General features: G+C 54.6%; 83 protein-coding genes, 4 tRNA genes and 3 rRNA genes (2 of these 90 only partly in view). 65 read left to right on the forward strand and 25 right to left on the reverse strand.

Annotation, left to right across the window (positions count from 1 at the left end):
• The 3 genes from dksA to thpR form a co-directional block, all read right to left on the reverse strand.
• A protein-coding gene (gene dksA / locus C1N69_RS03785) for an RNA polymerase-binding protein DksA (RefSeq protein ID WP_001155232.1) crosses the window boundary here: on the reverse strand, window positions 1–155 show its 5' portion. 301 nt of this gene lie to the left of the window's left edge; the window shows 155 of its 456 coding nt (coding positions 1–155); its start codon is at window positions 153–155; the stop codon falls past the left edge of the window.
• 176 nt (window positions 156–331) lie between these two features.
• Window positions 332–1,036, reverse strand: a complete 705-nt coding sequence (sfsA, locus tag C1N69_RS03790; protein ID WP_025756800.1) for a DNA/RNA nuclease SfsA — start codon at window positions 1,034–1,036, stop codon at window positions 332–334.
• On the reverse strand, window positions 1,026–1,580 hold the full coding sequence (gene thpR / locus C1N69_RS03795) for an RNA 2',3'-cyclic phosphodiesterase (RefSeq protein WP_104556636.1): 555 nt from the start codon (window positions 1,578–1,580) through the stop codon (window positions 1,026–1,028). The genes sfsA and thpR overlap by 11 nt, the downstream gene beginning before the upstream one ends.
• Window positions 1,581–1,653: 73 nt before the next feature.
• Between thpR and hrpB the strand changes: the two genes are divergently transcribed.
• The 6 genes from hrpB (at window position 1,654) to fhuB (ending at window position 12,987) form a co-directional block, all read left to right on the forward strand.
• Window positions 1,654–4,083, forward strand: coding sequence for an ATP-dependent helicase HrpB (hrpB, locus tag C1N69_RS03800; protein ID WP_155030706.1), 2,430 nt, complete (start codon window positions 1,654–1,656; stop codon window positions 4,081–4,083).
• A 180-nt stretch (window positions 4,084–4,263) separates the two neighbouring features.
• Window positions 4,264–6,789, forward strand: a complete 2,526-nt coding sequence (mrcB, locus tag C1N69_RS03805) for a bifunctional glycosyl transferase/transpeptidase (protein ID WP_025756802.1) — start codon at window positions 4,264–4,266, stop codon at window positions 6,787–6,789.
• A gap of 231 nt (window positions 6,790–7,020) precedes the next feature.
• Complete coding sequence (gene fhuA, locus C1N69_RS03810; protein ID WP_155030707.1) at window positions 7,021–9,270, forward strand: ferrichrome porin FhuA; 2,250 nt, start codon at window positions 7,021–7,023, stop codon at window positions 9,268–9,270.
• Between the two features lie 50 nt (window positions 9,271–9,320).
• The gene (fhuC, locus tag C1N69_RS03815; protein ID WP_155030708.1) at window positions 9,321–10,118 is read left to right on the forward strand and encodes a Fe3+-hydroxamate ABC transporter ATP-binding protein FhuC; all 798 of its coding nucleotides are present in this window, start codon (window positions 9,321–9,323) and stop codon (window positions 10,116–10,118) included.
• Window positions 10,118–11,008: a Fe(3+)-hydroxamate ABC transporter substrate-binding protein FhuD gene (gene fhuD / locus C1N69_RS03820; protein WP_095451921.1), complete on the forward strand. Its 891-nt coding sequence runs from the start codon at window positions 10,118–10,120 to the stop codon at window positions 11,006–11,008. The genes fhuC and fhuD overlap by 1 nt, the downstream gene beginning before the upstream one ends.
• A complete protein-coding gene (gene fhuB, locus C1N69_RS03825) occupies window positions 11,005–12,987 on the forward strand; it encodes a Fe(3+)-hydroxamate ABC transporter permease FhuB (RefSeq protein WP_155030709.1) in 1,983 nt (660 codons plus the stop codon). Before fhuD ends, fhuB begins: the two co-directional genes overlap by 4 nt.
• A gap of 93 nt (window positions 12,988–13,080) precedes the next feature.
• Here the strand turns inward: fhuB and hemL are convergent, their stop codons facing one another.
• Window positions 13,081–14,361 carry a glutamate-1-semialdehyde 2,1-aminomutase gene (gene hemL / locus C1N69_RS03830; protein ID WP_047957779.1) on the reverse strand — a complete coding sequence of 427 codons (1,281 nt, stop codon included), beginning with the start codon at window positions 14,359–14,361 and terminating at the stop codon, window positions 13,081–13,083.
• A gap of 177 nt (window positions 14,362–14,538) precedes the next feature.
• On the opposite strand from hemL, the gene clcA reads away from it, so the two are divergent.
• Both clcA and erpA read left to right on the forward strand, forming a co-directional pair.
• On the forward strand, window positions 14,539–15,939 hold the full coding sequence (gene clcA / locus C1N69_RS03835; protein ID WP_155030710.1) for a H(+)/Cl(-) exchange transporter ClcA: 1,401 nt from the start codon (window positions 14,539–14,541) through the stop codon (window positions 15,937–15,939).
• An 85-nt stretch (window positions 15,940–16,024) separates the two neighbouring features.
• Window positions 16,025–16,369: an iron-sulfur cluster insertion protein ErpA gene (erpA, locus tag C1N69_RS03840; protein WP_008501923.1), complete on the forward strand. Its 345-nt coding sequence runs from the start codon at window positions 16,025–16,027 to the stop codon at window positions 16,367–16,369.
• Window positions 16,370–16,462: 93 nt separating this feature from the next.
• On the opposite strand, the gene C1N69_RS03845 is transcribed toward erpA, so the two are convergent.
• The 4 genes from C1N69_RS03845 to mtnN form a co-directional block, all read right to left on the reverse strand.
• Window positions 16,463–17,605, reverse strand: a complete 1,143-nt coding sequence (locus tag C1N69_RS03845) for an IS481 family transposase (protein WP_047958346.1) — start codon at window positions 17,603–17,605, stop codon at window positions 16,463–16,465.
• A gap of 147 nt (window positions 17,606–17,752) precedes the next feature.
• Window positions 17,753–18,370, reverse strand: coding sequence for a TRIC cation channel family protein (locus tag C1N69_RS03850; RefSeq protein ID WP_025756809.1), 618 nt, complete (start codon window positions 18,368–18,370; stop codon window positions 17,753–17,755).
• A 21-nt stretch (window positions 18,371–18,391) separates the two neighbouring features.
• A complete protein-coding gene (btuF, locus tag C1N69_RS03855; RefSeq protein WP_047957781.1) occupies window positions 18,392–19,192 on the reverse strand; it encodes a vitamin B12 ABC transporter substrate-binding protein BtuF in 801 nt (266 codons plus the stop codon).
• Window positions 19,185–19,883 (reverse strand): 5'-methylthioadenosine/S-adenosylhomocysteine nucleosidase, encoded by a 699-nt coding sequence (gene mtnN / locus C1N69_RS03860; RefSeq protein ID WP_025756811.1) that lies wholly within the window; start codon window positions 19,881–19,883, stop codon window positions 19,185–19,187. Before mtnN ends, btuF begins: the two co-directional genes overlap by 8 nt.
• A gap of 82 nt (window positions 19,884–19,965) precedes the next feature.
• On the opposite strand from mtnN, the gene dgt reads away from it, so the two are divergent.
• From dgt to cdaR, 3 genes are all read left to right on the forward strand, one after another.
• Window positions 19,966–21,480 carry a dGTPase gene (dgt, locus tag C1N69_RS03865; RefSeq protein ID WP_155030711.1) on the forward strand — a complete coding sequence of 505 codons (1,515 nt, stop codon included), beginning with the start codon at window positions 19,966–19,968 and terminating at the stop codon, window positions 21,478–21,480.
• A gap of 131 nt (window positions 21,481–21,611) precedes the next feature.
• Window positions 21,612–23,048 carry a serine endoprotease DegP gene (degP, locus tag C1N69_RS03870; protein ID WP_025756813.1) on the forward strand — a complete coding sequence of 479 codons (1,437 nt, stop codon included), beginning with the start codon at window positions 21,612–21,614 and terminating at the stop codon, window positions 23,046–23,048.
• Between the two features lie 146 nt (window positions 23,049–23,194).
• On the forward strand, window positions 23,195–24,352 hold the full coding sequence (cdaR, locus tag C1N69_RS03875; RefSeq protein WP_025756814.1) for a DNA-binding transcriptional regulator CdaR: 1,158 nt from the start codon (window positions 23,195–23,197) through the stop codon (window positions 24,350–24,352).
• 104 nt (window positions 24,353–24,456) lie between these two features.
• Here the strand turns inward: cdaR and C1N69_RS03880 are convergent, their stop codons facing one another.
• The 4 genes from C1N69_RS03880 to map all read right to left on the reverse strand — a co-directional run bounded on the left by C1N69_RS03880 (window position 24,457) and on the right by map (window position 29,348).
• Window positions 24,457–24,846 carry a DUF3461 family protein gene (locus C1N69_RS03880; RefSeq protein ID WP_008501916.1) on the reverse strand — a complete coding sequence of 130 codons (390 nt, stop codon included), beginning with the start codon at window positions 24,844–24,846 and terminating at the stop codon, window positions 24,457–24,459.
• 111 nt (window positions 24,847–24,957) lie between these two features.
• Entirely contained in the window at window positions 24,958–25,782 is an 825-nt protein-coding gene (dapD, locus tag C1N69_RS03885; RefSeq protein WP_008501915.1) for a 2,3,4,5-tetrahydropyridine-2,6-dicarboxylate N-succinyltransferase, read from the reverse strand.
• A 32-nt stretch (window positions 25,783–25,814) separates the two neighbouring features.
• Window positions 25,815–28,490 carry a bifunctional uridylyltransferase/uridylyl-removing protein GlnD gene (gene glnD / locus C1N69_RS03890; protein WP_025756815.1) on the reverse strand — a complete coding sequence of 892 codons (2,676 nt, stop codon included), beginning with the start codon at window positions 28,488–28,490 and terminating at the stop codon, window positions 25,815–25,817.
• A gap of 63 nt (window positions 28,491–28,553) precedes the next feature.
• Complete coding sequence (gene map / locus C1N69_RS03895; RefSeq protein WP_013095652.1) at window positions 28,554–29,348, reverse strand: type I methionyl aminopeptidase; 795 nt, start codon at window positions 29,346–29,348, stop codon at window positions 28,554–28,556.
• 321 nt (window positions 29,349–29,669) lie between these two features.
• Between map and rpsB the strand changes: the two genes are divergently transcribed.
• From rpsB to tilS, 20 genes are all read left to right on the forward strand, one after another.
• Window positions 29,670–30,395, forward strand: a complete 726-nt coding sequence (rpsB, locus tag C1N69_RS03900) for a 30S ribosomal protein S2 (RefSeq protein WP_013095653.1) — start codon at window positions 29,670–29,672, stop codon at window positions 30,393–30,395.
• A 117-nt stretch (window positions 30,396–30,512) separates the two neighbouring features.
• Entirely contained in the window at window positions 30,513–31,364 is an 852-nt protein-coding gene (tsf, locus tag C1N69_RS03905; RefSeq protein WP_008501911.1) for a translation elongation factor Ts, read from the forward strand.
• Window positions 31,365–31,515: 151 nt separating this feature from the next.
• Window positions 31,516–32,241 carry a UMP kinase gene (gene pyrH / locus C1N69_RS03910; RefSeq protein ID WP_003856194.1) on the forward strand — a complete coding sequence of 242 codons (726 nt, stop codon included), beginning with the start codon at window positions 31,516–31,518 and terminating at the stop codon, window positions 32,239–32,241.
• A 167-nt stretch (window positions 32,242–32,408) separates the two neighbouring features.
• Complete coding sequence (frr, locus tag C1N69_RS03915; RefSeq protein WP_008501909.1) at window positions 32,409–32,966, forward strand: ribosome recycling factor; 558 nt, start codon at window positions 32,409–32,411, stop codon at window positions 32,964–32,966.
• Window positions 32,967–33,061: 95 nt separating this feature from the next.
• Complete coding sequence (gene ispC, locus C1N69_RS03920) at window positions 33,062–34,261, forward strand: 1-deoxy-D-xylulose-5-phosphate reductoisomerase (RefSeq protein WP_025756816.1); 1,200 nt, start codon at window positions 33,062–33,064, stop codon at window positions 34,259–34,261.
• Between the two features lie 186 nt (window positions 34,262–34,447).
• Entirely contained in the window at window positions 34,448–35,206 is a 759-nt protein-coding gene (gene ispU / locus C1N69_RS03925) for a (2E,6E)-farnesyl-diphosphate-specific ditrans,polycis-undecaprenyl-diphosphate synthase (protein WP_025756817.1), read from the forward strand.
• A gap of 12 nt (window positions 35,207–35,218) precedes the next feature.
• The gene (gene cdsA, locus C1N69_RS03930) at window positions 35,219–36,076 is read left to right on the forward strand and encodes a phosphatidate cytidylyltransferase (protein ID WP_025756818.1); all 858 of its coding nucleotides are present in this window, start codon (window positions 35,219–35,221) and stop codon (window positions 36,074–36,076) included.
• Between the two features lie 11 nt (window positions 36,077–36,087).
• Window positions 36,088–37,440 (forward strand): sigma E protease regulator RseP, encoded by a 1,353-nt coding sequence (gene rseP / locus C1N69_RS03935; protein ID WP_025756819.1) that lies wholly within the window; start codon window positions 36,088–36,090, stop codon window positions 37,438–37,440.
• Between the two features lie 31 nt (window positions 37,441–37,471).
• Complete coding sequence (bamA, locus tag C1N69_RS03940) at window positions 37,472–39,889, forward strand: outer membrane protein assembly factor BamA (RefSeq protein WP_045285877.1); 2,418 nt, start codon at window positions 37,472–37,474, stop codon at window positions 39,887–39,889.
• 121 nt (window positions 39,890–40,010) lie between these two features.
• A complete protein-coding gene (skp, locus tag C1N69_RS03945) occupies window positions 40,011–40,505 on the forward strand; it encodes a molecular chaperone Skp (RefSeq protein WP_023334576.1) in 495 nt (164 codons plus the stop codon).
• 3 nt (window positions 40,506–40,508) lie between these two features.
• Window positions 40,509–41,534: a UDP-3-O-(3-hydroxymyristoyl)glucosamine N-acyltransferase gene (gene lpxD, locus C1N69_RS03950; protein WP_047957784.1), complete on the forward strand. Its 1,026-nt coding sequence runs from the start codon at window positions 40,509–40,511 to the stop codon at window positions 41,532–41,534.
• A 102-nt stretch (window positions 41,535–41,636) separates the two neighbouring features.
• Complete coding sequence (fabZ, locus tag C1N69_RS03955; protein ID WP_010426706.1) at window positions 41,637–42,092, forward strand: 3-hydroxyacyl-ACP dehydratase FabZ; 456 nt, start codon at window positions 41,637–41,639, stop codon at window positions 42,090–42,092.
• Window positions 42,093–42,095: 3 nt separating this feature from the next.
• Window positions 42,096–42,884, forward strand: a complete 789-nt coding sequence (gene lpxA, locus C1N69_RS03960) for an acyl-ACP--UDP-N-acetylglucosamine O-acyltransferase (protein ID WP_025756822.1) — start codon at window positions 42,096–42,098, stop codon at window positions 42,882–42,884.
• Window positions 42,884–44,032, forward strand: a complete 1,149-nt coding sequence (lpxB, locus tag C1N69_RS03965; RefSeq protein WP_045285879.1) for a lipid-A-disaccharide synthase — start codon at window positions 42,884–42,886, stop codon at window positions 44,030–44,032. Before lpxA ends, lpxB begins: the two co-directional genes overlap by 1 nt.
• Window positions 44,029–44,625, forward strand: coding sequence for a ribonuclease HII (rnhB, locus tag C1N69_RS03970; RefSeq protein WP_025756824.1), 597 nt, complete (start codon window positions 44,029–44,031; stop codon window positions 44,623–44,625). The genes lpxB and rnhB overlap by 4 nt, the downstream gene beginning before the upstream one ends.
• A gap of 38 nt (window positions 44,626–44,663) precedes the next feature.
• Entirely contained in the window at window positions 44,664–48,146 is a 3,483-nt protein-coding gene (gene dnaE / locus C1N69_RS03975) for a DNA polymerase III subunit alpha (RefSeq protein WP_155030712.1), read from the forward strand.
• Window positions 48,147–48,158: 12 nt separating this feature from the next.
• Window positions 48,159–49,118, forward strand: coding sequence for an acetyl-CoA carboxylase carboxyl transferase subunit alpha (gene accA / locus C1N69_RS03980; protein ID WP_025756826.1), 960 nt, complete (start codon window positions 48,159–48,161; stop codon window positions 49,116–49,118).
• Window positions 49,119–49,218: 100 nt separating this feature from the next.
• Window positions 49,219–51,351: a lysine decarboxylase LdcC gene (locus C1N69_RS03985; protein WP_095449666.1), complete on the forward strand. Its 2,133-nt coding sequence runs from the start codon at window positions 49,219–49,221 to the stop codon at window positions 51,349–51,351.
• A gap of 65 nt (window positions 51,352–51,416) precedes the next feature.
• Entirely contained in the window at window positions 51,417–51,806 is a 390-nt protein-coding gene (locus C1N69_RS03990; RefSeq protein ID WP_025756828.1) for a VOC family protein, read from the forward strand.
• 58 nt (window positions 51,807–51,864) lie between these two features.
• Entirely contained in the window at window positions 51,865–53,154 is a 1,290-nt protein-coding gene (gene tilS / locus C1N69_RS03995) for a tRNA lysidine(34) synthetase TilS (RefSeq protein ID WP_155030713.1), read from the forward strand.
• A 28-nt stretch (window positions 53,155–53,182) separates the two neighbouring features.
• On the opposite strand, the gene rof is transcribed toward tilS, so the two are convergent.
• Both rof and C1N69_RS04005 read right to left on the reverse strand, forming a co-directional pair.
• The gene (rof, locus tag C1N69_RS04000) at window positions 53,183–53,443 is read right to left on the reverse strand and encodes a Rho-binding antiterminator (RefSeq protein ID WP_025756830.1); all 261 of its coding nucleotides are present in this window, start codon (window positions 53,441–53,443) and stop codon (window positions 53,183–53,185) included.
• Window positions 53,430–53,630: a YaeP family protein gene (locus C1N69_RS04005; protein ID WP_008501889.1), complete on the reverse strand. Its 201-nt coding sequence runs from the start codon at window positions 53,628–53,630 to the stop codon at window positions 53,430–53,432. The genes rof and C1N69_RS04005 overlap by 14 nt, the downstream gene beginning before the upstream one ends.
• A gap of 196 nt (window positions 53,631–53,826) precedes the next feature.
• On the opposite strand from C1N69_RS04005, the gene C1N69_RS04010 reads away from it, so the two are divergent.
• From C1N69_RS04010 to nlpE, 3 genes are read left to right on the forward strand one after another with little or no spacing between them, the layout of a single operon-like run.
• Window positions 53,827–54,372 (forward strand): YaeQ family protein, encoded by a 546-nt coding sequence (locus C1N69_RS04010; protein ID WP_025756831.1) that lies wholly within the window; start codon window positions 53,827–53,829, stop codon window positions 54,370–54,372.
• Window positions 54,369–54,791 carry an alternative ribosome rescue aminoacyl-tRNA hydrolase ArfB gene (gene arfB / locus C1N69_RS04015; RefSeq protein WP_023334585.1) on the forward strand — a complete coding sequence of 141 codons (423 nt, stop codon included), beginning with the start codon at window positions 54,369–54,371 and terminating at the stop codon, window positions 54,789–54,791. Before C1N69_RS04010 ends, arfB begins: the two co-directional genes overlap by 4 nt.
• Window positions 54,792–54,825: 34 nt before the next feature.
• The gene (gene nlpE / locus C1N69_RS04020) at window positions 54,826–55,524 is read left to right on the forward strand and encodes an envelope stress response activation lipoprotein NlpE (RefSeq protein ID WP_025756832.1); all 699 of its coding nucleotides are present in this window, start codon (window positions 54,826–54,828) and stop codon (window positions 55,522–55,524) included.
• Between the two features lie 47 nt (window positions 55,525–55,571).
• Here nlpE and proS read toward each other — a convergent pair whose 3' ends face one another.
• The 6 genes from proS to metN form a co-directional block, all read right to left on the reverse strand.
• Complete coding sequence (proS, locus tag C1N69_RS04025) at window positions 55,572–57,290, reverse strand: proline--tRNA ligase (RefSeq protein ID WP_045285883.1); 1,719 nt, start codon at window positions 57,288–57,290, stop codon at window positions 55,572–55,574.
• 112 nt (window positions 57,291–57,402) lie between these two features.
• A complete protein-coding gene (gene tsaA, locus C1N69_RS04030) occupies window positions 57,403–58,110 on the reverse strand; it encodes a tRNA (N6-threonylcarbamoyladenosine(37)-N6)-methyltransferase TrmO (RefSeq protein WP_155030714.1) in 708 nt (235 codons plus the stop codon).
• On the reverse strand, window positions 58,107–58,511 hold the full coding sequence (rcsF, locus tag C1N69_RS04035; protein WP_025756835.1) for an Rcs stress response system protein RcsF: 405 nt from the start codon (window positions 58,509–58,511) through the stop codon (window positions 58,107–58,109). Before rcsF ends, tsaA begins: the two co-directional genes overlap by 4 nt.
• 106 nt (window positions 58,512–58,617) lie before the next feature.
• Window positions 58,618–59,433, reverse strand: a complete 816-nt coding sequence (gene metQ / locus C1N69_RS04040; protein ID WP_025756836.1) for a methionine ABC transporter substrate-binding lipoprotein MetQ — start codon at window positions 59,431–59,433, stop codon at window positions 58,618–58,620.
• A 40-nt stretch (window positions 59,434–59,473) separates the two neighbouring features.
• On the reverse strand, window positions 59,474–60,127 hold the full coding sequence (locus tag C1N69_RS04045; RefSeq protein ID WP_003856130.1) for a methionine ABC transporter permease MetI: 654 nt from the start codon (window positions 60,125–60,127) through the stop codon (window positions 59,474–59,476).
• Window positions 60,120–61,151, reverse strand: a complete 1,032-nt coding sequence (metN, locus tag C1N69_RS04050) for a methionine ABC transporter ATP-binding protein MetN (protein ID WP_045285887.1) — start codon at window positions 61,149–61,151, stop codon at window positions 60,120–60,122. Before metN ends, C1N69_RS04045 begins: the two co-directional genes overlap by 8 nt.
• 188 nt (window positions 61,152–61,339) lie before the next feature.
• Here metN and gmhB point away from each other — a divergent pair, with 188 nt between their 5' ends.
• The 8 genes from gmhB to dkgB all read left to right on the forward strand — a co-directional run bounded on the left by gmhB (window position 61,340) and on the right by dkgB (window position 68,427).
• Entirely contained in the window at window positions 61,340–61,906 is a 567-nt protein-coding gene (gene gmhB, locus C1N69_RS04055) for a D-glycero-beta-D-manno-heptose 1,7-bisphosphate 7-phosphatase (RefSeq protein WP_155030715.1), read from the forward strand.
• Window positions 61,907–62,275: 369 nt separating this feature from the next.
• Window positions 62,276–63,814: ribosomal RNA gene (locus tag C1N69_RS04060) — 16S ribosomal RNA — on the forward strand.
• A gap of 70 nt (window positions 63,815–63,884) precedes the next feature.
• A tRNA-Ile gene (locus C1N69_RS04065) sits at window positions 63,885–63,961 on the forward strand.
• A 36-nt stretch (window positions 63,962–63,997) separates the two neighbouring features.
• Window positions 63,998–64,073 (forward strand) — tRNA-Ala (locus tag C1N69_RS04070).
• Window positions 64,074–64,243: 170 nt separating this feature from the next.
• Window positions 64,244–67,143, forward strand: a 23S ribosomal RNA gene (locus C1N69_RS04075).
• 69 nt (window positions 67,144–67,212) lie between these two features.
• Window positions 67,213–67,328, forward strand: a 5S ribosomal RNA gene (gene rrf, locus C1N69_RS04080).
• The 16S, 23S and 5S rRNA genes sit together here with 3 tRNA genes alongside, the layout of an rRNA operon.
• Before the next feature lie 56 nt (window positions 67,329–67,384).
• Window positions 67,385–67,461, forward strand: a tRNA-Asp gene (locus tag C1N69_RS04085).
• 162 nt (window positions 67,462–67,623) lie between these two features.
• Window positions 67,624–68,427, forward strand: a complete 804-nt coding sequence (dkgB, locus tag C1N69_RS04090; protein WP_155030716.1) for a 2,5-didehydrogluconate reductase DkgB — start codon at window positions 67,624–67,626, stop codon at window positions 68,425–68,427.
• Between the two features lie 29 nt (window positions 68,428–68,456).
• Here dkgB and yafC read toward each other — a convergent pair whose 3' ends face one another.
• Window positions 68,457–69,362 carry a DNA-binding transcriptional regulator YafC gene (yafC, locus tag C1N69_RS04095; RefSeq protein ID WP_025757612.1) on the reverse strand — a complete coding sequence of 302 codons (906 nt, stop codon included), beginning with the start codon at window positions 69,360–69,362 and terminating at the stop codon, window positions 68,457–68,459.
• Window positions 69,363–69,466: 104 nt separating this feature from the next.
• On the opposite strand from yafC, the gene C1N69_RS04100 reads away from it, so the two are divergent.
• From C1N69_RS04100 to C1N69_RS04110, 3 genes are all read left to right on the forward strand, one after another.
• The gene (locus C1N69_RS04100) at window positions 69,467–70,642 is read left to right on the forward strand and encodes an MFS transporter (protein WP_104558047.1); all 1,176 of its coding nucleotides are present in this window, start codon (window positions 69,467–69,469) and stop codon (window positions 70,640–70,642) included.
• 136 nt (window positions 70,643–70,778) lie between these two features.
• Window positions 70,779–71,579 carry an endonuclease/exonuclease/phosphatase family protein gene (locus tag C1N69_RS04105; protein WP_024909448.1) on the forward strand — a complete coding sequence of 267 codons (801 nt, stop codon included), beginning with the start codon at window positions 70,779–70,781 and terminating at the stop codon, window positions 71,577–71,579.
• Between the two features lie 75 nt (window positions 71,580–71,654).
• Complete coding sequence (locus tag C1N69_RS04110) at window positions 71,655–72,428, forward strand: class I SAM-dependent methyltransferase (protein ID WP_161599382.1); 774 nt, start codon at window positions 71,655–71,657, stop codon at window positions 72,426–72,428.
• Window positions 72,429–72,480: 52 nt separating this feature from the next.
• Here C1N69_RS04110 and mltD read toward each other — a convergent pair whose 3' ends face one another.
• Together mltD and gloB are read right to left on the reverse strand one after the other, a co-directional pair.
• The gene (gene mltD / locus C1N69_RS04115; protein WP_095452566.1) at window positions 72,481–73,845 is read right to left on the reverse strand and encodes a murein transglycosylase D; all 1,365 of its coding nucleotides are present in this window, start codon (window positions 73,843–73,845) and stop codon (window positions 72,481–72,483) included.
• 68 nt (window positions 73,846–73,913) lie between these two features.
• Window positions 73,914–74,672 (reverse strand): hydroxyacylglutathione hydrolase, encoded by a 759-nt coding sequence (gene gloB, locus C1N69_RS04120; protein WP_155030718.1) that lies wholly within the window; start codon window positions 74,670–74,672, stop codon window positions 73,914–73,916.
• Between the two features lie 32 nt (window positions 74,673–74,704).
• On the opposite strand from gloB, the gene C1N69_RS04125 reads away from it, so the two are divergent.
• Complete coding sequence (locus C1N69_RS04125) at window positions 74,705–75,436, forward strand: class I SAM-dependent methyltransferase (RefSeq protein WP_155030719.1); 732 nt, start codon at window positions 74,705–74,707, stop codon at window positions 75,434–75,436.
• Here the strand turns inward: C1N69_RS04125 and rnhA are convergent.
• Complete coding sequence (gene rnhA, locus C1N69_RS04130) at window positions 75,421–75,888, reverse strand: ribonuclease HI (protein ID WP_025757603.1); 468 nt, start codon at window positions 75,886–75,888, stop codon at window positions 75,421–75,423. The two genes, C1N69_RS04125 and rnhA, sit on opposite strands and share 16 nt — an antisense overlap.
• Window positions 75,889–75,952: 64 nt before the next feature.
• On the opposite strand from rnhA, the gene dnaQ reads away from it, so the two are divergent.
• From dnaQ to C1N69_RS04155, 5 genes are all read left to right on the forward strand, one after another.
• Window positions 75,953–76,684, forward strand: coding sequence for a DNA polymerase III subunit epsilon (gene dnaQ / locus C1N69_RS04135; protein ID WP_045285097.1), 732 nt, complete (start codon window positions 75,953–75,955; stop codon window positions 76,682–76,684).
• A gap of 132 nt (window positions 76,685–76,816) precedes the next feature.
• Window positions 76,817–76,893 (forward strand) — tRNA-Asp (locus tag C1N69_RS04140).
• A 478-nt stretch (window positions 76,894–77,371) separates the two neighbouring features.
• On the forward strand, window positions 77,372–85,483 hold the full coding sequence (locus C1N69_RS04145; RefSeq protein WP_155030720.1) for an Ig-like domain-containing protein: 8,112 nt from the start codon (window positions 77,372–77,374) through the stop codon (window positions 85,481–85,483).
• Window positions 85,480–95,145, forward strand: coding sequence for an Ig-like domain-containing protein (locus tag C1N69_RS04150; protein ID WP_155030721.1), 9,666 nt, complete (start codon window positions 85,480–85,482; stop codon window positions 95,143–95,145). Before C1N69_RS04145 ends, C1N69_RS04150 begins: the two co-directional genes overlap by 4 nt.
• A gap of 333 nt (window positions 95,146–95,478) precedes the next feature.
• Window positions 95,479–96,186, forward strand: coding sequence for an OmpA family protein (locus C1N69_RS04155; protein ID WP_275544884.1), 708 nt, complete (start codon window positions 95,479–95,481; stop codon window positions 96,184–96,186).
• A 110-nt stretch (window positions 96,187–96,296) separates the two neighbouring features.
• Here C1N69_RS04155 and C1N69_RS04160 read toward each other — a convergent pair whose 3' ends face one another.
• Window positions 96,297–96,992 carry a helix-turn-helix transcriptional regulator gene (locus C1N69_RS04160; protein WP_032672589.1) on the reverse strand — a complete coding sequence of 232 codons (696 nt, stop codon included), beginning with the start codon at window positions 96,990–96,992 and terminating at the stop codon, window positions 96,297–96,299.
• A 363-nt stretch (window positions 96,993–97,355) separates the two neighbouring features.
• Here C1N69_RS04160 and C1N69_RS04165 point away from each other — a divergent pair, with 363 nt between their 5' ends.
• The 14 genes from C1N69_RS04165 to C1N69_RS04230 all read left to right on the forward strand — a co-directional run.
• Complete coding sequence (locus C1N69_RS04165) at window positions 97,356–98,495, forward strand: polysaccharide export protein (protein WP_155030722.1); 1,140 nt, start codon at window positions 97,356–97,358, stop codon at window positions 98,493–98,495.
• Window position 98,496: 1 nt separating this feature from the next.
• Window positions 98,497–98,946 carry an arsenate reductase/protein-tyrosine-phosphatase family protein gene (locus tag C1N69_RS04170; protein WP_155030723.1) on the forward strand — a complete coding sequence of 150 codons (450 nt, stop codon included), beginning with the start codon at window positions 98,497–98,499 and terminating at the stop codon, window positions 98,944–98,946.
• Window positions 98,947–99,074: 128 nt separating this feature from the next.
• Complete coding sequence (locus C1N69_RS04175) at window positions 99,075–101,111, forward strand: polysaccharide biosynthesis tyrosine autokinase (protein WP_244956315.1); 2,037 nt, start codon at window positions 99,075–99,077, stop codon at window positions 101,109–101,111.
• A 294-nt stretch (window positions 101,112–101,405) separates the two neighbouring features.
• A complete protein-coding gene (locus tag C1N69_RS04180) occupies window positions 101,406–105,278 on the forward strand; it encodes a beta strand repeat-containing protein (RefSeq protein WP_155030725.1) in 3,873 nt (1,290 codons plus the stop codon).
• Between the two features lie 88 nt (window positions 105,279–105,366).
• Window positions 105,367–106,986, forward strand: a complete 1,620-nt coding sequence (locus C1N69_RS04185; protein WP_155030726.1) for a ShlB/FhaC/HecB family hemolysin secretion/activation protein — start codon at window positions 105,367–105,369, stop codon at window positions 106,984–106,986.
• Between the two features lie 17 nt (window positions 106,987–107,003).
• The gene (acpS, locus tag C1N69_RS04190; protein ID WP_095441201.1) at window positions 107,004–107,372 is read left to right on the forward strand and encodes a holo-ACP synthase; all 369 of its coding nucleotides are present in this window, start codon (window positions 107,004–107,006) and stop codon (window positions 107,370–107,372) included.
• Window positions 107,373–107,392: 20 nt separating this feature from the next.
• A complete protein-coding gene (locus C1N69_RS04195; protein ID WP_059385942.1) occupies window positions 107,393–108,148 on the forward strand; it encodes an SDR family oxidoreductase in 756 nt (251 codons plus the stop codon).
• A gap of 3 nt (window positions 108,149–108,151) precedes the next feature.
• Window positions 108,152–108,700 carry a hotdog family protein gene (locus C1N69_RS04200; RefSeq protein ID WP_025759038.1) on the forward strand — a complete coding sequence of 183 codons (549 nt, stop codon included), beginning with the start codon at window positions 108,152–108,154 and terminating at the stop codon, window positions 108,698–108,700.
• Between the two features lie 21 nt (window positions 108,701–108,721).
• Window positions 108,722–109,003: an acyl carrier protein gene (locus tag C1N69_RS04205; protein ID WP_013095701.1), complete on the forward strand. Its 282-nt coding sequence runs from the start codon at window positions 108,722–108,724 to the stop codon at window positions 109,001–109,003.
• 29 nt (window positions 109,004–109,032) lie between these two features.
• Complete coding sequence (locus C1N69_RS04210) at window positions 109,033–110,193, forward strand: aminomethyl transferase family protein (RefSeq protein ID WP_059385940.1); 1,161 nt, start codon at window positions 109,033–109,035, stop codon at window positions 110,191–110,193.
• 96 nt (window positions 110,194–110,289) lie between these two features.
• On the forward strand, window positions 110,290–112,848 hold the full coding sequence (locus C1N69_RS04215) for a beta-ketoacyl-[acyl-carrier-protein] synthase family protein (RefSeq protein ID WP_104556790.1): 2,559 nt from the start codon (window positions 110,290–110,292) through the stop codon (window positions 112,846–112,848).
• A gap of 4 nt (window positions 112,849–112,852) precedes the next feature.
• Window positions 112,853–114,070: a beta-ketoacyl synthase gene (locus C1N69_RS04220; RefSeq protein ID WP_155030727.1), complete on the forward strand. Its 1,218-nt coding sequence runs from the start codon at window positions 112,853–112,855 to the stop codon at window positions 114,068–114,070.
• An 18-nt stretch (window positions 114,071–114,088) separates the two neighbouring features.
• Window positions 114,089–115,039 carry an ATP-binding protein gene (locus C1N69_RS04225; protein ID WP_155030728.1) on the forward strand — a complete coding sequence of 317 codons (951 nt, stop codon included), beginning with the start codon at window positions 114,089–114,091 and terminating at the stop codon, window positions 115,037–115,039.
• A gap of 9 nt (window positions 115,040–115,048) precedes the next feature.
• Window positions 115,049–115,343: the beginning of an ABC transporter ATP-binding protein gene (locus C1N69_RS04230; RefSeq protein ID WP_155030729.1), read on the forward strand. The gene runs 413 nt beyond the window's last position; the window shows 295 of its 708 coding nt (coding positions 1–295); it begins with the start codon at window positions 115,049–115,051; its stop codon lies beyond the right edge, outside the window.

A 115,343-nucleotide genomic window follows, 5' to 3' on the forward strand; every position in this document is an offset into this window, starting at 1 on the left:
CTGAGTTGATTACGCCATGCTTCAAGAATACGCTTGAAGTGCGACAGCTGGGCTTCGTTCATATACTCTTCGCCCGGCTTCTCTTGATACGGCTCCACCCCAGCGATGGCGAGAATACTCAGGGACGATGTTTTACGGTTTTGCCCTTCTTGCATGTTGCTTCTCCTTAACACGCACTATCGATCCCCGTGTTGGGGGAAAAATCAGGTCGCTATAAATAGCAGATGCTTTTCCGTATGGCAATTATCTAAACGTAACACTTGACAAGCCTGTGAGGAAAAGCGTATTTGCGCACGCGGCCAGAACACTTAATCATCAATCGCCTAATCCCTTATAAGACAATGGGAAGAGAGGATCTCAGAGTCATATTATCGGCAGAAAGTTCCGCTTTATAAGCTAAAACCTCTACCCCCTGCTTTTGTGCCTCATTCAACAATTGCGCGTATTTAGGATCAATATGGCGGGCAGGGGAGAACCGTTCAATGGCTGAATGCAATACCGCAAACAGCAACACGGCGCGTTTGCCCGCCGCCGCAACACTCATTAGCTCTCGCAGATGCTTCTGGCCACGTAGCGTTACCGCATCCGGGAAGTAGCCATTTTCCTGTTCCGCTAACGTCACTGATTTTACTTCAATATAGCACTCAGGCCTGTCTTCCGCCTGTAACATGAAGTCAATTCTGCTGCTTTCATCGCCATACTTCACTTCGCTTTTATGCGTGCCATAACCCACCAGTTCGGGAAGGGTTCCCAGAGTCAGCGCTTCCTTTACCAGCTGATTGGCGCGCAGGGTATTCACACAAATAAATGCCCCATTTTGCGTTTCAGTCATTTCCCAGGTATGGGCATATTTGCGTTTCGTATTTTCTGACGTGGAATACCAGACCGTGTCACCCGGCGTCGCGCACCCCGTCATGGCACCCGTATTGGGGCAATGCAGGGTGAGCGCTACGCCTTCTGGCGTAATCACGTCGGCAAGGAAGCGTTTGTAGCGCTGGACAAGCGTGGCATGCTGCAGGGGAGGACTAAACTTCATCAGAATTCCTTTCGGTGTTGCCCAGCGTCCAGCGCTGGAGCGGCGTATAGCGGGTGCGTCCCTGTGCAAAGACGGATTCGTAAAGCACGAATTCATTGACCGGAAAAGCCCAGTGAAAACCCGGCGGCGGGATGGCAACGGCCTGGCCGGCATCGCGCAGCAAGGTGATATGCGGATGAAACGGCTGCGGACTCTGATAACAGCCGCTGCGCGCCGCCTGTGCGCGCAGCATATTCGCCAGTTGCAATAACCCGCGCGGCGGCTGGCGCGTCCCCAGCCAGAGCACGCGCGAACGCAGCCACTGACCCGCGTCGTCGAGGTGCAGCGTAAATGCCGGCTGGGTAATACGCCCGGCCATGGCGGCTAATGCCCGCTGTTTTTCGGCGCTGACGTCCCCCAGATAGGCCAGCGTCAGGTGCAGGTTAGCCGCTGCGACAGGGCGGCCAGCTTCCGGCGGAAAGTGTTCAGCGCGCCAGCGTACAATTTGACGCTGAAGGGGGGCGGGCAATTCAATGGCAAAAAACAGCCGTTTCGACTCAGGCATAAGGGGGACTCGGTAATGATATGCGCCGATGCTACAATGTACGCCGACTAATGTTAACCCTCTGGAGCTGTTCGTGTCCTCATTGCCGGTCGCCGTCGTCCTTCCTGAGCTTCTCGCTGCCTTACACCATGCCCCTCAGGTTTTGCTTAACGCGCCTACGGGTGCCGGTAAGTCGACCTGGCTGCCGCTACAGATCCTGAGAGAGGGCAGTATCAGCGGGAAAATTATCCTGCTGGAGCCGCGCAGGCTGGCCGCACGCAACGTGGCGCAGCGCCTGGCGGAACTGCTGGACGAAAAACCGGGGGAGACGGTGGGGTACCGCATGCGCGCCGAAACCTGCGTGGGGCCGTCCACGCGGCTTGAGGTGGTGACCGAAGGGATCCTCACCCGCATGCTGCAAAACGATCCGGAGCTGACCGGCGTCGGGCTGGTGATCCTGGATGAATTCCACGAGCGCAGCCTGCAGGCGGATCTGGCCCTGGCGCTCTTGCTGGACGTGCAGCAGGGGCTGCGCGACGATCTTCGATTGCTCATCATGTCGGCGACGCTGGACAACGAACGTCTGCAGCAGGCGTTGCCGCACGCGCCGGTCATTAGCTCGGAGGGACGCGCATTCCCGGTCGAGCGGCGCTACCAGCCGCTGCCCGCGCATCAGCGTTTTGATGAGGCCGTGGCCATCGCAACCGCAGAACTGCTGCGTCAGGAACCCGGCTCGCTGCTGTTGTTCTTACCCGGCGTGGGAGAGATCCAGCGCGTGCAGGAACAGCTGACCTCCCGCGTAAGCAGCGATGTCCTGCTGTGCCCGCTCTACGGTGCGCTGTCGCTGGCCGAACAGCGTAAAGCGATCCTGCCCGCGCCTGCAGGTCAGCGTAAGGTGGTGCTGGCGACCAATATCGCTGAAACCAGTTTGACCATTGAAGGGATTCGCCTGGTGGTGGACAGCGCCCAGGAGAGAGTGGCCAGTTTTGACCCGCGTACCGGGCTGACTAAGCTTCTGACGCAGCGTATTAGCCAGGCGTCGATGGTGCAGCGCGCGGGCCGTGCGGGACGTCTTGAGCCGGGTATCTGCCTGCATTTGACCAGCGCGGAGCAGGCTGAACGCGCGGCACAACAAAGTACGCCGGAAATTTTACAAAGCGATCTGTCCGGACTGGTGATGGAACTGCTGCAATGGGGCTGCCCTGACCCCGCCCAGCTGACCTGGCTTAATCCTCTGCCAGCCGTCAACCTTGCCGCTGCGCGGGCTTTACTGACTCAGCTTGGCGCTCTGGACGGTGAGCGGTTGTCCTCCCGCGGGCAAAAAATGGCCGCGCTGGGGAACGAGCCCCGGCTGGCCGCCATGCTGGTGGCGGCAAAGGGGGATGATGAAATCGCTACGGCTGCGAAACTGTCCGCTATCCTTGAGGAGCCGCCACGCGGAGGCAGCAGCGATCTGGCCCAGGCCTTTTCGCGCAATCAGGGAAACTGGCAGCAGCGGGCGCAGCAGCTGTGTAAGCGGCTTAACAGCCGCGGCGGCGTGCCAGACAGTGAGAGTATCCCACGGCTTCTGGCGCAGGCGTTTCCGGACCGGATTGCCCGTCGGCGCGGGCTGGATGGTCGCTACCAGCTGGCAAACGGTATGGGCGCGATGCTGGACAGCGATGACGCCCTGACGCGCCATGAGTGGCTGATCGCACCGCTGTTGCTGCAGGGAAGCCACTCCCCGGATGCGCGGATTTTGCAGGCCATTGCCGTGGATATCGACATCCTGACCCGCGCGTGCCCGCAGCTGCTCCAGCAGTTCGACATCGTCGAGTGGGATGATGCGCAGGGTACGCTGAAGGCATTTCGTCGCAGCCAGATAGGTAAACTGACCCTCGGGACGAAGCCGCTGGCGAAGCCGTCGGAAGAGGAACTGCATCTGGCGATGCTGAACGGCATTCGGGAAAAAGGATTAGGTGTTCTGAACTGGACACCGGAGGCCGAACAGTACCGTATTCGTCTGCACTGCGCCGCGCGCTGGCTGCCAGAATATGCCTGGCCGGCGGTGGATGATGACACGTTACTTGCGTCGCTGGAAACCTGGCTACTGCCGCAAATGAGCGGTGTACACTCGCTTCGGGCGCTGAAAGCGCTTGATGTTAAGGTCGCGTTACAGAATTTACTCGACTGGTCGTTACGTCAACGTCTGGATAGTGAACTGCCAGGGCATTACACTGTGCCGACCGGCAGCCGGATTGCCATTCGTTATCACGAGGATAATCCGCCGGCGCTGGCGGTACGGATGCAGGAGATGTTTGGGGAGGCGACCACGCCGTCCATCGCCGAAGGGCGTGTTCCGGTGGTGCTTGAGCTGTTGTCGCCCGCGCATCGTCCGCTGCAGATCACCCGCGACCTGGGGGCGTTCTGGGCGGGGAGCTACCGTGAAGTGCAAAAAGAGATGAAGGGGCGCTACCCTAAACACGTCTGGCCTGACGATCCAGCGAATACGGCGCCGACGCGGCGGACGAAGAAGTATTCGTGATGCAGGGGAGTGCGGCCTGATGCCCTCACCCCGGCCCTCTCCCACAGGGAGAGGGAGCAAACACTAAAGACTTTCTTGATAAGAAAGTCTTGCTGTTTATTTTGAGAGATTTCTTCTTTCACAGACCGGTGGAAGAAAAGAGAATCGGGCCTTTGCGCCTGAAAGTTGCGGAGAAAAAGCATGGCGGGGAATGACCGCGAGCCAATAGGACGTAAGGGAAGACCAACGCGTCCGGCGAAAGAAAAGGTAAGCCGTCGTCGCCTCAGAGATGAGGACTATGACGATGACTATGAAGACGATTATGAGGATGAAGAACCGATGCCGCGCAAAGGAAAAGGCAAAGGGCGTAAGCCTCGGGGCAAACGCGGCTGGTTCTGGCTGCTGCTGAAGCTGTTTATTGTTTTTGTTGTGCTGATGGCGATCTACGGCGTGTATCTGGATCAGAAGATCCGCAGCCGTATCGACGGTAAAGTCTGGCAGTTACCTGCGGCGGTGTATGGCCGTATGGTGAACCTTGAGCCGGATATGTCCATCAGTAAGAACGAGATGGTAAAACTGCTGGAAGCCACGCAGTATCGCCAGGTATCGAAAATGACGCGGCCTGGCGAATTTACCGTGCAGGCAAACAGCATTGAGATGATCCGCCGTCCGTTTGACTTCCCGGACAGCAAAGAGGGGCAGGTGCGCGCGCGTCTGACCTTTGACGGCGATCGTCTGGATACCATTGAGAACATGGATAACAACCGTCAGTTCGGTTTCTTCCGTCTCGATCCCCGTCTGATCACCATGCTCTCATCAGCAAACGGCGAACAGCGTCTGTTTGTGGCGCGTAACGGCTTCCCGGATCTGCTGGTGGACACCCTGCTGGCAACCGAAGACCGTCACTTCTACGAGCACGATGGCATCAGCCTCTACTCGATTGGCCGTGCGGTTCTGGCTAACCTCACTGCGGGGCGTACCGTGCAGGGGGCAAGTACGCTTACTCAGCAGCTGGTCAAGAACTTGTTCCTCTCCAGCGAACGCTCTTACTGGCGTAAAGCTAACGAAGCGTACATGGCCGTGCTGATGGATGCGCGCTACAGCAAGGATCGTATCCTTGAGCTGTACATGAACGAGGTGTACCTCGGTCAGAGCGGCGATAACGAAATCCGCGGCTTCCCGCTGGCGAGTCTGTATTACTTTGGTCGTCCGGTCGAAGAGCTAAGTCTGGACCAGCAGGCGCTGCTGGTGGGCATGGTGAAAGGGGCGTCCATCTACAACCCATGGCGTAACCCAAAACTGGCGCTGGAACGTCGTAACCTGGTACTGCGTCTGCTGCAACAACAGCAGGTGATTGACCAGGAGCTGTACGACATGCTGAGCGCGCGTCCGCTGGGCGTTCAGCCGCGCGGTGGGGTGATCTCGCCTCAGCCGGCGTTTATGCAGCTGGTGCGTCAGGAGCTGCAGAGCAAGCTGGGTGATAAAGTGAAAGATCTTTCCGGCGTGAAGATCTTCACCACCTTCGACTCCGTGGCGCAGGATGCGGCAGAAAAAGCGGCGGTGGAAGGCATTCCGGCACTGAAGAAACAGCGTAAGCTCTCCGATCTTGAAACCGCGATGGTGGTGGTTGACCGTAACAGCGGTGAAGTTCGCGCGATGGTGGGCGGGGCTGAGCCGCAGTTTGCGGGTTACAACCGTGCCATGCAGGCGCGTCGTTCGATCGGTTCTCTGGCAAAACCGGCGACCTATCTCACTGCCCTGAGTCAGCCAAATCAGTATCGCCTGAATACCTGGATTGCGGATGCGCCGATCTCCCTGCGTCAGCCTAACGGCCAGGTCTGGTCACCGCAGAACGATGATAAACAGTTCAGCGGCCAGGTGATGCTGGTGGATGCGTTAACGCGCTCCATGAACGTGCCAACGGTCAATCTGGGGATGTCGCTGGGCCTGCCGGCCATTGTCGACACCTGGCAGAAACTCGGCGTGTCGAAAGATCAGCTGCACCCGGTGCCTGCGATGATCCTCGGTGCGCTTAACCTGACGCCGATCGAAGTGGCGCAGGCGTTCCAGACCATTGCCAGCGGCGGTAACCGTGCACCGCTGTCAGCGCTGCGTTCGGTGATTGCCGAGGATGGCTCCGTACTGTATCAGAGCTTCCCGCAGGCGGAGCGTGCCGTTCCTGCTCAGGCTGCCTATATGACGCTGTGGACGATGCAGCAGGTTGTGCAGCGTGGCACCGGGCGTCAGCTGGGGGCGAAGTATCCGGGTCTGCATCTGGCGGGTAAAACCGGGACTACCAACAACAACGTTGATACCTGGTTCGCCGGTATTGACGGGCGTGAAGTGGTGATCACCTGGGTAGGCCGCGATAATAACCAGCCGACCAAGCTGTACGGTGCGAGCGGGGCGATGTCGATTTACCAGCGTTATCTGGCTAATCAGTCTCCGGTTCCGCTGAACCTGGTTGCGCCGGAAGACATCGTCGATATGGGCGTGGACAGCTCCGGTAACTTCGTCTGCGGCGGCGGGATGCGCACGCTACCCGTCTGGACCACAAACCCGGACTCGCTGTGCCAGCAAAGCCAGCCAGAACAGCCAACCGGTAACCCGTTTGAGCAGTCTTCTCAGCCACAGCAGCCGCAGCAGCAACAGCCGCAGCAGCAGAATGAGAAGAAAGACAGCGACGGTGTCGCAGGCTGGATTAAAGATATGTTCGGCGGTAATTAACCGCCTCAGGTCCCCCCGCAAGGGGGGATTTTTTTACCCATTCCCCCCATTTTTTTAACCCTCTTTTTAATACTGATTAACCCTTCATTTTCTCCTGGTTATTTCTTAAACCCTTAATTCTCGTAGGGCCGCGTACTGCTTGCTTTGCAGCCAACGTTTCGCCTATTATGCTGCGGTCATAATAATAATTCTCGTTTACGTTATCATTCACTTTTCCATCAGAGATACACCATGGCGCTTTCCAATACTGCTCAGCCAATAAATACGTCGCTGCGTAAAATCGCGGTCGTTGTAGCCACAGCGGTTGCCGGCATGTCGGCTTATACTCATGCTGCCGAAACCCCTAAAAAAGAAGAAACCATTACGGTAACCGCAGCACCAGCGGCACAGGAAAGTGCCTGGGGGCCTGCTGCAACCATCGCAGCGAGACAATCCGCGACCGGGACCAAAACGGATACCCCCATCCAAAAGGTACCACAGTCAATTTCTGTAGTAACAGCTGAAGAGATGGCGCTGCATCAGCCGCGCTCGGTTAAAGAAGCTCTGAGTTACACGCCAGGCGTTGCGGTAGGCACCCGTGGTGCATCCAACACCTATGACTATTTGATTATCCGTGGCTTTGCGGCCGATGGTCAGACACAAAATAACTACCTCGATGGCATGAAAATGCAGGGGAATTTCTATAACGACGCGGTGATTGACCCTTATATGCTGGAGCGCGCCGAGATCATGCGCGGTCCGGTTTCCGTTCTGTATGGCAAAAGCAGCCCTGGTGGCTTGCTGAATATGGTAAGTAAGCGCCCAACCACCGAGCCGCTGAAAGAGATCCAGTTCAAAGTAGGTACGGATAGCCTGTTCCAGACCGGGTTTGATTTTAGTGATGCCATCGACGACGACGGCGTTTACTCTTATCGCTTAACGGGTGTAGCGCGCTCTAATAACGCTCAGCAGGTGCGTGCAGAAGAGCAGCGTTATGCCATCGCGCCATCTTTCTCCTGGCGTCCGGATGAGAAGACGACCTTTACGTTCCTCTCTTATTTCCAGAACGAGCCTGAAACGGGTTACTACGGCTGGTTACCGAAAGAGGGGACGGTCAATCCGTTGCCAAACGGCGATCGTCTGCCGACTGACTTCAACGAAGGCGCGAAGAACAATACCTATTCCCGTAACCAGAAAATGGTGGGATATAGCTTCGACCACGAATTCAACGATACCTTTACCGTGCGCCAGAACCTGCGCTTTGCCGAGAATAAAACCTCGCAAAACAGTGTTTACGGTTATGGCGTCTGCACCGATCCGGCGAATGCAGGCAACAAACAGTGTGCGGCGCTGTCCCCTGCTGATAAAGGGCATTATCTGGCGCGTAAATACGTTGTCGATAATGAAAAACTGCAGAACTTCACCGTTGATACCCAGCTGCAAAGCAAATTCGCTACTGGCGAGGTGGATCACATTCTGCTGACCGGCGTTGACTTTATGCGCATGCGGAATGACATCAACTCCTGGTTCGGTTATGACGACTCGGTTCCGCTGCTGGATCTTTATCATCCTGTGAACAGCGATTTTGATTTCGGTGCAAAAGATCCGGCTAACTCAGGTCCTTACCAGGTCCTGAACCGCCAGAAACAGACCGGTCTTTATGTTCAGGATCAGGCGCAGTGGGATAAAGTGCTGGTCACGTTGGGCGGCCGTTATGACTGGGCCGATCAGGAGTCCTATAACCGTGTGTTCAAAACCACGTCCAAACGTGATGATACCCAGTTTACCTGGCGTGGCGGTGTTAACTACCTGTTTGATAACGGCGTAACCCCGTACTTTAGCTACAGCGAATCGTTTGAACCGGCTTCGCAGACTGATGCTCAGGGTAAACTCTTCTCTCCGTCTAAAGGCAAGCAGTACGAAGCGGGCGTGAAATACGTTCCGGACGATCGTCCGATTGTCGTCACCGGTGCGTTGTACCAGTTAACCAAAACCAACAACCTGATGGCGGATCCGGCGGGCTCCATCTTCTCGGTTGAGGGCGGTGAAATCCGTGCCCGTGGCGTAGAGCTGGAAGCGAAAGCTGCGCTGTCTGCGAGCGTTAACGTTGTTGGCTCCTATACCTACACCGATGCGGAATACACCACCGATACCAATTACAAAGGCAACACGCCTGCACAGGTACCGAAACATATGGCATCGTTGTGGGGGGATTACACCCTCTTTGATGGCGCGCTTTCCGGCCTGACGTTGGGTACCGGCGTGCGTTATACCGGTTCAAGCTATGGCGATGCGGCGAACTCCTTCAAAGTGGGCAGTTATACCGTCGTCGATGCGCTGGTCCGATACGATCTGGCTCGCGTTGGTATGGCTGGTTCGAACGTGGCGCTGCACGTGAATAACCTGTTCGATCGTGAGTACGTTGCCAGCTGCTTCAACACCTACGGTTGCTTCTGGGGTGCTGAACGTCAGGTTGTTGCCACCGCGACCTTCCGCTTCTAACCGCTCTTTGGGCACGGTTCGCCGTGCCCTTTTTATTTAAGTTGGCTGATATGCAGGATAATCAAACGCAACCCGACACCACCTTTACGCTCAACCATCTCTCCTTTCGCGTACCCGGACGCACGCTGCTGCATCCGCTCTCTCTGACGTTTCCGGCTGGTAAAGTCACGGGCCTGATTGGTCACAACGGCTCCGGTAAATCCACACTGCTCAAAATGCTGGGCCGTCATCAGCCGCCTTCAGAAGGCGACATTCTGCTGGACAACCAACCGCTGGAGAGCTGGAGCAGTAAAGCCTTCGCGCGTAAAGTGGCCTATCTGCCGCAGCAGCTGCCGCAGGCGGAAGGGATGACGGTACGCGAGCTGGTGGCCATTGGGCGTTATCCCTGGCATGGCGCGCTGGGGCGCTTCGGCGTCGCCGACAGGGAGAAAGTGGAAGAGGCGATTGCGCTGGTGGGACTAAAACCGCTGGCGCACCGGCTGGTGGATAGCCTCTCCGGCGGAGAGCGTCAGCGCGCATGGATTGCGATGCTGGTGGCGCAGGACAGCCGCTGCCTGCTGCTCGACGAGCCGACCTCCGCGCTGGATATTGCCCACCAGGTCGATGTGCTGGCGCTGGTGCATCGCTTAAGTCAGCAGCGGGGTCTGACGGTGATTGCGGTCCTGCATGATATCAATATGGCCGCGCGTTATTGTGACTACCTTGTCGCGCTACGTGGTGGCGAGATGATTGCACAGGGCTCGCCGTCCGAGCTGATGCGCAGTGAAACGCTGGAAAGTATTTACGGTATTCCGATGGGGATTCTGCCTCACCCGGCCGGGGCTGCGCCGGTGAGCTTTGTATACTGATGCTGAATAACATACTTATCAGCCGCCGCCGCCTGCTGACGGCGATGGCGCTCTCACCGCTGCTGTTAAAAATGACGCCGGCGCGCGCTGCCGCCGTCGATCCGCACCGCATTGTGGCCCTGGAGTGGCTGCCGGTCGAGCTGATGATGGCGCTCGGCGTTACGCCCTACGGCGTGGCGGATATTCCCAATTACACCCTGTGGGTGAATGAGCCGAAACTGCCGGACTCAGTGATCGACGTCGGCCTGCGTACCGAACCAAACCTTGAGCTGCTCACCCAAATGAAACCGTCATTCCTGTTCTGGTCGGCGGGCTACGGTCCATCAGAAGAAGTCATGGCACGCATTGCGCCAGGACGCGGATTCGCATTCAGCGACGGTAAAAAACCGTTGAGCGTGGCGAAAAACTCGATTAACGAGATGGCGCATTTCCTCAACCGCGAGGCCGAGGCCAAACAGCATCTTCAGGAATTTGATGACCTGATAGCTACGTTAAAACCGCGTTTTGCGCACCGGGGCGATCGCCCGCTGCTGATGGTGACGCTGCTGGATGCCCGCCATATGCTGGTCTTTGGTAAAAACTGCCTGTTCCAGGAAGTGCTCGACAGTTTTGGCATCCGTAATGCCTGGGAAGGGGAGATGACGTTCTGGGGCAGCACTGCCGTGGGTATCGACCGCCTGGCGGCGTTTCGTGATGTGGATGTGCTCTGTTTTGACCACGGGAACGAACGTGACATGCAGACGCTGATGGCGACACCGCTGTGGCAGGCGATGCCGTTTGTGCGTGAGCAGCGCTTCCAGCGCGCTCCGGCGGTCTGGTTCTACGGCGCGACGCTGTCAGCCATGCACTTTGCCCGGGTGCTGGATCACGCGCTGGGAGGTAAGGCATGAGCAAGCGTATCGCCCGCTTCCCGGTGTTGCTTTTGGCCGTACTTTTCCTCGCCGCGCTGGGATTAACCTGGTTCAACCTCTCGGCAGCGCTGCCGCGTGGACAGTGGGGCGGCGCGCTGGCCGCACCGGATATCGATAACATTCAGCAGATGCTGTTCCACTACAGTCTGCTGCCGCGTCTGGCGATCTCGCTCCTGGTGGGTGCCGGTTTGGGGCTGGTGGGTGTTCTGTTCCAGCAGGTTTTACGTAATCCACTGGCGGAGCCCACGACGCTCGGCGTCGCGACCGGCGCGCAGCTTGGGATCACGGTCATCACGCTGTGGTCCCTGCCGGGGGCGCTGGCTTCGCAGTTTGCCGCACTCGCGGGGGCGTGCGTGGTGGGGGCGCTGGTCTTTGGCGTGGCCTGGGGCAAACGCCTTTCCCCCGTGACGCTGATTCTGGCCGGGCTGGTGGTGAGCCTCTATTGTGGGGCGATTAACCAGCTGCTGGTGCTGTTCCACCACGATCGGCTGCAAAGCATGTTCCTGTGGAGTACCGGCACGCTCACCCAGACCGACTGGAGCGTCGTGCAGCGCCTGTGGCCACAGCTGGCCGGCGGCACCGTACTGACGCTGTTGCTCCTGCGTCCTCTGACGCTGATGGGACTGGATGATGGCGTGGCGCGTAATCTGGGGCTGGCGCTGTCGCTGGCCCGCCTGGCTGCATTGACGCTGGCGATTGTATTGAGTGCCCTGCTGGTGAACGCGGTTGGCATCATCGGGTTTATCGGCCTGTTTGCCCCGCTGCTGGCGAAAATGCTCGGGGCGCGTCGTTTGCTGGCGCGTCTGCTGCTGGCCTCGCTGATTGGGGCGCTGATCCTCTGGCTTTCCGATCAGCTGATTCTCTGGCTGGCGCGGGTGTGGCGGGAAGTCTCTACCGGGTCGGTCACGGCGCTTATCGGTGCGCCGCTTCTGCTTTGGCTGCTGCCGCGTCTGCGCAGCATGAGCACGCCGGCGATGGATGCGGGCGATAAAGTCTCTGCTGAGCGTCAGTCGGTGCTGTGGTTTAGCCTTGCCGGTCTGGCGGTGCTGGTTATCGCCTCGTTTACTGCGCTCGCTTTCGGGCGCGATGCAGCGGGCTGGCACTGGGCAACGGGCGACTTGCTTAATGAGTTGCTGCAGTGGCGCTGGCCGCGTATCTTTGCTGCGCTGATCGCCGGCGTGATGCTGGCGGTAGCGGGGTGTATCATTCAGCGTCTGACCGGCAACCCGATGGCAAGCCCGGAAGTGCTCGGGATCAGCTCTGGCGCCGCCTTTGGCGTGGTGCTGATGCTGTTCTTTGTGCCGGGCAATGCGTTTGCCTGGCTGATGCCTGCCGGTAGTCTCGGTGCGGCGGCCACGCTGATGATTATCCTCATTGCTGCCGGTCGCGGCGGATTTTCTCCGCACCGAATGTTGCTGGCCGGGATGGCGCTCAGCACCGCGTTTACGATGCTGCTGATGATGCTGCAGGCGAGCGGTGACCCGCGTATGGCGAAGATCCTGACCTGGATTTCCGGCTCAACGTACGGTGCTACCGGCAGCCAGGTTGTCTGGTCCGGGATCGTGATGATCGTGCTGCTGGCGATGGTGCCGCTGTGCCGTCGCTGGATGACTATTCTGCCGCTCGGCGGTGAAACCGCGCGTGCGGTGGGCATGGCGCTGACGCCAGCGCGTGTTGCTCTGCTGCTGCTGGCGGCGTGCCTGACGGCGACGGCAACCATGACGATCGGACCGCTGAGTTTTGTGGGATTAATGGCGCCGCATATTGCGAGAATGATGGGATTCCGCCGGACGATGCCGCATATTGTGATGTCTGCCCTCACGGGTGGGGTCATGCTGGTGTTTGCGGACTGGTGCGGAAGAATGGTGCTGTTCCCGTATCAGATCCCGGCGGGTCTGCTGTCGACCTTCATAGGTGCGCCGTATTTTATTTATCTGTTGAGAAAGCAGAGTCGGTAATAAAAGTAAACGGCAATCCTTAGATTGCCGTTTTAGTGTTTGCTCCCTCTCCCCGTGGAAGAGGGTTGGGGTGAGGGCATCAAGCCGCACATCTTAAAGCTTCGCAAACACCTTACGCGCCGCGTCGATGGTGTTATTGATATCTTCTTCGCTGTGCGCCACGGACATAAAGCCCGCTTCGAACGCTGACGGCGCCAGGTAGACGCCTTCTTCCAGCATCAGGTGGAAGAAGCGCTTGAAGCGTTCGACGTCGCATTTCACCACGTCCTGATAGCAGGTCACGGTTTTCGCATCGGTGAAGAAAATCCCGAACATGCCGCCCACGTGGTTCACAACCAGCGGAATACCGGCTTCCTCTGCCGCGTCAAGCAGTCCGTTTGCCAGCTGCGTGGTCAGCTCAGTCAGGGTTTCATGAACCCCCGGTTGAGCCACTTCGCTCAGGCAGGCAAAACCTGCCGCCATCGCAATCGGGTTACCGGAGAGCGTGCCTGCCTGGTAGACCGGGCCGGTTGGTGCCAGGGCTTCCATGACATCCTTACGCCCACCAAATGCCCCGACCGGCATGCCGCCGCCGATGATTTTGCCAAGACAGGTCAGGTCTGGCTCAACGCCATAATAAGACTGGGCACCCGCCAGCGCTACGCGGAAGCCGGTCATCACTTCGTCGATGATCAGCAGGGCGCCAAATTCATCGCACAGGGCACGCAGGCCAGGCAGGAAATCAGGCTGCGGTGGGATGCAGTTCATGTTACCCGCAACAGGCTCAACGATAATGCAGGCGATCTCCTGCGGATACTGCTCGAACGCCGCGCGAACGGAAGCCAGATCGTTGTAGGTGCAGGTCAGAGTATGTTTGGCGAAATCTGCCGGTACGCCAGGAGAGTTTGGCTGGCCGAGGGTCAGCGCGCCGGAGCCCGCTTTCACCAGCAGGCAGTCCGCATGACCATGGTAACAGCCTTCAAATTTGACGATCTTATCGCGGCCAGTGAAGCCACGCGCCAGGCGGATGGCGCTCATGGTCGCTTCGGTACCGGAGTTCACCATACGCACCATGTCCATGGTGGGCACCAGCTCGGTGACCAGCTCCGCCATTTTCACTTCCATCTCGGTTGGCGCACCGAAGCTCAGGCCGCGCTGTGCGGCTTCGATCACCGCGTTACGGATAGCCGGGTGGTTGTGGCCCAGCACCATCGGGCCCCAGGAGCCGACATAATCGATATAGGCTTTGCCATCGACATCATACAGATACGCGCCGTCAGCACGTTCGATAAACAGCGGCGTACCGCCCACGCCGGTAAAGGCGCGCACAGGTGAGTTCACGCCACCCGGAATAAGCTCGCGGGCTGCACTGTAGAGGTTTTCAGACTTGCTCATGGCGTCGTTCCTGGTTCGTATAAAATGATTAAGCACACTATTCTAAGTGATCCGCGAAAGGTAATGAAATTTTTGCCCGTTTTCACGGCTAAACAATTGTTAAGTATTTTTCACGGGAAGATGCGACGCACTCTGGTAAAATCCCTGCGGCTATTTGTATGACGAAAAGAAACGGTAATGAAAGCAGACCTCCCCACTTTCGAAGAACAGCAGTTCAGACGTGCCCAACACCGTATCAGCATCCGGCGGCTGATTAATCGCGATAAAACGCCGCTGGCAATCCTGCTCGCCGCTGCCGTGGTGGGTACCCTCGCGGGTCTGGTTGGTGTGGCGTTTGAAAAAGCGGTGAATGCCGTCCTCAACTGGCGAGTGGGAACCGTAGCCGGTTTCGCCGATAACCCCTGGCTGGTCTGGGCTGGGGCATTCTGGCTCTCTGCGCTGTTTGCCATGGTGGGCTATTTTCTGGTGCGCAAATTTGCGCAGGAGGCGGGGGGCTCGGGCATCCCGGAAATTGAAGGTGCGCTGGAGGAGTTACGCCCGGTGCGCTGGTGGCGGGTGATCCCAGTGAAATTTATCGGTGGTATGGGAACCCTCGGTGCGGGGATGGTGCTGGGACGTGAGGGACCGACCGTACAGCTGGGCGGGAACGTCGGGCGTATGGTAGGGGACCTGTTTCGGATGCGCAGCGCGGAAGCGCGCCATACGCTGCTGGCCACCGGTGCGGCAGCGGGGCTTTCAGCCGCGTTCAATGCGCCGCTGGCGGGGATTTTGTTCATCATTGAAGAGATGCGCGCCCAGTTCCGCTACAACCTGATCTCCATAAAAGCGGTCTTTACCGGCGTCATTATGTCGAGCATTGTTTTTCGCATTTTTAATGGCGAAAGCCCGGTGATAGAAGTGGGGAAACTGACCAATGCGCCGGTGAATACGCTGTGGCTTTACCTGATCCTCGGCATGATTTTTGGCGTGGTGGGCCCGCTGTTTAATATCTTTATTTTACGCGCTCAGGATATGTTCCAGCGTATTCATGGTGGGAATACAACCAAATGGGTTCTCATGGGCGGCCTGCTGGGCGGGATGTGCGGGGTGCTCGGCTTTATTGAACCGAACGCCGCCGGCGGCGGGTTCGGGCTGATCCCGATTGCGGCTGCGGGGAACTTCAGCGTGGGCCTGCTGCTGTTTATGTTTATCTCCCGTGTCATCACCACGGTGCTCTGTTTTTCCTCCGGTGCGCCCGGCGGGATATTCGCCCCGATGCTGGCGCTGGGAACGCTGCTCGGCACTGCCTTTGGCATGGCGGCCGAGTCCGGTTTTCCGGCATACCATCTGGAAGCTGGCACCTTTGCGATTGCCGGAATGGGGGCGCTGCTGGCGGCGTCCCTGCGTGCGCCGTTGACCGGGATCGTGCTGGTGCTGGAGATGACGGACAATTACCAGCTCATTTTGCCAATGATCATTACCTGTCTCGGCGCGACACTATTAGCCCAATTCTTGGGTGGAAAACCGCTATACTCCACCCTTCTTGCGCGTACCCTGGCAAAGCAAGAGGCTGAACGGGCCGCAACGCAGAATACTTGAATGAATTACCAGGGTATTAGATAATGACACAAAGAATTGGGTGAATTTTACCCAATAGCAGTAGCAGTATTCATGGGAGCATAAGATGAGTGATGATGTAGCTGTGCCGCTGGAATTTACCGAAGCAGCAGCCAACAAAGTGAAAACCCTGATTGCCGACGAAGACAATCCGGATCTGAAACTGCGTGTCTATATTACCGGTGGCGGCTGCAGCGGCTTCCAGTATGGTTTTACCTTTGACGATCAGGTCAACGATGGCGATATGACTATCGAGAAACAGGGTGTCGCACTGGTGGTTGACCCGATGAGCCTGCAATATCTGGTGGGCGGTTCGGTGGATTATACCGAAGGTCTGGAAGGTTCGCGCTTTGTGGTGACCAACCCGAATGCGACAAGCACCTGCGGGTGTGGTTCTTCGTTCAGTATTTAAGAGGGTGCGGGCTGATTCTCTCACCCCGGCCCTCTCCCACTGTACAGTCCGGGGACATGGTAGACAGGTGTTCGGGGACATGGTGAACACTTTTTAACATCCTTTACCCATGGTGATCGACTTTTTCTTCAGGTCGATCACCCCCACTTTCGTGCTGTACCACCACACTTCATAGCAGCCATCCTCCTGCGTCTCCTTCAGTCCGACCCGCTCTCCCCTGAACGCTTTACCCGCGCTCAGACTTACCCCTTTCACGCTCAGCTTTCCGCTGATATCCACTTTCCTGACCATCACGCCCTCGTCGTATTCCGGGGGCGTTGTGTTGCCGCTGTACCGTCGCGATGACGGCTGATACCGCGAGCCCGGTACCGCCATATCCAGCGCCTCATGCGGGCGTTCAAGGTTATAGACCGTCCGCCAGTGGTCGAAGGCGCGCTGCAGTTCACCGCTGTCCGCGAACCACTTCCCCTGCAGCACTTCCGCCTTCAGGCTGCGGTGAAAACGCTCCAGCTTGCCCTGCGTCTGCGGATGATACGGCCGGGAGTGCCCCACCCGGATACCCTGGCGCATAAGCCACAGCTCCAGTGCCGTCCAGGTGCCGGTGGTGTCTCCCCACGGTGAGCCGTTATCCATCGTCATCCTGTCCGGCAGGCCGTAGCGTTCAAACACGCTGACCAGCTGCTGCTGCACGGTCTCACGACGTTCATCGTTACAGTGCACCAGGCACAGGGAAAAACGGGAGTGGTCGTCCAGCAAAGTGAGCGGATGGCAGCGGCCACCGCCAAAGGGAAAGTGGCCCTTAAAATCCATCTGCCAGAGCCGGTTGGGCGCGTCATGTTCGAACCGTCCCGTGGCGGGAATGCCCGGTGAAGTGCCCGGCAGCAGGCCGTGACGGGCCATCAGGGTATGAACGGTGCTGAAGGCGGGCATGGTGTGCCCCTGGTCTTCCAGCCAGCGCTTAATCTTGCGGGCTCCCCAGCGTTGATGACGGTCATGGGCCATGCGCAGCAGGGCAGTGATGTCGTCAGATGAGCGGTTCGGGGAATGGTGCGGTATGCGCGGGCGGTCCTGAAGGCCGGAGGCCCCTTCCTCCGCCCAGCGACGAAGCCACTTGTAGCCGGTGGCAGGTGAAATGCCGAAGCGACGGCAGAGGGAACGGATGTTCGCCCCGTCCTGCGAGGCGAACAAAACAAACTCGGTACGTAATGACATGGTATCTCTCGCATCCCAGGGCATAAGCGACTCCATAAACGGGTTCTTATGCCTTAGTTGTAAGTGTCTACCATGTCCCCGAACAAGCGTTCACTATGTCCCCGGACCGTACACCCACAGGGAGAGGGAGGAAAGACTAAAAACGGTAACCTTGCGGTTACCGTTTTGCGTTTACCTGTCATCCAGCGCAAACGTCGGCAGCTTCAGATGCCAGCGTATCGCCGCTAAACGTATCACCAGCGTCACGACCATTCCCAGCATCGCTGCATTTTCCAGTGGGATCGCAAAGGTGTAATACGCGGTCGCGTGAACAATGCCGCCCGCAATACAGGCCGTTGCGTATATTTCAGTACGCAGGATCATTGGCACTTCACGCGCCAGAATGTCGCGGATGATCCCGCCGCCCACGCCGGTTAAAACACCCATGCAGATCGCCACCATCGGGCCGGTGCCCGCATTAAACGCCTTGTTTACGCCGATCCCGACAAACACGGCCAGGCCCACCGCATCCAGTACCGGCAGTATCCATTTCGGTAATCGGCGAGGCTGGCGAACCAGCACAATGGTTAACAGGCAGGTGACCATCGCCACCACCAGATCGGTCGGATCTTTTACCCAAAATACCGGGCCATTTGCCAGCGCCATATCACGGATAGTCCCACCTCCCACGGCGGTGACGACGCCCAGCACCAGCACGCCAAACGGATCCATGCGTAGTTTTCCGGCGAGCAGGACGCCGGAGATAGCAAAAACGGCTGTGCCAAGAATATCCAGCCAATAAACGAGCATCGTTAAATCCTCGAACGAATGTTAGTGACTCTCTGCCAGCGCGGCACAGAGCTGTTTTGCGGCGAGGATAATACGCGGGCTGGCGCGTTCAAACCAGTCGCTGTTGAGCGGGATCACCGGAATTTTTAGCTGCCTTTGCCAGAATTGTTCAATTTTAGGAATCTCGCTCGCATTTCCGACCACGACGATAGCCTGTGGCTGGCGCGCCAGAACCTGTTCACGGCTTACCTGGGGCCACGGTACGCGGCTGGCCGCAAAAATATTCTCACCACCACAGACTTCCAGTACCTGGTTCTGAATCGATCCCTTTCCGGTGGTGAACAGCGGCTGGCTGCCAAACTGCAGGAAGATGCGCTTTTTCACGGGCGTGTCGTAGCGGGCTTTCAGCGCGGCATAGGCGCTGAGCATCTGTCTGGCGGCGTCTTCCGCCTTTTTGGGGGTAGGGCTATAGGGAGCCAGGGCGCGTAGCGCCTGCGCGACTTGTTCAATGCTCACCGCGTCAACCCACATCACCCTGATGCCAAGCGAGGTCAGCTGGTTGACCTGCCGCTCGGCGTTGCCGCCGCGCCAGGCCAGCACGAGATCCGGTTTAAGCGCCACGATGCGCTCAAGGTTCATCCCTTGCCAGGTCGCCACCTGTTCAATGCCTGCGGCTTGCGGGGGATAATCGGAAAAGCTGCTCACGCCAACGGGGGTAATGCCGGCGGCAAACGCCAGTTCAGTGTTCGCGGGGGAGAGCGTAATCACACGCGGTACCGCATAGAGCCACAGCGGTGCGAAAAGAAGCAGGGCGGCCAGCGCCCTGATGCTATGTTTAGCCACGTGCCAGAGTCTGCACCAGACGTTCCACCATCACGGTGGACTGTTTTGCCGCAACGGTAAGGAACTCGTCGAAGCTGATGTGGGACTGCTGGTCAGCCACGTCTGAGATGGCGCGAACCACCACGAACGGCACGCTGAAGTTATGGCAAACGTGAGCGATCGCGGTCGCTTCCATCTCAACGGCCACCGCCTGCGGGAAGTTATGGCGAATTTTCGCCAGACCCACGGAGCCATTGATAAACGCATCGCCGCTGACAATCAGGCCGCGTACCGCGTTGAGATTGAGCTCCGCAATGCAGGTTTCTGCCGCGGCAATTAGTTTGTCGTCAGCCTTGAATCCTGCCGGACAGCCCGGGAGCTGGCCGTACTCGTAGCCGAAGGCGGTCACGTCTGCATCGTGGTAACGCGCTTCGTCGGAGACCACGATATCACCCACTTTCAGCGTCGGCGCCAGGCCGCCTGCAGAGCCGGTATTAACGATCACGTCCGGCTTGCAGCGCTCAAGCAGCAGGGTTGCACCCAGCGCAGCAGCCACTTTACCGATGCCTGATTTCAGCAGAGCCACGTCAACACCGTTCAGCTGGCCGGTGTAGATCTCACAACCCCCCAGAGAGAGTGTCTGACGGTTCTCAATTTTGTCACGCAGCAGCGTAACTTCTTCTTCCATTGCACCAATAATGCCGATTTTCATAGATTTACTCGCGATGTGCCTTGTTAAGATGCATAGTCTATCATGCGGTTAAGGGGAAACGCATTCTCAGGCGGGGGAGCACATGTCACCAATCGATTTTCGCACCAAAATTAACTGGCACCGACGTTTCCGTTCGCCGCAGGGCGACAAGAGCGAACATGAGATCCTGCGTATCTTCGAAAGCGATCGCGGACGGATCATCAACTCGCCCGCCATCCGTCGTCTGCAGCAAAAGACCCAGGTGTTTCCGCTTGAGCGTAACGCTGCGGTGCGCACGCGCCTGACCCACTCCATGGAAGTGCAGCAGGTGGGGCGCTATATTGCCAAAGAGGTGTTGAGCCGCCTGAAAGAACAGCGTTTGCTGGAAACCTATGGTCTGGACGAACTGACGGGACCTTTCGAGAGCATCGTTGAGATGGCCTGTCTGATGCATGACATCGGCAACCCGCCTTTCGGTCACTTTGGTGAGGCGGCAATTAATGACTGGTTTAAACAACGGCTGTACCCCTCGGATGCGGTCAGTCAGCCCCTCAGTGATGATCGCTGTATCGTAGGCGATCTCCGCCTGCGTGAAGGGGAAGAGGGGTTGAACGATCTGCGGCGTAAAGTGCGCCAGGATCTCTGTCACTTCGAGGGTAACGCACAGGGCATCCGACTGGTCCATTCACTGATGCGTATGAACCTGACCTGGGCCCAGGTCGGCTGCATCCTGAAATATACCCGCCCCGCATGGTGGATGGGGGAGACGCCTGCATCCCACAGCTATTTAATGAAAAAACCGGGTTATTACCTTTCTGAAGAGGCCTATATTGAACGGCTGCGTAAAGAACTCTCATTGACGCCAAACGGCCGCTTTCCATTGGCCTGGATTATGGAAGCCGCAGATGATATTTCCTATTGCGTGGCCGATCTGGAAGACGCCGTTGAGAAAAGAATCTTCAGCGTCGAGGAACTTTATCAGCATCTTTATGCGGCGTGGGGGACCCATGAAAAAGGGTCGCTGTTTGCGCAGGTTGTCGAAAATGCCTGGGAAAAATCACGCTCAAATACATTAAGCCGCAGTACGGAAGATCAATTCTTTATGTATTTGCGGGTCAATACATTAAATAAACTGGTGCCGTATGCGGCGTCGCGCTTTATTGATAATTTACCGCTGATTTTCGACGGGGAATTCAATCATGCGCTGCTGGAAGATGACAGTAGTTTCAGTCAACTGCTCGAACTTTATAAACATGTGGCGATGCGGCATGTGTTCAGCCATCCGGATGTTGAACAGTTAGAGCTGCAGGGTTACCGGGTAATCAGTGGGTTACTGGAAATTTATTCCCCGTTGCTTCAGCTGTCGGTCGACGAGTTCAGTGAGCTGGTGGAACACGAGCGCGTGCGCCGAATACCTATCGAATCGCGACTTTATCAGAAACTCTCGACCCGTCATCGTCTGGCGTATGTCGAAGCGATGAGCAAGCTGGATCGCCATTCTTCTCAATGGCCGGTGATGGAATATTATTATCGCTGCCGTCTTATCCAGGACTATATCAGCGGCATGACCGACCTGTATGCCTGGGATGAATACCGCAAGCTCATGGCGGTGGAATAACCCCGGAGTTTTGTAAAGACGGCCAATAAATTTTTACCTTTTCCATAAACTTATCGCCGGAACTAAGCGGTATAAAATGAATCTGAGTTACACAGCAATTTTGCGTTACCTGTAAATCGAGATTGAGAAACATGAAAAAAACCACATTAGCAATGAGTGCACTGGCTCTGAGTTTAGGTTTAGCGCTGTCTCCTCTGACTGCTACTGCAGCCGAGACCGCGTCGTCGGCAGCAACCGCACAGCAGATGCCAAGCCTGGCACCGATGCTCGAAAAAGTGATGCCATCGGTGGTGAGTATTAACGTTGAGGGTAGCACGACCGTCAATACGCCGCGCATGCCGCGTAACTTCCAGCAGTTCTTTGGCGACAACTCGCCGTTCTGCCAGGACGGTTCACCTTTCCAGAGCTCTCCGTTCTGTCAGGGCGGTGGCGCGGGGGATGACAGCCAGGGCGGCGGCCAGCAACAGAAATTCATGGCGCTTGGCTCGGGGGTCATTATTGATGCAGCGAAAGGCTACGTCGTGACCAACAACCACGTTGTTGATAACGCTAACAGCATTAAAGTTCAGCTCAGCGATGGTCGTAAATTCGACGCTAAAGTGGTCGGTAAAGATCCGCGCTCTGACATCGCGCTGATCCAGATTCAGGATCCGAAAAACCTGACGGCGATTAAGATTGCCGACTCCGACGCGCTGCGCGTGGGTGACTATACCGTCGCGATCGGTAACCCGTTCGGTCTGGGCGAAACGGTGACCTCCGGTATCGTCTCTGCCCTGGGGCGCAGTGGCCTTAATGCCGAAAACTATGAAAACTTCATCCAGACGGATGCGGCGATCAACCGGGGTAACTCCGGCGGCGCGCTGGTGAACCTGAACGGTGAACTGATCGGTATCAATACCGCGATCCTGGCACCGGACGGCGGCAACATCGGTATCGGCTTTGCGATCCCAAGTAATATGGTGAAAAACCTGACCGCGCAGATGGTGCAGTATGGCCAGGTGAAACGCGGTGAGCTGGGTATCCTCGGTACGGAGTTGAACTCCGAACTGGCGAAGGCAATGAAAGTCGACGCTCAGCGTGGAGCATTTGTCAGCCAGGTGATGCCGAACTCCTCTGCCGCAAAAGCGGGTATTAAAGCGGGGGATGTGATCACCTCCCTGAACGGTAAACCGATCAGCAGCTTTGCTGCCCTGCGTGCGGAAGTGGGTTCCATGCCGATTGGCAGTAAAGTCACCCTCGGCCTGCTGCGCGACGGCAAGGCGGTTAACGTGAGCCTGGAGCTGCAGCAGAGCAGCCAGAATCAGGTTGATTCAAGCACCATCTTCAGCGGTATTGAAGGCGCAGAGATGAGCAACAAAGGGGCAGATAAAGGCGTGGTAGTGAATAACGTAAAAGCGAATTCACCTGCAGCCCGTATCGGCCTGAAGAAAGGAGATGTGATCATGGGCGCTAACCAGCAGCCGGTGAAAAACATCGCGGAACTGCGCAAAATTCTCGACAGCAAGCCTTCCGTGCTGGCGCTCAATATCCAGCGTGGTGACACCTCTATTTACCTGCTGATGCAGTAATCCTCTTAAGCCCCTGTACGCAGGGGCTTTCTCTTTTCTGTGACCCTTTCCACAAGTCCATACTTCTCTCCCCGGCTTTGTGCATCTGCACAATGCGACCGTAATGAAACTCCCCTATGCTTGAGCTCTGCTCACAGGAGGGTTACATGGCTGGCTGGCATCTTGATACCAAAATGGCGCAGGATATTGTGGCGCGCACCATGCGCATCATCGATACCAATATCAACGTAATGGATGCCCGTGGGCGCATTATAGGTAGCGGCGATCGTGAACGGATTGGGGAATTGCACGAAGGTGCGCTGCTGGTGCTTTCCCAGGGGCGGGTCGTGGATATCGACGATGCGGTAGCGAAACATCTTCATGGTGTTCGTCAGGGTATTAATTTACCGCTGCGCCTGGAAGGGGAAATTGTTGGCGTTATTGGCCTGACCGGGGAACCGGAGTCTCTGCGAAAATATGGCGAGCTGGTCTGTATGACGGCTGAAATGATGCTGGAGCAGTCGCGCCTGATGCACCTGCTGGCGCAGGACAGCCGCCTGCGCGAAGAGCTGGTGATGAATCTAATTCAGGCGGAAGAGCATACGCCTGCACTCAGTGAGTGGGCGCAGCGTCTGGGGATCGATCTGAACCAGCCGCGCGTGGTGGCGGTGATTGAGGTGGATAGCGGCCAGCTTGGCGTGGATAGCGCGATGGCGGAGCTGCAGCAGCTGCAAAATGCGCTGGCGACGCCGGAACGCAATAATCTGGTGGCGATTGTTTCTCTGACGGAAATGGTGGTGCTCAAACCGGCGCTTAATCAGTTTGGTCGCTGGGATGCGGAAGATCATCGCCGTCGTGTGGAGCAGCTGATAGCGCGTATGCAGGAGAATGGTCACCTGCGTTTTCGCGTTGCATTGGGGAATTACTTTACCGGGCCGGGCAGTATCGCCCGCTCGTGGCGGACTGCACGCACCACTATGATGGTGGGCAAACAGCGGATGCCGGAAAGCCGTAGTTACTTCTATCAGGATTTGATGTTGCCGGTGTTGCTCGACAGCCTGCGCGGCGGCTGGCAGGCCAACGAGCTGGCGCGCCCGTTGGCACGCCTGAAAGCGATGGACAATAACGGTCTGCTGCGCCGGACGCTACAGGCGTGGTTCCGTCATAACGTGCAGCCGCTGGCAACGTCGAAGGCGCTGTTTATTCACCGCAATACCCTGGAGTATCGGCTCAACCGGATTTCGGAACTGACGGGGTTAGATCTGGGGAATTTCGACGACAGGTTGCTGCTGTATGTGGCGTTGCAGCTGGATGAACAGCGATGATGCTTTTTGCCGGGTGGCGGCTTCGCCTTACCCGGCCTACATGATGGTTTTCGCCCTCTCCCTGTGGGAGAGGGCCGGGATGAGGGCATCAGGCCGCACCCAACTTATTTGTTGCGAGTTAATTTCTCAAGATCCGCTTCAATCTCGCTGATCTTGTTGGTGACAACGCTTTCCAGATGACGCAGATCGTCAAGGATCTTACGCTTGAGATCAACTTCAGTACGGTCGCGCTGGCAGATCTGATCGAGTTCATCGATCACATAACGCAGGTTAGGGCTGATTTCCTGTACTTCTTTGTAACCCTGTCCTACGCCGTCAGCAACGACGGTCTTACGCTGGCGTGGATATTTAAACTTCACGCTTTTGGCGAAAAACTCGCCTTTATCCTTGTGAAAATAGATTTTCAAAATATCGTTATTGGCTTCCTGACGGAGGCTGTAACGATCAATTTCATCAGGATTGGTAATGCCCAGACTTTTCAGATTATCGTACATAGCGGTACCCTTGATCTCAACATAACCTTTGAATAATTAACGAAAAAATCTACTTTCGCCACCCTCAGATACAAAAAAAGCGGGGTTGCCCCCGCTTTTTGTTATACCCGATTAATCGATGGTACGCAGCAACTCATTGATGCCGACTTTACCGCGGGTTTTCGCATCCACTTTCTTCACGATAACCGCACAGTACAGGCTGTATTTACCATCTTTAGACGGCAGGTTGCCGGAGACCACCACAGAGCCTGCCGGAACGCGGCCGTAATGCACTTCGCCGGTTTCGCGGTCGTAAATACGGGTGCTCTGACCGATGTAAACGCCCATGGAGATCACGGAGCCTTCTTCAACGATCACGCCTTCTACTACTTCAGAACGCGCGCCGATGAAGCAGTTGTCTTCGATGATGGTCGGGTTAGCCTGCAGTGGCTCCAGAACACCACCAATGCCCACGCCGCCGGACAGGTGAACGTTTTTACCGATCTGCGCGCAGGAACCGACCGTCGCCCAGGTGTCTACCATCGTACCTTCGTCAACGTAGGCACCGATGTTCACGTAGGATGGCATCAGCACGGTATTGCGTGCGATGAATGCCCCCTGACGTACCGCCGCTGGCGGTACCACGCGGAAGCCTTCTTTCTGGAAACGTGCTTCGTCGTAGTCAGCGAATTTCATCGGCACTTTATCGAAGTAGCGGCTTTCAGCTCCGTCGATAACCTGGTTATCGTTGATACGGAAAGAGAGCAGCACGGCTTTTTTCAGCCATTGATGAGTGACCCACTGACCGTCGATTTTTTCTGCCACGCGCAGGGCGCCGGAATCCAGCAGGGAAATCACCTGGTTTACCGCTTCACGGGTCACGGTATCCACATTTGCCGGGGTAATCTCGGCGCGACGCTCAAAGGCGGACTCAATAACGTTCTGTAACTGCTGCATGGTTTACTCTTTCCATTTCACTAAAAAACACGTCACCCTTTATCGTTTGGATTGAGGGCTGCTGTCAACCGTTGTTGCACTTCAAGTTGCAGGTCATTATTAAGGGCACGCCGGTCCGCTGTGGCGATTATAAATAAATCTTCTACTCGCTCGCCAATGGTTGTAATTCTTGCCCCATGAAGCGAAATTCCCAGATCGGCAAAAACCTGGCCGACGCGGGCAAGTAGCCCAGGCTGGTCGAGCGCAATCAGCTCCAGGAACGATTTACGGTCGGTGTGGGTCGGCAGGAAATTGACCTCGGTATCGACGGTAAAGTGGCGCAGCTTCGCCGGCTGGCGACGCGGCTGCGGCGGCTGCCAGCTGCGCTGGGTAATCGCCTGTTCCAGACCAAAGCGTATTCCTTCATGTCTGTCAGACGACAGCGGGCTGCCGTCCGGTTCCAGTACAATAAAGGTATCCATCGCCATGCCGTCGCGGGTCGTGAAAATCTGCGCGTCGTGAACGCTCAGATTACGCCTGTCCAGCTCGGCGCACACCGCAGCAAACAGATAAGGCCGGTCCGGGCTCCAGATGAAAATCTCCGTCCCACCGCGCGTGGCCTGTGGGCTGAGCAGGATCATCGGCTGTGACAAGTCATGCCGGAGCAGGTGCCGCGCATGCCACGCAAGCTGGTTTGGGCTATGGCGGACAAAGTAGTTAGCGCGACAGCGGGCCCAAATCTGGTGTAACGCCTCTTCATCAATGTTGTCCATACGCAGCAGCGCCAGGGCCTGCAGCTGATGGTGGCGCACACGCTCGCGCATGTCCGGGGTATTTTGCATCCCGCGACGCAGCTGTTTTTCCGTCGCAAAGTAGAGCTCACGCAGCAGGCTCTGCTTCCAGCTGTTCCACAGCGTTTCGTTGGTGGCGCAGATATCGGCCACCGTCAGGCAGACCAGATAGCGCAGACGGTTTTCCGTCTGAACTTCCTCCGCAAACTGCTTGATGACCTCTGGATCCTGAATATCACGACGCTGGGCGGTGACCGACATCAGCAGATGATGGCGCACCAGCCAGGCAACCAGCTGTGTTTCGCGTGAGTTCAGGCCGTGCAGCTCGGCAAATTTCAGCACATCCTGCGCGCCCAGGACCGAATGGTCACCGCCACGACCTTTGGCGATGTCGTGGAAGAGGGCGGCAATCAGGATCAGTTCTGGATGAGTAAGGCGCGGCCATAATTCCACGCACAGCGGGTGACGGGAGCGCGTCTCTTCTTTCGCAAAGCTCTCCAGCTTGAGCATAACGCGGATAGTGTGTTCATCCACCGTATAGGCGTGGAACAGATCGAACTGCATCTGCCCGACAATGTGCGACCACTGCGGCATATAGGCCCACAGCACGCTGTGGCGGTGCATCGGCAGCAGACCGCGGCTGACGGCGCCCGGGTGGCGAAGCATGCTCAGGAACAGCGATCGGGCTTCCGGGATATAGCACAGCGGCTCCGTCAAATGACGGCGCGCATGGCGCAGATGACGCAGGGTGGTGGAGTAGATCCCGGTGATGGTGCTGTTGCGAACCATGGTGTAGAACATCCGCAGGATCGCTTCCGGCTCGCGAATAAACAGCGTTTCGTCGCGCAGATCGATAAGCGTGCCGCGCAGCTGGAATTCGTCATCAATCGGGCGCGGTTTTTCGTCCGCCGTCAGCGCCAGGATGGCCTCGTCGAACAGCTGCAGCAGCATCTGGTTGAGCTCGGTGACGCGGCGGGTGACGCGGAAGAAATCCTTCATCATGTGCTCAACCGGCTCGTTTCCTTCACCGCTGTAGTTGAGGCGCTGGGCAACGCTGAGCTGGCGGTCAAACAGCAGACGGTTATCGTAGCGGGTGACTTCCAGATGCAGGGCGAAGCGAATGCGCCACAGCAGGTGCAGACACTCGTTGAGCTCGTTACGTTCGGCCTCGGTTAAGAAGCCAAAGCCCACCATTTCATCCAGCGAGGTGGCGCCAAAGTGGCGCCGGGCGACCCACTGTAAGGTGTGGATGTCGCGCAGGCCGCCAGGGCTGCTTTTAATATCTGGCTCAAGGTTATAGCTGGTGCCGTGGTAGCGCTGGTGGCGCTGGTTTTGCTCCTCGACCTTTGCCGCGAAGAATTTTTCTGACGGCCAGAAACCGTCGCTGAAGATGTGTTTTTGCAGCTCCAGGAACAGCGCGACGTCGCCTATCAGCAGACGGGTTTCAATCAGGTTAGTGGCCACGGTCAGGTCCGATAACCCTTCCAGCAGACACTCTTCCAGGGTGCGCACGCTGTGGCCGACTTCCAGTTTGACGTCCCAGAGCAGGGTCAGCAGTTCGCCAATCTTTTGCGCCTGTTCGTCCGGCAGCTTTTTACGGCTTAAGATCAGGAGATCGATATCGGAAAGCGGGTGCAGCTCTCCGCGGCCATAGCCCCCGACGGCAACCAGCGCCACATCACTGATTTGCCCAAATCCGTAATCGATCCACAGACGCTGCAGCAGCTGATCGATAAATTCGGTACGCGCTTCGATCAGTTGCTCGGCGGAGATACCGGCATCAAACGCGCTGCCCAGCCAGCGCTGGAAGACATCCATATGGGCTTTAATGCCGGCGCAGTTCAGCTCGTGCTGCGGCCAGACGCCCGGATTGTCGGGCTGGTCGGGGAGGGTGGGAAGTGCTGTGTTAGCATACTGTTCGGGTAAAAGATTACTCATCGTGCGCCACCCATAAGAAAAAACTATAGCCATTAAAAAAGCCGGCATTTGCCGGCTTTTTTATCATTCATCGTGCGTCAGTATCGCCGGGATGGTGTCATCCTTGCGCAACGTCATAATTTCGCAGCCGTTGTCTGTTACCACAATAGTATGCTCGTACTGTGCAGACAAGCTTCTGTCTTTGGTTTTCACCGTCCAGCCGTCTTTCATGGTACGGATGCGGTAATCACCGGCGTTGACCATCGGTTCGATGGTAAAGGTCATGCCTTTTTGCAGCACCACGCCGCCGTCATCCGCATCATAATGCAGAACCTGCGGCTCTTCATGGAAGACGCGACCAATGCCGTGCCCGCAGTATTCACGCACCACGGAGAAACCTTCTGCCTCGACAAATTTCTGAATTGCCGCACCGATGGTACGCAGGCGAATGCCCGGTTTCACCATTTTCAGCGCCAGGTAGAGGCTCTCTTGCGTCACTTTACACAGACGCTCGCCAAGAATCGTTGGCTTGCCCACGATGAACATTTTTGAAGTGTCACCGTGGTAGTCATCTTTAATAACGGTGACGTCGATGTTGACGATGTCGCCATCTTTCAGCAGTTTTTCGTCGTCCGGGATACCGTGGCACACCACTTCATTAATGGAGATGCAGACGGATTTCGGGAAACCGTGGTAGCCGAGGCAGGCGGAAACCGCGTGCTGCTCGTTCACGATATAGTCATTACAGATGCGGTCCAGTTCACCGGTGCTGACGCCCGGCTTCACGAACGGCTCGATCATTTCCAGCACTTCCGCGGCCAGACGACCGGCGACGCGCATCTTTTCAATTTCTTCAGGGGTCTTAATAGAGATAGCCATGTAATCTGTCCATCGGTGTCGATTTTTTCGACAATACTAGTCTAAGTGTTGTCAATGGTATCAGTCAGGCACACCCCGTGCCAAATTGAGAATCATTAACAGCACACTCCGCCAACAACTGTTGGTTTATGGCGGCGTTTTGTGGTATAAAGCGCGCCGGACTTCCGATCCATTTCAGATACACAGGCTGGACGGAAGCGACAAATCTCACTTTGTGTAACAACACACACGTATCGGCACATATTCCGGGGTGCCCTTTGGGGTCGGTAATATGGGATACGTGGAGGCATAACCCCAACTTTTAATATAGAGGTTTTAAACATGGCAACTGTTTCCATGCGCGACATGCTCAAGGCTGGTGTTCACTTTGGTCACCAGACCCGTTACTGGAACCCGAAAATGAAGCCTTTCATCTTCGGCGCTCGTAACAAAGTTCACATCATCAACCTTGAGAAAACTGTACCAATGTTCAACGAAGCCCTGGCTGAGCTGAACAAGATCGCTTCCCGTAAAGGTAAGATTCTGTTCGTTGGTACTAAGCGCGCTGCAAGCGAAGCTGTGAAAGATGCTGCTAACAGCTGCGACCAGTTCTTCGTGAACCATCGCTGGTTGGGCGGCATGCTGACTAACTGGAAAACTGTTCGTCAGTCCATCAAACGCCTGAAAGATCTGGAAACCCAGTCTCAGGACGGTACTTTCGACAAGCTGACTAAGAAAGAAGCGCTGATGCGCACTCGTGAACTGGACAAGCTGGAAAACAGCCTGGGCGGTATCAAAGATATGGGCGGCCTGCCAGACGCGCTGTTCGTAATCGATGCAGACCACGAGCACATCGCAATCAAAGAAGCTAACAACCTGGGTATTCCGGTATTCGCTATCGTTGATACCAACTCCGATCCGGACGGTGTTGACTTCGTTATCCCGGGTAACGACGACGCAATCCGTGCTGTTAGCCTGTACCTGAGCGCTGTTGCTGCTACCGTTCGTGAAGGCCGTTCCCAGGATCTGGCTTCTCAGGCGGAAGAAAGCTTCGTAGAAGCTGAATAATAAGGTTTTACCCCTTATTAGTACCGTGTATGAATAGGGGCCCATTACCGGCCCCTTTTTTCAATTTACACTGTTTGGCCTCCGGCCGGGCAGTTCACATCTCCCGAGGATTTAAGAATGGCTGAAATTACCGCATCCCTGGTAAAAGAGCTGCGCGAGCGTACTGGCGCAGGCATGATGGATTGCAAAAAAGCGCTGACTGAAGCGAACGGCGACATCGAGCTGGCAATCGAAAACATGCGTAAATCCGGTGCGATCAAAGCAGCTAAAAAAGCAGGCAACGTTGCTGCTGACGGCGTGATCATCACTAAGATCGACGGCAACTACGGTATCATTCTGGAAGTTAACTGCCAGACTGACTTCGTGGCTAAAGATGGTGGTTTCCAGGCATTTGCTAACAAAGTTCTGGACGCTGCTGTTGCAGGCAAAATCACTGACGTTGAAGTTCTGAAAGCACAGTTCGAAGAAGAACGTGTTGCGCTGGTTGCTAAAATCGGTGAGAACATCAACATCCGTCGCGTTGCTTCTCTGGAAGGCGACGTTCTGGGCTCTTACCAGCACGGTGCACGTATCGGTGTTCTGGTTGCGGCTAAAGGCGCTGACGAAGAGCTGGTTAAACAGCTGGCTATGCACATCGCTGCAAGCAAACCAGAGTTCGTTAAGCCAGAAGACGTGTCTGCTGAAGTGGTAGAAAAAGAGTACCAGGTTCAGCTGGACATCGCGATGCAGTCTGGTAAACCAAAAGAAATCGCAGAGAAAATGGTTGAAGGCCGCATGAAGAAATTCACCGGCGAAGTTTCTCTGACTGGCCAGCCATTCGTTATGGATCCAAGCAAGTCTGTTGCTCAGCTGCTGAAAGAGCACAACGCTGACGTGACTGGCTTCATCCGCTTCGAAGTGGGCGAAGGCATCGAGAAAGTTGAGACTGACTTCGCAGCAGAAGTTGCTGCAATGTCCAAGCAGTCTTAATGATTGAAAAGGAGCCGCCTGAGGGCGGCTTCTTTTTGTCACCCGTCAGACGAAAATCAGACAGGATCCCGTATCGCTGTGCTGATATGCGACATACTATGTCGCCAGAATTAACCCCCATCTTAATCGTTGACAGTCTCAGGAAAGAAACATGGCTACCAATGCAAAACCCGTGTACAAACGCATTCTGCTTAAGCTGAGTGGCGAAGCGCTGCAGGGATCGGAAGGCTTCGGTATTGATGCAAGCATCCTTGATCGCATGGCACAGGAAATCAAAGAACTGGTCGAACTGGGTATCCAGGTTGGCGTGGTCATTGGCGGTGGCAACCTCTTCCGTGGTGCTGGTCTGGCGAAAGCGGGGATGAACCGCGTTGTAGGCGACCACATGGGTATGCTGGCAACCGTCATGAATGGTCTGGCAATGCGTGATGCACTGCATCGTGCCTATGTGAATGCCCGCCTGATGTCCGCGATTCCACTGAATGGCGTGTGCGATAATTACAGCTGGGCAGAAGCCATCAGCCTGCTGCGCAACAACCGCGTGGTGATCCTCTCCGCCGGTACGGGTAACCCGTTCTTTACGACCGATTCCGCTGCCTGCCTGCGCGGTATCGAGATTGAAGCCGATGTGGTACTGAAAGCGACCAAAGTCGATGGCGTGTTTACTGCCGACCCGGCAAAAGATCCTTCTGCCACCATGTACGATCAGCTGAGCTACAGCGAAGTACTGGAAAAAGAGCTGAAAGTGATGGATCTTGCCGCCTTCACGCTGGCTCGCGACCACAAACTGCCGATCCGTGTCTTCAACATGAACAAACCTGGCGCACTGCGTCGCGTGGTCATGGGTGAAAAAGAAGGCACTTTGATCACGGAATAATTTCCGTTGACGATAAATACAGGTAAGATTCCGCTTTATTTTGTAGTGGTATCTTACCCGGACGCGCCTTTGGCGTTGTCATGAATTAAACGCGACTATACTTAGCACACCTGTAGCGCTGTGCTGGCGGATAGTCTGCCTGAGACAAGTTTTCAAGGATTCGTAACGTGATTAACGACATCAGAAAAGATGCTGAAGTACGCATGGAAAAATGCGTAGAAGCGTTCAAAACCCAAATCAGCAAAATCCGTACTGGCCGTGCTTCCCCAAGCCTGCTGGATGGCATCATCGTAGAGTACTACGGTACGCCAACCCCGCTGCGCCAGCTGGCAAGCGTTACCGTAGAAGATACCCGTACGCTGAAAATCAACGTATTCGATCGTTCTATGGGCCCGGCGGTTGAGAAAGCGATTATGGCGTCTGACCTCGGTCTGAACCCAAGCTCTGCAGGCGCTGACATCCGCGTTCCGCTGCCTCCGCTGACCGAAGAGCGTCGTAAAGACCTGATCAAAGTGGTGCGTGGTGAAGCTGAGCAGGGTCGTGTTTCCGTCCGTAACGTGCGTCGCGACGCGAACGATAAAGTTAAAGCGCTGCTGAAAGAAAAAGAGATCAGTGAAGATGACGATCGTCGTTCCCAGGACGACATTCAGAAAATGACTGACGCTGCCATCAAGAAAATTGATGCGGCGCTGGCAGATAAAGAAGCGGAACTGATGCAGTTCTGATTTCTGTCGTACACTGATAAACGCCGTTCAGAGGGACTTCGGGTCTTGCTGGCGGCGTTTTGCTTTTATCTGGTCTAACTTTTTTCGGGCATCTCATGAAGCATTTAACTCTCCTCGGCTCAACCGGATCTATTGGTTGCAGCACTCTCGACGTTGTTCGCCATAATCCTGAACTTTACACCGTGACAGCACTGGTGGCCGGTAAGAATGTGCAGCGAATGGTCGAGCAGTGTCTGGAGTTTACGCCCCGTTATGCAGTGATGGATGATGAAGAGAGTGCCCGCCAGGTAAAGGCACTGCTACAGGAGAAGGGCGGTCGTACCGAGGTCCTGAGCGGCCAACAGGCCGCCTGCGAGATGGCTGCGCTGGGTGATGTTGATCAGGTCATGGCGGCCATTGTCGGCGCGGCCGGACTGCTGCCGACGCTTGCCGCGATTGATGCCGGTAAAGACGTATTGCTGGCCAATAAAGAGTCGCTGGTCACCTGCGGACGCCTGTTTATGGACGCAGTGAAGCAGCGCGGCGCGCGTCTTTTGCCCGTCGACAGCGAGCACAACGCGATTTTTCAGAGTTTACCGCAACCTTTTCAACAGAACCTGGGGTACGCTGACCTTGAGCAGAATGGTGTGGTATCTATTCTGCTTACCGGGTCTGGTGGCCCGTTCCGTGAAACGCCACTGTCTGAACTGCGTGCAATGACGCCGGATCAGGCGTGCCGCCATCCGAACTGGTCGATGGGGCGTAAAATCTCCGTTGACTCTGCCACCATGATGAACAAAGGTCTGGAATACATTGAAGCGCGCTGGTTGTTTAATGCGTCAGCGAAACAGATGGAAGTACTGATTCACCCGCAATCGGTAATTCACTCGATGGTACGTTATCAGGATGGCAGCGTACTGGCCCAGTTGGGCGAGCCGGATATGCGTACACCTATCGCGCATTCCATGGCGTGGCCGAATCGGGTGAAATCCGGCGTGAAGCCGCTTGATTTCTGCAAGCTAAGTTCCCTGACATTCAGTGAACCAGACTATGACCGCTATCCTTGTCTGAAGCTTGCGATGAATGCCTTTGACCAGGGGCAGGCGGCGACGACAGCACTGAACGCAGCCAATGAAATTACTGTTGAAGCATTTCTGAATCAACAGATCCGTTTTACCGATATCGCGTCGTTAAATTTATCGGTACTGGAGAAGATGGATTTGCGCGAACCACAAAGCGTGGAAGAGGTGCTGGCGGTAGATGCAGCTGCACGTGATATTGCGCGCCACCAGGTGACACGTCTCGCAAGCTGGTGATAAAGCAAGCACTAGTCGTCGTGCTATTTGTTAGCGTTGGGCTTCAGTGATATAGTCTGCGCCACCTGATCGCAGGTATTTGACTTTAAGTGGTCAGGTAAGCCGTGGTTTGACACGGCTTTTTTATGTATAGGCTTCAGTATTCCTGAGTACCGTTAAATCCTTTTCAGGGACAAAAAACGCGTTATGTTGTCTGCGAATCAACCAATAAGCGAAAACTTGCCAGCTCATGGCTGCCGTCATGTAGCAATCATTATGGATGGCAATGGCCGCTGGGCGAAAAGACAAGGGAAGATACGAGCCTTTGGGCATAAAGCTGGGGCGAAATCGGTTCGCCGCGCCGTTTCTTTTGCCGCCAATAACGGCATTGATGCGTTAACGCTCTATGCTTTTAGCAGTGAAAACTGGAATCGACCGCAGCAGGAAGTGACCGCGTTGATGGAATTGTTTGTGTGGGCGCTAGACAGCGAAGTAAAAAGCCTGCACCGCCACAACGTCCGCCTGCGTATCATTGGCGATACCAGTCGTTTTAACTCACGTTTGCAGGAACGAATTCGTAAGGCTGAAGCGCTGACTGAAAATAATACCGGTCTGACGCTGAATATTGCGGCGAATTACGGCGGACGCTGGGATATTATCCAGGGCGTTCGGCATCTGGCCGAGCAGGTTCAGGAAGGGCTGTTGAGACCCGACCAAATTGATGAAGAGGCGCTGAGCAAGCAAATCTGCATGAATGAACAGGCGCCTGTGGATTTGGTAATTAGGACAGGGGGAGAACATCGCATAAGTAACTTTTTGATATGGCAAATTGCCTATGCCGAACTTTACTTTACAGATGTTCTTTGGCCCGATTTTGATGAACAAGACTTTGAAGGTGCGCTGCATGCCTTTGCCAATCGAGAGCGTCGTTTCGGCGGCACCGAGCCTGGTGGCGACAAAGCCTGATGGGGGTAGCTTTTGCTGAAGTATCGCCTGATTTCCGCTTTTGTATTAATACCCATTGTCATTGCGGCGCTGTTTTTACTGCCCCCAGTGGGATTCGCTATTGTTACGTTGGTGGTGTGCATGCTCGCCGCGTGGGAATGGGGACAGTTTAGCGGCTTTACTTCGCGCAGTCAGCGAGTATGGCTTGCGGTACTCTGTGGCTTCATTCTGGCCATAATGCTGTTTACGTTGCCTGAATATCACCATGATATCCATCAACCGCTGGTTGCCGGCTCCTTGTGGATATCTCTGGCCTGGTGGGTTGCAGCGCTACTGCTGGTGCTGTTTTATCCTGGCTCTGCGGCGCTATGGCGTAATTCAAAAGTGCTGCGACTGATTTTTGGCTTGCTCACCATTATTCCCTTCTTTTGGGGGATGGTCGCGCTGCGCGCCTGGCACTACGACGAAAACCACTACAGCGGTGCGATCTGGCTGCTTTATGTGATGATTCTCGTCTGGGGGGCTGACTCCGGGGCCTATATGTTTGGTAAACTGTTTGGCAAACATAAACTGGCGCCGAAGGTTTCTCCGGGCAAAACCTGGCAAGGCTTCATCGGCGGCTTGTTTACGGCAGCAATTATCTCCTGGGGCTACGGCGTCTGGGCGAATCTGGAAGTGGCACCGTCAATACTGCTGGTGTGCTCGATTTTTGCTGCGCTTGCCTCGGTGCTCGGTGATTTAACCGAAAGTATGTTCAAGCGTGAAGCAGGGATTAAGGACAGCGGACACCTGATTCCAGGGCATGGCGGTATACTGGATCGCATTGATAGCCTGACAGCGGCTGTTCCAGTGTTTGCTTGCTTGCTTTTACTGGTATTCGGGACGATTTAACGGAAGGTTTTATGCTGAGCATTCTCTGGAATCTGGCGGCGTTCATTGTTGCACTGGGTGTGCTGATTACCGTGCATGAATTTGGCCATTTCTGGGTTGCTCGCCGTTGCGGTGTGCGGGTAGAGCGGTTTTCCATCGGTTTTGGCAAATCGCTCTGGACGCGCACTGACCGTCACGGTACGGAGTTTGTCATCGCCCTCATCCCGCTGGGCGGCTACGTCAAAATGCTCGACGAACGCGTTGAGCCTGTCGCCCCTGAGCTGCGACACAGCGCCTTCAACAATAAAACAGTTGGACAACGCGCCGCCATCATTGCTGCCGGACCGGTAGCTAACTTCATCTTTGCTGTTTTCGCTTACTGGCTGGTGTTTATCATCGGCGTCCCCGGCGTGCGTCCGGTAGTGGGTGAAATAGCGCCCAACTCCATTGCGGCGAGTGCGCAAATTACATCCGGGATGGAACTTAAAGCGATTGATGGCATCGAAACCCCTGATTGGGATGCCGTGCGACTGCAGCTGGTAGCCAAAATTGGCGATCCGCAGACCACCATCAGCGTATCGCCGTTTGGTTCAGACACGCGCCAGGACAAAGTGCTCGATTTACGTCACTGGCGTTTCGAGCCAGACAAAGAGGATCCCGTCGCTGCGCTGGGCATTCGTCCTCGTGGTGCACAGATCGAGCCGGTGTTAGCCGAAGTACAGGCAAATTCGGCCGCGAGCAAAGCAGGTTTGCAAGCAGGCGACAGGATCGTTAAAGTCGATGGTCAACCATTAACAGAGTGGATGACCTTTGTTACTCTGGTGCGCGATAATCCGGGAACGTCTCTCGCGCTGGAAGTTGAAAGGCAAGGCAGTCCGCTTTCGCTGACGCTGATCCCGGATACGAAGTCGGTCGGCAAAAAGGCAGAAGGGTTTGCAGGCGTAGTGCCAAAAGTGATCCCGCTGCCAGATGAGTACAAGACAATACGCCAGTATGGGCCGTTCAGTGCCATCCTTGAAGCCACGGATAAAACATGGCAACTGATGAAACTGACGGTCAACATGTTGGGGAAATTGATAACCGGTGACGTGAAACTGAACAACCTCAGTGGGCCAATTTCGATTGCCCAGGGGGCTGGGATGTCAGCGGAATTCGGGGTGATTTACTATCTCATGTTCCTCGCGCTCATTAGCGTGAACCTTGGGATAATCAACCTGTTCCCGCTTCCCGTTTTAGACGGGGGTCATCTGCTGTTTTTAGCGATTGAAAAGCTAAAAGGCGGACCGGTATCCGAGCGAGTTCAAGACTTTAGTTATCGCATTGGCTCGATTTTGCTGGTGCTGTTAATGGGGCTTGCACTTTTCAATGATTTCTCTCGGTTGTAAGAGAGTTAGTTAGGAAGAACGCATAATAACGATGGCGATGAAAAAGTTGCTCATAGCGTCGCTGCTGTTTAGCAGCGCCACCGTATACGGTGCTGACGGGTTCGTAGTGAAAGACATTCATTTCGAAGGCCTTCAGCGTGTCGCCGTTGGTGCGGCCCTCCTCAGTATGCCTGTGCGCCCCGGCGATACGGTTAATGATGATGACATCAGTAACACCATCCGTGCTCTGTTTGCCACCGGCAACTTCGAGGATGTCCGCGTCCTGCGCGATGGTGATACCCTGCTGGTACAGGTAAAAGAACGTCCAACGATCGCCAGTATCACTTTCTCCGGTAACAAGTCGGTGAAAGATGACATGCTCAAGCAGAACCTTGAAGCATCCGGTGTTCGTGTGGGGGAATCTCTGGACCGCACAACCCTTTCAGACATTGAAAAAGGTCTGGAAGACTTCTACTACAGCGTCGGTAAATACAGCGCCAGCGTGAAAGCGGTGGTGACGCCACTGCCACGTAACCGCGTTGACCTGAAACTGGTCTTCCAGGAAGGTGTTTCAGCGAAGATCCAGCAGATCAACATTGTCGGTAACCACGCGTTCAGCACCGACGAACTGATCTCCACTTTCCAGCTGCGTGACGAAGTGCCGTGGTGGAACGTGGTGGGCGATCGCAAATACCAGAAACAGAAACTGGCGGGCGATCTTGAAACTCTGCGCAGCTACTATCTGGATCGTGGCTATGCGCGTTTCAACATTGACTCGACTCAGGTCAGCCTGACGCCGGACAAGAAAGGTATCTACATTACGATTAACATCACTGAAGGCGATCAGTACAAGCTTTCGGGTGTTGAAGTGAGTGGTAACCTGGCGGGGCATTCTGCTGAAATCGAATCGCTGACCAAAATTCAGCCAGGCGATCTCTACAGCGGCTCCAAAGTCACCAAAATGGAAGACAGCATTAAGAAGCTGCTCGGCCGTTATGGTTATGCCTATCCGCGCGTACAAACGCAGCCGGAAATCAACGATGCGGATAAAACCGTTAAGCTGCACGTTAATGTTGATGCGGGCAACCGTTTCTACGTGCGTAAGATCCGCTTCGTCGGTAACGACACCTCCAAAGACTCCGTTCTGCGTCGCGAAATGCGTCAGATGGAAGGCGCATGGTTAGGTAGCGATCTCGTTGATCAGGGTAAAGAGCGTCTGAACCGTCTGGGCTATTTTGAAACGGTTGATACCGATACCCAGCGCGTACCGGGCAGCCCGGACCAGGTTGACGTCGTTTATAAAGTGAAAGAGCGTAACACCGGTAGCTTCAACTTCGGTGTGGGCTACGGTACTGAAAGCGGCGTGAGCTTCCAGGTCGGTGTACAGCAAGATAACTGGCTGGGTACAGGTTACTCTGTGGGTATTAACGGTACCAAAAACGACTACCAGACCTACTCGGAGTTCTCTGTCACTAACCCATACTTCACCGTTGATGGTGTGAGCCTGGGTGGTCGTATCTTCTATAACGACTTTAAAGCGGACGATGCGGATCTGTCTTCGTACACCAACAAGAGTTACGGTGTGGACGGTACGCTTGGCTTCCCGGTTAACGAATACAACACCCTGCGTGCGGGCTTAGGTTACGTGCATAACGACCTGTCCAATATGCAACCGCAGGTGGCCATGTGGCGTTACCTGGATTCTATTGGCCAGTCAGCGAGCAAAAACAGCGATAACAACGGTTTTGCGGCGGATGACTTCACCTTCAACTACGGCTGGACCTATAACCGTCTAGACCGTGGTTACTTCCCGACGGAAGGTTCTCGCGTCAACCTGAATGGTAAAGTTACCGTGCCGGGTTCCGATAACGAGTTCTATAAGGTCACTCTGGATACCGCGTCCTACTTCCCGATCGATGACGATCATAAGTGGGTGGTTCTGGGTCGTACCCGTTGGGGCTATGGTGATGGCTTAGGTGGCAAAGAACTGCCATTCTATGAAAACTTCTATGCGGGTGGTTCCAGCACCGTTCGTGGCTTCCAGTCCAACAACATTGGTCCGAAAGCGGTTTACTACGGCGGGAACGACAAAGATAACTGCGATAAGTCCTCCTCATCTGAAGTCTGTAGTTCTGATGATGCGGTGGGCGGTAACGCGATGGCCGTTGCCAGCCTGGAGTTCATCACCCCAACGCCGTTTATCAGTGATAAATACGCGAACTCCGTCCGTACGTCCTTCTTCTGGGATGCCGGTACGGTGTGGGATACCAACTGGGAGAATACGGCCCAGATGCGTGCGGCAGGTGTTCCAGACTACAGCGATCCGAGCAATATTCGCATGTCTGCCGGTATCGCATTACAATGGATGTCACCGCTGGGGCCGTTGGTCTTCTCTTACGCCCAGCCGTTTAAGAAATATGATGGAGATAAGTCGGAGCAATTCCAGTTTAACATTGGTAAAACCTGGTAATAATCCGCGGCAAAGGAATGCGTTGGCAGTGTAGCGCTGACAACTGGCGATCGGTAAACGGTCGCCTTGCCACGCAAAGAACGGTACCTTCTGGTGCCAATGGGATGGTAAGGAGTTAATTGTGAAAAAGTGGTTATTAGCTGCAGGTCTCGGTTTAGCGATGGCAACTTCTGCTCAGGCAGCAGACAAAATTGCAATCGTCAACATGGGTAATTTGTTCCAGCAGGTTGCACAGAAAACTGGTGTTTCTGCGACTCTGGAAAACGAATTCAAAGGCCGTGCAAGCGAACTGCAGGGTATGGAAAACGATCTTCAGTCCAAAATGCAGCGTCTGCAGCGTGATGGTTCTACCATGAAAGCAAGCGACCGCAGCAAACTGGAAAAAGACGTAATGGCTCAGCGCCAGGCGTTCTCCCAGAAAGCGCAGGCTTTCGAGCAGGATCGTCAGCGTCGTTCTAACGAAGAACGTGGCAAGCTGGTGACTCGCATTCAGACCGCTGTTAAAGCAGTGGCTGCCGATCAGAGCATCGATCTGGTTGTTGATGCGAACGCCGTTGCTTTCAACAGCAGCGATGTTAAAGACATCACCGCTGATGTTCTGAAACAGGTTAAATAAGTAATGCCTTCAATTCGACTGGCTGATTTAGCTCAGCAGTTGGATGCAGAATTACACGGTGATGGCGATATCGTCATCACCGCTGTTGCGTCCATGCAATCTGCTAAAGCTGGCACGATTACCTTCATGGTAAGCCCTAAGTACCGTGAGCAACTGGCTCAATGCCAGGCGTCAGCTGTTGTTCTGACGCAGGACGATCTTCCGTTTGCCACTAGCGCGGCACTGGTAGTGAAAAATCCCTACCTGACGTATGCACGCATGGCTCAAATTCTTGATACCACGCCGCAGCCGGCCCAGGACATTGCTGCCAGTGCAGCGATTGATCCGACGGCGCAGTTGGGTAACAACGTCGCCGTGGGCGCCAATGCGGTTATTGAGTCCGGCGTCGTGCTGGGCGATAACGTCGTCATTGGCCCGGGTTGCTTCGTTGGGAAAAATACGAAAATCGGCGCGGGGACCCGTTTATGGGCCAATGTGTCCGTTTATCATGAAGTTGAAATTGGCGAAAATTGCCTCGTCCAGTCCAGCACCGTGATTGGTTCTGATGGCTTTGGTTACGCTAACGATCGGGGTAATTGGGTTAAGATCCCACAACTGGGTCGCGTTATCATTGGCGATCGCGTGGAGATCGGCGCCTGTACCACCATTGACCGTGGCGCGCTGGACGATACCATCATCGGCAATGGTGTTATCATCGATAACCAGTGTCAGATTGCGCATAACGTTGTGATTGGCGACAATACCGCGGTTGCGGGGGGCGTCATCATGGCCGGCAGCCTGAAAATTGGCCGTTATTGTATGATTGGCGGCGCAAGCGTGATTAATGGCCACATGGAAATATGCGACAAGGTGACGGTGACGGGTATGGGCATGGTAATGCGTCCTATCACTGAACCTGGCGTCTATTCCTCAGGCATTCCGCTGCAACCCAACAAGGTATGGCGTAAAACAGCAGCTCTGGTGATGAACATTGATGATATGAGCAAGCGCCTCAAGTCCCTTGAGCGCAAGATCGATCAACAAGACTAAGCGTCATCCGTTTAACGCTATTTTTCCCGGCCTGTCGGCTTTCTAATAAACCGGCAGGCCGTGTTATTATTGTTATCAGTACATTTTGACAGGAAGAGTATTTTGACTACTGACACTCATACTCTGCATATTGAAGAGATTTTAGAACTTCTGCCGCACCGTTACCCGTTTCTGCTGGTAGACCGTGTGCTGGACTTTGAAGAAGGTCGTTTTCTGCGCGCAGTGAAAAATGTTTCCGTGAATGAGCCGTTCTTCCAGGGGCACTTCCCGGGGAAACCCATCTTCCCGGGCGTGTTGATCCTCGAAGCCATGGCACAGGCTACCGGTATTCTGGCGTTTAAAAGCGTTGGCAAACTGGAGCCAGGTGAACTGTATTACTTCGCGGGTATCGATGAAGCACGCTTTAAGCGTCCTGTCGTGCCTGGTGATCAGATGATCATGGAAGTCACTTTTGAAAAAACGCGTCGTGGCCTGACTCGCTTCAAAGGCGTAGCGCTGGTTGACGGCAAAGTTGTTTGCGAAGCGACAATGATGTGTGCTCGTAGCCGGGAGTCCTGATACGTGATTGATAAATCCGCCTTTATTCATCCTACCGCCATTGTGGAAGTGGGTGCCATCATTGGTGCTAACGCCCACATTGGCCCGTTTTGTATTGTTGGACCCCATGTCGAAATTGGTGAGGGTACAGTACTGAAATCTCACGTTGTGGTGAATGGTCACACGACCATCGGCTGCAATAACGAGATCTATCAGTTCGCCTCCATCGGCGAAGTTAACCAGGATCTTAAATATGCTGGTGAGTCGACCCGTGTGGAAATCGGCGATCGTAACCGTATTCGCGAAAGCGTCACCATTCATCGTGGAACAGTACAGGGTGGTGGGTTGACGAAGGTGGGCAGCGATAACCTGTTTATGGTTAATGCGCATATCGCGCACGACTGTACCGTGGGTGACCGCTGTATTCTTGCCAACAATGCCACGCTGGCAGGACACGTATCGGTTGATGACTTCGCAATTATTGGCGGCATGACCGCAGTCCATCAGTTCTGCATCATTGGTGCGCACGTGATGGTCGGTGGATGCTCCGGTGTGGCGCAGGACGTCCCACCTTATGTGATTGCGCAGGGCAACCATGCCACGCCGTTTGGCGTGAACATCGAAGGCCTCAAGCGTCGTGGTTTTAGCCGCGAAGCGATTACTGCCATCCGCAACGCGTACAAACTGCTGTACCGTAGCGGTAAAACGCTGGAAGAGGCGAAGCCGGAAATTGCCGAACTGGCGAAAAAGCACCCGGAAGTGAACGCGTTCATGGAATTCTTTGACCGTTCCACGAGGGGTCTGATTCGTTAATGGTCGACAGTCGTCCGCTTACGATAGCCCTGGTCGCCGGAGAAACCTCCGGCGATATTCTTGGTGCAGGTCTCATCCGCGCGCTGAAGGCGCGTGTCCCTGACGCACGCTTTGTGGGCGTTGCTGGCCCGCTGATGCAGGCCGAAGGCTGTGAAGCCTGGTACGAAATGGAAGAGCTGGCCGTGATGGGCATCGTTGAGGTGCTGGGGCGGTTACGCCGTTTACTGCATATTCGTGCCGATCTCACCCGCCGCTTTACCGAGCTCAAACCCGATGTCTTTGTCGGTATTGATGCGCCTGATTTCAACATTACCCTCGAAGGGAATCTGAAAAAGCAGGGCATTAAAACCATTCACTACGTCAGTCCGTCCGTCTGGGCGTGGCGACAGAAACGTGTTTTCAAAATTGGGCGGTCCACCAACCTGGTGCTGGCTTTCCTGCCTTTCGAAAAAGCGTTTTACGATAAATTCAATGTTCCGTGCCGTTTTATCGGACATACCATGGCGGATGCGATGCCGCTGGATCCGGATAAAAACGCGGCGCGTGACGTGTTGGGGATCCCGCATGATGCGCACTGTCTGGCACTGCTGCCGGGCAGTCGTGGCGCAGAAGTGGAGATGCTTAGCGCGGACTTCCTGAAAACCGCGCAAATTCTGCGCAATACGTATCCCGATCTCGAAGTGGTTGTGCCGCTGGTGAATGCTAAACGCCGGGAGCAGTTTGAGCGTATTAAAGCCGAGGTTGCACCGGATCTCCACATCCATCTGTTGGATGGAAAAGGCCGTGAGGCGATGGTTGCGAGCGATGCCGCGCTGCTGGCCTCCGGTACGGCAGCCCTGGAGTGCATGCTGGCAAAATGCCCGATGGTGGTAGGCTATCGCATGAAGCCGTTCACGTTCTGGCTGGCAAAACGTCTGGTGAAAACGGAGTATGTCTCCCTGCCAAACCTGCTTGCCGGGCGTGAACTGGTGAAAGAACTGCTGCAGGATGAGTGTCAGCCTCAGGCATTGGCCGATGCGTTGTTACCGCTGCTCGCCAACGGTAAGACCAGCCACCAGATGCATGATACGTTCCGCGAACTGCATCAGCAGATCCGCTGTAATGCCGATGAGCAAGCGGCTGATGCGGTGCTGGAGTTAGCAAAATGATGGAATTTGTTTATCCTCACACCCACCTTGTGGCGGGTGTGGACGAAGTCGGCCGTGGTCCGTTAGTGGGGGCTGTAGTGACCGCTGCGGTGATCCTCGATCCGGCCCGTCCGATTATCGGGCTGAACGACTCTAAAAAATTGTCCGAAAAGCGGCGACTGGCGCTGTTTAGTGAGATTCAGGAGAAGGCGCTGGCCTGGAGCCTGGGACGTGCTGAGCCGCATGAAATAGACGAGCTGAATATTCTGCATGCCACGATGCTGGCGATGCAGCGTGCGGTTGCGGGTCTGAAAATTGCGCCTGAATATGTTCTGATTGACGGCAACCGCTGTCCGGCATTGCCCATGCCTTCCATGGCGGTTGTCAAAGGCGATAGCCGGGTCGCGGAAATCAGCGCAGCTTCTATTATTGCCAAAGTGACACGCGACGCCGAAATGGCCGCGCTGGATCTCACTTACCCTCAGTATGGCTTCGCCCAGCATAAGGGCTATCCTACAGCTTTCCATCTGGAAAGACTGGCTGAACATGGCGCAACCGAACATCACCGGCGCAGTTTTGGCCCGGTGAAACGCGCGCTGGGACGGGTGTCCTGAATCAATACGCAAGCAATTAAGTAACGCGGAATCTGAAGATGGCTGAACCACGTTTCGTACACCTGCGGGTGCATAGCGACTACTCCATGATCGATGGGCTGGCGAAGACCGGGCCGCTGGTAAAAAAGGCGGCCTCTCTTGGCATGCCTGCGCTGGCGATCACCGATTTTACCAACCTGTGTGGCCTGGTGAAGTTCTACGGAACGGCGCATGGCGCGGGGATGAAGCCGATTGTCGGCGCTGATTTTCACGTGCAGAGCGATCTTATCGGCGACGAAATGACGCAAATCTCCGTGCTGGCGATGAACAACACGGGATATCAAAACCTCACGCTGCTTATCTCAAAAGCCTATCAGCGCGGTTATGGCGCGTTAGGGCCGTGGATCGATCGCGACTGGCTGGCAGAGCTGAACGAAGGGCTGCTGCTAATCTCAGGCGGCCGTATGGGTGACGTCGGCAAATCCCTGTTGCGTGGCAATATGGCGCTGGTGGATCAGTGTGTGTCGTTCTATGAAGAGCACTTCCCGGATCGTTATTATCTTGAATTGATCCGTACCGGTCGTCCGGATGAAGAGCGCTATCTCCATGCCGCCGTGGCGCTGGCTGAAGAGCGCGGGTTGCCTGTGGTTGCCACCAACGATGTGCGCTTCCTTGAGGCCGGTGATTTTGACGCCCACGAAATTCGCGTAGCGATCCATGATGGTTTCACCCTTGACGATCCCAAACGTCCGCGCAACTACTCGTCGCAGCAGTATATGCGCAGCGAGGAGGAGATGTGCGAACTCTTCTCCGATATCCCGGAAGCGCTGGAAAACAGCGTTGAGATAGCCAAGCGTTGTAACGTTACCGTTCGCCTCGGCGAATACTTCCTGCCGCAGTTCCCGACGGGAGATATGACCACGGAAGACTTCCTGGTCATGAAATCAAAAGAAGGTCTGGAAGAGCGTCTGGCATTCCTCTTCCCGGATGAAGAAGAGCGTAAAAAACGTCGTCCGGAGTATGACGAACGCCTGGATATTGAACTCCAGGTGATTAACCAGATGGGCTTCCCGGGCTACTTCCTGATCGTAATGGAGTTTATCCAGTGGTCGAAGGATAACGGCGTACCGGTCGGACCGGGCCGTGGCTCCGGTGCAGGCTCGCTGGTGGCCTATGCGCTTAAAATCACCGACCTCGATCCGCTGGAATTTGACCTGCTGTTCGAACGTTTTCTTAACCCGGAACGTGTTTCGATGCCCGACTTCGACGTCGACTTCTGCATGGAAAAACGTGACCAGGTTATTGAGCACGTGGCTGACATGTATGGCCGTGACGCGGTATCGCAAATTATTACCTTCGGTACGATGGCGGCAAAAGCAGTTATCCGAGACGTGGGCCGCGTGCTGGGGCATCCGTATGGTTTCGTCGATCGCATCTCTAAACTGGTGCCGCCCGATCCGGGCATGACGCTGGCGAAAGCCTTTGAAGCCGAGCCGCAACTGCCGGAAATCTACGAAGCGGACGAAGAGGTCAAAGCGCTGATCGACATGGCGCGTAAGCTGGAAGGCGTGACGCGTAACGCCGGTAAGCATGCGGGGGGGGTGGTTATCGCCCCTACCAAAATCACCGATTTTGCGCCGCTCTACTGCGATGAAGCGGGCCAGCATCCGGTAACCCAGTTTGATAAGAACGACGTGGAATACGCCGGACTGGTGAAGTTCGACTTCCTCGGTCTGCGTACGCTCACCATCATCAACTGGGCGCTGGAGATGATCAACGCCCGCCGCGAAAAGAACGGCGAACCGCCGCTGGATATCGCCGCTATCCCGCTGGATGACAAGAAAAGTTTCGACATGCTGCAGCGCTCGGAGACCACCGCGGTCTTCCAGCTTGAATCCCGCGGCATGAAAGATCTGATTAAGCGTCTGCAGCCTGACTGCTTCGAAGATATGATCGCACTGGTGGCGCTGTTCCGTCCGGGCCCGCTGCAGTCGGGGATGGTGGATAACTTTATCGACCGTAAGCACGGGCGCGAAGAGATTTCCTACCCAGACGTGCAGTGGCAGCATGAAAGCCTGAAGCCGGTACTGGAGCCAACGTACGGCATTATCCTGTATCAGGAACAGGTTATGCAGATTGCCCAGGTGCTCTCAGGCTATACGCTCGGCGGCGCGGACATGCTGCGTCGTGCGATGGGTAAGAAAAAGCCGGAGGAGATGGCCAAGCAGCGCTCCATCTTCGAAGACGGCGCGAAGAAAAACGGCGTTGACGGCGAACTGGCGATGAAAATCTTCGACCTGGTGGAGAAATTCGCCGGGTACGGATTTAACAAATCCCACTCCGCCGCCTATGCTTTGGTTTCGTATCAGACGCTGTGGCTGAAAGCGCACTATCCCGCTGAGTTTATGGCGGCGGTAATGACCGCCGATATGGACAACACCGAGAAGGTCGTGGGGCTGGTGGACGAATGCTGGCGCATGGGGCTGAAGATCCTGCCGCCGGATATCAACTCAGGCCTTTACCATTTCCACGTTAACGATCACGGGGAAATTGTCTACGGGATCGGTGCGATCAAAGGTGTAGGTGAAGGGCCGATCGAGGCGATCATCGAAGCGCGTAACAACGGCGGTTACTTCCGCGAGCTGTTCGACCTGTGCGCCCGTACCGATACCAAAAAACTGAACCGCCGCGTGCTGGAAAAACTGATCATGTCCGGCGCGTTCGACAGGCTGGGGCCGCACCGCGCGGCGCTGATGAATTCCCTCGGGGACGCCCTGAAAGCGGCGGATCAGCACGCTAAAGCGGAAGCCATTGGCCAGGCGGATATGTTCGGCGTGCTGGCGGAAGAGCCGGAGCAGATCGAACAGTCTTATGCCAACTGTCTGCCGTGGCCAGAACAGGTGGTGCTGGACGGTGAACGTGAAACGCTGGGCTTGTACCTGACGGGTCACCCGATCAACCAGTACATTAAAGAAATTGAGCGCTATGTCGGAGGCTATCGGCTGAAAGACATGCATCCGACAGAACGTGGTAAAATCACCACGGCTGCGGGGCTCGTGATTGCTGCAAGGGTTATGGTCACCAAGCGCGGCAATCGTATCGGCATCTGTACGTTGGATGACCGTTCCGGGCGTCTGGAGGTGATGTTGTTCACCGACGCGCTGGATAAATACCAGCAATTGCTGGAAAAAGACCGCATACTTATCGTCAGCGGACAGGTCAGCTTTGATGACTTCAGTGGGGGGCTTAAAATGACCGCCCGCGAAGTGATGGACATTGACGAAGCCCGGGAAAAATATGCTCGCGGGCTTGCTATCTCGCTGACGGACAGGCAAATTGATGACCAGCTTTTAAACCGACTCCGTCAGTCTCTGGAACCCCACCGCTCGGGGACAATTCCAGTACATCTCTACTATCAGAGGGCGGATGCACGTGCGCGGTTGCGCTTTGGTGCAACGTGGCGTGTCTCTCCGAGCGATCGTTTACTGAACGATCTCCGTGGCCTCATTGGTTCGGAGCAGGTGGAACTGGAGTTTGACTAATACAGGAATACTATGAGTCTGAATTTCCTTGATTTCGAACAGCCGATTGCTGAGCTGGAAGCGAAAATCGATTCTCTGACAGCGGTAAGCCGTCAGGATGAAAAACTGGATATTAACATCGACGAAGAAGTGCATCGTCTGCGCGAAAAAAGCGTAGAGCTGACGCGCAAAATCTTTGCCGATCTCGGCGCATGGCAGGTAGCCCAGCTGGCACGCCACCCGCAGCGTCCGTACACCCTGGATTATGTCCGCCTGGCGTTTGACGAATTTGACGAACTGGCAGGCGATCGCGCATACGCTGACGACAAAGCTATCGTTGGCGGTATCGCGCGTCTGGACGGACGCCCGGTGATGATCATTGGTCATCAGAAAGGTCGTGAAACCAAAGAGAAAATCCGTCGTAACTTTGGTATGCCAGCACCGGAAGGTTACCGTAAAGCCCTGCGTCTGATGGAGATGGCTGAGCGTTTTAATATGCCAATCATCACCTTTATTGACACCCCGGGGGCATACCCTGGCGTGGGCGCGGAAGAGCGCGGTCAGTCTGAAGCTATCGCACGTAACCTGCGTGAGATGTCCCGTCTGAAGGTACCGGTCATTTGTACTGTTATTGGTGAAGGCGGTTCCGGCGGCGCGCTGGCGATTGGCGTGGGCGATAAAGTGAATATGCTGCAGTACAGCACCTATTCCGTTATCTCCCCGGAAGGCTGTGCGTCCATTCTGTGGAAAAGTGCCGACAAAGCGCCTCTGGCTGCAGAAGCGATGGGCATCATTGCGCCACGCCTGAAAGAGCTGAAGCTTATTGATTCCATCATTCCGGAACCGCTGGGTGGTGCGCATCGTAAGCCGGAAGCGATGGCGGCTTCCCTGAAAGCACAGCTGCTGGCTGACCTGGCGGATCTTGATGTGCTGAGCACAGAGGATCTCCTCAATCGTCGTTACCAGCGTCTGATGACCTACGGTTACGCGTAAGCTTCACAATTATCTGAAAAGCCGCACAATGTTGCGGCTTTTTTTATACCTGCCGTTTACCTTAACTATGCTTAGCTAATGTTTTTCAAGGAGGTAAACCGTGAACATCATTGCCATTATGGGGCCGCACGGCGTCTTCTATAAAGACGAGCCCATCAAGGAGCTGGAGCAGGCCCTGCAGGCGCGCGGGTATCAGCTGATCTGGCCGCACAACAGCGCTGACCTGCTGAAGTTCATCGAGCACAATCCACGTATCTGTGGGGTGATCTTCGACTGGGATGAATATGACCTCGAACTGTGCAGCGATATCAACAAGCTGAACGAATACCTCCCGCTGTACGCATTTATTAATACCCACTCGACCATGGATGTCAGCGCCAATGATATGCGTATGGCGCTGTGGTTCTTTGAATATTCGCTCGGCGTTGCGGAAGATATTGCGACCCGTATTCAGCAATATACCGGTGAATATCTCGAAAATATTACCCCGCCGTTTACCCGCGCACTCTTCACCTACGTGAAGGAGGGCAAATATACCTTCTGTACGCCAGGCCATATGGCGGGGACAGCCTATCAAAAGAGCCCGGTGGGCTGCCTGTTCTACGACTTCTTCGGTGGCAACACGCTGAAAGCGGACGTATCCATTTCAGTCACTGAACTGGGCTCTCTGCTCGATCACACCGGCCCGCATCTTGAAGCCGAAGAGTACATCGCCCGCACCTTTGGTGCTGAGCAGAGCTATATGGTCACCAACGGTACTTCGACCTCGAACAAAATCGTCGGGATGTACGCTGCACCTGCTGGCAGCACTCTGCTGATTGACCGTAACTGCCATAAATCGCTGGCACACTTGCTCATGATGAGCGACGTCGTACCGCTCTGGCTGTCGCCCACGCGAAACGCGCTGGGTATTCTGGGCGGTATTCCACGGCGCGAATTTACGCATGATGCCATTGAAAGCAAGGTTGCGGCCGTCCCCGGTGCAAGCTGGCCTGTCCATGCGGTGATCACCAATTCAACCTATGACGGTCTGCTGTACAACACGGACTGGATCAAAAAGACGCTGGACGTGCCGTCGATCCACTTCGATTCCGCGTGGGTACCGTACACCAATTTCCACCCGATTTACGCAGGGAAAAGCGGCATGAGCGGTGAACGCGTACCGGGCAAAGTGTTCTTCGAAACGCAGTCGACGCACAAAATGCTGGCGGCGTTTTCTCAGGCTTCGCTTATTCACATCAAAGGCGAGTACGATGAAGAGACTTTTAACGAAGCCTTTATGATGCACACCACTACCTCACCGAGCTATCCGCTGGTGGCTTCCATTGAAACGGCGGCGGCGATGCTACGTGGTAATCCGGGCAAACGTCTTATTAATCGTTCGGTGGAGCGGGCACTGCATTTCCGCAAAGAAGTTCAGCGGTTAAAAGAGGAAGCCGACGGCTGGTTCTTTGATATCTGGCAGCCGGAAGAGATTGATGAGGCGGCGTGCTGGCCGGTTTCACCCGGTGAAGGCTGGCATGGCTTCCGGGATGCCGATGGCGATCACATGTTCCTCGATCCGGTAAAAGTGACGATCCTGACGCCGGGCATGGATGAACAGGGCAGGATGAGCGATGAGGGGATCCCGGCCGCGCTGGTGGCGAAGTTCCTTGATGAACGGGGCGTGGTAGTGGAAAAAACGGGCCCCTATAACCTCCTGTTCCTCTTCAGCATTGGGATTGATAAGACCCGGGCGATGGGGCTGTTGCGCGGCCTGATGGAGTTTAAGCGCGCCTACGATCTCAACCTGCGGGTGAAGAATATGCTGCCGGATCTCTACGCGGAGGATCCTGATTTCTACCGCAATATGCGCATTCAGGATCTGGCCCAGGGGATCCACAGGCTGATCCGTCAGCACGATCTGCCGCGCCTCATGCTTCAGGCTTTTGATGTCTTGCCCGAGATGAAACTCACGCCGCACAACGCCTGGCAGCGCCAGGTGAAAGGGGAGGTTGAAACCGTCGAGCTGGAAAACCTGGTCGGACGCGTATCGGCTAACATGATCCTGCCTTACCCGCCGGGCGTACCGCTCCTGATGCCAGGAGAGATGATTACCGAAGCGAGCCGGGCCGTGCTCGATTTCCTGCTGATGCTCTGTTCAGTAGGACGTCACTACCCGGGTTTTGAGACGGATATTCACGGGGCGAAGCGCGATGAAAACGGTGTTTACTGGGTGCGAGTCCTAAAATAAAGGTGACCGCTTGCCAGGTGTGGGTTTTCGGTTGTAACGTTCAGGCATCATAAAAAGGAGAAGCTATGCTGGGTTTAAAACAGGTTCACCATATTGCGATCATTGCGACCGATTACGCGAAAAGTAAGGCCTTCTACTGCGATATCCTCGGTTTTACGCTGATGAGCGAGGCGTACCGTGAGGAGCGTGACTCCTGGAAGGGCGATCTGGCGTTGAACGGGCAATATGTGATTGAGCTGTTCTCTTTTCCTTTTCCGCCTGCGCGTCCGTCCCGCCCGGAGGCCTGTGGGCTACGTCATCTGGCCTTCAGCGTTGATGACCTGGATAACGCAGTCAAACATCTGGAAGCGCACGGCGTCGCGTGCGAGGCGATCCGTGTCGATCCGTTCACCGACAAGCGTTTTACCTTTTTCAACGATCCGGACGGTTTGCCGCTGGAGCTTTACCAGCAGTAATGTTTGTCCTGTGTGATAATGCCCGCTCCGTTCGGGCATTTTTTATGTGTAATTTCCTATGACCTTACCCGCAATCGCACAAGCCGTTTCACCTTACCGCCAGCTGCTGGTGGGGTTTAGCGGTGGTCTGGATTCCACCGTTCTGCTCCATCGTCTTAAATGCTGGCGCGACCAGGAACCCGATGTCGAGCTTCGGGCGATGCATATTCATCATGGATTAAGCCCTCACGCAGAGGCGTGGGTGGCGCACTGTGAAGCCTTGTGTGCAGCCTGGGCAATCCCACTGCTTGTGGAGCGCGTCACGCTTAAGGATGAGGGGCTGGGCGTTGAGGCGCAGGCGCGTAAAGCCCGCTATGCTGCGTTTGCCGGCGCGCTACAGCCCGGCGAAGTGTTGGTCACGGCCCAGCATCTGGATGACCAGTGCGAAACCTTTTTGCTGGCGCTTAAGCGGGGCAGCGGGCCGGCGGGGCTTTCAGCCATGCCGGAGCGGGCTGAGTTTGCGGGGACGCAATTACTGCGCCCACTGCTTGGCGAAACGCGTGCGTCGCTGGAAGCCTGGGCACGAGAACATCAACTGAACTGGATTGACGATGAGAGCAACCAGGATGACGGCTATGACCGTAACTTTCTGCGTTTGCGCGTTCTCCCGCTTTTGCGCGAGCGCTGGCCGCATTTTGCCGATGCGACAGCAAGAAGCGCCATACTGTGCGCAGAACAGGAATCATTGCTCGATGAGCTGTTAAGTGAAGAGCTGGCTGAACTGATCTCTGAAAATGGGGCGCTGGCAATTGCACCGCTGCAAGGGAGGAGCCCGGTACGTCGCGCCGCACTGTTACGACGCTGGCTGGCCTCGCATCACGCGGTGATGCCGTCGCGGGCAATGCTGAGCCGCATCTGGGACGAAGTCGCCCTGGCGCGGGAAGATGCTGCTCCTTGCGTACACCTGAACGGTTTTGACGTAAGACGCTTTAAAGGTGAGCTCTGGTGGGTAAAATCGATGCCTTCACTCACTGATGTGGTGCTCGACTGGCCTTCCCCTGACGCACCGCTGATATTGCCCTGTGAGATCGGGCGTGTAACTCTGGTGCCGTCTGGGCATGTGCGACTGCCTGCGTCAGGAGAGCCGGTAACCGTTCGCTTTAAGGCTGGCGGCATGCTGCATATCGTCGGGCGTAATGGGGGACGCAAGCTTAAGAAGATCTGGCAGGAGTGCAACGTGCCGCCATGGCTGCGCGACACCACGCCGCTGCTGTTTTACGGTGAAACGCTGATTGCTGCTGCGGGTGTTTTCATCACGGAAGCGGGGTGGTCGGAAGAGGGTGTCAGTTTTGAGTGGCAGAAAGCGTAACGGGCAGCCAGGCTGCCCGTTAGTCTCATCAGGATTCGCTCACCACGACGGTGCCGATTTGCGGGTGGCTGAAGCTGGCAATTTTATCCAGACGCAGCTCACGCGTCGCCCCGCCATCTTCCACTACCAGATATTCCACATTCTTACGTGAAACCAGATCGCTGGCTTTCGCCTTCAACACTTCGCCATCTTTTAGCTCCAGCGTCAGTATTAAATGATGCTGGCAGGCGAGTTCGAGGTTGTCATAGTCATCACAATTGATGGGTTGATAGGTATCATTCATCGACATAATCGCTCACCAGTAAATTCGCCGCAGCATACGCTGCTTTTTCCCTGACCGACTCTGAAAGGCTCTCATCAGAGGCCACTTCATTAAGCACTTTCAATACACAGCCCAACGCGTCCGGGACATACCCCAGATCTCCGCTGGCGATTTCCGCATACCGTTTGCGAATTAACTCACAATAATTGTTCACATCCCCTCCCGCCAGCGCACTGACTTACTGTGAGATCTCATTAAGCCTACGAAGATAAACTCGGTTTAGCAAGGTGACTATACCATACTCATTTAAGCAATATCAGAGCCTTGATAGTGGTGTATTTATCACCCCGTAACAGCCTTTTGCCGCTGTTTTCGCTACAATGTGCGCCTGAATCGAATGGAGTTCTCTCATGGCGCTGAAAGCGACAATTTATAAAGCAGTGGTCAATGTGGCCGATCTTGATCGCAACCAGTTTCTGGATGCGTCGCTGACCCTGGCTCGCCACCCTTCCGAAACCCAGGAGCGCATGATGCTGCGCCTGCTGGCGTGGATTAAGTACGCCGACGAGCGGCTGCAATTTACCCGTGGGCTAAGCGCTGAAGATGAGCCTGAAGCCTGGCTGCGCAACGATCATCTGGGTATCGATTTGTGGATCGAACTCGGTCTGCCGGATGAACGCAGAATGAAGAAGGCCTGCACGCAATCCGCAGAAGTGGCCTTATTCGCATATAATCAGCGCGCTGCGGAGATTTGGTGGCAGCAAAACAAGAGCAAGTGCGCACAGTTTAAAAATCTTACGGTCTGGTATCTGGATGATGAGCAGCTGGCGCAGCTGAGCGAATTCGCTGGCCGGACCATGGTTTTGCAGGCGACGATTCAGGATGGCGCCATCTGGCTCTCTGATTCTCAGAATAATCTGGAAATTCATTTAACGGCGTGGCAGCCCGCGTCATGATCGTCTTGTCCCGAAACGTCAGCATCCCTGACAGCGAGCTGGAGATCACCGCCATCCGTGCGCAGGGGGCTGGCGGGCAGCACGTCAACAAGGCGTCGACGGCTATCCATTTGCGTTTTGACATTCGGGCCTCAAGCCTGCCAGAGTATTACAAAGAAAGCCTGCTCGCCGCCAGCCATCACCTCATTACCAGCGATGGCGTGATGGTGATTAAAGCTCAGGAATACCGCAGCCAGGAGTTAAACCGGGAAGCGGCAATAGCCAGGCTGGTGGCGGTCATCAAAGAATTAACGACGGTACAAAAAAGCCGTCGGGCCACGCGGCCAACCCGCGCATCGAAAGAGCGCCGGCTGTCCTCGAAGGCTCAGAAATCCACAGTGAAAGCACTACGCGGTAAAGTTCGTCGCCCGACAGAGTGACGAAAGGGAACACAATTTTCATAAGGAATTCATTGTGAAAAAAGCATTATTGTCAGCGCTGGCGGTGAGTACGCTGTTTGCGCTTTTTGGGTGTAACAACCGTTCTGAAACGCAGGTTTTGCAGCCCGCGCAGAATGAAGAGTTAAAGCCGATGCAGCAGAGCTGGCGCGGTGTATTGCCTTGCGCAGACTGTGAGGGTATTGAAACCTCTCTGTTCCTGCAAAAAGACGGAACCTGGGTGATGAATCAGCGCTATCAGGGCGCGAAAGAACCTTCGTCATTTGCCTCTTACGGGACATGGGCGCGAACGGCGGAGAAGCTGGTTCTGACGGATACCGCCGGCGAGAAAACGTATTTCCGCGCCAAAGGCGAGGGGATGGAAATGCTGGATCGCGAAGGCAATCCTATCGAATCCCAGTTCAATTATACGCTGGCGCCGGTAAAAGCGGCCCTGCCTGCGACGCCAATGGCAATGCGGGGAATGTATTTCTACATGGCGGATGCGGCGATATTCACCGACTGCGCAACCGGCAGGAAAGTCAGCGTGGCAAACAATGCGCAGCTTGAACGCGATTATGCCGTGGCGCGTGGCAATGACAGTAAGCCGGTATTACTGACGGTTGACGGTCACTTTACGCTGGAGCCCAACCCGGATAGCGGAGAGATGGTGAAAACGCTGGTGGCAGATAAAGACGCGAAGTTTGTCGCGGGCAAAGACTGTAACAGCAAATAAGCTGACGTTGAGCCATTAAAAAAACCCGCCTGAGCGGGGTTTTTTGTTTAGCCCTTGATGGCTTTAACCAGGTAATCAAGAATGTCGCCGGTCTTGATCATCTGTTTTTCGCCGCTGCGACGGTATTTGTATTCAATCTCGTCGCTGTCCAGGTTACGGTCGCCGATGACGACAGTGTGCGGAATACCGATCAGTTCCATATCGGCAAACATCACGCCTGGACGCTCTTTACGGTCGTCCATCAGCACTTCGATACCCTGAGCGCGCAGCTCGGCGTACAGTTTCTCGGCCAGCTCCTGCACACGGTAAGATTTGTGCATGTTCATTGGCAGAATAGCCACCTGGAACGGCGCGATGTTGTCCGGCCAGACGATGCCACGCTCGTCGTAGTTCTGCTCAATCGCCGCAGCCACCACACGCGTCACCCCGATACCGTAGCAACCCATGGTCAGGATCTGGTTACGGCCATCTTCACCCTGAACCGCGGCGTTCAGTGCACGAGAGTATTTGTCACCCAACTGGAAGATGTGACCGACTTCGATACCGCGTTTGATCATCAGAGTACCCTGGCCATCCGGGCTTGGATCGCCTGCGACCACGTTACGGATGTCTGCCACTTCAGGGGTTGCGACGTCGCGATCCCAGTTGATGCCGAAGTAGTGTTTACCGTCGATGTTCGCGCCCGCGGAGAAATCGCTCATCGCGGCTACCGTGCGGTCAATAACCACAGGTACTGGCATATTCACCGGACCCAGCGAGCCTGGACCTGCATTTACCACGGCACGGATTTCCGCTTCCGTTGCGAAGGTCAGCGGGCTGGCGACCTGCGGCAGCTTCTCTGCTTTCACTTCGTTCAGCTCGTGATCGCCACGTACCAGCAGGGCTACCAGCGGGTAAGCGCTTCCTTCGGTGGATTTCACCAGCAGCGTTTTCACGGTTTTTTCGACAGGCAGGTTGAACTGCTCAACCAGCTCGGCAATGGTTTTCGCGTTTGGCGTATCTACCAGCGTCATTTCCTGCGTTGCGGCAGCACGAGGTTCTTTTGGTGCCAGTGCTTCTGCAAACTCGATATTCGCCGCGTAGTCAGAGGAGTCAGAGAAGATCACATCGTCTTCACCGCTCTGTGCCAGCACCTGGAATTCATGGGATGCGCTACCGCCGATGGAGCCGGTATCGGCCTGCACAGCACGGAAATCCAGTCCCATGCGGGAGAAGATTTTGCTGTATGCCTCGTACATTTTGTCGTAGGTCTCTTGCAGGGATTCCTGAGAGGTATGGAAAGAGTAGGCGTCTTTCATCAGGAATTCGCGAGAGCGCATTACGCCGAAGCGTGGGCGAACTTCGTCACGGAATTTGGTCTGGATCTGGAAGAAGTTCAGCGGCAGCTGTTTGTAAGAGCTCAGCTCATTACGAATCAGGTCGGTGATGACTTCTTCATGCGTTGGGCCGAGAACGAACGGACGCTCACCACGATCGACAAAGCGCAGCAGTTCAGGACCATACTGTTCCCAACGACCGCTCTCCTGCCACAGGTCAGCGGGCTGAACCACAGGCATGGACACCTCGATAGCACCGGCGTTGTTCATCTCTTCACGCACGATGTTTTCGACTTTTTTCAGGACGCGCACGCCGGTCGGCAGCCAGGTGTATAACCCGGAGGCCAGCTTGCGGATCATCCCGGCGCGCAGCATCAGCTGATGGCTGATCACTTCGGCGTCGGCAGGCGTCTCCTTCAGAGTGGAGAGCAGATATTGGCTAGTACGCATGTTGTTACGGTTCCATTTCGACGATTGGAACAGGCTGAAACACCAGCCTGACACAAAAAAAGTGGTTTAGTTTACCAGTGTGGCAAAGATGCCAAAAGAGAGGAGAACAAAATTACCTGGGTTCAAGAGCAAACACTTCAAAACCTGCCCCGGTGACGCGCCAGCGAACGTTAAAATCGAGCAGCCAGACGGCGTACGTTTTTCCTGCTTCCTCTTCTTTACGGTAGGCCGGACGGGGGTCCTGCGCCAGCACTTCGATGATGAAATTCCGCAAACGAGGATAGCGTTTCTCCAGCTGACTGAGCTGCGAGTCTATCTCAGGGGTAAACCAGACCGGCATATCCGCCTGGGGAGCATCCTGAGCATAACTTGCGCGCGCATTCGGGAGGGCTTCGGCAAAAGGCAAATAGGGTTTGATGTCGATAACCGGCGTGCCGTCGACCAGATCCAGGCTACCCAACTCGAGTACCACCTGATCTTTCTGGCAACGTATACCTTTCAGCTCAACCAGCGACATGCCAACCGGGTTTGGACGGAAAGTCGAGCGAGTCGCAAACACGCCCATTCTCGCATTTCCGCCAAGACGAGGAGGACGCACGGTAGGACGCCAGCCGCCTTCCATCGTCTGGTGAAACACGAACACCACCCAGAGATGGCTAAAGGCATCGAGCCCGCGCACCGCATCAGCCTGATTGTAAGGGGCTATCAGGTGAAGCTCGCCGCTACCGCTGGTAACAAGACCGGGCTGGCGGGGCACGGCGAACTTCTCTTTATAAGGAGAGTGGATGATGCCTATCTGCTCGAACTGAAATGCACTCATTTCGCCGTAATGTTCAGCGCAGATCCGATGCAGACCGCCTGACGGTAGCAGCCTGGAGTGCCGCTGGTCACTTCACAGCTGTGCAGCAGGACCGCATTGGCTTTCATTTTTGCCGCGTTAATCTGCATACGTTTACGCGCGGTCGGAATATTCGGTGGTGAGTCCTGATTGGTCGCCTGACAAGATTCACCGCTCACTTCACCCAGCTCACGGAACGGTTTACCAACGAGTTCGTCCGCCTTCGTGATGATGCGAACTGGCGCAGCGCGAACCACTTTCGGTTTCGCAGGCTCGGTTTTTGGCGGGGTTGCCGTGCTTTGAACAGGTTCAACGGGAGATCTGCTTAGCATAGAACAGCCGCTCAGCATGAGTGCTAAAAGACAGATCGGTAAAGCACGCATAATATTTCCTCAATGGATAATCAAAACGTCAGATATTGAATCAGTTGCCTGCACAAATGACAAGACGGGCATAAGCCCGTCCTGATGATATTACACTGAGGTGAGATTACCAGCCTTTAACCGCGCCGCCGTTAAACACTTTGTTGGCTTCCTGGTAAACTTCTTCAGACTGATAGGCCTGAACGAACTTTTTCACGTTTTCCGCGTCTTTGTTGTCTTCGCGAGTCACGATCAGGTTTACGTATGGGGAGTCTTTATCCTCAACGAAGATACCGTCTTTCGCTGGCGTCAGGCCAATCTGGCTGGCGTAGGTGGTGTTGATAACGGCCAGCGCAATCTGCGCATCATCCAGGGAACGTGGCAGCTGAGGCGCTTCCAGTTCCACAATTTTCAGATTTTTCGGGTTCTCGGTCACATCCAGAACGGTCGGCAGCAGGCCCACACCGTCTTTCAGTTTGATCAGGCCCACTTTCTGCAGGAGCAGCAGGGAACGGCCGAGGTTGGTTGGGTCGTTTGGCACGGCAACCTGAGAGCCTGGCTGCAGCTCGTCCAGCGATTTAATTTTTTTGGAGTAACCGGCGATTGGATACACGAAGGTGTTGCCTACTGCCACCAGTTTATAGCCACGATCTTTGATCTGCTGATCCAGGTAAGGCTTATGCTGGAAGGCGTTCGCATCGATATCGCCTTTGCTCAGCGCTTCGTTCGGCAGAACATAATCGTTAAAGGTCACCAGCTCAACGTCCAGGCCATACTTCTCTTTTGCCACTTTCTGCGCGACTTCCGCGACCTGCTGTTCTGCACCCACGATAACGCCCACTTTAATGTGGTTTGGATCTTTTTCGTCCTGACCGCAACCCACCAGTGCCAGAGAGCCGATTAGCGCGCCTACTGCTGCAAAGGTCTTTAATTTAAACGCCATGTTTTATCCTTAACTCGTCGAGTTTGTGTTGTGTGTAACGTTATTTGTGCGTAACGGCCCGGACGATGCGATCGCCAGAGAACTGGATTAAATAAACCAGAACAACCAGCAATACCAGAACGGTATTCATCACGGTAGCGTTATATCCAATATAGCCGTACTGGTAACCAATCTGACCTAAACCACCGGCACCGACGGCACCGCCCATCGCGGAATACCCCACCAGGGTGATAAGCGTAATGGTCGCGGCATTCACCAGGCCCGGCAGTGCTTCAGGGAGCAGGACTTTGCGAACGATCTGCATTGGCGTGGCACCCATCGCGCGGGACGCTTCGATCAAACCGGTTGGAATCTCCAGCAGGGCGTTTTCCACCATACGAGCGATAAACGGCGCGGCACCGACGGTCAGCGGAACGATGGCCGCCTGCAGTCCGATAGAGGTCCCGACGATCACGCGGGTAAATGGAATCATCCACACCAGCAAAATAATGAACGGGATAGAACGGAAGATGTTTACCAGTGCAGAGAGCGTTCGGTACAGCTTCGCGTTCTCAATGATTTGACCCGGACGCGTCACGTACAGCAGCACGCCGACCGGCAGGCCAATGACAAAACCAAAAAAGCCAGAGACAAAGGTCATTGCCAGCGTTTCCCAAACGCCGCGAACCAGTAGCCACATCATCGGCTCAGACATAACCCAGTACCTCTACTTTTACGTGATGTTCTTGCAGCCAGGCAATGGCTGCCTGGGTTTCTTCTTGTGTGCCGTGCATTTCTGTCAACATAATGCCGAACTTCACGCCACCGGCGTAATCCATCTGCGCGCTGATGATGTTGTTGTTCACGTTAAAGCGACGCGCGGTTTCGGAAAGCAGGGGAGCATCAACGGACTGACCGGTAAACTCCATGCGCAGCATCGGGACGCTTTCAGCTGTCGGTTCTGTTTTCAACCGTTCCAGATAATCTTCCGGAATATCCAGATGCAGCGTGGACTGGATGAACTGCTGCGCGAGCGGGGTCTTCGGATGGGAGAACACTTCGCTTACCGTGTCCTGCTCAATCAGTTCGCCGTTGCTGATCACCGCGACGCAATCACAGATGCGTTTCACGACGTCCATTTCATGGGTAATCAGAAGGATCGTCAGGCCCAGGCGACGGTTAATGTCCTTCAGCAGTTCCAGAATAGAACGCGTGGTGGCCGGGTCTAATGCGCTGGTGGCTTCATCGCACAGCAATACTTTAGGATTGCTGGCCAGCGCGCGGGCAATGGCCACACGTTGCTTTTGCCCACCAGACAGATTTGCCGGGTAACTATCCTGTTTGTCGCCCAGACCGACAAGGTCGAGCAGTTCGGTGACGCGACGCTTCACTTCTTCTTTCGGCGTGTTATCCAGCTCAAGCGGCAGGGCGACGTTGCCGAAAACGGTGCGGGATGCCAGCAAATTAAAGTGCTGGAAAATCATGCCAATCTGACGACGCGCTTTAGTGAGTTCTTTCTCTGAAAGCGCGGTAAGCTCTTGCCCGCCAACTTCTACGCTACCCTGGGTTGGGCGCTCAAGCAGGTTAACACAACGAATCAGCGTGCTTTTACCTGCACCCGATGCGCCAATGACGCCATAAATCTGACCAGCAGGAACATGCAGGCTGACGTTGTTCAGCGCCTGAATGGTTCGGTTCCCCTGCTGGAACACTTTGGTGATATTGGAAAGTTTAATCATTAGATTATTTTTATCGTATGTAAGTTAGCCGTGGCATTTTCTTCTGCCAGATACGGGTGATGACCGTAAACAAAACGGATGTTAAGGCATCCAGACGTCTAAATCAATCCAACTCTGTGCGATGGGCACTTTATTGCGCTGCGATTCATGAGATACTAGCTGAACATGCCTTTTTCAGGAGCAAACCGGTGGCAAAATCAGTACCCGCAATTTTTCTCGACCGTGACGGCACTATTAATGTGGATCACGGTTATGTTCATGAGATTGATGAGTTCGAGTTTATCGAGGGCGTAATAGAGGCAATGCGCCAGCTGAAAGAGATGGGTTATGCGCTGGTGGTGGTAACGAACCAGTCCGGTATTGCGCGGGGTAAATTCACCGAAGCGCAATTCGAGACGCTGACCGAATGGATGGACTGGTCCCTGGCTGACCGTGGGGTGGATCTTGATGGTATCTATTATTGTCCGCACCACCCACAGGGGAGTGTAGAAGAGTATCGTCAGACCTGTGACTGCCGTAAGCCGCATCCGGGGATGTTCATCTCTGCGCAAGAGTTCCTGCACATTGATATGGCTGCTTCTTATATGGTGGGCGATAAACTGGAAGATATGCAGGCAGCAGCGGCTGCGGGCGTGGGCACCAAAATATTGGTTCGCACCGGTAAGCCAGTCACGCCAGAAGCGGAGAAAGCGGCGGATTGGGTGATTAATAGTCTGGTGGACCTGCCAAAAGAAATTAAAAAGCACCAAAACTAGTCTTTTTGGTGAAAAGATGAGCGGTTGAAATAAAAATGCATTTTTCCGCTTGTCATTCCTCGGCGGCCCCCTATAATGCGCCTCCATCGACACGGCGGATGTGAATCACTTCACAAACAGCCCGGTCGGTTGAAGAGAAAAAATCCTGAAATAACGGGTTGACTCTGAAAGAGGAAAGCGTAATATACGCCACCTCGCAACGGTGAGCGAAAGCCGCGTTGCACTGCTCTTTAACAATTTATCAGACAATCTGTGTGGGCACTCAAAGTGACATGGATTCTTAACGTCCTCGGACGAAAAATGAATACCAAGTCTCAACGAGTGAACACGTAATTCATTACGAAGTTTAATTCAATGAGCATCAAACTTAAATTGAAGAGTTTGATCATGGCTCAGATTGAACGCTGGCGGCAGGCCTAACACATGCAAGTCGAACGGTAGCACAGAGAGCTTGCTCTCGGGTGACGAGTGGCGGACGGGTGAGTAATGTCTGGGAAACTGCCTGATGGAGGGGGATAACTACTGGAAACGGTAGCTAATACCGCATAACGTCGCAAGACCAAAGAGGGGGACCTTCGGGCCTCTTGCCATCAGATGTGCCCAGATGGGATTAGCTAGTAGGTGGGGTAACGGCTCACCTAGGCGACGATCCCTAGCTGGTCTGAGAGGATGACCAGCCACACTGGAACTGAGACACGGTCCAGACTCCTACGGGAGGCAGCAGTGGGGAATATTGCACAATGGGCGCAAGCCTGATGCAGCCATGCCGCGTGTATGAAGAAGGCCTTCGGGTTGTAAAGTACTTTCAGCGGGGAGGAAGGTGTTGTGGTTAATAACCTCAGCAATTGACGTTACCCGCAGAAGAAGCACCGGCTAACTCCGTGCCAGCAGCCGCGGTAATACGGAGGGTGCAAGCGTTAATCGGAATTACTGGGCGTAAAGCGCACGCAGGCGGTCTGTCAAGTCGGATGTGAAATCCCCGGGCTCAACCTGGGAACTGCATTCGAAACTGGCAGGCTAGAGTCTTGTAGAGGGGGGTAGAATTCCAGGTGTAGCGGTGAAATGCGTAGAGATCTGGAGGAATACCGGTGGCGAAGGCGGCCCCCTGGACAAAGACTGACGCTCAGGTGCGAAAGCGTGGGAGCAAACAGGATTAGATACCCTGGTAGTCCACGCCGTAAACGATGTCGACTTGGAGGTTGTGCCCTTGAGGCGTGGCTTCCGGAGCTAACGCGTTAAGTCGACCGCCTGGGGAGTACGGCCGCAAGGTTAAAACTCAAATGAATTGACGGGGGCCCGCACAAGCGGTGGAGCATGTGGTTTAATTCGATGCAACGCGAAGAACCTTACCTACTCTTGACATCCAGAGAACTTAGCAGAGATGCTTTGGTGCCTTCGGGAACTCTGAGACAGGTGCTGCATGGCTGTCGTCAGCTCGTGTTGTGAAATGTTGGGTTAAGTCCCGCAACGAGCGCAACCCTTATCCTTTGTTGCCAGCGGTCCGGCCGGGAACTCAAAGGAGACTGCCAGTGATAAACTGGAGGAAGGTGGGGATGACGTCAAGTCATCATGGCCCTTACGAGTAGGGCTACACACGTGCTACAATGGCGCATACAAAGAGAAGCGACCTCGCGAGAGCAAGCGGACCTCATAAAGTGCGTCGTAGTCCGGATTGGAGTCTGCAACTCGACTCCATGAAGTCGGAATCGCTAGTAATCGTAGATCAGAATGCTACGGTGAATACGTTCCCGGGCCTTGTACACACCGCCCGTCACACCATGGGAGTGGGTTGCAAAAGAAGTAGGTAGCTTAACCTTCGGGAGGGCGCTTACCACTTTGTGATTCATGACTGGGGTGAAGTCGTAACAAGGTAACCGTAGGGGAACCTGCGGTTGGATCACCTCCTTACCTTAAAGAACCTGCCTTTGCAGTGCTCACACAGATTGTCTGATGAAAAACAGCAGTAAAAAACCTCTACAGGCTTGTAGCTCAGGTGGTTAGAGCGCACCCCTGATAAGGGTGAGGTCGGTGGTTCAAGTCCACTCAGGCCTACCAAATTTGCGAAGCAAATTTGAAGAGGTTATCAACGATGGGGCTATAGCTCAGCTGGGAGAGCGCCTGCTTTGCACGCAGGAGGTCTGCGGTTCGATCCCGCATAGCTCCACCATCTTTTACTGCGAACACAAGAAAACTTCAGAGTGAACCTGAAAAGGTGCACTGCGAAGTTTTGCTCTTTAAAAATCTGGATCAAGCTGAAAATTGAAACGACACACAGTTAATGTGTGTTCGAGTCTCTCAAATTTTCGCAATCAGAAGTGAAACATCTTCGGGTTGTGAGGTTAAGCGACTAAGCGTACACGGTGGATGCCCTGGCAGTCAGAGGCGATGAAGGACGTGCTAATCTGCGAAAAGCGCCGGCGAGGTGATATGAACCTTTGACCCGGCGATGTCCGAATGGGGAAACCCAGTGTGATTCGTCACACTATCGTTAACTGAATACATAGGTTAACGAGGCGAACCGGGGGAACTGAAACATCTAAGTACCCCGAGGAAAAGAAATCAACCGAGATTCCCCCAGTAGCGGCGAGCGAACGGGGAGCAGCCCAGAGTCTGAATCAGCTTGTGTGTTAGTGGAACGGTCTGGAAAGTCCGACGGTACAGGGTGATAGTCCCGTACACGAAAACACACAGGTTGTGAACTCGAAGAGTAGGGCGGGACACGTGGTATCCTGTCTGAATATGGGGGACCATCCTCCAAGGCTAAATACTCCTGACTGACCGATAGTGAACCAGTACCGTGAGGGAAAGGCGAAAAGAACCCCGGCGAGGGGAGTGAAAAAGAACCTGAAACCGTGTACGTACAAGCAGTGGGAGCACCTTCGGGTGTGACTGCGTACCTTTTGTATAATGGGTCAGCGACTTATATTCTGTAGCAAGGTTAACCGTATAGGGGAGCCGAAGGGAAACCGAGTCTTAACTGGGCGTTAAGTTGCAGGGTATAGACCCGAAACCCGGTGATCTAGCCATGGGCAGGTTGAAGGTTGGGTAACACTAACTGGAGGACCGAACCGACTAATGTTGAAAAATTAGCGGATGACTTGTGGCTGGGGGTGAAAGGCCAATCAAACCGGGAGATAGCTGGTTCTCCCCGAAAGCTATTTAGGTAGCGCCTCGTGAACTCATCTTCGGGGGTAGAGCACTGTTTCGGCTAGGGGGCCATCCCGGCTTACCAACCCGATGCAAACTACGAATACCGAAGAATGTTATCACGGGAGACACACGGCGGGTGCTAACGTCCGTCGTGAAGAGGGAAACAACCCAGACCGCCAGCTAAGGTCCCAAAGTCATGGTTAAGTGGGAAACGATGTGGGAAGGCACAGACAGCCAGGATGTTGGCTTAGAAGCAGCCATCATTTAAAGAAAGCGTAATAGCTCACTGGTCGAGTCGGCCTGCGCGGAAGATGTAACGGGGCTAAACCATGCACCGAAGCTGCGGCAGCGACACTATGTGTTGTTGGGTAGGGGAGCGTTCTGTAAGCCGTTGAAGGTGGCCTGTGAGGGCTGCTGGAGGTATCAGAAGTGCGAATGCTGACATAAGTAACGATAAAGCGGGTGAAAAGCCCGCTCGCCGGAAGACCAAGGGTTCCTGTCCAACGTTAATCGGGGCAGGGTGAGTCGACCCCTAAGGCGAGGCCGAAAGGCGTAGTCGATGGGAAACAGGTTAATATTCCTGTACTTGGTGTTACTGCGAAGGGGGACGGAGAAGGCTATGTTAGCCGGGCGACGGTTGTCCCGGTTTAAGCATGTAGGCGGAGGTTCCAGGTAAATCCGGTACCTTTTAACGCTGAGGTGTGATGACGAGGCACTACGGTGCTGAAGTAACAAATGCCCTGCTTCCAGGAAAAGCCTCTAAGCATCAGGTAACATCAAATCGTACCCCAAACCGACACAGGTGGTCAGGTAGAGAATACCAAGGCGCTTGAGAGAACTCGGGTGAAGGAACTAGGCAAAATGGTGCCGTAACTTCGGGAGAAGGCACGCTGATATGTAGGTGAAGCCCCTGCGGGTGGAGCTGAAATCAGTCGAAGATACCAGCTGGCTGCAACTGTTTATTAAAAACACAGCACTGTGCAAACACGAAAGTGGACGTATACGGTGTGACGCCTGCCCGGTGCCGGAAGGTTAATTGATGGGGTTAGCGGCAACGCGAAGCTCTTGATCGAAGCCCCGGTAAACGGCGGCCGTAACTATAACGGTCCTAAGGTAGCGAAATTCCTTGTCGGGTAAGTTCCGACCTGCACGAATGGCGTAATGATGGCCAGGCTGTCTCCACCCGAGACTCAGTGAAATTGAACTCGCTGTGAAGATGCAGTGTACCCGCGGCAAGACGGAAAGACCCCGTGAACCTTTACTATAGCTTGACACTGAACACTGGTCCTTGATGTGTAGGATAGGTGGGAGGCTTTGAAGTGTGGACGCCAGTCTGCATGGAGCCGTCCTTGAAATACCACCCTTTAATGGCTGGTGTTCTAACGTAGACCCGTAATCCGGGTTGCGGACAGTGTCTGGTGGGTAGTTTGACTGGGGCGGTCTCCTCCCAAAGAGTAACGGAGGAGCACGAAGGTTAGCTAATCCTGGTCGGACATCAGGAGGTTAGTGCAATGGCATAAGCTAGCTTGACTGCGAGAGTGACGGCTCGAGCAGGTGCGAAAGCAGGTCATAGTGATCCGGTGGTTCTGAATGGAAGGGCCATCGCTCAACGGATAAAAGGTACTCCGGGGATAACAGGCTGATACCGCCCAAGAGTTCATATCGACGGCGGTGTTTGGCACCTCGATGTCGGCTCATCACATCCTGGGGCTGAAGTAGGTCCCAAGGGTATGGCTGTTCGCCATTTAAAGTGGTACGCGAGCTGGGTTTAGAACGTCGTGAGACAGTTCGGTCCCTATCTGCCGTGGGCGCTGGAGAATTGAGGGGGCTGCTCCTAGTACGAGAGGACCGGAGTGGACGCATCACTGGTGTTCGGGTTGTCATGCCAATGGCACTGCCCGGTAGCTAAATGCGGAAGAGATAAGTGCTGAAAGCATCTAAGCACGAAACTTGCCCCGAGATGAGTTCTCCCTGAGCCTTTAAGGCTCCTGAAGGAACGTTGAAGACGACGACGTTGATAGGTCGGGTGTGTAAGCGCAGCGATGCGTTGAGCTAACCGATACTAATGAACCGTGAGGCTTAACCTTACAACGCCGAAGATGTTTTGGCGAAGAGACGACACAAGATTCAGCCTGATACAGATTAAACAGAATTTGCCTGGCGGCTTTAGCGCGGTGGTCCCACCTGACCCCATGCCGAACTCAGAAGTGAAACGCCGTAGCGCCGATGGTAGTGTGGGGTCTCCCCATGTGAGAGTAGGGAACTGCCAGGCATCAAATTAAGTAGTAAGCCGGTGCATTAATCCGGTGGTTACAAGCAGTCTTCGGTGGAGCGGTAGTTCAGTCGGTTAGAATACCTGCCTGTCACGCAGGGGGTCGCGGGTTCGAGTCCCGTCCGTTCCGCCACTTATTAAAAGCCCTGAGTTAACGCTCAGGGCTTTTTTCTTATCTGTCGCCCAATTATTGCTAAACAAGCAAAAATCCTCTGCGTTTTACGATCTTTTTCTTCATAACCGCTGTAGCGATAATTCTCCTCAGTTAACAAACATTATGAATAACGAGGATTATATGACTCTCCCTGCATTTGGCCTGGGCACTTTCCGCCTGAAAGACGACGTTGTTATCGCATCTGTAAAAACCGCACTCGAACTCGGTTATCGTGCAATTGATACGGCACAGATCTATGAAAACGAAGCTGCCGTGGGTCAGGCCATTGAAGAAAGCGGCGTGCCGCGTAGCGAACTGTTTATTACCACCAAAATCTGGATTGAAAACCTCAGCAAAGACAAGCTGATCCCGAGCCTGAAAGAGAGCCTGAAGAAGTTGCGCACCGACTATGTCGATCTGACGCTGATCCACTGGCCATCACCAAACGATGCCGTCTCTGTGGAAGAATTCATGCAGGCACTTCTGGAAGCGAAAAAGCAGGGCCTGACGCGTGAAATTGGCATTTCCAACTTCACCATTCCGCTGATGGAAAAAGCCATTGCCGCCGTTGGCGCAGACAACATTGCGACCAACCAGATTGAACTCTCTCCTTATCTGCAAAACCGCAAAGTGGTGGACTGGGCCAAACAGCACGGCATCCACATCACTTCTTACATGACGCTGGCTTACGGTAAGGCGCTGAAAGATGAAGTGATTATGCGCATCGCTGAGAAACATAATGCGACGGCTGCGCAGGTAATCCTGGCATGGGCGATGGGTGAAGGGTATGCGGTGATCCCATCATCAACTAAACGTGAAAACCTGGCCAGCAACCTGTTAGCCGTGGATCTTCAACTGGATGCTGACGACAAAAAAGCGATCGCTGCTCTGGAGTGCAACGACCGCCTGGTCAGCCCTGAAGGTTTAGCGCCAAACTGGGATTAAGGTTGACCCACCCTCTGTACACTTAACCCTCACACAGCTCCTCCGGGAGCTGTTTTTATATGCTCACTCAGAAAATCAATAAAGGCACGGATGCGTGTACTCACCGCTCTGTCGCTGTAATACACTGCGCTAAAAGGCATTTCGACCGGCAGACGTTTATCCGCCATCAGTTCCACAAGTTCACCACGCGCTATTTCCTTATCAATCATGTAGTCAGACAAACAGGCGATCCCGTTGCCTTCAAGACACAATTGCTTCAGCGTCTCCCCGCTGTTAGACGACAATCCGCAGGTGATCTCATGCAACTGACCGTCAGGGCAGGCGACAGGCCAGGTATTCAGCGACACGGGTTCCGTAAAGCCCAGACACAGATGCTGTTTCAACTCTTCAACCGTTTCAGGTTTGCCATGTTCAGCGATGTATTGCGGCGAGGCGATAATTTTACGGTAGCTGGCAAACAAAGGACGCGCACGCAGACTTGAATCCGTCAGTGTTCCCGCCCGGATCGCCACATCCACTTTGCGTTCGATAAGGTTGATAAAGGTCTCGGAGGAGACCAAAGAGAGTGTCATTTCCGGATAACGCTCACGAAAAGGTTTGATCAGCGGCATCAGAAAGTGCAGAACCACCGGTGTGGCCGCATCAATGCGCAGCAACCCACGCGGGGTGCTACGTGTTTCCATGATCTCCGTCTCCGCTGCCGCCATCTCCTGCAGGACCGACTGTACGCGGCGGAAATAGCGCTCACCTTCCTCGGTCAGGCTGAGCTGCCGCGTCGTCCGGTTGAGCAGACTCACCCCAAGCTTCATCTCCAGTTTTTTTACCGCGCGGCTAATGGCGGAGTTAGCTTGCCCCAGCTGTTCGGCCGCACGGCTAAAACTGCCGCTTTCGACGACGGCGACAAAGATTGTCAGCTCTTCGGACGTAGCTTTCATTGTTGCACCACCTGCAAAATTCTATTGAGATTTTGACCATTTTTGTTATTTAACCACTGGCGCATACTGCCTGTCATCTTAATCCTGATGATACGGAGTATTTTATGCCACTGGCGCTACTTGCCCTGACGATCAGTGCCTTTGCAATCGGCACGACCGAATTTGTTATCGTAGGACTGGTTCCTACCATTGCTCACCAGCTTGCGATCTCGTTGCCCTCCGCCGGGCTGTTGGTCTCAATCTACGCCCTGGGCGTTGCTGTCGGTGCGCCAGTGCTGACGGCCCTGACCGGACGTTTCCCACGTAAACAGCTGTTAGTCGCGCTGATGGTGCTGTTTACCGCCGGCAACATTCTGGCCTGGCAAGCGCCGGACTACACAACGCTGGTGATTGCCCGCCTGTTGACTGGCCTCGCACACGGTGTGTTCTTCTCGATTGGTTCCACCATTGCAACCAGCCTGGTACCTAAAGAGAAAGCGGCTTCAGCCATTGCAATCATGTTTGGTGGGCTGACCGTCGCCCTGGTCACGGGCGTACCGTTGGGGACGTTTATCGGACAGCACTTTGGCTGGCGTGAAACTTTCCTGGCCGTCTCTTTACTGGGGGTCATCGCCCTGGTGGCCAGCCTGCTGCTGGTTCCGTCGAATATTCCCGGCCGGGCGAGCGCCAGCCTGCGCGATCAACTGAGAGTGCTTACGCACCCACGTTTACTGATCATCTATGCGGTTACCGCCCTGGGCTATGGTGGGGTATTCACCGCCTTCACCTTCCTGGCGCCGATGATGCAGGATCTGGCCGGTTTCTCTCCCAATGCCGTGAGCTGGATTTTGCTGGGATACGGTATCTCCGTTGCGATTGGCAATATCTGGGGTGGCAAGCTGGCAGATAAGCATGGTGCGGTCCCGGCACTGAAATTCATCTTCGCTGCCCTGGTCGTGCTACTGCTGATCTTTCAGTTCACGGCTTCGATACACTACGCTGCGCTGGTTACGGTACTCGTCATGGGGATCTTTGCTTTTGGCAATGTTCCCGGGCTTCAGGTTTATGTTGTACAAAAAGCTGAGCTCTACACACCAAATGCGGTGGATGTGGCATCAGGTCTGAACATTGCCGCATTTAATATTGGTATCGCGCTGGGCTCCATCATTGGCGGACAAACCGTCGCGCATGTTGGATTAACTCAGACGCCCTGGATCGGCGCGGTGATTGTCCTGGTGGCCTTCCTGCTGATTGGTCTGAGCGGACGTCTGGATAAACCTGCCCGTGTGGCGCTGGGATGACGTGAGCAAGTGCTTGCTTACAAAACTGGAAAGCGGTTTCTCAGAAATTGCGTTGAAAGTATGACCTAAAGTCCCTATAACATTAGAACCAGTCCGTTTTCCGGGCTGGTTCATGTTACAGAGGCTGTTTCCAAAAGTGCGAAAAAATACCTATGCCATGCGTTATGTTGCCGGAATGCCCGCGGAGAGGATCTTGCCTCCGGGGTCGTTTGCGAGCATCAGCCAGGCATTGCCCGCCGGTACTCCATTAAGTAGCGATGAAAAAATTCGCGTGCTGGTGTGGAATATCTTTAAGCAGCAGCGCGCCGAGTGGTTATCGGTCCTCAAGAATTTTGGAAAAGATGCCCACCTGGTGCTGCTCCAGGAGGCGCAAACCACCCCTGAGCTGGTAAGGTTTGCGACCACCAACTATCTCGCCGCCGACCAGGTGCCAGCATTTGTTTTGCCTCAACATCCTTCCGGTGTAATGACGCTGTCTGCGGCGCATCCGGTCTACTGTTGCCCCTTACGTGAACGCGAGCCTATCCTGCGCCTGGCGAAATCGGCGCTGGTGACGGTCTACCCGCTGCCGGATACCCGAATGCTGATGGTCGTGAATATCCACGCGGTCAATTTCAGCCTCGGTGTGGATGTGTATAGTAAGCAGTTACTCCCTATTGGCGATCAGATTGCGCATCACAGTGGGCCGATCATCATGGCCGGTGATTTCAATGCCTGGAGCCGCCCGCGCATGAATGCGCTGTACCGCTTTGCGCGCGAAATGTCGCTGCGTGAAGTTCGTTTTAGCGATGACCAGCGCAAAAAAGCCTTTGGTCGTCCTCTCGATTTTGTCTTCTATCGTGGTTTGAGCGTGCACGACGCCTCTGTTCTGGTCACGCGTGCCTCCGATCACAATCCTCTACTCGTCGAATTCAGTCCCGGCAAACCTGATAAATAATGGTGTGTCAGGTCTGCCGTGGGGCAGGCCTGTGCGGGTGCTGCCCTTTATTTTAAACTCACAAAGGACAGTACGATGACAACAACACACTCCCATCATGACAACGTAGAAAAACAGTTCGGTTCTCAGGCAAATGCTTATCTGAGCAGCGCCGTACACGCTTCTGGCCGCGATCTGGTGCGTCTCGGTGAACGCCTGGCGGCATTCCCGCAGGCCCACGTGCTGGATTTAGGCTGCGGCGCGGGGCATGCCAGCTTTACGGCTGCGCAGCAGGTGGCGCAGGTCACCGCATATGACTTATCCGGCCAGATGCTGGAAGTGGTTGCTGAAGCGGCAAAAGCGAAAGGGCTGCAGAACATTGCTACGCGCCAGGGGTATGCCGAATCCTTACCGTTTGACGATGCGTCATTTGAGGTGGTGATCAGCCGTTATTCCGCGCACCACTGGCATGATGTCGGCCAGGCATTACGCGAAGTCAAACGCGTTCTGAAGCCAGGTGGCATCTTCATTATTATGGATGTCATGTCGCCCGGGCATCCGGTACGCAATATCTGGCTGCAGACGGTGGAAGCGCTGCGCGACACCTCCCATGTGCAAAACTACTCTGGCGGAGAGTGGTTAACCTTTATCACTGAAGCGGGCCTGATTACGCGCGCGTTAATAACAGACCGTTTGCCGCTGGAGTTCAGCTCGTGGATCGCGCGTATGCGCACCCCGGAAGCATTGAGCCAGGCGATCAGGCTGTATCAGGAGAGTGCGTCCGCAGAAGTGAAGGCGTACTTTGAACTGCAGGATGACGGTTCATTCACCAGCGATACCATCATGGCTGAAGCGCAGAAAGCGGGATAAACAAAAAAGGCACCGAGGGGAATCGGTGCCTTTTTATCTAGCGATCGTGTGATCAGGAGTCTGGCGTAGTGCTGTTCTTCACAAACAGCGTCAGCTGGTCGCCAGGTTTCAGGTTGTCAGTATCATTGTTCCAGCGCATCACATCTTTGATGTTCACGCCGTGTCGTTTTGCGATACTGGACAGTGAATCGCCTTTGCGCACGCGATAGGTAATGCTATCGCTGTTGCTGGCGAGACGCTGTGCGCTACTCCCTGCACCTACCGTCAGCGTTTGACCGACTTTCAGGCCTGAACTGCGCAGGTTATTCCACTGCTGCAGATCGCTTGCCGTCACGCCAAGACGTGATGCAATACCCGAAAGCGTATCACCTGAACGAACCTTATAACTGCGGCTGTTGACGGATGATGCATCCGCGATCAGCGTTGACTGAACGGCGGCGATTTCACCCGAAGCTAAAGACTCGCGTAACTGCTCAGCATGCTTCTGCGGAACCATTACATACTGTGGGCCACTTGCCCCCAGGGTTGAGCCTTTAACGCCAGCATTAAAGGTTTTCAATTTACTGACCGACATACCCGTCATATCAGCGACCTGTTGAATATCAACCGGGTTGCTGAGGCGAACGCGCGCCAGTGCACGACTTTCGTCTGGTGTTGGCAGTTGTACACCGTAACGCTTGCTGTTCTTGAGAATATCACTCAATGCCAGCATCTTCGGTACGTAAATCTTTGTTTCCTGTGGCAGTGAGAGCGACCAAAAATCGGTGGATTTACCCCGTGCTTTATTCGCTTTCATTGCCTTCAGTACACGACCTTCGCCACTATTATACGCTGCGACAGTTAACAGCCAGTCACCGTCAAACATCTTGTTCAGACGTTGCATCATGTCGAGAGCGGCTGTCGTGGAAGCGACAACATCGCGACGCGCATCATAGTTGCGGGTCTGTTTCAGACCATAGTTTCGCCCGGTGCTCGGAATGATCTGCCAAATGCCTGCGGCATTGGCGCCAGACGTTGCGTGTGGGTCAAAAGCGCTCTCCACTATGGGTAGGAGTACCAGCTCCATAGGCATGTTACGTTTTTTAACTTGCCCGGCTATCCAGTACATATACGGCTCTGCCCGTAACGTTACATCGTGGAGATAGCTCTTATTTCTTAAATACTTCTGTTTCTGTTCGCGAATCCGGCTGTTTTCCGGAATTCCCATCTTTAGCTCGTCGCCAATAGAGGTCCACAAGTCTTGATCCTGCGCGAAAGATGTCCCATCGTCCATCCAGCGCGCTGCACTTGTAAACTTCCCTGCTTCCCCTTGACCAGCTGCAGAAAGGCTCTGTGCGTGCTGTTGTACGTTGCTGCCGTTCTGCGACTGGCAACCTACAAGCAGGACAGAGGCGAGTAATATCGCTTTTGCCTTCATGTGTGTGTCAATAGTTGCTTAAAAGACGAGCGATGATAACGGCGAATTTTTGAAAAGGCAACCCGCAATTATCTGAAGTTATCTTTCTTTGACCTTAACCATGCAAATCGCTCTTCTGGTTGTTGCAAATTTGTTTCTTGGTTAATTTTGTTAATTAAATCAATATCATCTGTTCGTAAAAATAAATTAATTTGGCGCTCATTTTTCAGAATTACGGGGAGTGTATTTTGGTTTTTTGCACGTAACTCCTTCACTTTGTGGTAATAATCCTGAATCGCCCGATCCTCCGGTAACAGGCTAACAGCAAACTTCATATTTCCTAATGTGTACTCATGCGCGCAACAAATAATGGTGTCGTCAGGTAAGGCGCTAATCTTCTGTAAAGAGTGATACATTTGGGCTGGTGTGCCTTCAAAGAGTCTTCCGCAGCCTCCGGAGAACAGCGTGTCGCCGCAAAACAGATAAGGTTTACTGTAGAAACACAGATGTCCTGAAGTGTGACCTGGTGTAGCAAATACAGAAAACTCCCACTCGCCGATGAGGATATTTTTGCCCTCTTCGACTACGTGCGTGGTTCCCTTATCTTGTGTCTCTGCCGGTCCGTAAACCACAAGATGCGGAAAACGGGCGCAAAGCTCGCCAACACCGCCAGTGTGATCGTGATGATGGTGGGTCAACAGAATGGCTTCAGGTTGCCAGCCATTTTCCTTAATAGCGTGCAAAACGGGGGCGGACTCTCCGGGGTCGACAATGACGCATCGACGTTGGTCGTCAACCAAAACCCAGATGTAATTGTCCTCAAAAGCAGGAATACTGATAAGATTCATACATTACCTCTTATAGCGTGGCGGGTGTGTTGATGAAACCGGCAAGGATACCTCAGACTGTCGCAGCACCGGAACGTTGGGCGGAATTGCCCTGGGGTGAATACTATCGCGAGGCGTTAGAGCAGCAGCTCAGGCCCTGGCTCGCGAAAATGTATGGCTTTCACCTGCTTAAGATTGGCAATCTCAGCGCGGAAATCAATACCGAAAGCTGCGCTATCTCGCATCAGGTCAATGTCTCTCTCGGCGGATCGCCGGTTCAGGTGAAGGCCGACCCATTGCATCTGCCGTTTGCCGAAAAATCCGTTGATGCGTGTTTGCTCGCGCACACGTTACCCTGGTGCAGCGACCCGCATCGTCTGCTTCGCGAAGCCGATCGCGTGCTGATTGATGACGGCTGGCTGGTACTTAGCGCCTTCAATCCGCTGAGTCTGATGGGGCTGCGTAAGCTGGTGCCGGTGCTGCGCCGCGCCCCACCTTACAACAGCCGGATGTTCACCATGATGCGCCAGCTTGACTGGCTTTCACTGCTGAATTTTGAAGTGCTCAGCTACGGTGGTTTTCAGGTGCTGCCCTGGGCGCGGCAGGGGGGCGTCGTGTTGAGCACTCATCTGCCTGCACTGGGCTGTTTGCAGTTTATCGTGGCGCGTAAGCGAACCATTCCCCTTACGCTTAATCCGATGAAGCAGAGCAAATCGAAAACGCCCATACGCCAGACCGTGGGCGCCACGCGACAGTACAAAAAAAACGATCAGGCGTCGGGCTGATAGCCCGCATCTTCATGAGCGGGGTTGGCCGCCGCCGCCCGCGCCAGTTCGTCGCAGCGTTCGTTTTCCGGATGGCCGGCGTGGCCTTTCACCCACTCCCACTTTATTTCATGCTGCCCCAGCGCGGCATCAAGCCGTTTCCAGAGATCGACATTCTTGACCGGCTTCTTATCGGCGGTCATCCAGCCGCGTTTTTTCCAGTTGTGGATCCACTGGGTGATCCCCTGGCGCACGTACTGGCTGTCGGTGCTTAACACCACGTCACAATGCTCTTTTAGCGCCTCCAGCGCCACAATGGCCGCCATCAACTCCATCCGGTTGTTGGTGGTCAGAAAATAGCCTTCGCTAAAAGTTTTTTCATGCTGGCGATAGCGCATAATCGCACCGTAGCCGCCAGGCCCTGGGTTGCCGAGACAAGATCCATCGGTGAAAATTTCTACCTGTTTACGCATCTCTGGTAGACTTCCTGTATTTGAAACGTTCAGTTAAACGATAAGTCTGACATAAATGACCGCTATGAGCACTGCAATTACTCGCCAGATTGTCCTCGATACCGAAACCACCGGTATGAACCAGATCGGCGCGCACTACGAAGGGCATAAGATCATCGAGATCGGTGCCGTTGAAGTAGTGAACCGTCGTCTGACGGGGAACAACTTCCACGTCTACCTGAAACCCGATCGGCTGGTGGATCCCGAAGCATTCGGCGTTCACGGTATTGCCGATGAGTTCTTGCTGGATAAACCGACCTTTGCGGAGGTGGCGGACGAGTTTCTGGAGTATATCAAAGGCGCTGAGCTCATCATCCACAACGCCTCGTTCGATATCGGCTTTATGGACTATGAGTTTAGTAAGCTCCAGCGCGATATTCCGAAAACGAATACGTTTTGCAAAGTCACCGATAGCCTGGCGCTGGCGAGGAAAATGTTCCCCGGCAAGCGTAACAGCCTTGACGCACTCTGTTCGCGCTATGAGATAGACAACACCAAGCGAACGCTGCACGGGGCGTTGCTCGATGCCCAGATCCTGGCTGATGTCTATCTGGCGATGACCGGTGGCCAGACGTCAATGAAGTTCAGCATGGAAAACGAATCCCAGCAGACGCAGGACGAAGCGGGTATTCAGCGCGTCGTTCGCCAGGCCAGTCGGTTGCGGGTTGTTTTAGCCAGCGATGAAGAGTTGCTTAACCACGAATCCCGTCTGGATCTGGTGCAGAAGAAAGGCGGAAGCTGTATGTGGCGCGCCTGAAAAAGCGCCGGAATGCCTGTAAAATCATCGTTCGGGTGATTTTTGCAGCAAACGATTCAAAACGTGAGAAAAAGCATTGACGGGATCGGAGGCACACCGTAATATGCGCCTCGTTCCCCAAACGGGAACAGTGGAGCGGTAGTTCAGTCGGTTAGAATACCTGCCTGTCACGCAGGGGGTCGCGGGTTCGAGTCCCGTCCGTTCCGCCACTATTCAGGCCCACGTTATTTATAACGTGGGCCTTTTTCATTTCTGCGTTTCTCAGTCTCGCTTTTCTCTCTTTTATCCGTCTTGTTGTCGTCCGCATGCGGCGAATGGCTGCACCTCTATTCTGTTCATTTTTATTAAAATATCCGCTTCTGCTATTTTTATGACTATATTTATTTTGATTTATTATTCTTTTAGTGTAAGTTCTTCAGGGTAAATTATTCTCTTCTGTCATTCTTCCTGACTCTCTTAATAACTCCTGCATTGATGTTAACTATTCCTATTGCTGCGTAGAGTGCTACGTAGTTTATTCCTAACCATATAAAGAACCCAGACATGATATTTTGAAGCATCATGTCGATGGACCCTATGGACATGAATTATTCAGAAAGGCATCAAAGTAAGGCAGTGCAGGGTGTATCAGTAAAAATGCTTATAAATCCTTAATTTAGCGAGTGAAATTTACCAAGGACTTTAAGTATGACGGATAATAAAGTCATTTTAGCGGTCAATAACGGAGACGGAAAAACTCGGTTGTTGACGGCAGAAGCAGGCCGGACGGTTAAGGTGAAACTTATCCCCGGCAATAAATATGTATTGAAAAATATTAACGACGACTTCGCACCAGAAAATATTACGCTGCAGCGCGTAGACAAAGCACTGCACATTATTCAGGAAGGCGATACACAGCCAAGCATAATTATTGAAGATTACTTCAATGGTGATCCAACTAATCCGGTGCTGATGGGCATGGCGGAAGATGGATTACTCTACGCCTATGTCCCGCTGTCTGGTGACAGCTACGACACCGGTTATCTGATGGCGGATGGCAGCATGTCTCCTGTGGCGTTAGGGGGCGAACCGCTGGGAGCGGGTGGCCCGCTTCTGACGGCGCCGGATGACGACAACGACATGCTGTTTGGCATGTTGGGATGGTTTGCGCTTGCTGCTGCGGGTGTAGGGGCTGCTTTCGCGCTGTCTGAGATGGATAAGGACGACGGTGATAACTCTTCCACGCCTGATAAGCCAAGCATCGGCAACGCTGTGGATGATGAAGGTTCAATCAAAGGACCGTTGAAATCAGGCGATGTCACTGATGATTCAACGCCAACGCTGACCGGTAAAGGAAAGCCTGGTGATACTATTCATATCATTGATAATGGCAAAGAAATTGGTTCAGTCATTGTTGATGATGAAGGGGAGTGGAGCTATACGCCTGATAAGCCACTGGGTGAAGGTGAGCACGAGCTGAGCGTGGTAGAAAAAGATCCTGACGGCAACACGAGTCCTCCGTCAGATCCGATTGTCATCGTCGTCGATACGATCGCGCCAAAGGCGCCGACGATTGAACACATCATGGATAAAGTGGGTAAAGTCACCGGCGAGATCCTTGAAGACGCCTACACCGACGATCCAAAACCGGAAATGAGCGGCACCGGTGAAGCGGGCGCGACGATCACCATTTACGATAACGGTAAAAAGATTGGCGAAACCACCGTTAACGACGATGGTCGTTGGTATTTCAAACCTTCCGAAAACCTGGCGGATGGCAGCCATAGCATCACGGTCAGCCAGACGGATAAAGCGGGTAACGTCAGCAAGCCTTCGGACGATCGTGAATTTATGGTTCTGACCGAACCTCCAGGAAAAGCCGAAACGCCTGATGTCATTGACAATACCGGTCCAGTAACAGGCCCTCTTAAACCGGGTGATGTGACAGATGACAGTCAGCCTTCCTTCAGCGGCGAGGGAACCCCGGGTAATACCATTGTTATCAAAGATAATGATAAAGAGATTGGCTCGGTTATCGTCGACGACGAAGGTAAGTGGTCATTTACACCTAAGGATGAACTTGCCGAGGGTGAACATAATGTCGTCGTCGTTGAGGAAGATCCGCTGGGTAATGTCGGTGATCCATCTGACCCGATTCAGATTATTGTCGATACCACACCTCCGGCTAAACCGGATATGGCCGATGCCCAGGATAATACCGGGCCGATTACGGGCCAGCTGAAAGGCGGTGACGTCACTGACGAAACCCGTCCGGTATTCAGCGGTAAAGGCGAACCGGGCGATACCGTAACCATCTATGATGGTGACGAAGTGCTTGGCACAACCGTCATTGACGATAAAGGCAACTGGACGCTGAAACCAGAGAAACCTCTGGGTGAAGGCGATCACAGCATCACCGTTACGCAAACGGATAAGGCAGGCAACACCAGCGATCCCTCGGAAGCGCTGGAGTTTGAAGTTGACACTACCGCGCCTGATGCTTCAGCAGATGTTCTGAACATTACCGCCGTAGTGGACGACGTAGGCGATCGTCAGGGTAATGTGGCCAGCGGTGAAATCACCGATGACAGCAAACCGCTCATTAGCGGTATCGGTGAAGCAGGGAACACCGTCTTTGTCTACACTACCGACTCTTCCGGCAAACACCTGATTGGTACAGCGGTTGTGGGCAGCGATGGCACCTGGAGCCTGACGCCTAACACCCCACTGACGGAAGGTTTGAACCAGCTGACCCTGGAGACACAGGATCCGGCGGGTAACCGCGTAGTGGGCGATGCGCCATCTTACGACATCAACCTCATGATCCCGGTCAGTACCGCGCCATCCATCAACAGCGTGGTGGACAACGCAGAGCCACACGTTGGCCCGCTGCAGAAAGGCGAGTCGACCAACGATACCACCCCGACCCTGAGCGGTAGCGCGGCGCCGGGTGATACCGTCTCCATCCTCGATAACGGGAAAGTGATTGGCACCGTCAAGGCAGACAGCAACGGGAAGTGGGCATTCACCCCGGATAGCGCACTGGCGGATGGCAAGCACACCTTCACCGTCACCGCGACTGACGCAGCGGGCAACGCGCGCACCAGCGGCAGCTTCCCGATTGTTATCGACACCGCGGCACCGGCCCCGGCGGAAAATATCGTTATCAACGATAACGTGGGCGACAAGCAGGGACCGGTAGGTTCCGGCGACACCACCGACGATCAGTCTCCAACCCTGAGCGGCGAAGCCGAGCCGGGCAGCACGGTGGATATCTACGATAACGACGAGAAGATTGGTTCCGTTATTGTGGATGACGAAGGCAAGTGGTCCTATACGCCAGAGAAACCGCTGGACAAAGGCGATCACGAAATCACCACCACCGTGACCGATCCGTCAGGCAATACCAGTGAACCGTCTCCGGGGATCTCTTTCACTGTCGATCCGGATCCAAACCAGGTCACCGTGGGTGAAGTGGTGGATGATCAGGGGCCGATCGTAGGCAACCTGAAGCCAGGCACCGTGACCGATGATGTTCGCCCTGAACTGAGCGGTAAAGGTAAGCCAGGCAGCACCGTGACCATCATGGATGGCGACGATGTGCTGGGCTCCACCGTAGTGGATCCGGACGGCAACTGGACCTTCACCCCTGAACAGGATCTGGCCGATGGCGATCACAGCCTGACCGTGATTTCCAAAGACCCGGCCGGAAACGAGGTGACCTCTCCGTCCTTTGATATTACCGTTGATGCGACCGCGCCGGAAAAACCTGTGCTGGGTTCGGCAACGGATGATGTGGGTACAATCCGTGGCGATCTGAGCAACGGCGGTACCACTGATGATGCAAACCCAACCTTCAACGGTACCGCAGAGCCGGGCAGCCGTGTCGATATTTATGACAACGGCGAGCACATCGGTTCGACGATTGCGGACGATAAAGGCGCCTGGCAGTTCACACCAACCACACCTCTGCCAGAGGGTGAACACCATATCACCACCACCGCAACGGATGAAGCGGGCAACACCGGCCCGGAATCGGATGATTTTGTGCTGGTGACTGACTACACGCCACCGGTGGCAACCAGCGATGTGCTGAGCATTACTTCCGTAATGGACGATGTCGGCGGTCGTCAGGGCAATGTCGCCAGCGGTGAAATCACCGATGACAGCAAACCGGTTATCAATGGTATTGGTGAAGCGGGCAGCACCGTCTTTGTTTACAGCACGGATGCTAACGGCAAACATCTGCTGGGCTCAGCTGTGGTCGACAATGAAGGCAACTGGACGCTGGCGCTCGATACCCCGCTGGTGGAAGGGCTTAATCAGCTGACGCTGGAAACCCAGGATGGCGTTGGCAACCGCGTAGCGGGTGAAGCACCGCCTTACGATATCACCGTTCTGATTCCGGTCAGCACCGAGCCGTCCATCAACAGCGTGGTGGACAACGCCGAGCCACACGTCGGCCCAATGCAGAAAGGCGAAACCACCAACGACACCACCCCAACCCTGAGCGGCAGCGCTGCACCGGGCGACGTTGTGTCTATCCTCGACAACGGGAAAGTGATTGGCACCGTCAAGGCAGACGCCAGCGGTAAATGGACATTCACCCCTGATTCCGCGTTGGCGGATGGTCAACATACCTTCACCGTCACTGCGACTGACGCAGCGGGCAACGCGCGTACCAGCGGAACCTTCCCGATTGTTATCGACACCGCGGCTCCGGCTCCGGCAGAGAATATCGTTATCAATGATAACGTGGGCGACAAGCAGGGGCCGGTAGGTTCAGGCGATACCACTGACGATCAGTCTCCAACCCTGAGCGGCGAAGCCGAGCCGGGCAGCACGGTGGATATCTACGATAACGACGAGAAGATTGGTTCCGTTATTGTGGATGACGAGGGCAAGTGGTCCTATACGCCAGAGAAACCGCTGGACAAAGGCGATCACGAAATCACCACCACCGTGACCGATCCGTCAGGCAACACCAGTGAACCGTCTCCGGGGATCTCTTTCACCGTCGATCCGGATCCAAACCAGGTCACCGTGGGTGAAGTGGTGGATGACCAGGGCCCGATCGTTGGCAACCTGAAACCAGGCACCGTCACCGATGACGCGCGTCCTGAACTGAGCGGTAAAGGTAAGCCAGGCAGCACTGTGACCATCAAGGATGGCGACGATGTACTGGGCTCCACCGTGGTGGATCCGGACGGCAACTGGACCTTCACCCCTGAACAGGATCTGGCCAATGGCGATCACAGCCTGACCGTAGTTTCAACCGATCCTGCGGGTAACGACGTCACGTCTCCGTCCTTTGATATCTCTGTTGATACCGTGGCACCGGAAAAACCGGTGATAGGTGTTGCGACGGATGATGTCGGGTCCAGCCGTGGCGATCTGAGCAGCGGCAGCACCACCGATGATGCGAACCCGACCTTCAACGGTACCGCTGAGCCGGGCAGCCGTGTCGATATTTATGACAACGGCGAACTGATTGGTTCTACCGTTGTGGATGAAAATGGCGGCTGGCAGTTCACGCCAACGACACCTCTGCCAGAGGGTGAACACCATATCACCACCACCGCAACGGACAAGGCCGGTAACACCAGTTCGGAATCAGATGATTTTGTGCTGATCACCGACTACACCGCGCCTGACGCCAGCAAGCTGGCGATCACTGAAGTCTATGACGACGTGAACACCGCAGGCGTGATTGCCTCCGGCGGGGAAACCGACGACAACCGTCCACTGATCAAGGGTACGGGCGCAGAGCCGGGCAACACCATCACCGTCTATAACGGCGACAGGGTGATTGGCACCGCGAAAGTGCAGGCCGACGGCACCTGGTCCCTCGAACCGACCACTCCGCTGCCGGACGGGAAGTACACCCTGACGGCGAAAGAGACCGACAGCGTGGGCAACGTCTCCGGTCCGTCCGGCGAGTACATCATCAACGTGGCCACCGTACCGCCGCAGGCACCGACGCTGGACACCGTCTATGACGACGTGGCCCCGCACGCGGACTACCTGCAGAAGGGCGACGTCACCAACGACACCACCCCGACCCTGAGCGGCAGCAGCGGCGTGGCGGGCGGCACCATCAGTATCTACGACAACGGTCGTCTGATTGGCACCACCACCGTGGGCAGCAACGGCAGCTGGAGCTTCACGCCGGATACGGCGCTCTCTGACGGCAGCCATAACTTCACCGCCACCGTCACCGACGGCGTGGGCCGCACCAGTGAGCCAACCGGCGGCTTCGGTATCGTTATCGATACAAAAGCCCCGGATGCGGCCTCTGACCTGCTGGTCACCGACAACGTCGGCGCCTACCAGGGCCCGGTCGTGAGCGGCGACACCACCGATGACAACACCCCGACCCTGAGCGGCAAGGCCGAGCCGGGCAGCACGGTGAACATCATCGACAACGGCCAGGTTATCGGCACCGCGAAGGTGAACCCGGACGGCACCTGGAGCTACACCCCGGACCAGCCGCTGGCGAACGGCGCACACGACCTGACCACCACCGTGACTGACCCGTCAGGCAACACCGGGCCGGAAGGTTCGCACGTGGTCATCACCGTTGACGTGGTGCCGGGTAAAGTGGAAATCACCGCCGTGACCGACGACACCGGCAGCGTGACCGGCAGCCTGTCCCAGAATGCGGTAACCGACGACACCCGTCCGCAAATCAGCGGCACGGCGAAGGCGGGCAGCACCGTGACCATCATGGACGGCAGCAACGTGCTGGGCACCACCACCGCGGGCGCGGACGGCACCTGGAGCTTCACGCCGAGCGTGGACCTGGGCCGCGGCGACCACACCTTCACCGCCACGGCGAAGGACCCGATGGGCAATGAGTCGAGCAGCAGCAGCTGGACCGTGACCATCGACACCGATGCGCCGGTGAAACCGACCATCGACGCGGCGCTGGACGACGTGGGCAGCGTGCAGGGCGCACTGTCTAACGGCAGCAGCACCGACGACCCGACCCCGACTCTGAGCGGCAAGGCGGAAGCGGGCAGCACCGTGAAGATCTACGATCAGAACGGCCTGCTGGGCGAAGTGACAGCGAAAGCCGACGGCACCTGGAGCTTCTCGCCGGTGGCGAAGCTGCCGGAAGGCGAGCACCGCTTCCACGTGACGGCGACCGACAGGGCGGGCAACACCAGTGCAGCGTCAGACGACTTTGTCCTGACCCTGGACTACACCGCCCCGGATGCGAGCAAGCTGGCGATCACCGAAGTCTACGACGACGTGAACACCGCAGGCGTGATTGCCTCCGGCGAAGAAACCGACGACAACCGTCCGCTGATCAAGGGTACGGGCGCAGAGCCGGGCAACACCATCACCGTCTATAACGGCGACAGGGTGATTGGCACCGCGAAAGTGCAGGCTGACGGCACCTGGTCCCTCGAACCGACCACCCCGCTGCCGGACGGGAAGTACACCCTGACGGCGAAAGAGACCGACAGCGTGGGCAACGTCTCCGGTCCGTCCGGTGAGTACATCATCAACGTGGCCACCGTACCGCCGCAGGCACCGACGCTGGACACCGTCTATGACGACGTGGCCCCGCACGCGGACTACCTGCAGAAGGGCGACGTCACCAACGACACCACCCCGACCCTGAGCGGCAGCAGCGGCGTGGCGGGCGGCACCATCAGCATCTACGACAACGGTCGTCTGATTGGCACCACCACCGTGGGCAGCAACGGCAGCTGGAGCTTCACGCCGGATACGGCGCTGGCTGACGGCAGCCATAACTTCACCGCCACCGTCACCGACGGCGTGGGCCGCACCAGTGAGCCAACCGGCGGCTTCGGTATCGTTATCGATACAAAAGCCCCGGACGCGGCCTCTGACCTGCTGGTCACCGACAACGTCGGCGCCTACCAGGGCCCGGTCGTGAGCGGCGACACCACCGATGACAACACCCCGACCCTGAGCGGCAAGGCCGAGCCGGGCAGCACGGTGAACATCATCGACAACGGCCAGGTCATCGGCACCGCGAAGGTGAACCCGGACGGCACCTGGAGCTACACCCCGGACCAGCCGCTGGCGAACGGCGCACACGACCTGACCACCACCGTCACCGATCCGTCAGGCAACACCGGACCGGAAGGCTCACACGTGGTCATCACCGTTGACGTGGTCCCGGGCAAGGTGGAAATCACCGCCGTGACCGATGACACCGGCAGCGTGACCGGCAGCCTGTCCCAGGGTACGGTAACCGACGACACCCGTCCGCAAATCAGCGGCACGGCGAAGGCGGGCAGCACCGTGACCATCATGGACGGCAGCAACGTGCTGGGCACCACCACCGCGGGCGCGGACGGCACCTGGAGCTTCACGCCGAGCGTGGACCTGGGCCGCGGCGACCACACCTTCACCGCCACGGCGAAGGACCCGATGGGCAATGAGTCGAGCAGCAGCAGCTGGACCGTGACCATCGACACCGATGCGCCGGTGAAACCGACCATCGACGCGGCGCTGGACGACGTGGGCAGCGTGCAGGGTAACCTGGCGAACGGCAGCAGCACCGACGATCCGACCCCGACCCTGAGCGGCAAGGCGGAAGCGGGCAGCACCGTGAAGATCTACGATCAGAACGGCCTGCTGGGCGAAGTGACGGCGAAAGCCGACGGCACCTGGAGCTTCTCGCCGGTGGCGAAGCTGCCGGAAGGCGAGCACCGCTTCCACGTGACGGCCACCGACAGGGCGGGCAACACCAGTGCGGATTCGGACGACTTCGTCCTGACCCTGGACTACACCGCCCGGATGCGAGCAAGCTGGCGATCACCGAAGTCTATGACGACGTGAACACCGCAGGCGTGATTGCCTCCGGTGAAGAAACCGACGACAACCGTCCGCTGATCAAGGGAACGGGCGCAGAGCCGGGCAACACCATCACCGTCTACAACGGCGACAGGGTCATTGGCACCGCGAAAGTGCAGGCCGACGGCACCTGGTCCCTCGAACCGACCACTCCGCTGCCGGACGGGAAGTACACCCTGACGGCGAAAGAGACCGACAGCGTGGGCAACGTCTCCGGTCCGTCCGGTGAGTACATCATCAACGTGGCCACCGTACCGCCGCAGGCGCCGACGCTGGACACCGTCTATGACGACGTGGCCCCGCACGCGGACTACCTGCAGAAGGGCGATGTCACCAACGACACCACCCCGACCCTGAGCGGCAGCAGCGGCGTGGCGGGCGGCACCATCAGTATCTACGACAACGGTCGTCTGATTGGCACCACCACCGTGGGCAGCAACGGCAGCTGGAGCTTCACGCCGGATACGGCGCTGGCTGACGGCAGCCATAACTTCACCGCCACCGTCACCGACGGCGTGGGCCGCACCAGTGAGCCAACCGGCGGCTTCGGTATCGTTATCGATACAAAAGCCCCGGACGCGGCCTCTGACCTGCTGGTCACCGACAACGTCGGCGCCTACCAGGGCCCGGTCGTGAGCGGCGACACCACCGATGACAACACCCCGACCCTGAGCGGCAAGGCCGAGCCGGGCAGCACGGTGAACATCATCGACAACGGCCAGGTCATCGGCACCGCGAAGGTGAACCCGGACGGCACCTGGAGCTACACCCCGGACCAGCCGCTGGCGAACGGCGCACACGACCTGACCACCACCGTCACCGATCCGTCAGGCAACACCGGACCGGAAGGCTCACACGTGGTCATCACCGTTGACGTGGTCCCGGGCAAGGTGGAAATCACCGCCGTGACCGATGACACCGGCAGCGTGACCGGCAGCCTGTCCCAGGGTACGGTAACCGACGACACCCGTCCGCAAATCAGCGGCACGGCGAAGGCGGGCAGCACCGTGACCATCATGGACGGCAGCAACGTACTGGGCACCACCACCGCGGGCGCAGACGGCACCTGGAGCTTCACGCCGAGCGTGGACCTGGGCCGCGGCGACCACACCTTCACCGCCACGGCGAAGGACCCGATGGGCAATGAGTCGAGCAGCAGCAGCTGGACCGTGACCATCGACACCGATGCGCCGGTGAAACCGACCATCGACGCGGCGCTGGACGACGTGGGCAGCGTGCAGGGCGCACTGTCTAACGGCAGCAGCACCGACGACCCGACCCCGACCCTGAGCGGCAAGGCGGAAGCGGGCAGCACCGTGAAGATCTACGATCAGAACGGCCTGCTGGGCGAAGTGACAGCGAAAGCCGACGGCACCTGGAGCTTCTCGCCGGTGGCGAAGCTGCCGGAAGGCGAGCACCGCTTCCACGTGACGGCGACCGACAGGGCGGGCAACACCAGTGCAGCGTCAGACGACTTTGTCCTGACCCTGGACTACACCGCCCCGGATGCGAGCAAGCTGGCGATCACCGAAGTCTACGACGACGTGAACACCGCAGGCGTGATTGCCTCCGGCGGGGAAACCGACGACAACCGTCCGCTGATCAAGGGTACGGGCGCAGAGCCGGGCAACACCATCACCGTCTATAACGGCGACAGGGTGATTGGCACCGCGAAAGTGCAGGCTGACGGCACCTGGTCCCTCGAACCGACCACCCCGCTGCCGGACGGGAAGTACACCCTGACGGCGAAAGAGACCGACAGCGTGGGCAACGTCTCCGGTCCGTCCGGTGAGTACATCATCAACGTGGCCACCGTGCCGCCGCAGGCACCGACGCTGGACACCGTCTATGACGACGTGGCCCCGCACGCGGACTACCTGCAGAAGGGCGACGTCACCAACGACACCACCCCGACCCTGAGCGGCAGCAGCGGCGTGGCGGGCGGCACCATCAGCATCTACGACAACGGTCGTCTGATTGGCACCACCACCGTGGGCAGCAACGGCAGCTGGAGCTTCACGCCGGATACGGCGCTCTCTGACGGCAGCCATAACTTCACCGCCACCGTCACCGACGGCGTGGGCCGCACCAGTGAGCCAACCGGCGGCTTCGGTATCGTTATCGATACAAAAGCCCCGGATGCGGCCTCTGACCTGCTGGTCACCGACAACGTCGGCGCCTACCAGGGCCCGGTCGTGAGCGGCGACACCACCGATGACAACACCCCGACCCTGAGCGGCAAGGCCGAGCCGGGCAGCACGGTGAACATCATCGACAACGGCCAGGTTATCGGCACCGCGAAGGTGAACCCGGACGGCACCTGGAGCTACACCCCGGACCAGCCGCTGGCGAACGGCGCACACGACCTGACCACCACCGTCACCGATCCGTCAGGCAACACCGGACCGGAAGGTTCGCACGTGGTCATCACCGTTGACGTGGTCCCGGGCAAGGTGGAAATCACCGCCGTGACCGATGACACCGGCAGCGTGACCGGCAGCCTGTCCCAGGGTACGGTAACCGACGACACCCGTCCGCAAATCAGCGGCACGGCGAAGGCGGGCAGCACCGTGACCATCATGGACGGCAGCAACGTGCTGGGCACCACCACCGCGGGCGCGGACGGCACCTGGAGCTTCACGCCGAGCGTGGACCTGGGCCGCGGCGACCACACCTTCACCGCCACGGCGAAGGACCCGATGGGCAATGAGTCGAGCAGCAGCAGCTGGACCGTGACCATCGACACCGATGCGCCGGTGAAACCGACCATCGACGCGGCGCTGGACGACGTGGGCAGCGTGCAGGGTAACCTGGCGAACGGCAGCAGCACCGACGATCCGACCCCGACCCTGAGCGGCAAGGCGGAAGCGGGCAGCACCGTGAAGATCTACGATCAGAACGGCCTGCTGGGCGAAGTGACGGCGAAAGCCGACGGCACCTGGAGCTTCTCGCCGGTGGCGAAGCTGCCGGAAGGCGAGCACCGTTTCCACGTGACGGCCACCGACAGGGCGGGCAACACCAGTGCAGCGTCGGACGATTTCGTCCTTAACCTGGACTTCACCGCGCCGGATGCCAGCAAAGTGAGCATTACCGATGTGGTGGATGATTTTGGTTCCGTAACCGGGACGATTGCCTCAGGTGGTAAGACGGACGATAACACGCCGCTGATCAAGGGAACGGGCGCAGAGCCGGGCAACACCATCACCGTCTATAACGGCGACAAGGTGATCGGCACCGCTAAAGTACAGGCTGACGGTACCTGGGAACTTCAGGTCACGAAAGCCCTGCCTGACGGGACCTACAACCTGACGGTGAAAGAGACCGACAGCGTGGGTAACACCACGGCGGCATCACCGGAATACATTATTCAGATCGATGCCGGCGGTCAGCCGCTACCACCGACCCTGAGCAGTGTGGAAGATGATGTTGCGCCGCATACCGGCCCATTACAAAAGGATGCGACAACCAACGACGACACCCTGTTGTTGACGGGTACGGCTGAAGCCGGTGTCACGGTTCGCATTTATGGCGGCCCGAACGGCACCACCCTGTTGGGTGAAACCAAGGCTGATGCCCAGGGCAAATGGACCTTCAATACGCCGAAACTGGCGGACGGCGTTCATACGTTTGTCGCGGAGGCCATTAACGACATTGGTCAGGTAAGCCCACAGACTGGCGGCTTCCCGATCACGGTGGATACCAGCGCACCGGGTGAGGTCACTGGCTTTATCGTGAGCGATAACGAAGGTCCGAAGACCGGTACGTTGTCCAATGGCGATACTACTGACGATGCGACACCGACCATCAGCGGCAAAGCAGAGCCAGGCAGCGTGGTTCACATCTATGTGAACGGCCAGGAAAACGGTACGACGGTAGCAGATGCGAACGGTAACTGGTCTTACACCACCGGTTCACTGGCGGATGGGGAATATACCTTCACCGCGCGTGCTGAAGATTCAGCAGGCAACCTGGGAGCTGAAAATGCCGGTGTTACCGTCACGCTTGATACCTCCAGCGTTCCGGTCACCATCGTTCGCGTCATGGATGATAAAGGCACGGTCACCGGCGAACTGAAGGCGAACGACGTCACTGACGACGCGCGTCCGGAATTCAGCGGTAAGGCGAAAGCAGGCAGCACTGTCACCATCATGGATGGCAACGTGGTGTTGGGCAGCGTCAAGGCCGATGCCAGTGGCAACTGGGTATTTACGCCTACCAGCGATCTGGGCGATGGCGTACACAACATTACGGCAACCGCGAAAGATCTGACGGGTAAAGAGGATACCTCCAGCACCTTCAGCTTCGAAATTGACAGTAAAGCACCGAACCGTCCGAGTATCGATTACGCGGAAGATCAGGTGGGGACGATCAAGGACGATCTGAGCAACAACGATGTCACTGACGATCCGCAGCCAATCCTGCACGGTACGGCTGAAGCGGGCAGCACCGTCAATATTTACACCCTTGACGGCACCCTGCTGGGTTCAGTCACTGCGAACAGCAGCGGCGCGTGGAACTTCAAACCGGGCAGCAAGTTACCGGAAGGCAAAAACACCTTCTACGTGACGGCCACGGATGAAGCCGGCAACGTTAGCGATAAGTCTGCGGACTTCATTCTGACCACTGACTACACCGCGCCGGATGCGAGCAAAGTGACCATCGATTCCGTAACGGATAACGTGGGTAACGTTCAGGGGATTGTTGCGGATGGCGGCGTTCTGGACGATTCACGTCCGGTGATTCGCGGCTCGGGTGCGGAAGCGGGCAACGTCATTACCGTCTACACCACGGATAAAGACGGCAACACGAAGGTATTGGGTACCACGACAGTTGATAAGAATGGTAAATGGGAACTGACGCCATCTGAGTCTCTGTATGGCGACTCCATTAACAAACTGACCGTGACGGAAACCGATCGGGTTGGCAACGTGGCGAAACCGGCTGACAGCTATGACGTCATTATGTCCGACACGCCGGATGCGCCAGCGATCGTTAACGTTCTGGACGATACCGGCACCACCGTTATCAACCTGGCCAACAATGCGTTGACCAAAGACGACACGCCGACCCTGAAAGGAACGGCGGACGGTGCTGCAGGCGATACGATCACCATCTACAACGGTACTGAGGTTGTCGGTAAGACGACGCTGAACAGCGATGGCACCTGGAGCTTTACGCCATCACCAGCGCTGGCTGACGGTAATTACACCTTTACGGTGACCAATACCAACAGCGCAGGTCAGGAGAGCGATCGCAGTGGTTCGTTCACCCTCACCATTGATTCAACAGCGCCAAATCCGGTCTCCGGTTTGCAGGTGGCTGACGATCAGGGTGCCTGGAAAGGTCAGTTAACCGACGGTATGACCACCGACGACAACAAGCCGACCTTCACCGGTAAAGCGGAGCAGGGCAGTACGGTCACGATTTACGATAACGGCCAGGCGATTGGTTCGGTTGTTGTGACGAACACTGATGGTAGCTGGCAGTACACGCCAACCACGCCGTTAGCGGATGGTGAACACCAGTTCGCGACCCAGGTAACGGATCCGGCGGGTAACAGCAGCGCGATCGTGGATGATATCACTGTCAACGTCTCCACGGGCGCAAGCTATCTGCAACTGCTGCAGGTGGTGGATGACGTCCAGGAAGCGGGTGGTTCACGCGTGCTTCGCGAGGGTGACGTTACCAACGACAGCCAGGTACAGCTGGTCGGTAAGGCGACGGCAGGCAGCACCATTATCATCACCGACGTCGGTGGCGTTCAGCTTGGCACGGTGAAAGCGGATGCCAACGGTAACTGGGAATTCACGCCGCTGAGCAGCCTGAAAGATGGCGCGCATACGCTGCGTATTACCGGGACCGATCCGTCCAATAACCCACTCACGCCGATTGACTTCGATCTGGTGGTGGATACGGTTGCGCCTGTCGCACCGGTTATTACGAATGTGCTGGATGACGTTAATCCGGTTCAGGGGTCCGTTGCCCACGGCAAGCCAACCAACGACACCACGCCGGAAATTACCGGTACGGCGGAGAAGGGAAGCACGGTGAATGTGTACCATCAGGTGGATGCGACAACGCGCATTCTGCTGGGTACCGCCGTTGCCGATAGCACGACGGGTCAATGGACGTTGCAAATCAGCGATGCGAACAAGCTGGCTGAAGGCACCTGGAATCTGGTGGCAACCTCTACGGATGCGGCTGGCAACATCAGTACGCCGAGCAATACCTGGACGATTGTTGTCGATACCACTGTCTCTGACGCAGTGATCAACATCAGCTCTGTCTCGGAAGACCGTGGCGCTTCAGACACCGACTTTATTACCAGCGATAACACGCTGTTGATTAACGGTGAGCTGAACAAAGCTCTGCAGGCGGACGAGTGGGTTGAGGTGAGCCTCGACAACGGGGCAACCTGGACGCGTGCCTCAACGGTAACCGGCACATCCTGGACTGTGGATATGCAGAACACGCCGCTGAACGATGGGGCTTATACCATCCAGGCTCGCGTGGTGGATAACGCCGGTAACGTTGGCAGCACCGATTCTCAGGCGCTGCAGGTGGCATCGGGCGGCAGTGACATGAATGGTCTGACGACGACCACCAAAGTCACCACCGATACCAGCCATGGTCTGACGACCGGGGATCACTTCAGCCATGCCGCAACGGCGACTAACGGCGACATGATCACCCGTGACCGTACGGTGACCATCAGCGGTAACCTGAGTGCTGCGTTGCAGGCGGGTGAGCATCTGCAGATTTCGCTGGATAACGGTAAAACCTGGAAAACGCTGGCCCTTAACGGCCAGAGCTGGAGCTATGAACTGCCGGAAGCGATGGCCAGCGTCACGCATAACTTCAAGCTGCAGGTGATTGACGTTGCAGGCAACCCGGGCACGAACACGAAGTTTGCGGACAGCTACAACGTGGTTATCGATCTGGATTCTCCGGACGGTATTACCGGTGCGCCGAATGTGCCGCAGCACACCACCACAGGAGATTCGTTCACCTTCTCCAGTGGTCAGTACGGCCGTGTTGAAGCGGGGGCGATTGTCTCGCTGGTGAGTGATGTGAACAACAACGGGACCTATCAGGAAGGTCTGGATCAGGTCATTGGCTTCGTGAAGGCTAACGCTGACGGCTCCTGGAGTCTGAATACGTCGCTGCCTTCTGGCGCACATAACCTGGCCTTTGTGGTCTGGGATGAAGCGCGTAACCGCTCAAGCATGAGCGCCAGCACCAGTACAGGTGTCACCGAAGGTGGCGGCAGTACGCTGATTGAACAAACCTGGGGGGGAACGACCGATGCGGATAGCCGCGGTCTGAACGCCGCTGCGGTGACCATCAGTCAGGACGGTTTGTGGTCGTTCTTCCAGAGTGCCCGTGGCACTTCCGGTACGACAACCGCGAACGCCGGACGTGTCTATGACTCCGTCACGCGTGAAGACTACGATTCAACGTACCTTGCACAGCCGTCAACTGACAACGGTGCGGGTTACAACGTAGATAGCACGTCCTACAGCCGTTATGTTAACTCCGCAGCCTTTGCGGACATCAACCGCGATGGCTATGCCGACGTAATGTCTCAGATCAGTAGCTACAGTAACGCGGGTCGTACCGCCTACTGGCTGCAGAACGCTGACGGTAGTTACTCTGCGAAGGCGCTGGATCAGGGCACCCTGAACCACCTCGGCGGCGTGATTTCCTATGACCGTGAAGGTGATGGTTATCTGGACTTTGTGCTGGGTGACTCAGAAGCGGACTCCATCTCGTTCATCAAGAATACGCAGGGCACGCTGAGTTACGAGGATAATGCCGGCTTCTCTGACGGACATCCTGGCGGGGCATTGCCAGCGTCACTGAGTGTGCTGCACGAGGTGGGCGCTGTGGATATCGATAACAACGGTACCGTAGATATTACGGCACATATCGACTACAACGGCGCTGGCAACCTCGTCGGTAACAACTCACGTGGTCTGGGTATTTTGTATAACCAGACAACCGGAACGTCGAAGACTAACTTCGGTGAAGTTGGCTACTACACGAATGTGTTCCGTGACGATGGCCATGAAGACTACGGTAACTTGTCAATCTCCATGACCTATGCAGATTACAACAACGATGGTTGGCTGGATCTGTTCCTGAGTCGAGGATCGAAGGGCGGTAGTAACAGCGATGAGAGCCGTATCTATCTCAACGATGGTACCGGCAAGCTCAATGCAACTGACAGCCAGGCACTGTGGTTTGGCGATAACGTTGACGGCGGTACGTCGCTGGCAGTGGACTGGAACCACGACGGTAAGATGGACATCATCGAAGTGCCACGCTCTGGCGTGACTGGCTCGCCGATGCTGTATACCAATACCGGTAGTAACAACTGGGGTACCAATAAAGTCAGCCTGACGGGGAGCACGACGTTTAACAACCTGACCGGTGCCGTGGCGCTTGACTACGACTGGGACGGTTCGATGGACCTGGTACTGTACCGTTCTGGGGCAGATGCCGATGTGGTGGCAAGAGACGACGCGGCACGCACGTTGCTGGTGAAAAACACCAACATCGCGGCGGACGGCACGAGCCTGCAGATCCGTATTGTTGACGGTAACGGCATCAATACCTTCTACAGCAACACCGTGAAGCTCTATAACTCCGCGGGCGAGCTTGTGGCAACCCAGCTGATTAACCCGCAATCCTCCGGTTCCAGCAACAGCATGGGTCTGGTGAGCTTCTTCGGACTGGATCCGAACGAAGTTTACTCCGTGCAGATGCTGCGCATTACCGACGGTAAAGCGGATCACGTTGGCGCAACGGGCAGCATCGGTGGTTATACCAACGGTACGGTGAATGAGAACTGGGGTGGCCTGACAACAGGTAAAGCCCATGACTCCTACGTACTGACGGCGGAAAGCGGCACTGCCGCGAACCATACCACCGGCAACAGCGGGATCATCGGTACCGGCTATAACGACACCTTCTTCGGTTCGGCAGGCAACGACACCTACAACGGTGGCGGTGGCTGGAACCAGATTGTGAGCGGTAAGCCAGTCTGGAGTGAAAAAGCCGGCATGGACGTCGTTGACTATAGCCATTCAACAACGGCCATCAACGCGAACCTGTGGACAGGTACTGCAACCGGTAATGGTACCGATAAGCTCCTCAGCATTGAGGGTCTTGTAGGCTCCAGCCAGCAGGACACGTTTACGGATAACTCCGCGAATAACGTGTTTGAAGGACGTGGGGGTAACGACGCCTTCTATCTGGTCAACGGCGGCAACGATACGTTGATGTACAAAGTGCTGGCAGGTATGACCAACGACAGCACCGGTGGCAACGGTCACGACACGATCCACGGCTTCAAGGTGGGTAATCTGGTGAAAGACAGTGATGCAGATCTGCTCGATATGAGCGAACTGCTTGACTACAAAGGTTCAGTCTCCTTCTTCGAAGACGAAGGAAAACTGGAGCTGGATTACTCCTCACGCGGCGTACTTGACTACGTCAAGGTTGAGGTTGTGGGTAATGACACCGTGATCAGTATCGACCGTGACGGTCAGGGCGGACAACATGGATTTACCCAGGTTGTCACGCTGGCCGACGTGCAAACGGATTTGGTGACGCTGCTGCAGAATAACCAAATCATGATGTAACCCAGTCAATACCCGCCATCTTCGGATGGCGGGCTTTCTGCGCACATCTTTATATCGTTGTTACACAGTCAATCACTGGGTTAATCGGGAATTGGATAAATGAAAGTAACCCTTAATAAGTTTAAAAAAATAAACCTGGCGTGTGCGATTACTGCCGCGCTCAGCGTATTCATATCCAGCGCTGCATTGTCAGCGGAAAGAGTGAAGCATGTCATCGATATACCGGCTGAGACAAAGCCGGTATCTAAAAAGGCGGCGCCTCAGCCATATCGTCCTGTAGCTGATGTTACCCCTGAACTGGCGCAGATTGTGGTTTATTACCCTGAGGGGAGCGTGCCCGCGACGATTTATGTCGATCGCGAGCTGCAGTCGGTGCTGTTGCCAGGGCAATTTACCGTCCTGTGCGCCGCGCCAGGCGCGCATGCGGTGGAGTCCTGGTTCAACGATCATCCCACTTATCAGGGCAAACAAAACCCCCTGCAGCAGCTCAGCACCGAGAGTGCGCAAACCTATTTTATTCAGGTTAATCCAGGCACGACAGGAAATACGGCGGCACTGGAAGAGCGTTCACGGGCTGAATCTCTGTTGAGCAACATGCATAAGCAGAGCAAAATCATTAACCGTGCGTCACAGGTAAAAGCGTGTGATTACGTGAATAACACCGGCGTGGTGCTTATTCAGGAGCAAATTCTGTTCCGCTTTGCGGCCAGTAATGCGGCGGGAATTTTTGCGGAGTCGCGCAATAAGCTTGACGAGGTGGTGAAATTCGCCAGAAAAGCAAATAACGTTCGGGAGATCCAGATTGTGGGGTATACCGACGCGATTGGCAGCCGTGAGGCTAACCAGCGTTTGTCTGAAGCACGTGCCGATACCGTTCGTTCGTTACTGATTGCCAAAGGCATTAAACCGGAGCTGATCAATAACACCACGGGCATGGGGGTCGCGCAAAGTGCCGAAGGCTGCGGGACTTCGGCCAGCCAACAGGCGGCAGGATGTAACGTCAACAGTCGCCGCGTAGAAATTTTAGTGAAAAGCCACTAAGTTCGCGTAGAAACAAAAAATACGGATTGCAGAAATGCTTTCCGTATTTTTTTGGGAGAATTGCAACGGGTTTTGAAGACACAGCGAGAGGTGTAACAGGGTATGAGGTATTAAGCAGTCTGCGGTTCGTACATCTGGATGCGGGCAAGGCTGTAGTATTTTTTCTTTTCTCTTATTATTTCATGCTCAATCGATGATCTAATGATTTCACCGCAGGAGTAAATTTTCTTTAACGAGTTAAACCCCAGCTGTTTCATAATGTTATTGCTGTAGGTGTACGTGGTTTTCGGTTTGATGTTATATAAGGTACTGATGTCATCAATGGTATAGCCCGAGATCATCAGTTTTAACACACAGAACTCCATATGCGTTAGCTCGATGTATCTTTTGACCACCCCACTTTTACTGGGATGGCGCTGGGTATGCATTTTTTTGACAATCTCATCGTTGGTCAGATTATTGATGTTCACCAGGCGATGTTTATAGTGCGAGCAAATGCAGGCGAAAAGCTCCGGGAAAAAGTCTGAGTGGTAGGCGATGATGATTTCTTCAGGCGCGCGGAGATTTGTTTTTCGCTGGAGTGAGATAAGCCACTGAAAATAGACAATGTTGCTATAAATGGAGTCAGGAAGTACCAGGTATAAGGTAAAAAAATTATCTTTTTTGATACCTTTTGCCCAGTCATATAAATGATGTTGATTATAAAAAGAGATAATCTCTTCTTTTTTGAACATGCCGGAAAGCAAGTGACGCAATCCGATATTGCTGAAATGACATCTTGATAGTATGACTCGCGACGTATCCATGGTTATCCCTTTGGTTAATTTATTCAGCACGTCTCTTTTTAGCCTAAGATTTGCATGCTATCGAGCTTATGATACGGTATGTATATATTTTCATTTTACACGATGTCGCCGGCTTATTATTTGAGAATGCTCCCCACATAAATGGGAATTGTTTACGTATCTGCCGTTTTGGTCTTGCTTTATAGTAATATTAAGAAAGAGACGTCTGTGGGTAAGATTACTCTACGTCTGCAGGACAGGCATACTTTTAAGGTTTATCATTTAATCAATTGCGGGTTCCACTCTTCATTCTCTCTGCAACACCACGGGTGGTTGATTAATTATAAGGAAATGTCATTTCCCTGAAATGGCATAAAGAAAAGTATGAGAAAATTTTCAGTTCTGTTTATTTTCACCACGCTATTTTTACTGGCGGGGTGTCAGATCACGCCTGGCAGTCATATTGATGCCGCCGGGAAAACGGTGGTCGAAACACCCGATCCCGAGAACCTCAATGATGTAAAGGTTAACGTTTATCCTGTTACCCCGGCGCTGATTGAAAAATTACGCGAGAACGTGGTGGTCGCCCACGCCAATGCGGAGCTGAATAAACGGCTTGAAGCGTATGAATACCGCATTGGTGTCGGAGATATCATCATGGTTACGGTGTGGGAACACCCTGAGCTCACCACCCCGTCCGGCCAGTACCGTAGCGCCAGCGATACGGGGAACTGGGTGCATTCAGACGGCACGATATTTTACCCCTACATCGGGAAAATCCATGTTAAGGATAAAACGGTCACCGAAGTCAGGGAGCTGATCGCTGAACACCTGGCGAAATACATTGAGTCCCCACAGGTTGATGTGGGGATTGCCGCATTCCGTTCTCAAAAGGTGTATGTTTCAGGCGAAGTTAATCAGTCCGGGCAGCAGCCCATCACCAACGTTCCACTGACCATTATTGATGCGGTTAATCTGGCGGGTGGGCTGACTGAAAATGCGGACTGGGGCAACGCGGTTTTAACCCAGGGCGGTAAAAAATCAATTATCTCCCTGCAGGCGTTAATGCAATACGGCGATCTGCAGCAGAATAGGCTGCTCTATGCCGGCGATATTCTGTATATCCCTCGCAATGATGAATTAAAGGTCTTTGTCATGGGGGATGTCGTGAAGCAAACCACCCTGAAGATGGATCGCTCTGGCATGACCCTGACGGAAGCGTTGGGCAATGCGGAGGGAATGAATCAATTAACCAGTGATGCCAGCGGTATCTTTGTGATCCGCTCGGAAAACAAACCGGATGCGGCAAAAGGAAAGCAGGCAAATATTTATCAGCTTGATGCCCGGGATGCGACGGCGCTGGTGCTTGGAACAGAATTCAGGCTCAAGCCGTACGATATTGTGTATGTGACGACTGCGCCTGTTTCTCGCTGGAACAGAGTCATTAATCAATTAATGCCCACCATTAGTGGTGTCTACAGCCTGACGGAAACGACGCGCTTCATCAGGAACTGGAGTAATTAATATGAATGGAAGATACCAGTCCATTCTTGTCGTCTGCACAGGCAATATCTGTCGTTCCCCGGCGGGGGAACGCCTTTTGCGTTCACGCTTGCCCGATATGAAGGTAGATTCAGCCGGAATTGCTGCGTTAACAGGTGAGGCGGCCGATCCTGTAATGGCAGAGACGGCCCGCGAGTATGGCCTTTCATTAGAGGACCATTGTGCAAAACAACTCACGCCGTTGATGTGTCGTGAATATGATTTGATTCTGGCCATGGAGCAAAATCATATTGAAGCCGTCACCCGCCTGGCAATGGAATCCCGGGGAAAGACATTTTTATTCGGCTACTGGCTCCAGCAAATGGAGATCGCTGATCCTTATCGTCGGGGACGAGATATTTCAGGTGTTATTTTTCAACAACTTTTTTCCGCTGCCGAAGAATGGGTCAGGGTTTTCCAGCAGGTTAAATAATCAAGGCTGATTAGAGCATGTTTGACAAACACATTAGCAAATCGCAAACCGATAATGTTCCGCGGGAGGAGGATATTGACCTTTTCCAAATCCTTAAGGTTTTATATTACAGCAAGGTCTGGATTGCGGTGACAACATTACTGTTTATCGCGTTCGGCATTGTTATCGCTTACACTTTAGCGCCCGTCTATAAAAGTGATGCATTAATTCAGGTTGAGAAAAATGCTTCTACGGGGCTTTTAAATAAGCTCTCAACAATGCTGCCTGAAGGCTCCGGCGTCGCTTCAGAATCAGAGATTTCGTTAATTAAATCGCGGATGGTGATTGGCAAAACCGTGCGCGATCTGGCCCTGGATATCTCCGTGACTGAGAAACGCTATCCGTTTGCGAATGCGCTGCTCCTGCGCCTGTTTGGCAAACCGACGGGAAAGATTGAGATTTCAACCCTGGCCGTGCCCGAGGCGTTCCTGAACGAAGCGATGATCCTGACTATCTCGGTGGCGGGTGATTACACCCTGCAGGTCGGCGAGACCGTGTTGCAGGGTAAAGTCGGCGTCCCGCTTCACGCGCACGGCATTGATTTTATGATTGAACATGCCGAACTGACGCAGAACACCGTCTTCATTTTACGTAAACACAATGAATATTCGGTGATTGATGAGATCAAAAACAACCTGGTGGTAGATGGAAAATCAGGTGGCAATGGGATGCTTCATCTCAGCATGACCGGTTCCGATCCGGTAATGATCAGCAAAATTCTTGAAACGATCAGCCACAATTATCTTGCCCAGGATGTTGCACGTAAGTCAGAAGAGGCCAGCAAGAGTCTGGCCTTCGTGAATGAACAATTGCTGCAAATTAAAAACAATCTGGTGACGGCCGAAAATAAACTCAATGATTTCAGAAAAAATAATGAGTCGGTGGATTTATCGCTGGAGGCTAAATTCATCCTCGACAATGTGGTGTCCATCGATACCCAACTGAATGAATTAACCTTTAAAGAGGCCGAGATTTCAAAGCTATATAAGCGTTCGCATCCGGCTTATAAAGCACTGTCAGAAAAACGAGCCGTCCTGCAGGAAGAAAAAGAGAAACTTAATCAACGTATCAGCACCATGCCGCGAACGCAGCAGGAAATTTTGAGCATGACCCGTGATGTGCAGATGGGAAATGATATCTATATGCTGTTGTTGAACAAGCAGCATGAGCTCAATATCAATAAGGCCAGTACGCTGGGTAATGTTCGCATTATTGACAATGCCGTCACCCAGCATAAGCCGGTTAAACCGAAAAAGTTGTTGATTGTCATCCTGTCGGCGCTGACGGGCTTCCTGTTCGCCTCCGGCGTGATTCTGATACGCAACATGTTAATCAAAGGGATCAAACAGCCCGCGGAGCTGGAAAAACGGGGTATTCCTGTTCATGCCGTCGTTCCGCTGGCGCCTGAACGGACGAAGAGCAGACGCTGCCGTGCCATTACAACCTACCAGTCTGACGAGCTGTTAGCCAAATCTTCGCCCACCTCGCTGGCGGTTGAGGCGATAAGAGGGCTACGGACCAGCCTTCATTTCGCCATGCTGAAGGCGGAGAACAAAATATTAATGATTTCAGGTACCTCACCGGGGGTGGGTAAATCCTTCATCAGTTCCAACCTCGCGGTGCTGATGGCGCAGGCCGGCACCCGGGTGTTGGTGATTGACTGCGATCTGCGAAGGGGCTATTTGCACAGTATCTTCTCGCAAACGGACGGCCATGCCGGGCTTGCCGATTATTTATCTTCGGATGCGGAGGTGGCCCGGGTAATAGAAGAGACAGAGTACCAGGGCGTTGATTTTATTGGCCGGGGAAGAATGGTCAACAACCCTGCCGAGCTGTTTATGACGCCGAAATTCCGGACGCTGATTGACGCCTGTTCAGCCCAGTACGATGTCATTATTCTGGATACGCCACCGATTCTGAGCGTCACGGATGCCGCGATCATTGGCCGTTTCGCCTCAACGTCTCTGATGGTCGTCAGATTCGAACAGAACTCGATCCAGGAAGTTGAAGCGGGACTGCGTCGATTTGATCAAAACGGTATCGCTATCCAGGGTGTGATATTCAACGGTGTTGAGAAGCGGGCTTCAGCCTCTTATAGCTATGGCGATTACTCATACCAGGAATAATTCATCTCTGTTCTTTAATGAATACGTATTGACAGGTCTGGAATGTATAAAATTCCGAAGGCCTGATGACGAGTTCCTAATTAAAAGTTCCCGTTATGTGGTGCAGTCTGAATGCCAGTTCAGAATAAAAATGCCAGAATTAATGTCAAGGAATGCTCTTAAAAATCTAAATTAATGAACCATCAGGGAGTGACAGGAGGGACCAAAAGCAATCAACGGATATGAAGTAATTATTTAGAGTGGTGATGTTATATTTTGAAAAATGTAATAATTCCGTAATAAAGAGTCGATTAAATGAATAGTAAAAAAAATAAAGTCTTTCAGCTGGAGCTGAAGTGGCATCCCGTTGCTGCTTCTGTTCTGCTCGCTCTGCCATTTGTTGCGCACACAGCAGAGATTAACATCAAGAACGGCGTAGTGTATTCGGCCGGAAATGTGCCCGTCATTAACATTAATAAAGCCAACGATAAGGGGCTTTCACATAATGTGTATGACAAGTTAAACGTTGATAAGAATGGGCTTATCTTCAATAACAGCACGACTGAATCCAACACCGTGCTGGCGGGTAAGGTGCAGGGGAACAGCAATCTGACCTCCGGGTCGGCGAAAGTCATCCTGAACGAAGTCACCTCTAAAAATGCCTCTGCTATTAACGGTATGATGGAAGTGGCGGGCGATAAAGCTGATTTAATCATTGCCAACCCGAACGGGATTACCGTTAACGGTGGCGGCTCCATTAACACCGGTAAACTGACCCTGACAACCGGTACGCCGGATATTCAGAACGATCAGTTAGCCGGTTATTCTGTCAATGGCGGCACCATTACGCTGGGTAAACTGAATAACGCCAGCCCGACAGAAATTCTGTCCCGTAATGTGGTGGTCACTGACAAAGTGAGCGCGGGTGAGCTGAACGTTGTGGCGGGTAATAACTACGTCAACGCGGCAGGTCAGGTCACCGGTTCTGTTACTGCGGCTGGCATTCGTAATGCCAACAGCATTGACGTGGCGGCCCTGGGCGGGATGTATGCTAACAAGATCACCCTCGTCAGCACCGAAAGCGGTGTGGGCGTGCGTAACCAGGGCATTATTGCGGGTGGCGTTAACGGCGTAAATATTGACGCTAACGGTCAACTGCTGAATAACAATGCGCGCATTGAGTCCTCTGGTCAGATCAATATTAAAACCAATGGCGCACTGAACAACACCACCGGGGATATTACGTCCGTCGGTACCATTGCGCTGGACACCAATAAAAATACCCTCGTCAACAGCCGCTCAGGCAACATTTCGACGATGGGCGACCTCTACGTCAATAGCGGCGCCATTGATAACACCAACGGTAAAATGGCCGCAGCGGGCATGCTGGCTGCTGATACCAACAACAACACCTTAACCAACTACGGTAAAGGGAAGACTGTCGGTATTGAAGCCGGGATCGTGGCGTTAAAAACCGGCACCCTGAATAACAGCAATGGCCAGATCAAGGGCGGATATGTTGGCCTTGAATCTGCTGCTGTTAACAACAACAGCGGGTTAGTTGACGCCCTCGGTGATGTGAACGTTGTGAGCGGCGGTAACGTCGATAACAACCGAGGCATGATCCGTTCTGCGGGTGGTTTCACCAAGATTGCCGCGAAAGGTACCGTTAACAACGGCGCGACCAAAACCGCCGATACGGCCAGCGATGACTCGTTAGGCATTATTGCTGAGAAGGGCGTGCAGATTGCCGCGAACAGCATCAATAATAACGGTGGGCAGATGGCGTCGAATGGCGATATCTCCCTCGAAAGTGCCGGCACGATTGATAACTACTCCGGCAAGCTGAACTCCAACAGCAAAGTGATTGCTAAAGCCGCCTCCATGCGTAACGACAACGGCGGTGTAGCGGGCCGTACCGGCGTGAGCGCGCAAGTGGGTGGAAATATCACCAACTACATTGGCGTATTCAGTTCTGAAGAAGGTGATGTTGCCCTGGCATCAAATGCCCTGAACAACCGCGGTGGCTTCATTATGGGACAAAACGTCACCATTAATGCCAATGCCGGGGTTAATAACAACACCGCGTTCATCGTTGCCAGTAAGGTATTGAGCGTTACTGCAGGCGATAACATCGAAAACCGTTACGGTACGGATTTCGGCTCTGCATTTGGTACCTACTTCGGCATGCCTCAGCAGAATGGCGGCATGGTTGGTAAAGAAGGCGTCTCGCTGTCCGGGAACACGATTTACAACAACCAAAGCCGTATCATTTCTGAAAAAGGCCCGCTGAAAGTACAGGCAAAAGGCAACATCGATAACTCTCGCGCGTTACTGGTGAGCGGTGGAGATGCGTCTATCAAGGCGGGTGGTTCGTTTAATAACAACTATTCCACCACCTACAGCATGGGCGATCTGGCGATCGAGGCGAACAGCCTGAGCAACTACAGCAACGGCGCGCTCGAAGACAACAATGCGACGGGGGTGATTGCGGCTGATAGCGATCTGACGATGAATGTGGCGAGCAGCGTGACCAACTATGGCTGGATCAGCAGCCTGGGTGATGCCATCCTGAACATTCTGAACGGCTCCCTGACCAACCGTAATACGCTCTCCGCTGAGAAATCGCTGACGGTTTCTGCTCAGTCGGGTGTTGAAAACCAGAAAAACATCGCTGCGGGTGGCGCTCTGGCGGTGAATACCCAGCGTGGCGTGACGAACAACTCCGACGGCAACATGGTGGGCGATAGCGTCACGATCTCGGCAGTCTATGATGTCAACAACCGCGGTAACATCGTCGCTGACAACGGTATGGTGATTACCACTAAAGGTAATCTCTATAACGACCTGAATATGGTCAGCTATGGCGATGCCTCCTTCAGTGCCAATAACATTGATAACAACGCCTCCACGATCAAAGCCGACGGCAATTTGACGCTGACGGCGACAGGCAATGTGAATAACAGTCGCGGTAAGCTCATCGCTGAGGCCGGCGATGTGACGATTACAGCGGGTGGAACCGTTGATAACTACTACGGAAAAATCGAGTCCGGTAGCGATATCGTTCTTAAGGCAAACCGACTGAATAACGACTACGGTCGGACGGCTGCCTACGGCAATATCGACCTGGCGCTGATGGGGTATTTCGACAACAACCGTGGTTCATTGCTTTCTCAGGCCGGTGATATCAAACTTTCAGCCAACATCGTGGATAACAACAACGGGTTGATTGCGGGTGAGAATGTCGCTGTTGAGACGAAATCAACGGTGTATAACAACACCGCAATGATCGTGGCGAACAAAAAGCTGTCCGTGAATGCGGCCGGAAATGTTGAAAACCGCGACGGTAACAACTTTGTTCGTTATCACGGCGAAACCTTTGGTGTGACGGGCGATGTTGGCGGCATGATTGGCCGAGAAGGTGTGTCTGTTTCCGGGCAGAACGTCTACAACAACAACAGCAGCATCATCGCGGATAACGGTGCGCTGAGCGTGCTGTCTAAAGGGACGCTGGATAACACCCGTGCGATGCTGGTGAGCGGCGCCGATGCGATCGTCAAAGCGGCAGGCACGTTCTACAACAACTACGCGACCCTCTGGAGTGCGGGCAACCTGGACGTGACAGCGGGTTCGCTGAGCAACTACAGCGATGGCAGCATGGCTAACAACACCGCGACCGGCGTTATCGCGTCAGATAAGAAACTTAATCTGACTGTGGATAACAGCGTCACCAACTACGGCTGGATCAGCGGTAAAGGCGATGTGAACGTCAACGTGCTGAAAGGTACTTTGTATAACCGCAATGCGCTTTCTGCAGATAACGCGCTGACAATTAATGCCCTGAACGGTGTTGAGAACTTCAAAGACATCGTCGCGGGTACCAATCTGAAAATGGATACTCAGCGTCACATTACCAATAACAGCAACAGTAATATTCTTGCTCAGAATATCGCGTTGAATGCCGGTGCCGACATTTCCAACCGCGGTAATATTGTGAGCGATTATACGCTGTCTGTGAAAACGGCAGGGAATATCTATAACTACCTCAATATGCTGTCTTATGGCGTTGCTGGTGTCGCGGCGAATAACGTGACAAACAGCGGTCAGGATGCCGTATTCGGTGGCTTATACGGTATGGAACTGATTACCAATAAAGTAACCAATACCGGCACCATTGTTGGTATGTAATCGATAAGGTGTAACAAAAGGCAGCAGCTATCGCCTGATAGCGCAAAGTCAGAACGAGACCCTGCTGCCTTTTTTTCTGAGAAAGTGAATGGAACTGCGATTTAAATTTTTACTGTTATTGCTGGTGATGTCTTTTCAATTGTTTGCGGTTGACGACATTTCTACTCTGATTAAACAGCAGCAAAATGCAGATCTGAATGCTTTCAAAGAACAAAAGGTGTATCGGCAGGATGTATTCTCCAGCACCGAACGTAAAGTATTCAGACTGGATAAACTACCGGAGGAGGAAAACTGTTTTACCCTAAAGGCGCTTGTTCTTGATAATGATTTTTTGAAACGTAAAACCGAAAAAGCGGTTAAAAAAGAGATCCTCGGACGCTGCGTTGGCAGCATCGGTGTGGTGAAAATTGCCACCGCGTTGCAAGATTTTTATATTGATGCCGGTTACATCACGACCCGTATCACTATTCCTTCGCAGGATATTTCCTCCGGCACGCTGAAGCTTGATGTGAATGCCGGGAAAATAGAAAAAATTATTGTCGAGCATAATGATATTAATCCATGGATGCTGCCGTTTGCGAAAGAAGACATTTTGAATATTCGCGATATCGAGCAGGGCCTGGAAAACCTGCAGCAAGAACCCGGCGTGGATGTGAAGATCAATATTGAACCGGGTACGAAGCACGGGTATAGCACGATTCGCATCACCACCAACCGGGAAAAGCAGTGGAGCGTGCGGGCGAGCTATAACAACTGGGGCGATAAAGCGACAGGAGAATACCTGGCCTCAGTGGTGGGATATTTATACAACACCGCCCGCTTTAGTGACCTGTTTTATCTGGCAGGAACGAAGAGCACGACGGGGCAGTACCAGAGTGTAAGTGGTTACTATGCCCTGCCGGTAGGCTACTGGAACTATTCGCTGTTCTACAGCGGCAGTCGTTCGCGGCAGGCGATACCGCTCTATTACACCTCGGTAGATTACGCCGGAAAGAGTGAGTACGGCAGCGTCAAGGCGTCGCGTACGGTCTACCGGGATAAAAGCCGGAAGGTGACGGGGAGTGCCGAGCTGATTCGGCGAAAATCCGGTTATACCATTAATGGCGAAGAGCTTGTTTTGCAGAAGCGTGACATGGATAACGTCAAGTTTGGTGTGAATTACACGCAGCAGCTGGTGAATGCAAACTGGGATTCCACCTTATCCTGGCAGCGTTTTGTCACCGGGTTCGGTGCCGAAAAAACGCCGGATATGGTCTATGGCGATGTCAGCCCCGTCAGTCAGCGGGTTAATGTTGAAAGTCGCTATACCCGACAGTTTAGCAATAACGTATATAGCGCCTTTTTTTTTGCGCAATACGCGCCGCGTGAGTTGACCCTCCAGGATCAAATAACGATAGGGGATCGCTGGAGCGTTCGTGGGTTTGAAAATAGCGTTGGCCTGACGGGAAACAGCGGTTACTACCTGCAAAATACACTCTATCACCCGGTGCGAGATATCAACGCCAGCTACTATATCGGCGTAGATGGCGGGCAAATGCGGCGAGACCAAACCTGGGGTGAGGAATTTATTATCGGTGGGACAGTGGGTATTCAGGGAAGCATAAAAAGTCTGGGCTATGACTCGTCATTGTCAGTCCCGCTGAAATACCCCGGCAGGATGGATGTCGATAAGCTTAATTTTAATCTGAATCTGACTTATCAGTTATAAAAAGGACTGGCGAAAAAATGCGTATCGGTACGGATATCGTCGAGGTTTCACGAATACGTCGGGCAATAACCCACTGGCAGGCAGATTTTTTACAGCGGGTCTATACCGAACAAGAAATCAAAAAAATTGATCTGGCCGATCCCAATTATGAACGTGCGTCGGGATTTTGGGCGGCGAAAGAGGCGCTCGTAAAAGCGTTGGGGTGTGGCTTCCGGGACGGTATTACATTTCAGGACATCGAAATCAGCCATGATGATTATGGATGCCCCTGTTTTATTTTTAACGGACGCGTAAACGCGTTGCTGGTCGAGAAAAAAATTGCGAATTCATCGTTGAGTATTTCGCATTGTCAGAGTTATGCGACGGCTGTTGTCATACTTTATTAACCTAACTATCAGTGAATATTATGTATCAATATAACGATCTTAAGGAAAAGACGGTTCTGGTCACCGGCGCCAGTGGTGATATTGGCCTGGCGATCTGCGCTAAGTTTCTTGACCAGGACTGCGACGTTTATGCGCTGTATAAATCGAATGCCACGCAGTTAACCGAACTGAAAGAAACCCACCCGGCCGGGGGCAAACTCACGCTGATTCAGTGCGATCTCGCCGATCCACTGAGCGTCACTGCGCTCTGTTCACGCCTGACCGAGGAAGCGGGCAAGCTGGATGTGCTGGTTAACAACGCCGGGATTGTGAAAGACAGCCTGTTTGCCTCAATGAGTTTTGATGATTTCAGCCAGGTGGTGGACACCAACCTGTTCAGCATTTTCCGCCTGACGAAAGAAGCCTTAATGCTGCTGCGCTCCGCCGAAAGCCCGGCCATCATCAACGTGGCCTCCATTGCGGCCATTATCCCCAGCGTCGGGCAGGCAAACTACAGCGCGTCTAAAGGGGCTATCCTCGGATTCACCCGTACCCTGGCGGCTGAGCTGGCGCCGTATGGCGTGCGCGTAAATGCTATCGCGCCGGGAATGATTGAATCCAAAATGGTGAAGAAGGTATCCCGTACCGTCGTGCGTGGCGTCACCGCCTCCATTCCTCTGCGCCGTCTGGGCCAGTGTGATGAAGTGGCCAACACCATCGTTTATCTGGGCTCGACAGCGTCCAGCTACATTGTGGGTCAAACCATCGTTATCGATGGCGGTCTGGTGATGCGGTGAGTTATGTCTAAATACGTTATCCCCTCGAAGATTTTTCTGGAAATGGGCGGCTGGCGCCAGCCGCTGCTGATGGTCGACAGAATTGATGACTTCAAATATGGCGAAAATGGCTACGTGAAGGTGACCAAACACATCACCTATAACGAACCTTATCTGCTGGGGCATTTCCCGGACGATCCGATCATGCCCGGGGTCATTATTTCTGAGATTTTTGGTCAGGCCAGCGAGTATCTGTCGTTCCTCACCGATATTTGCGATATCTACAATGAGACGTTCGGTGGTGAGCTGAAATCGTTACGCGACATTCATGCGCTCATTCAGCGTGACGAGATGCTGGCAATCATTCGCACGCGCCGCGCACAGGTTCGCGGTGTCCTGGCGGCCCAGAATTTGAAATTTAAAGATATTGCCTACCCAGGCGATTCGATTGAAGTGACCAGCAAGCTGGCATTTTCTGATGCCCATGGCTTTAAGCACTATTCCGTGACGGCAAACGTCGGTAAGCGGTTAATTAGCCATGGCACCATTATTAATTTCCGCGAAACAAAGTAAACCCCTGAGAGAGTTATAACCATGTCTACAATGAAAAACGAAATTGACCAGCGCAAGGACGTGCTGATGACAATTAAAACTGAGATTATTCAGCGTTTGAATATCCAACGTGATGAGTCTCAAATTGATGATGATACTGCCCTGTTTGGTAATGGTTTAAAACTGGACTCCGTTGATGCGACGGAAATTGTGGTCATGCTGGATAAAGTTTTCGATATCAAAGTGAGCGAAAGTGACGATCCTTCTTATATGAGAAGTATCAATAATCTGGCGACATTTATCATCCAGAAGAAAAAAGCTTAATTTATCATTGCGAATAACAGGATTACGTTATGAAATCTCTTTATGATTTTCATTTAAAAAACAAAGCGAAAATGGGCATTTACAACAATGCCAACGTTCCTTCTGCCTATCACGACCCCATGGTGGAATATAAAGCGGTGCGTGAAAATGCGCTGCTGGTGGACTATTCCCACATGTCGATTGTCAGCGTGATGGGTGATGATGCCTGGGCACTGGTGAACTATTTTGTCTCTGCCGATGTTTCGATTATCCGCGATGAGCAGGGGATCTACTCGCTGGTATTGAATGAAGACGGTACCGTGCGCGGCGATGTGTATGTGCTCTGCTCATCCGAGGGCTATTACATCATGTCCGAGAACATTCCGGCGGCGGAAATTATCGCTGGTCTGAACGCCCTTCTGGAAAAAGCCGACGAGCTGGATATCCAGGAAGCCCCTGAAATTGCTGATATGCGTGAGCAGAACTGGGGTGCGATCATGGTGGAAGGGCCTTACTCCTGGGAGCTGATGTCCGAGATCCACGGCTTCGACGTGATTGGTCTGCCCTACTATGAGTACATGAATACCGACGATGAGCTGATGGTATTCCGCTGCGGTAAACACGGTGAATTCGCCTATATGGTCGTTGGCCAGCAGGAACAGCTGCTGGATCAGTGGCAGCAGCTGCTGGAGCACGGCGGCAAATACCAGCTGCAGACCGGCGGGCTGGACTACCAGAAAATTGTGCGTATCGAAAACCCAGGCTGGGACGACGCGCTGTGGGCGGAGTACAACCTCAATCCGGTAGAGCTGCAGCTGCAATGGGCCGTGCAGTACGACAAAGAAGGCTTTGTGGGTAAAGACGCGGCCGAAGAACTGTCTCACCGCGAAGGCGCACGCAAGGTTATCGGCATGATTACCGAGGGTGCCTGTTCGGGCATTGAATCAGGCGATAACGTACTGGTTGATGGTCAGGTGGTCGGGAACGTGGCTAAGGCCATCTATTCTCCCGCCCTGCAGTGCTTTATTGCGCTGGCGCTGATGGACAATGAATATGCATGGTCTGATATTAGCGGCTTTGCGATTCAAACGCGTTCGGAAACGGTGACCGCGAAAACCAAAGGTATGCCATTTATTTATAACCTGAGCATGCTGGTTAATCCTACTGAACACAGTTTTGTTGATGCCTCTAAAGCGAAAAGCGCACTGTAATTATTAATTAAAACGGCGAGAAAAGAATCCGTGGGGATATTAACACCACGGATCCTTTTCGCGGTTTATTGCCTGTACATGGCGGTACATATATTTATGAAGACAAACAGAAAACGGGTTGTCATTACCGGGATCGGTATTCTCTCTTCGCTGGCTGAAAACCTGCAGGATTTCAGAAACGCATTACTGAATAAAAAAAATGGCGTCACGGACAGCGTGCGGTTTTCAAAATGGTTTGAAAATGCCAGAGCCGCCGAAGTCTTGCATGACATTGATTATTCGGAATTACCGGATGACGTTATCGCCTCCCTGGATAATGCCGCACTCTGGGCCTGGAAGGTGGGGAAAGATGCGCTGAAACAGGCGGGGCTGGCTGAGAATAAGGCGCAACTTAAAGAGACCGGTTTAATTGTCGGTGTCTCGTCTGCCGGGACAGAGGCGTTTCTGCCGCTGTTTGAGCAACGCATGGAAGACTTCTCCCTGCGTAAAGCGTTGTTCTCTGGCGGTTTCTCTTCCTGCTGTTCCAGCGTCTCCACGCTGCTCGGCTTACAGGGCGGCGTTGAGCTGGTCGCGACCGCCTGTACGGCGAGCCCTAACGCGGTCGGTATGGCGTTTGACTATATCCAGAACGGCAAAAGTAAAACCATGCTGGCCGTCGGGACGGAACCGATCTACCTGCCAACCTTCGCGGGCTTTTATGCCCTGAACGTGATGCATCCGGAGGCCTGCACGCCGTTCTCCGGCAACTCGGGGATGTCCATCGGTGAAGGGGCCGGGGCGATCGTACTTGAAGAGTACGAACATGCGGTCGCACGCGGCGCCACCATTTACGGTGAAATCCTCTCTTATGCCACCTCCTGCGATGCGTTCCACGAAACCGGACCGGATCCACGCGCCAGCGGCGCGGTGCAGGTCATGCATAAGGCGATGGAAAATGCCGGCGTCACCCCGGATCAGATTGAATACGTCAACGCCCACGGTACCGGAACAGAAGCCAACGATCGTATCGAAACGCTGGCGATGAAAAAGGTGTTCGCCAACAATGAAAAACTGCTGGTGAGCTCAACCAAGTCTTACTTTGGTCATAACATCGGTGCGGCGGGCATCGTCGAACTGATCGCCTGCCTGGTCACGCTGCCGGATAACCGCGTTCTGCCGACGCTAAACTTCACGAACGCGCGTCCAAACTGCGATCTGGATTACGTGCCAAACGACTTCCGTGACCAGAAAATCAACCTCTTCATGAAGAACAATTATGCCTTCGGCGGTAACAACTGCAGCATGATTATCAGCATGGAGCCTTGTTCGATCCCGGTCACTGCCTACGACGAAAAGCGTGTGGCGATCACCGGTCTGGGTGCCGTTTCCGCGATTGGCCACACCGTTAACGAGATCCTCGACAACGTATGGCAACAACACCATACCGTTGAGTTGGGCGGCGTCACCTTCCCGGAAGACACGCTGGAAGAGGCGAAAGAACTGCTGGAGGTGCTTGAAACCACCCGTCAGTTCGAAGCGTTGTTTGGGGAAGATTTCAGCGCGCTGGCCGAAACGCTGCCGGAAGCCAATGAACACTTTAAAACCTTCCAGGTTACCGGGCTCGAGCCGCGTAAACATCTGCGCCGCTTTGACCCTCGTAAGGCCACGCGTGGCGGGACATTCGCGCTGATTGCCCTGTCCGAAGCGCTGGAGCAGGCGAAGCGTAAAATCAAGCGTGATGGCGACGCGCTTGGCATGGTCATGGGGATGTCCAGCGGGCCGCAGGAGACAACCTACAAATATCTGCAGAGCCTTAAGCCGGACCCACGCAAAGTCAGAACCTCCGAATTCCCGGGATCGTTGATGAACTCTATCCCAACGTTCTGCGGCATTTCGGAAGGCATCAAGGGCTACACCACAACGCTGGCGACCGGTGAGAACGCAGCATTAGGCGCACTCACCTACGGCTACGAAATCGTGCGTCAGGATCTGCAGCCGCAGGTGCTGGTGGGCGGTGCGGATGAGTATTTCCCGTCCATGTCCCTCTATATGGATGCCGTTACTCAGAAGCTGCATATGACCTCCGACGCCGGAGAATATCAGGTCTACGGTAACGATCCGAAGGGCTACATTCCTGGCGAAGGTGCCTGCATGTTGCTGCTGGAGGATCCGCAGCGTGCCGCCGCGCGGGGTGCAGAAGTGCTGGCGGAAGTGGCCGGTTACGGTAAAGCCTGTAGCAACAGCTATTTTGACGCCTCTCAGCGGGACGAGAAATCCTCCTCCATGGCGCTGGCCATCGCCCGTGCGCTGGCGGATGCCGGTGTAACGGCGCAGGAGATCGATCTGGTCTGCGGTACCAGCAACGGTAGCGATGACAGCTCACGCATTGAAATTGATGCGATTTGCGAAATCTTCGCCCGGACAAAGCCGGACGTGCCGGTTGTTAACTACAACGCCTGCTTTGGCTTTGTGGCATCTGCTGCCGGACTGCTTAACCTGGCCGTCATCATTGACTGTATTAAGAAGCAGGCGGTTCCCGCTATTCCTCATACCGTTGAGTTCTTCGATAAGCGAATTAACTTCGTTCGTGAACCGTTGAAACTTGCCCTGAAGCACGTATTGCTGGTGGGCGCGACGGAAGGCGGCAACTACTACGCGTTTGTGATTAAAGGATAATATTGTGGATAATGCCGCTATCATTTCGGGGTTCAGTTCCTGTCTGCCGTTTGCCGAAGACAGTATTCAGTTAATTCATAATCTGAAGCTGGGCAAACGCGTTGAAAGAAAACCCTGGTTTAAATCCGACGACGAGGCAATTAAATGTGGGTTCGATGGCAATAAACATATTGCCACGCTGGATCATACGGATGATAGCGCATTAGATCTGCTTTATCGTCTGATTGACGATGCACTCGGCCAGGCAAACCTGGATGCACAATGGCTGGCCGGGTGCAATGCTCGGGTTTATTTAACCGGTATTGGCCCGCGGGTCGATGGTATGGCCTATAAAAGTTTCTACAACAAAAATGACATTGAGGATATTTATCTTTCAAAGTCATTGATGCAGTTGCATGTCGATAATATGTCGCAGGATCGTATTGCCGGACATCTTGCGCGTAAATATAACCTGCAGTATTTACCCCCCAATATGAATTGCACCAGTAATTCAGCCCTGACGGCGGTGCATTTAGGCTGCCAGGCTATTGAGCATGGCGGCGTAGATATTGTGTTAGTCGTGAACTGCTCGAAAATAAAAACCCAGGATATCTGGTTTCTGGATACCCAGTCGATGCTGGATAGCCATCTTGTTCAGCCCTTTGGTGAAAACAGTCAGGGGGTGCTTTTCGCTGAAGGTTATAGTGCGATTCTGCTGGAAAATTGCCGTCACCGTCGTGCCAGAAAAGCAAAGGGAGGGGTGCGGCTACAAACAACCTATACCCAAATCAGCGCGGGCAGAAGCAACGACAGTTCCTGGCTTAGCACCAATATATTAAAAGTGATGCAGGCCACGATGAAAAAAGCTGAACTCGACCCGGAGGCATTATGCGCGATTATCCCCCACGGTAATGGCTCATCCGTCAGTGATAAAGCGGAAGCCAAAGCGATAGAGATGTTTACTGAGGGGAATACCATCCCGGTACTGGCCTATAAAGGCCAGATTGGCTATACCGCCACCGGCTCAGGGATTGTCGATTTAATTATTGGGCATCATTCGCTAACCCAGCGAGAGCTTATTTCACCCGTTGGCAACGACACCATTATTGATGCCGTTGCTCAGCATGTCCTGATTGACCAGGGCGTTATTGGACATCAAAAAAATCATCTGCTTAAAGTCGGGGTAGGTGTCGATGGCTCAATTATTGGCGCCGTGATGTCTGATATTCATCCAGGCTGTTGAACGATCATGGAGAGTAACATGTATTTATCCTCATTTTCGCTCATTGAGCCGGAAGATAAATTTTATTTCTATCAGCCCAGCTGGTTAAACGCCTGGGAGGCGCATTTATTTAATAAAGCGCTTAAATCAACCCATGCCAACGGCTGGGGCTTAAAACGTTTTGGTACGCAGCCGGAGTTATATCCCGGTGAGATGATCCGTAATCCTCAGTATCAAAAATACCTTGAAGCGATGGAGCAAGCGGCAGATAACGCCCTCATGGCGCTGCCGGCGAAAGAGCGGATGAGGCTGTTAAAGCAGCGGACGGCATTTATTTATGTCGATTCCTGGGGCGAATCCGGGCCGTTTGAAAATATCTCCAGCGCATTACACATCTCAATGATTGATACGCTGCCCAAAAACCTGGTGAAGAAATTTTCTGTGAATTCACCCACCTGCAAACTCCGGGGGGAGAGGCAATCTTTCATTCAGGCCATGAGTCTGGCAAAGGATTACCTGAGCTGGGATGTGTTTGATTACGTGGTGATCTGCGCCGCCTACCGGGCGATCCCGGTGCTGGTCTTTTCGGACGAAGATATTGCGCTCAAGTGGAGAGAGAAGCACAAGGGTAAAGCCCAGGATGTCAATTTAACCGTCGAGCGTGCGGGATGTTTCATTTTTAGTCAGCAGGAAAGTGCGATCAGGGTAAACGGCGGGCAATACGTGCTGGCAGATACCCTTGAGAACACGGACGCTGCGGATCGCGTGGCGTTTGCTGGTCTGCGGAAAGAGATGCTGACTCGCTCAACCGTTTCGCCGGTAAAGACGTTAGATCTGGTCGACACCTATGGTGCCAGTGGCTGCCTGACGCCGGCATTAAGCTTTGCGTATATCCAGCAGGCGCCGCATTTCGCAGGAAAATTAAGAACTGTCGTTCCTGACAGGCAGTTCGGTTACAGCTATTTCGACATTGACTCGTGCAAGGAATAACGGCAACCCATGAGCGGAATAATTAAAGAACTCCCAATGCTATCGCTGAACAATATCTATAAGAGTTATGGCTCGGGCGAAGGCAAAGTCGATGCACTGAAAAATATTAACCTTGAAATAGAGAAAGGCGAGTTTTTGGCCCTGTGCGGCCCTTCCGGCAGCGGCAAAAGTACGCTGTTAAATATCCTGTCGGGTATTGATAAGCCCAGCTTTGGCTCGGTGATGTTTCTGAGAAAGTTACTCAATAATTTACCGGAAGAACAATTATCGGAGATTCGCGGCAAGCATCTGGGATTCATATTTC

Origin of the sequence: Enterobacter sichuanensis, from assembly GCF_009036245.1 — a bacterium.
GTDB classification, from domain to species: Bacteria; Pseudomonadota; Gammaproteobacteria; order Enterobacterales; family Enterobacteriaceae; genus Enterobacter; species Enterobacter sichuanensis.

Bases quoted from the DNA above. Each gene is read 5' to 3' on its own strand.
- C1N69_RS04180 (WP_155030725.1), top strand. From the start codon at position 101,406: ATGAATAGTAAAAAAAATAAAGTCTTTCAGCTGGAGCTGAAGTGGCAT.
- C1N69_RS04100 (WP_104558047.1), top strand. From the start codon at position 69,467: ATGCCACTGGCGCTACTTGCCCTGACGATCAGTGCCTTTGCAATCGGC.
- hemL (WP_047957779.1), bottom strand. From the start codon at position 14,361: ATGAGCAAGTCTGAAAACCTCTACAGTGCAGCCCGCGAGCTTATTCCG.
- arfB (WP_023334585.1), top strand. From the start codon at position 54,369: ATGATCGTCTTGTCCCGAAACGTCAGCATCCCTGACAGCGAGCTGGAG.
- dkgB (WP_155030716.1), top strand. From the start codon at position 67,624: ATGACTCTCCCTGCATTTGGCCTGGGCACTTTCCGCCTGAAAGACGAC.
- C1N69_RS03880 (WP_008501916.1), bottom strand. From the start codon at position 24,846: ATGTACGATAATCTGAAAAGTCTGGGCATTACCAATCCTGATGAAATT.
- pyrH (WP_003856194.1), top strand. From the start codon at position 31,516: ATGGCTACCAATGCAAAACCCGTGTACAAACGCATTCTGCTTAAGCTG.
- C1N69_RS03990 (WP_025756828.1), top strand. From the start codon at position 51,417: ATGCTGGGTTTAAAACAGGTTCACCATATTGCGATCATTGCGACCGAT.
- erpA (WP_008501923.1), top strand. From the start codon at position 16,025: ATGAGTGATGATGTAGCTGTGCCGCTGGAATTTACCGAAGCAGCAGCC.
- dgt (WP_155030711.1), top strand. From the start codon at position 19,966: ATGTCACCAATCGATTTTCGCACCAAAATTAACTGGCACCGACGTTTC.
- mtnN (WP_025756811.1), bottom strand. From the start codon at position 19,883: ATGAAAATCGGCATTATTGGTGCAATGGAAGAAGAAGTTACGCTGCTG.
- gloB (WP_155030718.1), bottom strand. From the start codon at position 74,672: ATGAATCTTATCAGTATTCCTGCTTTTGAGGACAATTACATCTGGGTT.
- fhuA (WP_155030707.1), top strand. From the start codon at position 7,021: ATGGCGCTTTCCAATACTGCTCAGCCAATAAATACGTCGCTGCGTAAA.
- C1N69_RS04205 (WP_013095701.1), top strand. From the start codon at position 108,722: ATGTCTACAATGAAAAACGAAATTGACCAGCGCAAGGACGTGCTGATG.
- rof (WP_025756830.1), bottom strand. From the start codon at position 53,443: ATGTCGATGAATGATACCTATCAACCCATCAATTGTGATGACTATGAC.
- rnhB (WP_025756824.1), top strand. From the start codon at position 44,029: ATGATGGAATTTGTTTATCCTCACACCCACCTTGTGGCGGGTGTGGAC.
- rseP (WP_025756819.1), top strand. From the start codon at position 36,088: ATGCTGAGCATTCTCTGGAATCTGGCGGCGTTCATTGTTGCACTGGGT.
- thpR (WP_104556636.1), bottom strand. From the start codon at position 1,580: ATGCCTGAGTCGAAACGGCTGTTTTTTGCCATTGAATTGCCCGCCCCC.
- bamA (WP_045285877.1), top strand. From the start codon at position 37,472: ATGGCGATGAAAAAGTTGCTCATAGCGTCGCTGCTGTTTAGCAGCGCC.
- mltD (WP_095452566.1), bottom strand. From the start codon at position 73,845: ATGAAGGCAAAAGCGATATTACTCGCCTCTGTCCTGCTTGTAGGTTGC.
- C1N69_RS04110 (WP_161599382.1), top strand. From the start codon at position 71,655: ATGACAACAACACACTCCCATCATGACAACGTAGAAAAACAGTTCGGT.
- lpxB (WP_045285879.1), top strand. From the start codon at position 42,884: ATGGTCGACAGTCGTCCGCTTACGATAGCCCTGGTCGCCGGAGAAACC.
- C1N69_RS03850 (WP_025756809.1), bottom strand. From the start codon at position 18,370: ATGCTCGTTTATTGGCTGGATATTCTTGGCACAGCCGTTTTTGCTATC.
- C1N69_RS04010 (WP_025756831.1), top strand. From the start codon at position 53,827: ATGGCGCTGAAAGCGACAATTTATAAAGCAGTGGTCAATGTGGCCGAT.
- C1N69_RS04215 (WP_104556790.1), top strand. From the start codon at position 110,290: ATGAAGACAAACAGAAAACGGGTTGTCATTACCGGGATCGGTATTCTC.
- lpxD (WP_047957784.1), top strand. From the start codon at position 40,509: ATGCCTTCAATTCGACTGGCTGATTTAGCTCAGCAGTTGGATGCAGAA.
- mrcB (WP_025756802.1), top strand. From the start codon at position 4,264: ATGGCGGGGAATGACCGCGAGCCAATAGGACGTAAGGGAAGACCAACG.
- C1N69_RS04210 (WP_059385940.1), top strand. From the start codon at position 109,033: ATGAAATCTCTTTATGATTTTCATTTAAAAAACAAAGCGAAAATGGGC.
- tilS (WP_155030713.1), top strand. From the start codon at position 51,865: ATGACCTTACCCGCAATCGCACAAGCCGTTTCACCTTACCGCCAGCTG.
- map (WP_013095652.1), bottom strand. From the start codon at position 29,348: ATGGCTATCTCTATTAAGACCCCTGAAGAAATTGAAAAGATGCGCGTC.
- rnhA (WP_025757603.1), bottom strand. From the start codon at position 75,888: ATGCGTAAACAGGTAGAAATTTTCACCGATGGATCTTGTCTCGGCAAC.
- tsaA (WP_155030714.1), bottom strand. From the start codon at position 58,110: ATGAGTGCATTTCAGTTCGAGCAGATAGGCATCATCCACTCTCCTTAT.
- C1N69_RS04195 (WP_059385942.1), top strand. From the start codon at position 107,393: ATGTATCAATATAACGATCTTAAGGAAAAGACGGTTCTGGTCACCGGC.
- accA (WP_025756826.1), top strand. From the start codon at position 48,159: ATGAGTCTGAATTTCCTTGATTTCGAACAGCCGATTGCTGAGCTGGAA.
- glnD (WP_025756815.1), bottom strand. From the start codon at position 28,490: ATGAGTAATCTTTTACCCGAACAGTATGCTAACACAGCACTTCCCACC.
- dnaE (WP_155030712.1), top strand. From the start codon at position 44,664: ATGGCTGAACCACGTTTCGTACACCTGCGGGTGCATAGCGACTACTCC.
- yafC (WP_025757612.1), bottom strand. From the start codon at position 69,362: ATGAAAGCTACGTCCGAAGAGCTGACAATCTTTGTCGCCGTCGTCGAA.
- dapD (WP_008501915.1), bottom strand. From the start codon at position 25,782: ATGCAGCAGTTACAGAACGTTATTGAGTCCGCCTTTGAGCGTCGCGCC.
- cdaR (WP_025756814.1), top strand. From the start codon at position 23,195: ATGGCTGGCTGGCATCTTGATACCAAAATGGCGCAGGATATTGTGGCG.
- C1N69_RS04185 (WP_155030726.1), top strand. From the start codon at position 105,367: ATGGAACTGCGATTTAAATTTTTACTGTTATTGCTGGTGATGTCTTTT.
- C1N69_RS04125 (WP_155030719.1), top strand. From the start codon at position 74,705: ATGAAACCGGCAAGGATACCTCAGACTGTCGCAGCACCGGAACGTTGG.
- clcA (WP_155030710.1), top strand. From the start codon at position 14,539: ATGAAAGCAGACCTCCCCACTTTCGAAGAACAGCAGTTCAGACGTGCC.
- sfsA (WP_025756800.1), bottom strand. From the start codon at position 1,036: ATGAAGTTTAGTCCTCCCCTGCAGCATGCCACGCTTGTCCAGCGCTAC.
- fhuC (WP_155030708.1), top strand. From the start codon at position 9,321: ATGCAGGATAATCAAACGCAACCCGACACCACCTTTACGCTCAACCAT.
- C1N69_RS04145 (WP_155030720.1), top strand. From the start codon at position 77,372: ATGACGGATAATAAAGTCATTTTAGCGGTCAATAACGGAGACGGAAAA.
- tsf (WP_008501911.1), top strand. From the start codon at position 30,513: ATGGCTGAAATTACCGCATCCCTGGTAAAAGAGCTGCGCGAGCGTACT.
- fhuB (WP_155030709.1), top strand. From the start codon at position 11,005: ATGAGCAAGCGTATCGCCCGCTTCCCGGTGTTGCTTTTGGCCGTACTT.
- ispC (WP_025756816.1), top strand. From the start codon at position 33,062: ATGAAGCATTTAACTCTCCTCGGCTCAACCGGATCTATTGGTTGCAGC.
- C1N69_RS04170 (WP_155030723.1), top strand. From the start codon at position 98,497: ATGAATGGAAGATACCAGTCCATTCTTGTCGTCTGCACAGGCAATATC.
- degP (WP_025756813.1), top strand. From the start codon at position 21,612: ATGAAAAAAACCACATTAGCAATGAGTGCACTGGCTCTGAGTTTAGGT.
- C1N69_RS04165 (WP_155030722.1), top strand. From the start codon at position 97,356: ATGAGAAAATTTTCAGTTCTGTTTATTTTCACCACGCTATTTTTACTG.
- C1N69_RS04225 (WP_155030728.1), top strand. From the start codon at position 114,089: ATGTATTTATCCTCATTTTCGCTCATTGAGCCGGAAGATAAATTTTAT.
- fhuD (WP_095451921.1), top strand. From the start codon at position 10,118: ATGCTGAATAACATACTTATCAGCCGCCGCCGCCTGCTGACGGCGATG.
- dnaQ (WP_045285097.1), top strand. From the start codon at position 75,953: ATGAGCACTGCAATTACTCGCCAGATTGTCCTCGATACCGAAACCACC.
- C1N69_RS04160 (WP_032672589.1), bottom strand. From the start codon at position 96,992: ATGGATACGTCGCGAGTCATACTATCAAGATGTCATTTCAGCAATATC.
- rcsF (WP_025756835.1), bottom strand. From the start codon at position 58,511: ATGCGTGCTTTACCGATCTGTCTTTTAGCACTCATGCTGAGCGGCTGT.
- proS (WP_045285883.1), bottom strand. From the start codon at position 57,290: ATGCGTACTAGCCAATATCTGCTCTCCACTCTGAAGGAGACGCCTGCC.
- acpS (WP_095441201.1), top strand. From the start codon at position 107,004: ATGCGTATCGGTACGGATATCGTCGAGGTTTCACGAATACGTCGGGCA.
- C1N69_RS03845 (WP_047958346.1), bottom strand. From the start codon at position 17,605: ATGCCCTGGGATGCGAGAGATACCATGTCATTACGTACCGAGTTTGTT.
- metQ (WP_025756836.1), bottom strand. From the start codon at position 59,433: ATGGCGTTTAAATTAAAGACCTTTGCAGCAGTAGGCGCGCTAATCGGC.
- C1N69_RS04045 (WP_003856130.1), bottom strand. From the start codon at position 60,127: ATGTCTGAGCCGATGATGTGGCTACTGGTTCGCGGCGTTTGGGAAACG.
- metN (WP_045285887.1), bottom strand. From the start codon at position 61,151: ATGATTAAACTTTCCAATATCACCAAAGTGTTCCAGCAGGGGAACCGA.
- rpsB (WP_013095653.1), top strand. From the start codon at position 29,670: ATGGCAACTGTTTCCATGCGCGACATGCTCAAGGCTGGTGTTCACTTT.
- ispU (WP_025756817.1), top strand. From the start codon at position 34,448: ATGTTGTCTGCGAATCAACCAATAAGCGAAAACTTGCCAGCTCATGGC.
- C1N69_RS04200 (WP_025759038.1), top strand. From the start codon at position 108,152: ATGTCTAAATACGTTATCCCCTCGAAGATTTTTCTGGAAATGGGCGGC.